This is a genomic window from Bradyrhizobium sp. USDA 4474, from assembly GCF_054057515.1.
On record NZ_JBSRZJ010000002.1, the window covers coordinates 4,991,846 to 5,107,188 of the forward strand.

93 protein-coding genes, 8 pseudogenes and 1 riboswitch (2 of these 102 running past the window's edge) are annotated in these 115,343 nt (G+C 58.5%); of the genes and pseudogenes, 70 read left to right on the forward strand and 31 right to left on the reverse strand.

What is annotated here, in order from left to right:
* A protein-coding gene (locus ACVW16_RS25190) for a GFA family protein (RefSeq protein WP_456701729.1) crosses the window boundary here: on the forward strand, nt 1-946 show its 3' portion. Its footprint begins 278 nt before the window's first position; only the last 946 of its 1,224 coding nucleotides appear in the window; its start codon lies beyond the left edge, outside the window; it ends in the stop codon at nt 944-946.
* Entirely contained in the window at nt 931-1,608 is a 678-nt protein-coding gene (locus tag ACVW16_RS25195; protein WP_456701730.1) for a 2OG-Fe(II) oxygenase, read from the forward strand. The genes ACVW16_RS25190 and ACVW16_RS25195 overlap by 16 nt, the downstream gene beginning before the upstream one ends.
* A gap of 286 nt (nt 1,609-1,894) precedes the next feature.
* On the opposite strand, the gene ACVW16_RS25200 is transcribed toward ACVW16_RS25195, so the two are convergent.
* The 3 genes from ACVW16_RS25200 to trpD form a co-directional block, all read right to left on the reverse strand.
* Nucleotides 1,895-3,187 (reverse strand): preATP grasp domain-containing protein, encoded by a 1,293-nt coding sequence (locus ACVW16_RS25200; RefSeq protein ID WP_456701731.1) that lies wholly within the window; start codon nt 3,185-3,187, stop codon nt 1,895-1,897.
* Nucleotides 3,188-4,445: 1,258 nt separating this feature from the next.
* Nucleotides 4,446-4,631 (reverse strand): hypothetical protein, encoded by a 186-nt coding sequence (locus tag ACVW16_RS25205; RefSeq protein WP_456701732.1) that lies wholly within the window; start codon nt 4,629-4,631, stop codon nt 4,446-4,448.
* Nucleotides 4,632-4,888: 257 nt separating this feature from the next.
* Nucleotides 4,889-5,902: an anthranilate phosphoribosyltransferase gene (gene trpD / locus ACVW16_RS25210; RefSeq protein ID WP_456701733.1), complete on the reverse strand. Its 1,014-nt coding sequence runs from the start codon at nt 5,900-5,902 to the stop codon at nt 4,889-4,891.
* 1,586 nt (nt 5,903-7,488) lie between these two features.
* Here trpD and ACVW16_RS25215 point away from each other — a divergent pair.
* Entirely contained in the window at nt 7,489-7,719 is a 231-nt protein-coding gene (locus ACVW16_RS25215; RefSeq protein ID WP_456701734.1) for a hypothetical protein, read from the forward strand.
* Nucleotides 7,720-8,231: 512 nt separating this feature from the next.
* Here ACVW16_RS25215 and ACVW16_RS25220 read toward each other — a convergent pair.
* Nucleotides 8,232-8,459: a hypothetical protein gene (locus ACVW16_RS25220; protein ID WP_456701735.1), complete on the reverse strand. Its 228-nt coding sequence runs from the start codon at nt 8,457-8,459 to the stop codon at nt 8,232-8,234.
* Nucleotides 8,460-9,504: 1,045 nt separating this feature from the next.
* Between ACVW16_RS25220 and ACVW16_RS25225 the strand changes: the two genes are divergently transcribed.
* Nucleotides 9,505-9,912, forward strand: coding sequence for a DUF7694 domain-containing protein (locus ACVW16_RS25225; RefSeq protein ID WP_456701736.1), 408 nt, complete (start codon nt 9,505-9,507; stop codon nt 9,910-9,912).
* 720 nt (nt 9,913-10,632) lie between these two features.
* Nucleotides 10,633-11,322, forward strand: coding sequence for a YopT-type cysteine protease domain-containing protein (locus tag ACVW16_RS25230; protein ID WP_456705180.1), 690 nt, complete (start codon nt 10,633-10,635; stop codon nt 11,320-11,322).
* A 1,194-nt stretch (nt 11,323-12,516) separates the two neighbouring features.
* Here ACVW16_RS25230 and ACVW16_RS25235 read toward each other — a convergent pair.
* From ACVW16_RS25235 to ACVW16_RS25250, 4 genes are all read right to left on the reverse strand, one after another.
* On the reverse strand, nt 12,517-14,064 hold the full coding sequence (locus tag ACVW16_RS25235) for an acyl-CoA dehydrogenase family protein (RefSeq protein WP_456701737.1): 1,548 nt from the start codon (nt 14,062-14,064) through the stop codon (nt 12,517-12,519).
* A gap of 621 nt (nt 14,065-14,685) precedes the next feature.
* Complete coding sequence (gene groL, locus ACVW16_RS25240) at nt 14,686-16,326, reverse strand: chaperonin GroEL (RefSeq protein WP_456701738.1); 1,641 nt, start codon at nt 16,324-16,326, stop codon at nt 14,686-14,688.
* Between the two features lie 78 nt (nt 16,327-16,404).
* A complete protein-coding gene (locus tag ACVW16_RS25245; RefSeq protein ID WP_456701739.1) occupies nt 16,405-16,719 on the reverse strand; it encodes a co-chaperone GroES in 315 nt (104 codons plus the stop codon).
* A gap of 415 nt (nt 16,720-17,134) precedes the next feature.
* Complete coding sequence (locus ACVW16_RS25250; RefSeq protein WP_456701696.1) at nt 17,135-18,670, reverse strand: DDE-type integrase/transposase/recombinase; 1,536 nt, start codon at nt 18,668-18,670, stop codon at nt 17,135-17,137.
* Nucleotides 18,671-18,806: 136 nt separating this feature from the next.
* Between ACVW16_RS25250 and istA the strand changes: the two genes are divergently transcribed.
* Together istA and ACVW16_RS25260 are read left to right on the forward strand one after the other, a co-directional pair.
* Nucleotides 18,807-20,114, forward strand: a complete 1,308-nt coding sequence (istA, locus tag ACVW16_RS25255) for an IS21 family transposase (protein WP_456802442.1) — start codon at nt 18,807-18,809, stop codon at nt 20,112-20,114.
* A gap of 20 nt (nt 20,115-20,134) precedes the next feature.
* A pseudogene (locus ACVW16_RS25260) lies at nt 20,135-20,464 on the forward strand (ATP-binding protein); the annotation flags it as partial.
* Between the two features lie 34 nt (nt 20,465-20,498).
* Here the strand turns inward: ACVW16_RS25260 and ACVW16_RS25265 are convergent.
* Nucleotides 20,499-22,568 (reverse strand): recombinase family protein, encoded by a 2,070-nt coding sequence (locus ACVW16_RS25265; RefSeq protein ID WP_456701740.1) that lies wholly within the window; start codon nt 22,566-22,568, stop codon nt 20,499-20,501.
* Nucleotides 22,549-22,737 (reverse strand): hypothetical protein, encoded by a 189-nt coding sequence (locus tag ACVW16_RS25270; protein WP_271591124.1) that lies wholly within the window; start codon nt 22,735-22,737, stop codon nt 22,549-22,551. Before ACVW16_RS25270 ends, ACVW16_RS25265 begins: the two co-directional genes overlap by 20 nt.
* A gap of 306 nt (nt 22,738-23,043) precedes the next feature.
* Between ACVW16_RS25270 and ACVW16_RS25275 the strand changes: the two are divergent.
* A pseudogene (locus ACVW16_RS25275) lies at nt 23,044-23,562 on the forward strand (ATP-binding protein); the annotation flags it as partial.
* A 753-nt stretch (nt 23,563-24,315) separates the two neighbouring features.
* Nucleotides 24,316-24,963, forward strand: a complete 648-nt coding sequence (locus tag ACVW16_RS25280; protein WP_456705181.1) for an FkbM family methyltransferase — start codon at nt 24,316-24,318, stop codon at nt 24,961-24,963.
* A gap of 52 nt (nt 24,964-25,015) precedes the next feature.
* Here the strand turns inward: ACVW16_RS25280 and ACVW16_RS25285 are convergent, their stop codons facing one another.
* From ACVW16_RS25285 to ACVW16_RS25305, 5 genes are all read right to left on the reverse strand, one after another.
* Nucleotides 25,016-25,240: a hypothetical protein gene (locus tag ACVW16_RS25285; protein WP_456701741.1), complete on the reverse strand. Its 225-nt coding sequence runs from the start codon at nt 25,238-25,240 to the stop codon at nt 25,016-25,018.
* 19 nt (nt 25,241-25,259) lie between these two features.
* Nucleotides 25,260-26,009: a hypothetical protein gene (locus ACVW16_RS25290; RefSeq protein WP_456701742.1), complete on the reverse strand. Its 750-nt coding sequence runs from the start codon at nt 26,007-26,009 to the stop codon at nt 25,260-25,262.
* A gap of 1,525 nt (nt 26,010-27,534) precedes the next feature.
* Complete coding sequence (locus ACVW16_RS25295; RefSeq protein ID WP_456701743.1) at nt 27,535-28,278, reverse strand: carbonic anhydrase; 744 nt, start codon at nt 28,276-28,278, stop codon at nt 27,535-27,537.
* An 8-nt stretch (nt 28,279-28,286) separates the two neighbouring features.
* Entirely contained in the window at nt 28,287-29,039 is a 753-nt protein-coding gene (locus ACVW16_RS25300) for a thermonuclease family protein (protein WP_456701744.1), read from the reverse strand.
* A gap of 1,603 nt (nt 29,040-30,642) precedes the next feature.
* The gene (locus tag ACVW16_RS25305; RefSeq protein ID WP_456701745.1) at nt 30,643-30,897 is read right to left on the reverse strand and encodes a hypothetical protein; all 255 of its coding nucleotides are present in this window, start codon (nt 30,895-30,897) and stop codon (nt 30,643-30,645) included.
* A gap of 615 nt (nt 30,898-31,512) precedes the next feature.
* Nucleotides 31,513-31,714, forward strand: a riboswitch (cobalamin riboswitch).
* A 99-nt stretch (nt 31,715-31,813) separates the two neighbouring features.
* Between ACVW16_RS25305 and metE the strand changes: the two genes are divergently transcribed.
* Nucleotides 31,814-34,159 (forward strand): 5-methyltetrahydropteroyltriglutamate--homocysteine S-methyltransferase, encoded by a 2,346-nt coding sequence (gene metE / locus ACVW16_RS25310; RefSeq protein ID WP_456701746.1) that lies wholly within the window; start codon nt 31,814-31,816, stop codon nt 34,157-34,159.
* A gap of 1,221 nt (nt 34,160-35,380) precedes the next feature.
* Here the strand turns inward: metE and ACVW16_RS25315 are convergent.
* Entirely contained in the window at nt 35,381-35,578 is a 198-nt protein-coding gene (locus ACVW16_RS25315) for a hypothetical protein (RefSeq protein WP_456701747.1), read from the reverse strand.
* Nucleotides 35,579-36,200: 622 nt separating this feature from the next.
* On the opposite strand from ACVW16_RS25315, the gene ACVW16_RS25320 reads away from it, so the two are divergent.
* Nucleotides 36,201-36,575, forward strand: coding sequence for a hypothetical protein (locus tag ACVW16_RS25320; RefSeq protein ID WP_456701748.1), 375 nt, complete (start codon nt 36,201-36,203; stop codon nt 36,573-36,575).
* A gap of 364 nt (nt 36,576-36,939) precedes the next feature.
* Nucleotides 36,940-37,125, forward strand: a complete 186-nt coding sequence (locus ACVW16_RS25325; protein ID WP_456701749.1) for a hypothetical protein — start codon at nt 36,940-36,942, stop codon at nt 37,123-37,125.
* On the opposite strand, the gene ACVW16_RS25330 is transcribed toward ACVW16_RS25325, so the two are convergent.
* Nucleotides 37,116-37,268: a hypothetical protein gene (locus ACVW16_RS25330; protein WP_456701750.1), complete on the reverse strand. Its 153-nt coding sequence runs from the start codon at nt 37,266-37,268 to the stop codon at nt 37,116-37,118. The genes ACVW16_RS25325 and ACVW16_RS25330 overlap by 10 nt on opposite strands.
* Before the next feature lie 884 nt (nt 37,269-38,152).
* Between ACVW16_RS25330 and ACVW16_RS25335 the strand changes: the two genes are divergently transcribed.
* The 9 genes and pseudogenes from ACVW16_RS25335 to ACVW16_RS25375 all read left to right on the forward strand — a co-directional run bounded on the left by ACVW16_RS25335 (nt 38,153) and on the right by ACVW16_RS25375 (nt 50,586).
* Nucleotides 38,153-38,857 carry a sulfotransferase family protein gene (locus ACVW16_RS25335; RefSeq protein WP_456701751.1) on the forward strand — a complete coding sequence of 235 codons (705 nt, stop codon included), beginning with the start codon at nt 38,153-38,155 and terminating at the stop codon, nt 38,855-38,857.
* Between the two features lie 71 nt (nt 38,858-38,928).
* Nucleotides 38,929-39,222 carry a hypothetical protein gene (locus ACVW16_RS25340; protein WP_456701752.1) on the forward strand — a complete coding sequence of 98 codons (294 nt, stop codon included), beginning with the start codon at nt 38,929-38,931 and terminating at the stop codon, nt 39,220-39,222.
* A 1,576-nt stretch (nt 39,223-40,798) separates the two neighbouring features.
* Nucleotides 40,799-43,321 (forward strand): 2-aminoethylphosphonate--pyruvate transaminase, encoded by a 2,523-nt coding sequence (locus ACVW16_RS25345; protein WP_456701753.1) that lies wholly within the window; start codon nt 40,799-40,801, stop codon nt 43,319-43,321.
* A 32-nt stretch (nt 43,322-43,353) separates the two neighbouring features.
* Nucleotides 43,354-44,415, forward strand: a pseudogene (rtxC, locus tag ACVW16_RS25350) (dhydrorhizobitoxine desaturase).
* Nucleotides 44,412-45,230 carry a gamma-glutamyl-gamma-aminobutyrate hydrolase family protein gene (locus ACVW16_RS25355; protein WP_456701755.1) on the forward strand — a complete coding sequence of 273 codons (819 nt, stop codon included), beginning with the start codon at nt 44,412-44,414 and terminating at the stop codon, nt 45,228-45,230. The pseudogene rtxC and the gene ACVW16_RS25355 overlap by 4 nt, the downstream one beginning before the upstream one ends.
* Nucleotides 45,231-45,368: 138 nt before the next feature.
* Nucleotides 45,369-46,238: an EamA family transporter gene (locus ACVW16_RS25360; protein WP_456701756.1), complete on the forward strand. Its 870-nt coding sequence runs from the start codon at nt 45,369-45,371 to the stop codon at nt 46,236-46,238.
* Entirely contained in the window at nt 46,235-47,521 is a 1,287-nt protein-coding gene (locus tag ACVW16_RS25365) for an ATP-grasp domain-containing protein (RefSeq protein WP_456701757.1), read from the forward strand. Before ACVW16_RS25360 ends, ACVW16_RS25365 begins: the two co-directional genes overlap by 4 nt.
* Nucleotides 47,521-48,858: a glutamine synthetase family protein gene (locus tag ACVW16_RS25370; protein ID WP_456737643.1), complete on the forward strand. Its 1,338-nt coding sequence runs from the start codon at nt 47,521-47,523 to the stop codon at nt 48,856-48,858. Before ACVW16_RS25365 ends, ACVW16_RS25370 begins: the two co-directional genes overlap by 1 nt.
* Before the next feature lie 1,104 nt (nt 48,859-49,962).
* Nucleotides 49,963-50,586, forward strand: a complete 624-nt coding sequence (locus ACVW16_RS25375; RefSeq protein WP_456701759.1) for a hypothetical protein — start codon at nt 49,963-49,965, stop codon at nt 50,584-50,586.
* 94 nt (nt 50,587-50,680) lie between these two features.
* Here the strand turns inward: ACVW16_RS25375 and ACVW16_RS25380 are convergent.
* From ACVW16_RS25380 to ACVW16_RS25395, 4 genes and pseudogenes are all read right to left on the reverse strand, one after another.
* Nucleotides 50,681-51,276 (reverse strand): annotated as a pseudogene (locus tag ACVW16_RS25380) (anthranilate synthase component II).
* Nucleotides 51,273-52,678: pseudogene (gene pabB / locus ACVW16_RS25385) on the reverse strand (aminodeoxychorismate synthase component I). Before pabB ends, ACVW16_RS25380 begins: the two co-directional pseudogenes overlap by 4 nt.
* A 137-nt stretch (nt 52,679-52,815) precedes the next feature.
* Nucleotides 52,816-53,133: a Dabb family protein gene (locus tag ACVW16_RS25390; protein ID WP_456701760.1), complete on the reverse strand. Its 318-nt coding sequence runs from the start codon at nt 53,131-53,133 to the stop codon at nt 52,816-52,818.
* Nucleotides 53,134-53,267: 134 nt separating this feature from the next.
* Nucleotides 53,268-53,903, reverse strand: a complete 636-nt coding sequence (locus ACVW16_RS25395; RefSeq protein ID WP_456701761.1) for a GntR family transcriptional regulator — start codon at nt 53,901-53,903, stop codon at nt 53,268-53,270.
* 112 nt (nt 53,904-54,015) lie between these two features.
* Between ACVW16_RS25395 and bioB the strand changes: the two genes are divergently transcribed.
* The 5 genes and pseudogenes from bioB to ACVW16_RS25420 all read left to right on the forward strand — a co-directional run bounded on the left by bioB (nt 54,016) and on the right by ACVW16_RS25420 (nt 58,535).
* The gene (gene bioB / locus ACVW16_RS25400) at nt 54,016-55,071 is read left to right on the forward strand and encodes a biotin synthase BioB (protein WP_456701762.1); all 1,056 of its coding nucleotides are present in this window, start codon (nt 54,016-54,018) and stop codon (nt 55,069-55,071) included.
* Nucleotides 55,062-55,415: an aspartate 1-decarboxylase gene (gene panD, locus ACVW16_RS25405; RefSeq protein ID WP_456763525.1), complete on the forward strand. Its 354-nt coding sequence runs from the start codon at nt 55,062-55,064 to the stop codon at nt 55,413-55,415. Before bioB ends, panD begins: the two co-directional genes overlap by 10 nt.
* A gap of 70 nt (nt 55,416-55,485) precedes the next feature.
* A pseudogene (locus tag ACVW16_RS25410) lies at nt 55,486-56,638 on the forward strand (8-amino-7-oxononanoate synthase).
* Complete coding sequence (gene bioD, locus ACVW16_RS25415; protein ID WP_456701765.1) at nt 56,638-57,273, forward strand: dethiobiotin synthase; 636 nt, start codon at nt 56,638-56,640, stop codon at nt 57,271-57,273. Before ACVW16_RS25410 ends, bioD begins: the two are co-directional and overlap by 1 nt.
* Nucleotides 57,270-58,535, forward strand: a complete 1,266-nt coding sequence (locus ACVW16_RS25420) for an adenosylmethionine--8-amino-7-oxononanoate transaminase (RefSeq protein ID WP_456701766.1) — start codon at nt 57,270-57,272, stop codon at nt 58,533-58,535. Before bioD ends, ACVW16_RS25420 begins: the two co-directional genes overlap by 4 nt.
* A 986-nt stretch (nt 58,536-59,521) precedes the next feature.
* Here ACVW16_RS25420 and ACVW16_RS25425 read toward each other — a convergent pair.
* A pseudogene (locus tag ACVW16_RS25425) lies at nt 59,522-59,884 on the reverse strand (transposase); the annotation flags it as partial.
* Between the two features lie 804 nt (nt 59,885-60,688).
* Here ACVW16_RS25425 and ACVW16_RS25430 point away from each other — a divergent pair.
* Together ACVW16_RS25430 and ACVW16_RS25435 are read left to right on the forward strand one after the other, a co-directional pair.
* Nucleotides 60,689-60,889: a hypothetical protein gene (locus ACVW16_RS25430; RefSeq protein WP_456701767.1), complete on the forward strand. Its 201-nt coding sequence runs from the start codon at nt 60,689-60,691 to the stop codon at nt 60,887-60,889.
* A gap of 195 nt (nt 60,890-61,084) precedes the next feature.
* Entirely contained in the window at nt 61,085-61,390 is a 306-nt protein-coding gene (locus ACVW16_RS25435; RefSeq protein WP_456701768.1) for a hypothetical protein, read from the forward strand.
* Between the two features lie 359 nt (nt 61,391-61,749).
* Here ACVW16_RS25435 and ACVW16_RS25440 read toward each other — a convergent pair whose 3' ends face one another.
* Nucleotides 61,750-61,953: a hypothetical protein gene (locus ACVW16_RS25440; RefSeq protein ID WP_456701769.1), complete on the reverse strand. Its 204-nt coding sequence runs from the start codon at nt 61,951-61,953 to the stop codon at nt 61,750-61,752.
* Nucleotides 61,954-64,066: 2,113 nt separating this feature from the next.
* Here ACVW16_RS25440 and hisN point away from each other — a divergent pair.
* On the forward strand, nt 64,067-64,855 hold the full coding sequence (hisN, locus tag ACVW16_RS25445; protein ID WP_456701770.1) for a histidinol-phosphatase: 789 nt from the start codon (nt 64,067-64,069) through the stop codon (nt 64,853-64,855).
* Between the two features lie 170 nt (nt 64,856-65,025).
* Here hisN and ACVW16_RS25450 read toward each other — a convergent pair whose 3' ends face one another.
* The gene (locus tag ACVW16_RS25450; RefSeq protein ID WP_456701771.1) at nt 65,026-65,691 is read right to left on the reverse strand and encodes an RraA family protein; all 666 of its coding nucleotides are present in this window, start codon (nt 65,689-65,691) and stop codon (nt 65,026-65,028) included.
* 21 nt (nt 65,692-65,712) lie between these two features.
* On the reverse strand, nt 65,713-66,921 hold the full coding sequence (locus tag ACVW16_RS25455; RefSeq protein WP_456701772.1) for an aspartate transaminase: 1,209 nt from the start codon (nt 66,919-66,921) through the stop codon (nt 65,713-65,715).
* Between the two features lie 141 nt (nt 66,922-67,062).
* On the opposite strand from ACVW16_RS25455, the gene nac reads away from it, so the two are divergent.
* The 12 genes from nac (at nt 67,063) to ACVW16_RS25515 (ending at nt 76,749) form a co-directional block, all read left to right on the forward strand.
* A complete protein-coding gene (nac, locus tag ACVW16_RS25460; protein WP_456701773.1) occupies nt 67,063-68,001 on the forward strand; it encodes a nitrogen assimilation transcriptional regulator NAC in 939 nt (312 codons plus the stop codon).
* A 115-nt stretch (nt 68,002-68,116) separates the two neighbouring features.
* Entirely contained in the window at nt 68,117-68,557 is a 441-nt protein-coding gene (locus ACVW16_RS25465; protein ID WP_456701774.1) for an acetyl-CoA carboxylase biotin carboxyl carrier protein, read from the forward strand.
* Between the two features lie 4 nt (nt 68,558-68,561).
* Nucleotides 68,562-69,914 (forward strand): acetyl-CoA carboxylase biotin carboxylase subunit, encoded by a 1,353-nt coding sequence (gene accC / locus ACVW16_RS25470; RefSeq protein WP_456701775.1) that lies wholly within the window; start codon nt 68,562-68,564, stop codon nt 69,912-69,914.
* Entirely contained in the window at nt 69,911-70,570 is a 660-nt protein-coding gene (pxpB, locus tag ACVW16_RS25475; protein WP_456701776.1) for a 5-oxoprolinase subunit PxpB, read from the forward strand. Before accC ends, pxpB begins: the two co-directional genes overlap by 4 nt.
* A complete protein-coding gene (locus ACVW16_RS25480) occupies nt 70,567-71,553 on the forward strand; it encodes a 5-oxoprolinase subunit C family protein (protein WP_456701777.1) in 987 nt (328 codons plus the stop codon). Before pxpB ends, ACVW16_RS25480 begins: the two co-directional genes overlap by 4 nt.
* On the forward strand, nt 71,550-71,969 hold the full coding sequence (locus ACVW16_RS25485; protein ID WP_456701778.1) for a hypothetical protein: 420 nt from the start codon (nt 71,550-71,552) through the stop codon (nt 71,967-71,969). Before ACVW16_RS25480 ends, ACVW16_RS25485 begins: the two co-directional genes overlap by 4 nt.
* On the forward strand, nt 71,966-72,754 hold the full coding sequence (locus ACVW16_RS25490; RefSeq protein WP_456701779.1) for a LamB/YcsF family protein: 789 nt from the start codon (nt 71,966-71,968) through the stop codon (nt 72,752-72,754). Before ACVW16_RS25485 ends, ACVW16_RS25490 begins: the two co-directional genes overlap by 4 nt.
* 89 nt (nt 72,755-72,843) lie before the next feature.
* The gene (locus ACVW16_RS25495; protein WP_456701780.1) at nt 72,844-73,611 is read left to right on the forward strand and encodes an SDR family oxidoreductase; all 768 of its coding nucleotides are present in this window, start codon (nt 72,844-72,846) and stop codon (nt 73,609-73,611) included.
* 14 nt (nt 73,612-73,625) lie between these two features.
* Nucleotides 73,626-74,327, forward strand: a complete 702-nt coding sequence (locus ACVW16_RS25500) for an amino acid ABC transporter permease (protein ID WP_456701781.1) — start codon at nt 73,626-73,628, stop codon at nt 74,325-74,327.
* Nucleotides 74,328-74,329: 2 nt separating this feature from the next.
* Nucleotides 74,330-75,088, forward strand: a complete 759-nt coding sequence (locus tag ACVW16_RS25505; protein ID WP_456701782.1) for an amino acid ABC transporter permease — start codon at nt 74,330-74,332, stop codon at nt 75,086-75,088.
* Complete coding sequence (locus ACVW16_RS25510) at nt 75,085-75,861, forward strand: amino acid ABC transporter ATP-binding protein (protein ID WP_456701783.1); 777 nt, start codon at nt 75,085-75,087, stop codon at nt 75,859-75,861. The genes ACVW16_RS25505 and ACVW16_RS25510 overlap by 4 nt, the downstream gene beginning before the upstream one ends.
* Nucleotides 75,862-75,903: 42 nt before the next feature.
* Nucleotides 75,904-76,749 (forward strand): ABC transporter substrate-binding protein, encoded by an 846-nt coding sequence (locus ACVW16_RS25515; RefSeq protein ID WP_456701784.1) that lies wholly within the window; start codon nt 75,904-75,906, stop codon nt 76,747-76,749.
* A gap of 145 nt (nt 76,750-76,894) precedes the next feature.
* Here ACVW16_RS25515 and ACVW16_RS25520 read toward each other — a convergent pair whose 3' ends face one another.
* Nucleotides 76,895-78,535, reverse strand: a complete 1,641-nt coding sequence (locus tag ACVW16_RS25520) for a tannase/feruloyl esterase family alpha/beta hydrolase (RefSeq protein WP_456701785.1) — start codon at nt 78,533-78,535, stop codon at nt 76,895-76,897.
* Nucleotides 78,536-79,111: 576 nt separating this feature from the next.
* Between ACVW16_RS25520 and ACVW16_RS25525 the strand changes: the two genes are divergently transcribed.
* Genes ACVW16_RS25525 through ACVW16_RS25555 form a run of 7 tightly spaced genes read left to right on the forward strand, consistent with a single transcriptional unit; the run spans nt 79,112 to nt 86,711 of the window.
* A complete protein-coding gene (locus ACVW16_RS25525) occupies nt 79,112-79,885 on the forward strand; it encodes an enoyl-CoA hydratase-related protein (protein ID WP_456701786.1) in 774 nt (257 codons plus the stop codon).
* A 29-nt stretch (nt 79,886-79,914) separates the two neighbouring features.
* Nucleotides 79,915-80,784: an FAD binding domain-containing protein gene (locus tag ACVW16_RS25530; RefSeq protein ID WP_456701787.1), complete on the forward strand. Its 870-nt coding sequence runs from the start codon at nt 79,915-79,917 to the stop codon at nt 80,782-80,784.
* Nucleotides 80,781-81,260 carry a (2Fe-2S)-binding protein gene (locus tag ACVW16_RS25535; protein WP_456701788.1) on the forward strand — a complete coding sequence of 160 codons (480 nt, stop codon included), beginning with the start codon at nt 80,781-80,783 and terminating at the stop codon, nt 81,258-81,260. Before ACVW16_RS25530 ends, ACVW16_RS25535 begins: the two co-directional genes overlap by 4 nt.
* Nucleotides 81,257-82,018 (forward strand): N-acyl homoserine lactonase family protein, encoded by a 762-nt coding sequence (locus ACVW16_RS25540; protein WP_456701789.1) that lies wholly within the window; start codon nt 81,257-81,259, stop codon nt 82,016-82,018. The genes ACVW16_RS25535 and ACVW16_RS25540 overlap by 4 nt, the downstream gene beginning before the upstream one ends.
* Entirely contained in the window at nt 82,011-84,407 is a 2,397-nt protein-coding gene (locus ACVW16_RS25545) for a xanthine dehydrogenase family protein molybdopterin-binding subunit (RefSeq protein WP_456701790.1), read from the forward strand. Before ACVW16_RS25540 ends, ACVW16_RS25545 begins: the two co-directional genes overlap by 8 nt.
* A complete protein-coding gene (locus ACVW16_RS25550; RefSeq protein WP_456701791.1) occupies nt 84,404-85,153 on the forward strand; it encodes an SDR family NAD(P)-dependent oxidoreductase in 750 nt (249 codons plus the stop codon). Before ACVW16_RS25545 ends, ACVW16_RS25550 begins: the two co-directional genes overlap by 4 nt.
* A 13-nt stretch (nt 85,154-85,166) precedes the next feature.
* Entirely contained in the window at nt 85,167-86,711 is a 1,545-nt protein-coding gene (locus tag ACVW16_RS25555) for a class I adenylate-forming enzyme family protein (RefSeq protein ID WP_456701792.1), read from the forward strand.
* A gap of 13 nt (nt 86,712-86,724) precedes the next feature.
* Here ACVW16_RS25555 and ACVW16_RS25560 read toward each other — a convergent pair whose 3' ends face one another.
* Nucleotides 86,725-87,759, reverse strand: coding sequence for a winged helix-turn-helix transcriptional regulator (locus tag ACVW16_RS25560; protein WP_456701793.1), 1,035 nt, complete (start codon nt 87,757-87,759; stop codon nt 86,725-86,727).
* Between the two features lie 173 nt (nt 87,760-87,932).
* Here ACVW16_RS25560 and ACVW16_RS25565 point away from each other — a divergent pair, with 173 nt between their 5' ends.
* The 3 genes from ACVW16_RS25565 to ACVW16_RS25575 all read left to right on the forward strand — a co-directional run bounded on the left by ACVW16_RS25565 (nt 87,933) and on the right by ACVW16_RS25575 (nt 91,280).
* Entirely contained in the window at nt 87,933-89,156 is a 1,224-nt protein-coding gene (locus ACVW16_RS25565; protein ID WP_456701794.1) for an ABC transporter substrate-binding protein, read from the forward strand.
* 61 nt (nt 89,157-89,217) lie between these two features.
* Complete coding sequence (locus ACVW16_RS25570) at nt 89,218-90,771, forward strand: 4-hydroxyphenylacetate 3-hydroxylase family protein (RefSeq protein WP_456701795.1); 1,554 nt, start codon at nt 89,218-89,220, stop codon at nt 90,769-90,771.
* Nucleotides 90,772-90,812: 41 nt separating this feature from the next.
* Entirely contained in the window at nt 90,813-91,280 is a 468-nt protein-coding gene (locus ACVW16_RS25575) for an SRPBCC family protein (protein WP_456701796.1), read from the forward strand.
* A 112-nt stretch (nt 91,281-91,392) separates the two neighbouring features.
* Here ACVW16_RS25575 and ACVW16_RS25580 read toward each other — a convergent pair whose 3' ends face one another.
* The 3 genes from ACVW16_RS25580 to ACVW16_RS25590 form a co-directional block, all read right to left on the reverse strand.
* Entirely contained in the window at nt 91,393-92,115 is a 723-nt protein-coding gene (locus tag ACVW16_RS25580) for an LrgB family protein (RefSeq protein WP_456701797.1), read from the reverse strand.
* Nucleotides 92,112-92,498, reverse strand: coding sequence for a CidA/LrgA family protein (locus tag ACVW16_RS25585; protein WP_456701798.1), 387 nt, complete (start codon nt 92,496-92,498; stop codon nt 92,112-92,114). The genes ACVW16_RS25580 and ACVW16_RS25585 overlap by 4 nt, the downstream gene beginning before the upstream one ends.
* A 148-nt stretch (nt 92,499-92,646) precedes the next feature.
* A complete protein-coding gene (locus ACVW16_RS25590; protein WP_456701799.1) occupies nt 92,647-93,357 on the reverse strand; it encodes a FadR/GntR family transcriptional regulator in 711 nt (236 codons plus the stop codon).
* A 184-nt stretch (nt 93,358-93,541) separates the two neighbouring features.
* Here ACVW16_RS25590 and ACVW16_RS25595 point away from each other — a divergent pair, with 184 nt between their 5' ends.
* The 8 genes from ACVW16_RS25595 (at nt 93,542) to ACVW16_RS25630 (ending at nt 101,745) form a co-directional block, all read left to right on the forward strand.
* Nucleotides 93,542-95,083, forward strand: coding sequence for a sugar ABC transporter ATP-binding protein (locus tag ACVW16_RS25595; RefSeq protein WP_456701800.1), 1,542 nt, complete (start codon nt 93,542-93,544; stop codon nt 95,081-95,083).
* A 55-nt stretch (nt 95,084-95,138) separates the two neighbouring features.
* Complete coding sequence (locus tag ACVW16_RS25600; protein WP_456701801.1) at nt 95,139-96,122, forward strand: ABC transporter permease; 984 nt, start codon at nt 95,139-95,141, stop codon at nt 96,120-96,122.
* A gap of 90 nt (nt 96,123-96,212) precedes the next feature.
* Nucleotides 96,213-97,199, forward strand: a complete 987-nt coding sequence (locus ACVW16_RS25605) for a substrate-binding domain-containing protein (protein WP_456701802.1) — start codon at nt 96,213-96,215, stop codon at nt 97,197-97,199.
* 64 nt (nt 97,200-97,263) lie between these two features.
* Nucleotides 97,264-98,328, forward strand: coding sequence for an aldo/keto reductase (locus ACVW16_RS25610; protein WP_456701803.1), 1,065 nt, complete (start codon nt 97,264-97,266; stop codon nt 98,326-98,328).
* A gap of 29 nt (nt 98,329-98,357) precedes the next feature.
* Nucleotides 98,358-99,404: an aldo/keto reductase gene (locus ACVW16_RS25615; protein ID WP_456701804.1), complete on the forward strand. Its 1,047-nt coding sequence runs from the start codon at nt 98,358-98,360 to the stop codon at nt 99,402-99,404.
* Nucleotides 99,401-99,880, forward strand: a complete 480-nt coding sequence (locus ACVW16_RS25620) for a hypothetical protein (RefSeq protein WP_456701805.1) — start codon at nt 99,401-99,403, stop codon at nt 99,878-99,880. Before ACVW16_RS25615 ends, ACVW16_RS25620 begins: the two co-directional genes overlap by 4 nt.
* Nucleotides 99,877-100,725 (forward strand): N-acyl homoserine lactonase family protein, encoded by an 849-nt coding sequence (locus ACVW16_RS25625; RefSeq protein WP_456701806.1) that lies wholly within the window; start codon nt 99,877-99,879, stop codon nt 100,723-100,725. Before ACVW16_RS25620 ends, ACVW16_RS25625 begins: the two co-directional genes overlap by 4 nt.
* Nucleotides 100,726-100,764: 39 nt before the next feature.
* Entirely contained in the window at nt 100,765-101,745 is a 981-nt protein-coding gene (locus ACVW16_RS25630) for an aldo/keto reductase (RefSeq protein ID WP_456701807.1), read from the forward strand.
* Nucleotides 101,746-101,925: 180 nt separating this feature from the next.
* Here the strand turns inward: ACVW16_RS25630 and ACVW16_RS25635 are convergent, their stop codons facing one another.
* Nucleotides 101,926-102,879, reverse strand: a complete 954-nt coding sequence (locus ACVW16_RS25635) for a 3-keto-5-aminohexanoate cleavage protein (RefSeq protein WP_456701808.1) — start codon at nt 102,877-102,879, stop codon at nt 101,926-101,928.
* Nucleotides 102,880-102,995: 116 nt separating this feature from the next.
* On the opposite strand from ACVW16_RS25635, the gene ACVW16_RS25640 reads away from it, so the two are divergent.
* The 11 genes and pseudogenes from ACVW16_RS25640 to ACVW16_RS25690 all read left to right on the forward strand — a co-directional run.
* Nucleotides 102,996-103,904, forward strand: a complete 909-nt coding sequence (locus ACVW16_RS25640) for a LysR substrate-binding domain-containing protein (RefSeq protein ID WP_456701809.1) — start codon at nt 102,996-102,998, stop codon at nt 103,902-103,904.
* Between the two features lie 187 nt (nt 103,905-104,091).
* Complete coding sequence (locus ACVW16_RS25645) at nt 104,092-105,369, forward strand: ribulose-bisphosphate carboxylase large subunit family protein (RefSeq protein ID WP_456701810.1); 1,278 nt, start codon at nt 104,092-104,094, stop codon at nt 105,367-105,369.
* The gene (locus tag ACVW16_RS25650) at nt 105,366-106,751 is read left to right on the forward strand and encodes a four-carbon acid sugar kinase family protein (protein WP_456701811.1); all 1,386 of its coding nucleotides are present in this window, start codon (nt 105,366-105,368) and stop codon (nt 106,749-106,751) included. The genes ACVW16_RS25645 and ACVW16_RS25650 overlap by 4 nt, the downstream gene beginning before the upstream one ends.
* An 82-nt stretch (nt 106,752-106,833) precedes the next feature.
* Entirely contained in the window at nt 106,834-108,714 is a 1,881-nt protein-coding gene (locus ACVW16_RS25655; RefSeq protein ID WP_456701812.1) for a TRAP transporter large permease, read from the forward strand.
* Nucleotides 108,715-108,773: 59 nt separating this feature from the next.
* Nucleotides 108,774-109,800: pseudogene (locus tag ACVW16_RS25660) on the forward strand (TRAP transporter substrate-binding protein).
* 27 nt (nt 109,801-109,827) lie between these two features.
* Nucleotides 109,828-110,613 carry an SDR family NAD(P)-dependent oxidoreductase gene (locus ACVW16_RS25665; protein WP_456701814.1) on the forward strand — a complete coding sequence of 262 codons (786 nt, stop codon included), beginning with the start codon at nt 109,828-109,830 and terminating at the stop codon, nt 110,611-110,613.
* 59 nt (nt 110,614-110,672) lie between these two features.
* Nucleotides 110,673-112,088, forward strand: a complete 1,416-nt coding sequence (pyk, locus tag ACVW16_RS25670) for a pyruvate kinase (RefSeq protein WP_456701815.1) — start codon at nt 110,673-110,675, stop codon at nt 112,086-112,088.
* Nucleotides 112,089-112,192: 104 nt separating this feature from the next.
* A complete protein-coding gene (gene otnC / locus ACVW16_RS25675) occupies nt 112,193-112,849 on the forward strand; it encodes a 3-oxo-tetronate 4-phosphate decarboxylase (protein WP_456701816.1) in 657 nt (218 codons plus the stop codon).
* Between the two features lie 121 nt (nt 112,850-112,970).
* Nucleotides 112,971-113,474, forward strand: coding sequence for a hypothetical protein (locus ACVW16_RS25680; protein ID WP_456701817.1), 504 nt, complete (start codon nt 112,971-112,973; stop codon nt 113,472-113,474).
* A 333-nt stretch (nt 113,475-113,807) separates the two neighbouring features.
* Nucleotides 113,808-114,935, forward strand: coding sequence for a substrate-binding domain-containing protein (locus ACVW16_RS25685; RefSeq protein ID WP_456701818.1), 1,128 nt, complete (start codon nt 113,808-113,810; stop codon nt 114,933-114,935).
* A 47-nt stretch (nt 114,936-114,982) separates the two neighbouring features.
* Nucleotides 114,983-115,343, forward strand: partial view of a sugar ABC transporter ATP-binding protein gene (locus ACVW16_RS25690; protein ID WP_456701819.1) — the start only. The gene runs 1,220 nt beyond the window's last position; the window shows 361 of its 1,581 coding nt (coding positions 1-361); it begins with the start codon at nt 114,983-114,985; the stop codon falls past the right edge of the window.

Here is a 115,343-nt window from a genome sequence, read left to right on the forward strand (position 1 = left end):
CTGTTGGGACGAGACCGGCGGCCATGGAAGAATTCTTCAGGGCGGTAAATCAGCGCTACCAGATATTCTGCTGACCGAAAAGTTTCACTCCAACCTATTGAGAAAGGATGCCTCGCAGCTACTCGGCAGAGCAATAGTGCCAAACTACAGTTTCAGGACGAGAAAGTACTTGCATTCTCTCTATGACGGATTGTCCTCGAACGACCCCCTGGTTCGTTGCGCCTACATGGTCGCTTTTGAACTGCATGCTGCGGACATGATCCAGTCGCTATGGACCAGTCTCGTCAGTACCTTTAGAGCGCGGCCGGACGATCTTCAGTATTTTAGCGACCATGTCGGCGGAGAAGATCCCGCTGAGAAGTACCATGGAGAAATGACAGGCCGGCTGATTGCCGAACTCGTGCAGCCTAACCGGAGCGATCGCTTTCTGAATGAATTCGATCAAGCCTATCGGCTCAGCGTCCGGTGGTGCTGCGATCTTCTGGGGATTGTCACACGCACGGGAGATGATCACTTTGAAATCTTGCATCATGGCAGCTGCCATTGCGGCTCTGTCAAGTTTCACGTGAGTGCGCCGCGCGAGCTCTCGGCAGTTCGATGCAATTGCTCAATTTGTCAGATGTCTGGATTTGTCCACTTGCTCGTAACTGGCGACAAGCTCCACATCGAGTGTGGTGAGGAATGCCTCACTATGTATCAGTTCAACAAGAACATCGCCCGCCACACGTTTTGCCGAGTTTGTGGCGTAAAGCCGTTCTATAGGCCTAGATCGAACCCATCCGGGTTCAGCATAAACATCCGATGTTTGGATAGAAAGACGATCGAGCACATCAGAATAACTGAGTTCGACGGCGAGCGTTGGGAGCAAGCATTCACGTCGGTGCACCTGGAGCCCCAATCATGCGTCGAAGACCAAAGGAGTGAGCTTGAATGGCACGCGCGATGACCGATAAATCCCGTCTGCTTTCAGAAGAAGCACTGACAAAGTACCGCATAGAGCTGTTGGTAAAAGGAACGGTCGTAATCGCCCCGCAGATATTGTTTACTCAGGAGGACTTGATCAAGATCGATCAGCTTCAGGCTGAGATTCCGGAAGAGGAAGTGCGGGAGGGAGATGCGGGCGACTTGCACAGCGTCTTTGTCAAGCGCGTTCGGGTAGACCCGCCCGGCCACACGCCGACAAACGTGAGTGGTACAGCTTCAACCCAGATCATGGAGCTACTTGAAAGTAAAGACCGCAGCTTCGCGCTAAGAAAGATCTTCGGAGCATCCTCAGATTACGTGGTTCGCCGATGCCAAATGCATCGCCTGCCGCCGGGTTCATTCGTCGGCGTCCATTTGGATGCGGCGAGTGACCCGGATTTCGAGTACGCGGTGATTGTGCAGTTAGCGAGAGACTTCGACGGCGGTGAATTTGTAGTATATCCAACGGGCTACGAGCAGCACGTATTCCGCCCTCCATTTGGTGCCGTGCTTGTCACAACATGTAGGGTCCGGCACGAGGTAAAGCCGGTCTCAGGCGGGGAACGCAGATCCCTCGTGTACTTCTGTTCAAAACGCGCTGGCGCGAACCGCCGGATCATCGAAAGGTCCACCGCGCGCGTATGAAGTGGCGCGCCAGATATGTTCCTCTGAGAGGGTGGCGAGCGAGCTCTCAGGGGAATTGAAAGATTGCATCTTGTGGTCAGACAGGTCGCCGTAAAGTCTGAGAGACCTCTGGTCGGACGGCGTGGCTGGCAGCGATCTGTAAAAGGACCACCACGCATCATTGGAGCAAGCGCGAGCTCTGCGATCGTGGCGATCTTTTTCGCTGTGCGAAACCAGGGGAGACGTGGGCCTGCGGGAGAACTACCCGGCAGCCAGGCGAAAAATTGAGCGGGTCTCGACGTGAGTTTTATGACCCCAATAGTCGGTGCTGCTGATCGTGCGCGGCCGGCCTGTCAGGTGCAATCACGACGCACTCCACGGTGCCAGCCTCTTCGTCGGCGGCAAGCGGGATCACGCCCTCCTTACGTGTGCGGTCGAATAGAATTCCATCTTTGATAAAACGAGCATGCGCCGCTTGGAAGGACGGTGATCGCACATTTCTTACGGACAAGATAACGTTGCGATGGGAATAGTCGAAGCCTAGTAGTCGGATGGCTATGTTGTGTAACACCGAGCCGCCACCCCAGCGGCCATTCGCTTCATTGAACAGCAACCGGCCATCTTTTGCAAAAATCGCGTCAATGTTGATCAATCCACGATATCCCAGGTCTCTCGCCAGTGCCACAAATCGGTAAGCATGCGCTTGGGCGGTCAACCATTGCTTGTTCTCCAAGTCACTTGGCAGCTCAAGCCCTGTCCAAATCAGAGCTCTCTCGGAGCGATCTGTGCTTTTACGCAGACGAATGTTTCCACTGTTAACAAAGACGATTGATGCATCATCCTGGATTGCATACTCGAGATAGAATAAAGAGCGAGCTAGGTGGTACGATTCCACGACCAGCGTCTTACACGATTCTGTCGTCATCTCGGACCAAAGTGCCTTGGGATCAAAAGATCGCCACGAAATCCACCGGGTATCTCTGGCTCCAGGTAAGGGATCGCTCTTATTGCTGGTCAAGATAACGTTTCCTACTCCACCAGCACCATTATCCAACTTTACGATGACCCTGCCGGTCTCGGATCTTAGGGAGGTGACCGCGTTTGACAGTCCGTTTGGGTCTGTGGCGACTGATCCGTGAGGAAGCGGAAGTGCGACGCTTGTTGCCAATTGACGGAAGTGGCTCTTGCGATTCAACAGATCAGGCCCGCGCTGCAAAGCGAAGTCGTCGCCGGTATTCGGTATGCCTAACCTGGCCGCGAGGCGCGCGACACCTTCGGTAAAGTAGCAGGGAGATAGTCGCCAGCCGGATTGCTGACAAACATGTCTTTTAATCTGCTCGACAACAGCCCTAGACAGCAATGTACAATCATCGAGGATGGTCGGTTGGCGGCTCTCACGTATAACCAGGCGAAGACTCGATGCATCGAAATCAAGCGTCGCTCCGATGAAGGATAGTAGATTTGCCGGGATCTCTACCGGTGAGACTATCAAGTCGCCCTCCTGAGCAAACCACGCTGAACGGTACGCCGAATTGGCCGCCAACGAGAGTTGGGCTTCTGTTAGATGGCCGCCCGACATCTGAGGCGTACCGGCATTCATAATTAGGATCCTCGGCATTCGCGACCTCCGGGCATCTGGACGTGATCAGGATGGGATCGTCATGGCAGTCACCATCAACTGGCCGTGCTGTTGTGAGGCGCTGAGATCAAGGAGCCCCCGCTGTCGCGCTGTCGCCCTAATGGAACGGGAGAGAACGGTGGGTCTGCGATCTGCCGATTGTGTGGCCTGGCAGCTCGCTTCATCAAAAGCGCTGGCCATTGCCTGGCGCGGTGTTCGGAATCCGTCGTGTGAAATGCTACCCCTTTGGCAGAACCTGTTCTCGATGGATGTGATGGGGTGCGAACGGCGGATATTGAAAGAGGGGAAGTTGCCGAGCGATCGCCCACTTCGCTCTACTCGGCGGCGGCCTTGTGCATCTGTCGGTAGTGATAGGCGCACCACGATGAGTTTGTCTTGCCACTCTTTGATGCACGGGCTCCCCACACATATATGGCCACTCCCACATCTCCATCTCTGAAGCCGATGATGCAGCGGCACCGACCTTCCATATGATCAATTAACAGAACCTTCTTGAGGCCGTCCGGGTCTTTCAACTTGTCGTCCCAGCATGCCAGGTAATGTCTTCTGATGCCGCGGGTCAGGCAGGGGCACGCGCGCGGGGCAACCCCGAAGGCTTGTGCCCCATCTGCCGGGCGTTGCGACCGAAGTGGCTCGCCACGTCCGGCATGCGGGCCTAGCGACGCAATCGGAACTCGTTGTCTAGCTCTCCCGACCGCTGGTCCATTGTGGCTGAGGAGCAAGACCGGCGATCGGTCCGCGGATCTAACCAGCTGAGGCATTCGAAGTCGTTCACACCCCAGATTAGGTGCCACCCTCAAAAGCCTACGAGCTAACGTTGCGTCAGATTCAAGCCCGTTTTTTGTCAACCTGTGAGAACGGGGGAGCTCATGCTGGCACCCAAGAGTGCTGCCAGGAGGTCTCGCATGTCGCAAGTATTCAGCGCTGCCTTGAGGAAGTGCTGCCCCGCTATTCAGTCTTGGCAGCACCCCGGCGAATGCGCCGGTGGCGTGACCAACTTACATGGGGCGCTGATTTCTAGCAGAATGAAGAGTTGCTCAGGGGGCGTATGCGGGACTGCCAACGCTCGGTCTGAGGACAAGCGGCGCGAAACGATCGTCGCAGGCGGCACCGCTGAACGAAGGAGCAGCTCGTCGAGACGGCAAATGTTTCTGCGGTGTGCGTAAAGCGCGACGCAGCGTGCCAGAGTTTCTCTGCGTGTATAGAAGGCATCACGGATCTAATCGGCTCTCAGGAAGACACGCCGTTTTGCTTCCAGAAGATGCTCATCCAGCGTCTCGTGCAGCGTACGCCGCAGCTCCGGCGCGATCGAACTGTCTGTGTCGATCAATTGCCGAAACTTTCGAATGATGTGTTCTATCGTTGCAATAGTTCCGAGTGCTTCCATCCTCTGCCAGGGCATCATCAATTGATCTCCTTTGGCGCGTCGCGCGCTTCGTCGCGGGACCTAACCTCGGCAACTGGGGCTCCAACAGCCTCCAGCTCGACCAAGACTTGGCTATCGGGCCGCGCCCCTCGGTGGGAATTGTTTTGACCATTACTTGCCACGACGATGGTCCCTCGAAGTACGGCACAAGGGCCACTCATTCGCCGGCTGCACTATCCCTTGCGTGTCTAAGCGGCACTGTTGGCCACAACGATGCAGCATCACCAGCTCGGTTGTCAGGCGTTTGAAACCGCGATCAAGCGATTGAGACGAGCGGCTGCAGCGCCGCGATCAAGCGATTCTTGTCCAAGCGCCACGCCCTCCCGCAGGCTCGAGGCTCGCCCGGCCACCACCAGTGCCGCCGCCGCGTTCAAAAGTGCAGCATCACGAAAACGACCAGGCATGCCATTAAGCACGTTTTGTAACCCAACGGCGTAAGCCTCGACATCGCGGCTCTCCAGCGCATCGGCGCGGTAGCGGGGGAGCCCGGCGTCTTCGGGCGTCACGTCGAACGTGCGGACCGTACCCGCCTCAAGCGCCGCAACAAAGCTTGTGCTGGTAAGGGATATTTCATCGAGCCCATCCGAGCCGTGTACAACCCACACCGAATCGGCACCAAGGTTCTTCAGGACGTACGCCAAAGGCTGCACCCATTCCGGAGTGAATAGTCCAAGGACCTGCCGCTTGACCCCGGCCGGGTTGGACAGGGCCTCGATCAGATTGAACATCGTGTGGGTTCCAAGAACGCCGCGGATCTGGCTGACGCGCTGCATCGCCGGATACTCGGCTGACGCAAACATAAAGCCGATGTCGGCTTCGCGCACACAACGTGCAATTGCGTCGGGCCCGAGGTCGACCTTTACGCCGAGGCGTGCCAACAGGTCGGCGGTGCCTGATCGCAACGATGCCGTGCGGCTGACATTCTTCGCAACGGGAACGCCGAGGCCGGCGATGATAAAGGAAGCGCACGTCGATACATTGAGCGAACACTTAGCGGTATCGCTCGTGCCACCGATATCGACAGCGTCGCACCGGGTTTCCACCTTGGGCATCAGATTTCGCATTGCGGATGCGGCGCCGGTGACTTCTTCGACCGTCTCGCCGCGGACCCTCATCCCAACTAACAAGCCACCGATTTGGGAGGGAGTTGCGTCACCCGACATCATGCTGTCGAACGCTGAGGTAGCCTCCTCACGCGTCAGGGTAGCGCCGGTGACGACTTTGGCGATGATTGACTTGAGCGGTTCCATCGAACTTTATACGTTCCTTTGTCCAATCTAGGCCCGACCGCCAGCCAAGCGTCTCTGCAAGCGGAGTGCCTTGATGCAGCCGGCGGTCTGTCCGCACTCGCTTTGCCACACTGGTCCTCGAGACGGCCGTCGGATGAACGTGGGCATAGGTGGCGACGCTACAACCTGACGCTACGTGAGGGTCAAGTTCTCTCCCGATGGTGCGTCCATAGGATATCGTGGCGGATCAGAGCACTGCCGCTATGTGTTGCCAGAACAATAGCGTTTGTCTCCGCCCGCTTGCCCGAGACGTTCGATCCGCATCACAAGGCGTCTGGCTTTCGGGGGCGCCGTGGCGGCACCGCTGAGTGGCTTTTGGCGCACTATTCCCGATGCTGAGTAGATTTTGAGGCCGAGGTCAGTTGCTCTGCGAAATCGAGTGACCAACTGTAATCAACCTACGCCGTGCGGCCTTGCCGGAGCGCTAGACGCATGCCTTTGCCGGTGCTGCACGAAGGATTAATTGCGCGCGAAGTGGGACGACCTTTAAGCGCGATTCGAAGGGATCTGCATTTTTCACTTCGATCCGCTCCTTTTCTCGCCGCCATCTCGCCTGGAGATTTCGTAGCGGCAAAAGGGTGTCTTGCTTCGATCTCAGGCAGGCGGTGATAGCGGTGCGATTTGGTATGAGACTACTACAAAGGCGGAGCACGTCCTCCATGCAAGCGTCTTTCTCCTCTGAGGTCGGCGGCCGATCATCCGCGTTGACCGGGGCGAGCATTGCAGCTGTCATTGCAATGCCAACAGCGATGGCGCGGTAGCAGAGGCGGAGGCGCGAAGCCAAGTAAGTTCGTCGTATCTGAATCATGACGTCCCTTCGGGTAAGTTGATCTTCTTCTTGTTCTTGGTGGGTGCCATCACCCGCAAACCGGGAAGGCGGATCTGCTTAGCTAGGTGGTGTCGGTAAGCCTCGACGCTCTAGCATTGCCGTTCTCACTGCATGGAGCTTGGCTGCTGACCGGTCCGGGAGGCGACACCTTCCGACAGAGGCCAAGGAAAGACGGGAAGGACCAGGCGGGTCCCGATGGAACGGGTGATGATTTGAAGCTGCTGGGGGTTGGGCGGGCGGTGCATCCGACGGCGTTAGCAAGACGCATCGCTTGGGTCTGCCTGACATGATCTGAGATACTATGGCGTAGTCTAGTCGCCAGTCCCATAGGTACCGATACGTGCGATCCGGTCCAAAAGTGACTGGAGCAGCAACGGCCTTGGGTAACCTTCGTAGGATGAGGTTGCGCTCTCTAATAAGTGGTCCCAGGCGAGGGTAGGTAATTGAGACGTTCGCTCTCCTGCCATGTCAGCTGTCTTCCGATTGTTAGAGGTGATCCCCACCTGTCCAGGACCGTACAATCTAACGCCACGTTCGATTCAAGTCTCTCTGCGTCGCTGGTTTGAAGCTCTCTGCGCCTGTGCACGATAGGTTTCGTCTGCGATACGCACTCGGCGGCATCTGATTAATAGTTGTGGACTAGCACTGGCTGCTTCGGTAGCCAGACACACGAGCGTCGCCGCTACGTGATGATACGGAGCCTCGGTGTCGCAATTCTTTGATCTACGAATTGCATGCTCTCGGCATGAATCCTAAAAGTAAGCACCAGCCAGGTCATTGGCGAAGCCGCGCGGAAGCAACGCGAAAGAAAGCGGCAGCCCTCGCCGACGGAAAGGCCAAGGACCGGCTGCTGAAGATTGCCTTGGAATACGACAAGTTGGCGCGCCGGGCACAGGTGTGGCAGACGCGCAAGAATGAGGACGATACGCGGCCTGAGCAAGAGCTGTAGAGCGTTGCTACGATCAGAAGGCCCCATCCTGCTGGCGTATCCCGACGCTACCGCTGGGCACATATCGCTCAGCAAGCAAGTCAATACACCTGCACGAGGCGTTCTGGGATGAGCGCGGTGGCCTGATCGTCGCATGCCACACGCTCGTGAGAGCAAGCCAGCCGCCTGCCCAATTCCTGTTTCAGGTCACCTTCGTTCGTCTGGTTACCGAAGCGATCTTCACAAAAAAAGACTACTGAGAATTAATTCTCTCGTCGCATCAGACGAATTGTCCAGAACGCCACCTCTGGGCGACGGTGACCTTCTATCTACTAGGTTTGGCATTTCGTCGCAGCTGGAACGAGGTCTCTGTGTCGCCGATTTGAGGCATCTGGGTTGTCGACATCTCGTTTGCGGCCGCTGGAGCAGCGCAGTCACTATCAAGGCGCAGCGCGGAGTGCGCGGCCGGCGTCAGCTTGCGGCCCTAGCAAGGAGTGGTGCTTGTAGCCGCTCGCTGCTATGGCCGGATTGTCTCAGAAGAAGGCGACGATGACCCAGTAGATACCCGCCCAGAGCAGCGCATTTATGAGCAACGCGGCCAAAAGCCCCCAGTTCCAGCTCTTTCCCACTTGCCGGGAGCGACGATCGGCGCCCAAATGCGTGATCGTTGGGAGTTTTGTTGAGCGCCAATGTGGCATGTCATCTCGCTGACCGCTGTCTAAACCGTAGATGCCAAGCTTTGCATGCCTCCTGTCATCCATAGGTTTGCAGTCCTCTTTCATAGGGAAGTATCAGAAATAATGTTCGTTGCGCGGGGGCATTTGGCCGATCGATTGCCCGTACATCGTCGGTACAAGTCGCGTCTGTGAGCACAGCAAGTGACATGCCACGAGCCAGAACTGTCGTCAGCGCTTTTGATGAGGTGGGTTTGGTCACGCGGACCGCTGTGCGATGTCGGACACGCGACACTCCTGTCGGGGACAACACCCGCATTAGCAGCAAATAGTGAGCGCTTCGCGAGCGACATACCGTGGACAACTCGCTAGGAGCTGCATCTTGTCCTGTAAAATCCGTTGATATCCAGTTGCGAACGACGAGATCGACTAAACATTGTTCCTGACGGCTAGCTTACGACGGAGATAGCAGCCGAACGCTGGTTCGGAGAATAGAGATGCGGACGTCTGCGGTTGTCCGCGAGGCGATTTGGCCGCGATAAGGCTGAATCATTTTCACATAAATGGCGCATTGGGACTGTTCAGCCTTGGCGAGGACGTCGCGGAGGATCAAGTACCTTCTCGAGAAGCAGCAATGTTGCGCCGAGCGATCTGCAGCCACTACTGGTGTTGCGAGCATCGTGCGATCTAGATGTCGCAGGCCACAGTAGGGCATGCCATGATGAAGGCTAATTCACTGAAGACGAGGTTAGGCCAAGAGTCGCTGATTTCGTGTGGGCAAGCGGGGCACTGGGTGAACAGTCAACGATTCAATGCTCGCATCGGATGGGCCAATCGCGGATTACATAGGAGCGCGAAATGCAATCGGCCGTTCGACTCGCCGAACGCGCAGATCGCGGGGCGCCCGTCCGCAGGCAACCAGTGGGGACGAGGGCGTCGGTTCGAGCATTAGAGGATTAGTAGGAGGAGAAGGAGTGATGATAGACATCTACGGCTTCTGGGGCTGGTACCCTATACAGTGGTTTTGGAACGTTGGACCGACAATCGAGCAGCTTGACATATTGCGAGACAACGTCATCTACGTTGACTTCAGAGCTATTCGAAAGGCAAAGGAGCAGGCGTGCGAGCCCAGATGATAGACAAGCTGGAGGCGGGCCGCGTGAGACACGGCCCCTTAGCTACTGCTCCAGGATCAGGCCCTGGCGGTCTTTTCTTCGTGCAGGGGCCTTGCGGGTGTGAACTCAAGATCAGTGCATTTGTCCGTCCCGGCTGGGAACATGTCGCAGTTTCAACCCCGCGGCGTTGTCCGAACTGGGACGAGATGTGCTTTGTCAAAGACCTGTTTTGGCATGAAGAAGAGTGCGTTATGCAACTGCATCCTCCACATTCGCAGTATGTGAATAACAGCCGATATTGCCTTCACTTGTGGAGACCCACCTATAGAGACATTCCGATGCCGTCTCCGAGCTATGTAGGCGTCGTTGGGCTAAGTCCTGGGGACGCGGCAGCGTTATTCGCGCGGATGAGCGCGACAGCGTGATGGGAGCGCAAGGTGAGACCGGGGTGGTGCGGAAGCACCGATTTGGTGCCCATGAGTAAGCCGGACATCCGGGTTATATGTCTGTACCGATCGCCTTGTGCAGTGAGCACGGGGCTGTGGCCGCAGAATTAACTTCTACGGTGCAGGAGCAGCTAACAACAAGTTCCGACAGAATGACTGCCGTTGCGCAGACGGTGATGAACTTGGCCAACAGCAACGCCCACGCTTAGTCGGGCCGACCGGCGCGCAACTGGCCGATCCTACGGCAAGAGTGTGGCCGCGCCGCAACGCGGCAGTGGTGAGATCGCGAATTGATAGGCGTCATTGGCGAAGGCCGCTGCCCAGGAAGTGCGCCCGCATTCCACAACTAGGGGTGTCGTAGCTGTGAAAGGTTGTTAACTCGTCGGCCGCAAGCCTGCGGCTGCATCCGAGCTCATGTCGGAGGTGTTGAATCACGGACTCGCTGTTGGAGAGGCCAGCTTCTCCGGTGGTCAGCTCGCCGTCAGCTTGCAGCAATATCATTTGTACGTGGGCTGCAAGCAGCGCGCGTTCTCTCTGAGAAGCAGGCGAACCGGCATGTACAATCGGGTTAGTGGCCAATATACGCAGCTCAATCAAGCTGAGGAACCGAGTAGGTCCGCCAACGGTAGTGAATTCACGCAAACGCTCACCGATTTGGCTCGTCAGGAGAGTCTGTCATCTGGGGAATTGTCTGACCGAATGGGACTCTGCTGCAGCAAGCCGCATAGCTTGGATGCAATCACTGAGAGTCCAGGCACTTCGCCCCGTAGCCTATCCTCTCTGTCCTCCCGATCCGATTCATCCCCTGCAACGGGCTCTGTCCGTCCTCTGTTCGAATACAGGACTGCTGAATTGCCCGGGGCCAATGTCAGCGGAATCTGCGTTGGATTGGCAGCGGAGTGGCTCCTCAATCTCCCAAGCAGTCCCTCATCCCGCATGAGGGCTCTGCGTCCGGGTGCTGAAAATCATCGCTCAGCGGCGATGCGGCAGCAGCGGTATGAAGAGCTAAAGACACTTGTGCGAAGGGAGAATGCTGAAGGGTCAAATGACTTCCGGGCGAAGAGTTCAATGTTGCGGGAAGCAGGTCTAGAACCCTCCACCGCAGAGACGCGATATAGGTTTGGTACATCCTCGCAGATTGCCCCGATCGTCGACGAGCTCGCCCACGAAGCGTCAGTCTACTTCGTGACCTTACGTTTCGCCGCAGGTGGCGGACACACAATTGCAACCTCGACGTCCAATGGAACGACGACGCTCTTTGATCCTAACTATGGGGAATTTACTATTCGGTCAGAGCAGATGCGCGCGCTCTTCAAAAGCCTGGCCGATCGTTACAGCAGCTTGAACGGACATGATATATCCACCGTGGTAACACAGAGAATAACGTGAGCGGGCGCAGGTTGCAACGGAGCTTGCAGGATACCGCGCGCGGAGCCTAGTCGGTCAATGCGAGACACACCGCCTACTAGGTGCACTCGTCACTATTTTTGGGATGCTCGGTCGTGCTCTCGACTGAAGCTCTCAAGTAGGGCGAAGGACGACGAATGTTCAGCGATATAGGTTGGACGATCATTCAGGTTTGCGAGCCCGACATCTTACGTCAAAAAGCCTGGATGGCATGCGCTTGCACTCAGGAAGGACATTTCTGGCAGGATTACCGATACCCTGCGCTCAATCGCGCTACAGCATACGGTCAGCGACTAGGCATCCACGGTGGCGCAGAAGCTGCAGTTCGTGCGATTTGGAGTCATTGTCGGCCGTTGCTATGCTGATTTCCCAACCAAATAGCTGCTGCTTATGGCGTTGGCATGCCGTCGAACAAAAATCAATCCTCGATCGCTGCGTGCTTCGCAGTAGTCCGCGCCGTGCCCTCGTTGCCGCTCTTGATGTCGCCCTCGGTGAACAGGTCATCCGCGGGCTGGCCTGTGACAATCATGTGCGTTCCAAACTGCTCAATTGAGGTGGCGCGGAGCTGGACGACAAAGTCGTTTTAGAAGTTAAACGCCGAAGAATGCGACGAGATCTGCTGAGTTAAGGAGCCGGAATTCTCTTCGCGCGATCGAGCGTAAGCGGGTTATTAAGCTGATCCGGAAGACCGTCGCCCACCAGGGTGGATTTGGTCCTGGTCTAACGCTGGAAGCAGCGCGGGCGGACTCGACGATGGTCGGGCTGGATGGATTAGACGCTGTCTCTGCCACGCCCGCACTACTGGTGAAGTTAGCAGAAACGTGACTCGGCGCTGAAATCCCCACGCATACTCGGGGCTAGCGCTGTCCCTACCACGCGCCGCTAACTTCAACATTGATTTACACCGACAAGCTTTCGAAAAGCTGACGAACTGACGCAGTGCATTAAGCCAGAGCGGCTTGTGGAGGTCCGTGCCCACCTGTCTTGAAAGCAGACATGGCCTAACGTACGACTGTTGTTTCCTTTGAGAGCTTCTGGCCACGTATATGCCACGTGACAGCGAGAAGGGGCAGCAGGATGCAAATATACCCAGCCCGTCGATGATGCGAGCGCGCGGTCAAGTGTCGCCTTGCGGGGGGACCACCACACGAAAGGACGTCCGACACGCGCTAGTCGTCAGACATACTGCACCAACTTGAGGTAATCGTCTGTGAGTACGGGAGAGCGAATAGAGCAAGCCGCTTCGTCAAGAAAAGCAGCTAGTCTCCGATTGGCCCGACTGCAGGCTTCGACAGTTTGTCGTGCCGGCGCGCGAGTGCGGAGAGATGCTAGTTCAGAACCGACCATGTCGGATGCAGCCGCGGCACAATCTGAGGCTGAGAAGCAGCCAGCGGACATGACGGCTTTTGCCAGTCCCAATGTGGTGAGCCAACCTGCATAAATCAGGACGGCACCGTCAGTCTCATTGAGGCCAGAGAGCTCGTCGATCGCAGCAGCATGGATCGATGCCGCCCCAACCGACCGAAACAGGTCCGCTATTTCGTGGCGCGTGGCCTTGGAGAGGAGGCAGCGGCCGAGATGTGATAGGAGCGCCTCAGTCGGGCCTTCGAAGATGCGGAGGATGCGAGCGTCCCGGTAGATTTTAGCCAAAGGCGTTCCCTCATCATAACCGCGGCCGCCCAGCAGTTGAACGCATTGATCGGCGACAAGGCCGCACCACTCTGAGGCCAAAACCTTCGTTGCCGACGCAAGGTGGACGTTCGGCGCGCCGTGCAGTGAAAGAAGCTGGCAGGATGCTGCCAGCATCGCCTTCACCACTTCCCGCCGCAGCACCATCTGTCCAAATAGCTGCTCGATGTAACTGTTCTCGATCATGCGCACTTTACCAAGCCGGCGATGGGTTGCATAAGAGGCCGCAATCTGGATGGCACGCTCTAGGGCCCCAAGACCCATAGCAGCTACACCGATACGGCCGCGGTTCATACTCGATGTCGCCGCTCCCCAGCCGTCTTGATCGCCGGAAAGCACGTAGGAGCGCGGCAATTCAACATCCTGGAACTCCAGTGTATTCTGAATGATGCCACGTAGACCGAGGGTTCTATGCTCGTGGGTCACCTTGAGGCCTGGAGCCTGCCTGTCAACGAGTACAGCAACCAACCGACCTCTGGCATCGTTCTGTCCTGACGCGCGCGCAAAGCAAACGATCCAGCGAGCCCAATCAGCGAGGCCGATCCAGATTTTGCGGCCAGAGATACGAACTGTATCGTCCTGGACGAAAGCCGAAGCCTTTATATGTCTCGGGGCAGACCCAGCTCCAGGTTCCGTCAAAGCGAAAGCGCAGAGATCGCCGCGTGTTGCTCCCCGAATGATAGCGCCTCGTTCGGGGATGTGCGGGGCCGCTTCGATGCAAGGCAAGGCTAGAAAATTATGGATAACGAGGGTCGATGCAGCGGAGACATCGAACGATGCCGTGACGGAGATGAGATCGATGGCCTCGTGCAAGGGGAGAGCTAATCCACCCAGCTCTCTTGGTGCGGTGAGCCCGAACAGTCCATGCCTTGCCAAAATGCTGTGTAGGGTCGGAGGGAATGCTCGGCGGTCATCCGCGTCTGCGAAATTCAACTGACTGAGGTCAGCAGCCAAACTGGAGTATAGTGCGGTTGCACGACTCTCAGCTGAGCGTTCCTGCTTCGCCTCGAATTGAGCGTAAACTTGGTTGTACATGGGCATAAAGCCACGATGATCCCAATCATGTTTCGTGCCAATTCATCCCAGCGGCTAGCTCCGCTACACATTGGTATAGTGTGGATGCAAGCAAGTATAGGCTTGTTGGCCGAGGCCACAATTCCTGACTGCCGTCGTAGCCGGCGAGCTCCTATGCGGAGTACCATGCCGTTCCCATCATCACATGGAAACCCAAGAAATTGAATGCGAAGCAAGCAGCACGAACTTTAGTGGGCGTTTAAGTCTAAGCGCGTCGTGACCCGACCTTCGCAGCAGGGAAGCTGAGGGGGAGCCGGTCCGAGATGACTACATGAATAGCGTCAATCATCACTCCTCCGGGATACTTTGGTGACTATGAGAACGAGCATTGTCAGGGTTCAGACAACCGCGTTGGCCACAAGATTTAGGTGCGAAACGTCACGACGGAATTTTATCGCTTTCGGCTACGTGACACGGAAAAGGTTGGTAGGTCGGTCGAAAGCTGACGGCCGAGCCTGGTCCTGCCGCCGAGCACTTGGAAAAACCGATGGGCAGCGGATGACAAGGGCCTAAGGATAATCCATGCAAAAACCCTGGCATTTGCCAGGGTTTCGCGAGTCATGGAGAAATTGAGAACCTGGATCAAAAATCCATGCCGCCCATACCGGGGCCAGCAGGAATTGCTGGACCAGGCGTAGCCCTCTTCGGCAACTCGGCAACCATCGCTTCCGTCGTGATCAGCAGCCCCGCCACGGAGGAGGCGTTCTGAACTGCGATGCGCACGACCTTGGCGGGGTCAATGATACCTTTGGAGAGGAGATTGCTGTACTCTCCTGTCTGTGCATCGAAGCCGAAGGAGTACTGCTCATTATCGAGCACCTTGCCGACCACGATCGATCCGTCTTCGCCGGCATTAATTGCGATCTGGCGTGCCGGCCAGGACAGTGCTTTGCGTACGATCTCAACGCCGGTCTTCTGGTCGTCGTTCTGGGTTTGCAGGCCCTTCAGCTGCTCGGAGGCACGGAGCAGGGCGACGCCGCCGCCGGGGACGATACCTTCCTCGACAGCCGCGCGGGTCGCATGCATCGCGTCATCAACGCGATCCTTGCGCTCCTTCACCTCGACCTCGCTCGCACCGCCGACGCGGATCACCGCGACGCCGCCAGCGAGCTTGGCGAGACGCTCCTGGAGCTTCTCACGGTCGTAGTCCGAGGTGGTTTCCTCGATCTGCGCCTTGATCTGGGCCACGCGCGCCTCGATGTCGGCCTTCTTGCCGGCGCCGTTGACGATCGTGGTGTTCTCCTTGTCGATCATCACCTTCTTGGCGCGACCGAGCATGTTGAGCGTGACGTTCTCGAGCTTGATGCCGAGATCTTCCGAGATCGCCTGGCCGCCGGTCAGGATCGCGATGTCCTGCAGCATGGCCTTGCGGCGATCGCCGAAGCCCGGAGCCTTGACGGCCGCGACCTTGAGGCCGCCGCGCAGGCGGTTCACGACCAGGGTCGCGAGCGCCTCGCCTTCGACGTCCTCGGCGACGATGACCAGCGGCTTGCCGGTCTGCACCACGGCCTCGAGCAGCGGCAGCAGCTCGTTGAGCGAGGAGAGCTTCTTCTCGTTGATGAGGATGTAGGCGTCGTCCATCTCAACGCGCATCTTGTCGGCGTTGGTGACGAAGTAGGGCGAGATGTAGCCGCGGTCGAACTGCATGCCCTCGACGACGTCGAGCTCGGTCTCGAGCGACTTGGCTTCCTCGACAGTGATGACACCCTCGTTGCCCACCTTCTTCACGGCGTCGGCGAGAAACTTGCCGATCTCGACATCACCATTGGCAGAAATCGTTCCGACCTGGGCGATCTCGTCGTTCGAGGTCACGTTCTTGGAGTTCTTCTGGAGGTCCGCCACCACAGCCTCGACCGCGAGATCGATACCACGCTTGAGGTCCATCGGGTTCATGCCGGCGGCAACCGACTTGGCGCCTTCACGCACGATTGCGGCGGCAAGGACGGTCGCGGTAGTGGTGCCGTCGCCGGCAGCATCCGCAGCTTTCGAAGCGACTTCGCGCACCATCTGCGCGCCCATGTTCTCGAACTTGTCCTCGAGTTCGATGTCTTTTGCAACCGCAACGCCGTCCTTGGTAATACGCGGCGCGCCGAACGACTTGTCGAGTACGACATTGCGCCCCTTTGGACCAAGTGTGACCTGCACGGCATTGGCGAGAATGTCGACGCCGCGCAGCATACGATCTCGCGCATCTACTCCGAACTTGATTTCTTTCGCTGTCATAGAGAATTCCCTCGATTCCAATTGGTTCAGCGCCCCCAGGGGCCTCCTCAGAAGGAGGTGAGCTGCGCAAGTCCAGAATTAGGCGGCCTTCTGCTTGGAGAACACTTCGGTGAGGACGCCCATCACGTCGCTCTCCTTCATGATCAGTAGATCCTGGCCGTCGATCTTGACTTCAGTGCCTGCCCATTTGCCAAACAGCACCCGGTCACCGACTTCGATATCGATCGGAATTAGCTTGCCGCTCTCATCTCGGCCGCCTGGGCCAACTGCAATAACTTTGCCTTGCGACGGCTTTTCTTTGGCTGTGTCCGGAATGATGATACCGCCAGCGGTTTTCTCATCGGCGTCGATGCGTTTAAGCACGACGCGATCGTGAAGTGGTCGAAAATTCATTGAAGTCTCCTGAACGTTTGAACAAGTTGAAGTTGGACACAATGTGACCAGCCTCACTACAGCAAGAGTCGGACCATAATCAGTGTGGCGATCTAGCCTTCCAATTCTGCTGGATCACTGCGGGGCTGCGGGTGACTTTGTCGAGAAGCAAACGCGCTGACCGGCACAGTCCGCTCGGCCGTTGCGAAAGTGACATCGCGCTTCTTCCAAAATCCGTATTCTGGCCCGGCCTGTCGCGCGCCATGGAAAACTGCCCCCTCATATTGCCTCAGATGACAATGTTACCGAAGCGCACCCTGGTGTTTTTCTGGATCGGCTGCCGCGAGTCGGAGCAAGCTGCTCGCGAAGCGCGCCCTACAGAGCGCCGTAGCGAGCGAGCGGCTTGCGGTGCTTCGGCGAAAGAACCTGTCAGGATTTAAATACTAAGGCACGAAGCTTGGCCCGATAGTGTGATCTCTGTGCTGCTGATGAGCTGTCGAGCGGCCTTTGATCGCCAATTCTTGACCAATCGCTGCACCGTGCGCCGCTGATGGCCGCTGAACCGACCGGGCGCATGCGCTTCCAGCCGGGAGAGAAGATCGACCGCGGACAAGTGCGGAGCCGCGGCGAGCCATTCCTCGATGATGGGAATGTAGGGGTCGAGCATCGATGGCCGACGTGGCACAGGCTTGCGCCGCACATAGCGACGACGATGAATGCCCCGCTGCTCACCCTGTTTCCAACCGTCGCCGAGCTCTCGGGCAAAGGCCGCTAAGTCGCTATGCCCCTGCGCGACAGTCATCGCTGGCTTTCCAGCCCGTTGATCGACGCGCTTACCCAGCTCATTCTGAGCGTCCCGCATTTGTGCCAGCAATGCCACCGGATCAAGCGTCCGGTAAATCTCCCGCAGCCGACCTTTGAATGCCTCATTGAGCCTCGGGTGGACCAATGCTCTTTCGTACGGCGTAGCGGGAGGAAGATAGCGCTTGATCATCTTGGCACCTTCGCGGTGCTTCTCCTTCAGCTTAAACGAGGGCTGGAAGAAATTGATGTGCAGCCGTGCCGCAGCAAACAGGCGAGCTAATGAGCGAGCGGCATCAATGCCTTCAAACCGCCCGTAGCCCACCAGGCGGCGAACGATAGCTCCGTTCTTTTGTTCAACGAATGCCTGATCGTTCTTCTTGTAGGCCCTGGAACGAGTGACTTCGACATCGTGAGAACGGCACCACGACACGACCGTGTCGTTCATGAAGGCGCTGTCGTTATCAAAATCTAGCCCCCGAATGGGCCAGGGAAATAGGTTCTGCGCCCGCTCGAGAGCTTCGATCACAAGAGCTGCTTCACGCACGACGAGCGGAAAGCATTCGGTCCACCCCGTTGCGATATCCACCATTGTTAGCGTCTGAATGAACGCGCCAGATACGGACATGCCGCCGTGCGCAACCAGATCCGCTTCGCAGTACCCCGGCGGAGGTGATCCCCAGTCATTGAATGTACGCACCGGGACTTGCCGCCGTACGGCACTAGAAAAGCCCGCCCGCCGTCGGCGCCCTCCGGCTGCTGCGATCTTTACGTCGCTCAGCAGGCGATCGATCGTCGCCGCGCTCACCTTCAAAACCTTCGACCTCTCATCGGCAGAAAGCTTCAATCTGCCGTGCCGTTCAAGTGCCGGAAGCAAAAACGGGATCATCGCGACGAGCCGCTTACTGCAGAGCCGGTCAGAGGCGTCCCAGAGCACAATCAGTGCAACGCGAATGGAAGCTCCGTAACTGCGGCCCCGTCGCCGCGGCACGGCCGATCCCGATGCCCCGTCCACCGACAGTGCTCGGATCGCGTGCTTACGATGCCATCCCGTAAGGGCACACAGCTCGTCCAGGATCCGTGCCTTCTCGAGCCGTCCGCTCGCCCGATAACGCTCCACCAGCGCTGATGTGATCTCGCGCTTTGCGCGCATGCTGATCTTCCCTGCCATACCCGCCACCGAACTGATTCGGCAGCTCCGCCCCAGACACGACAGGAAAGTTGTCCGGTAACATTTTTAGTGAGGCAATGCGCCCCTCGGCGTCATGAGGAATTGCCCCCTCCTTGGATAGCCGAGGAGAGAGTGAATGAAAGAGGAACGAATCGCGGAAAGCTCGTCGTGGATTGATCCACGGGGGCAGGTGATGAAGACGCCGAATGACGTGGCGGAGATGTTGCGCCTGAGGGCGTGCGGGTGGGGTCTGAAGCGGATTGCGCGGCAGCTGGGCTGCAGTCATCACACGGTGAAGGACTACGTGGCGGCGGGCGGGGTGAAGCCGTTCAAGTCGCCTGAGCGGCCGAAGCGTCTCGACGGCCTTGAGGGTTGGCTGCGCGAGAGGCTCATTCGGCATCGCGGCAATGCCGACGTGGTGCGCCAGGACTTGTTGGCCGAGCAAGGCGTGGCAGTCAGCCGGCGGACGCTGCAACGCGCCGTGCAGCCCTATCGTCAGGCGCTGAAGGCGGAGGCGTTGGCGACGACGCGGTTCGAGACGCCGCCAGGCCGGCAGCTGCAGATCGACTTCGGCGAGCGTCTGGTCGAGATCGGAGGGGCGAGAGTCAAGGCATTCGTGTTCGTGGCAACGCTTGGGCATTCGCGGCGGCTGCATGTGCGTGCGTTCCGGGCCGAGAGGCAAGAGCATTGGTTCGCCGGGCTCGAGAGCACATTCACGACCTTCAGCGGTGTGCCGGAGGAAGTGCTGATGGATAATCCCCGGGCGCTTGTCGTGCGCCACGACGCCGTGAGCCGGTCGGTCCAATTTAACGACAAGCTCATCGCGTTCGCGAAGCATTGGGGCTTCCGTCCTCGCGCCTGCGCGCCGTATCGGGCGCGGACGAAGGGCAAGACGGAGAATGGCGTCGGTTACGTGAAGAAGAACGCGATCGCGGGGCATTCCTTCGCGAGCTGGGAGGCATTCGAGGCGCATCTGGCCGGATGGGAGCGTGAGGTGGCGAACGTGCGTATCCACGGCACGACCGGGGAGGCGCCGATTGCTCGCTTTGCGCGTGACGAGGCACATCGGTTGAAGCCGCTTAGCGGGCAACCGTCGTTCGGATCGTTGCGTGAACTGACCCGCGTCGTCGGGCACGATTGCGCCGTCGAGATCGACACGAACAGCTACTCAGTGCCGTGGCGCCTGATTGGCGAGCCCGTGGCGGTAACGATCGCGGCCGGGGAAGTGCGGATCCGCCATGGATTGCACCAAGTTGCGATCCACAAGCAATCGGATGGACGCCGGCTGCGGATCATCGACACCGCTCATCTCGATGGTGTTGCTGGTCGCAATGGCGCGGTCCGCCGGGCTGAGATCGCGGCGGCGGTGCTGGCGCCGTCCTCACCCCCCTCGTTGTTGCGCCCTCTTGCCGAATACGAAGCCGTGGTCGGAGGAAGCTTCTGATGGCACGGGCAAAGAAGATAATGGAAGCAACGGCCGATCCGCTCGATGCCATGCTGGCGCGACTGCAGCTCTCCGGTATCCGCGATCAGCTCGACACCCTGCTCGACGAGGCGGCGCGCGCGAACCTGTCGGCGCGTGAGACGCTGATCCTGCTGTGCGAGCGCGAGATCGCACGCAAGGACCATCGCCGCATAGAGATGGCGCTGAAGCTCGCACACTTCCCGGCGGTGAAGGAGCTTGCTGGCTTCGACTTCGAGGCGCAGCCATCAATCGATCCAAAGCAGATCCGTGATCTTGCCGCATCACGTTGGATAGCCAACGGAGAAAACGTGCTGCTGCTCGGGCCGCCCGAGTCCGATTCATACTGCCCACCTCGCTATGCCATTATAGTTCAAGCTCTCTTTGGCGGAGATCGCCAGACGACGGGCGCCGGAAGCGCCGCGCCTGCGCGGCGTTCCTGACCTCGGGGTGCTCCAGATCAGGCGCCTTGATCACCCAGGGTGCGCCCTTGCACAGCTGGTGCGCGGGCAAGCTTCGCTCCGCGATCAGGCGGCGAACCGTCGATGGGCTGACCTTCAACGCAGCGGCGGCTTCGTCCAGAGTGATTTCTCCTCTCTCCATGCGTTCGCCTTCCCGGTAGGGTGCAATAGCTTGCTGGTTGCGCAAGTGACGAACGCGGGCGCGGGTCCAGCTGTTACCGTGCCCCGTCGACTTGCCCGCTCGGTTGAGGACCGCCGCGATCGTGCCGTCGGGCATCTGGCGTGCCAGAACACGCACGAGATCAATGACATCTGCGGATGTGCTCCAGCGGTGTTGGCCCGTGCGGTTCTTTCTGGTCTCTAGCGCTGTGTGATCGCCGCCCTGCCAGTGGATCACAAGCTCAATTGCCGCATCGCCGACGCGTACAACGATTTCGTGGATTAAGGTTCGGATGATCCGCTTGCGCGTGGCAGGCGTCGCCCCAGGACTGTTCCAGGCCCGCTCCAAATCGGAGCCAAGCGCAAGCAACCGGTCGCGATCCGCCTCGCTCAGAGGACTCTCCGGCTTGGCCAACAGTGCACCGCGCTCTTCCTCGAGCGCGCGGACGGCCAGCAGGCGTTCATTCCAACGTCGCTCCAGCTCGCCGGCGACCAGGCGATTGTCGGGATCGACAGCCTCATATCGCCGACGAGCCCGAGTGGCCTCATAGCGCGCTTGCTCAAGAGAAAGTTCAAGTTGATGCAGCTTCTCGGCGTGCTCCCGGCCGCGGTCCTCCATGGCAGACAACGCAGCCTGGACTCCGAGCGGTTGCAGGCGCGCGATGACTTCGACGCTGATTGCGGCATCCACACGCAGGTCGCCGAATGAGATGCATGGCTCTCCGCCATGATTGATCTGGCTACCGCGGCAATGATAGCGCCCGACGTTACTGTGCGTGCCGCTGTAGGCAACGTGAAGTTTACGACCGCAGTGACCGCAACGAAGGAGCCCTGCAAGAAGGGCCTCACCGCAGCGGACCGAGCCACGACTCATGAAGCTCTTCCCATTGGCGTTATCGGTGATCAAGCGCTGATTCCTCTCGAACTCCGCCCATGTAATGTAGCCCTCATGGTGGTCCTTGATCAAAACCTCCCAGTTGCTGCGCTCCCGGCGGAAACCCCGCACGATTCTCTTGCGGCCGGCCTCGATCGTCACCCGACTGCCAGAACGCCCGAAGGTGTAGGCGCCAGCATAGATCGGATTGGTAAGGATGTGGCGGATCGTGTTGTAGACGGGTAACTTCCACTCGACGTGACGTCCCTCGGGGCCACTGCTGACTGCAGGCAAGGCGATTCGCTCTTGCCGTAACCATAGGTGAACCTGGCGCAGCGTCTGCATCTCGGCGAACTTGGCGAACACGAGTGCGAGCGCCTCCTGAATGCGTCGATCAGGATCCTTCTCGATCTGATCGTGGGAGACTTTGATATAGCCGATGGCAACGTTGAGGAAGAGCTCACCCCTGCGCGCCTTTTGCTTCAAGGCCTCAAGCGAGCGCTGCCGAAAGATCGACAGCTCCATCTCGCTCATTGTGCCCTTCATGCCGAGCAGAAGGCGATCATTGGGATGGCGCGGATCGTAGACGCCATCCTCATCGACGATCAGCGTTCCAACGAGCCCGCAGAACTCCAGGAGCGTATGCCAATCCCTGCCGTTGCGGGCCAGCCGAGAGGCCTCAATCGAGACCACAGCGCCAACTCGCCCTTCGCAAATCGCAGCGAGCAGCTTCTCGAACCCAGGACGCGCGGTGCCGCTACCAGAGCGACCGAGATCATCATCGATCACGATCACCTCGCTCCAGCCCAGCTGGCGCGCACGGTCGGCCAAGCCGTACTGGCGGCGCTGGCTCTCTTTGTTGTTGATAACCTGGTCGGCCGTCGACTGACGAATGTAGATGACGGCCTGGCGAGCAAGGTGCTCAGGCGTGATCTTGCTCACCGCTGTCCTCCCCGCTCACGTTGCATGTCTCGGCCGCGCTGTCGGTGAACGCTTCGGCCAGAAGCTCCTTTAAGAGCTCCAGCATCTGCTGGTGGGCTTCGATCGGAATGCTGCTGTATGTTGGAGGGCTCTCGAAAAGATCCCCCTGACGACGTGATGCGTCCGCCATGTCCGCCTCCTCGCGAATGGGATGATTCCCTGGAAGAGGAGGCTAAGACCGCATCGACGAGAACGCGCACCTCCAGCAGACGATCCACCGGAAGCCGCGGATCAGCTATCAGTCGGAAGGAAGCGGCGGCGGGAGCCGCCATCCATGCCGGCAGAAGCGTTAACGTGGCATCAGGCTGTCTGATAACAAGATGCGTCTCATCGCCAAGCCGCTTGCAGGCGACAACAACGACTGACGCTCCGCATCGCGGATGAAACGGGTAGAGGATCTCAATCTCGGATCCTAGACACCCGGCATTATGACGCTGGTTCGCCAGGCGTAGGTAAGACGCACTTGTCGATCGCGCTCGGGCGAGAGGCGATCCTGGCCGGATACACGGTGCAGTTCACCACGGCGACGACGCTGGTCGCTGGCCTTGCCAAGGCGCACGGCGAGCGACGCCTGGACGAGAAACTTCTCGCGCTGTCGAAGCCAAAGCTGCTCATCGTCGACGAACTCGGCTACTTGCCTCTTGAACCTGACGCGGCCCATCTGTTCTTCCAACTGGTCAGCCGGCGATACGAAACTGGCGCGATGCTGATCACGTCGAACCGCAGCGTTGCCGAATGGGGTACGGTGTTCGCCGATCCCGTGGTCGCCACCGCGATCCTTGACCGGCTCCTGCATCACAGCCACGTGCTGACGATCCGCGGCGACAGCTACCGACTTCGCGCCAAGCGCAAAAGCGGCCTCATCAAGACGCCGACCGCCGGTGACGGCCCTCCGGTCGGCTCCGCCTCCCTCCGGCCCGTCACCGGCGGAAACAACCTTCAACCGAGATCATAATCCGATGGTGGGGGCAGTTCTTCGTGACGCAAAGGGGGCAGTTCCGGAAGGCGTTTGACACGGCCACTTCAACATTCCCCGGACGCGCATTGACCGATCAAAACGCCGCGGGTTTCGATGCCCGTTTCAGGGGTGAACTCGGCTATCTGGCGACCCCATTTAGCCGCGGTGGCCCCGCGAAGCCTGCGGTACAGAAGCCTTATCAAAGAGGGGGCTCGCCGAATCTGCGCGGTTCATCGATTGCGAAATAAGCATGTAACGATCTCGAACAATAGGACGCGAGTTCCTGTAGAGAGTGGCTGGCTGATGAGCACGTTGCAATCAACTAAGTGCGTGTGGCGATGTAGCCGTGTCGCGAGCCTGTTCAGTTGATTCCTGCGCATTCGTGATCGACCGCTCGTGAGGAAACTTGTAGGATCGCTTGCGTACCGCAACGCGTGCCTCGGTTTTAACAGGGTGCGTTCCTGGCAAATCAGTGCGAGCAAAGGCCGCCGGACAATTGCAAAAAGCTAAGGCGACGATATGCCCCGCTGGGCCGCGTTTTACGGGATGGCTTCGAGAGCGGCTTCGCTAGGCGCACGATATGCTTCCGATATGATGTCGATGGCACGCAAACAGCTGCCGTGCAGCAGGGAGATCGGCGGACATATGAAGCTTATACCTTGATATACGTTGTGCAGCGGCTTTTGGCGTGTGATGGCAAGCTTCAAAGTCGAACTTCGCCTGATCTCCGCGCACCATGGAAAAGCAGCTGTGTCGTCCGTAGAAGTACATCAGCACATCGTCTCCCTTCTGGAAAAGCCGAATCCCATCATTCTGGATATCGGCTGCAACGATGGGACTGACACGCAAAAGTTTCTCGAGTTGTGTCCGCAACCCGAGCTCTACTGCTTTGAGCCGGATCCCCGAGCGATCGCTCGCTTCAAGACGAAGCTGGGATCCTCCCTTGGTAGGGTGAAGCTGTTTGAAATAGCGATTAGTGATCGAAACGGGACAATCGACTTCCACCCAAGCAATGCCGATGGGGATGCGAGGGATTGGGACCTATCCGGCTCAATACGCCGTCCAAAGAACCATCTTACTGAGTATGAATGGGTGCGCTTTGATCATCCTGTATCGGTTGAAACGCGTCGGCTGGATGACTGGTGCAGCGAAGCAAAGCTGGACGAAGTTGACTTCATCTGGATGGACGTTCAAGGAGCCGAGGCCGACGTTATCGCAGGCGGCATGCGGACCTTGAGCAAGACGCGCTTCATTTACACCGAATATAGTGACCGCGAGCTCTACGAAGGGCAGTTGACCCTGCAAGCCATTCTCAACTTGTTGCCATCATTTGAAGTGGCGGCTCACTACCCTCGCGCTGTGGAAGGTGATGTACTGCTCAAGAATGTGCGTGCGTAGCAGCTGCTCAGATCTGCTCTCGTGTTGTGTGGCTTGCCTTACGTGACGCGCTTCATGGGTAGCCCGGTTGTATTTCACTTCCGAGCAGGGCGCGGCCAGCGCTCTGGAGCGTTCCTTCATTCAACGCTGCGTGCTGGGCAACGACGAAGCTGTCGCACATGGCGCGCGCGAGAGTTCCTGCGGTATAGAGCGCCTCAGTTCCAGCAAGACCGCTTGCAAGCCTGCAGACCTCAGCCCCCTGCCGCGCAGCGTTCGTCGCGGCGAGCCGCATTAGCATTGTGGCGCCCAGAGTTACCTCACCCGTAAGCGCTTGCTTCCACAGCTCCTCCGTGGCCTTGTAAAAAAAACGAACGAGCGGAGCGTAGCATCGCTTCGGCTTTGGCGATTTCAAGCTGGACGTAGCCACGCTCAGCCATCACGGGCGCTCCAGTGATCGAGACGCGGCTTCCTGCCATGGTGGTCACCTCGTCCAAGGCAGAGCGCGCAATGCCGATTCCCACAATCGCGTGCGCCTGGGCAGCGAAAGCCACAGAGGGATAGCGATAAATCGGGCCATCAAGTGTCGGTGGACCGCCGCGGATCAACGTCCATTCCTCTGGCACTATGACATTGCTGACAACAATGTCGTGGCTTCCCGTGCCTTGCAACCCGATGACATCCCAATTGGGCCGGATTGTTACCTTCTCGGCCGGCATCACGGCTACGCGCGGGAGGTCACCAGTCGGATCGTCATCTACAGTGATACCAAGTCCTATCAGATCCGCTCCCGGCGAGCCGCTCGCGAATGGCCACACGCCGTTCACGACAAATCCACCGGTGCATCGCTTGGCTTGCTGGAGCGGGAAAAGCGCACCCGCCAATGCGACGTCGGGTCCATTGGCGTACACATTTCGAAGCGTGTCGTCCGGAAGAGCAGCGAGGTAGCGAGCTCCATCCCCAAAGCTGGCGACCCAGCCCGCAGATCCGTCGACTTCGGAGATCCGCTCGATCAGGCGGCTAAAGTCCGCGGGCGTCCGCTCCTCGCCGCCGAAACGCTTGGCGACCATGGCCCGGTAGACGCCGATACGTCTGAAGCCGTCGATGCTCTCTTTTGGAATATCTTCTGAGCGCGGCCAAACTCGTTGCGACGCTCACGGATCTCAACGAGTAGGGAGGACAGATCAGCCCAGGTCGAAGCGGTGGCATGGGTTTCGGCAGGCATCGTTTCTGTTGGAGCGTTCATAAATTGTCCTCCGTGTCTTGAGCGGATCACCATTGCGCGTTACTCATGTGGCTTGTGCGTGTGGCGAGGCCAGGTGGATGATAGCGGCTACACGGTAATCCGAAGCTGTCGCAGTTGATCTGGAATGCAGGGGATTGCACCCGGTGGCTTCCCAACCTAAGGGACCGGGGAGTTTCACAAGGATGTAGCTGTTGCAGCTGGCCTTGACGCTGGGTTGCCGAGCAATCGATAAGCGGCGGTGACAAGAGCCGTCCTTGCCGTCCTGGGGCCTGCGCCATTCAATGGGGGCATGCGGTGTCATGTCTGCTCCAATGGACGCGTCGTCACATTCGGGACATGCCGAGCCGTACCAGGTGCGGAACTTCTGATTTGCGTTCGGGACGGCGTCCGAGCCTACGGCTTCTTTTCCATTTTCCCACCAATCGACGTGCCATTAAGCATGTCTGCCGCCCTCGTCTTAGTCATGCGAGATCACTGCGCCGTGCCGGCGCAATGCGCGTGGTTCGTGTTTGCTTTCAGACGAAAATGTCATTCAGTCAACAATCCGCAAGAAAAGACGACCTTGGCGGATCTCGACCGCTGACCGGCTGGATTCAACGTTCATGATAAACGCGAAGGCGTGCTCCGATCTCCCGGCGCTACCGACAGCCTCATTTGCTTTCGAGCAACTGCCAGTAAGTGAGGTAGAGGCGGACCTTCGCACGGCAGGTGTTAAACAAGTGTACGAGGGCAGCCTCGGTAGTTCGAGCTGGCTCCAAAACTGCCCGCCCATGCGAGCGAAGACGAAGCGCTTCGAACAGGTTTAGGCTGTTGGAGGTCCGCTTCGCCTTTCTGCGTTCTATGGTAGCTAAATTTATGACTTGCGTGGCCCATTGCGGCCTGTCGCTGCCTGATGCTGAGCATCCGTGGCTACTACCTCAAACGAGCAGTCATGCTGCTCGCTGTAGGCGGTCTTCAGTCCCTGATTGAGCCTGTTGATAAAGTATGTGAGCCGCTGACCCAATAGAGACGTTTGTGCGGCAAGTCGCAATAGAAATCGTGTCGGCTCGGAAGTCCAGAGCTCGCGACTGCTCCGAAGCTTATCGCTTTCAATCGGGCAACCAAGAGTAATGCTGCCGCGCGCGCTATGTGCGTGTGTTGATGCTGGCCACCCGCTGCCGACATGAGTACGTACAACGGGAGGATAGCTAAGAGGCCACGCATACCGCGGGGCTTTTCCGAGGCGATGACAATTGTGAATTGGACAGCATCCGACGCATTTGTTCAAGACAATGGACCATCAAACAGCGCCTTCCCGAAATGCAAAACCGGACTGCGGATGATTTGCCGCGGGTGTGAAGATGCTAGCCCTAGCTCACAATATCCACTTTTCCGGTTTCGAACCGATAGAGGCCCCCCACGACCTTCAGCCGGTTCTGCTCGACCGCATCGTTCAGAATCGGGCCCGTCGCTCTGAGTTTGTTGACGTTGTCGATCACATTCTGTCCAATTGCTTTGGCGAATATGTCGCCGTCTTGCTCTAGAGATGCCTTGACTGAAGGAGCAAGTGCTTTGACCAGGGATGAGATGTGCCCCGGCGGCGGCCTATTCTGATGCAGCGACTTGATTGTCGCGTCTATCGCACCGCAATGATCGTGGCCAAGTACGAGAATCAGTGGCGTGTTGAGCACTGAGACCGCATATTCCATACTGGCGATCGTATCATCGTTAGCGAAGTTGCCGGCAACGCGGCAGACAAACAGATCACCAAGTCCGCTGTCGAAGACAAGTTCGGGCGGGACGCGGGAGTCGGCGCAGGTTAGAACCGCCGCATAGGGATTTTGGCCTTCGACCAAGACCGGGCGCTCGCGCCTGAAATCATCGGCTCGTGGTTCGCCCTGCACATACCGATCGTTTCCCTTCAGCAGCCGCTGCAGAGCAGCATCCGGCGCGAGCACGTTGTCTGGCTTTGGCTGTCCCCTTGCGTCCTCCACATCGACAATGTTGCTGCCGAGTCCGAGAAATACTGTCGAAACACCGAACAACAACAGCGCCCGGCGCGAACGCGCGAACTTGGTTAGGGAGTCCATGTTTAGAGAATGGTCTTCGTGCATGTGTCGCCTCATCGCGCGGCCTTATGCCAGCCGGTGGCTCGGGCTTCCGCTTCGCTACAGAGCCAGCGTTCGCCTCGCTTGTTCGTCATGTCGATTTGTTCATATCCAGGTTGCAGCGGCATGAGATAAATGCGCTCGCCGCTGCGATGGGTTCCCTTTATCAGGCACTCGGGGGACGGCGGTTCAGACAGCAGGATGGATCCTAGCAAAAGTTCCTGAGCGTCTACCGGAACCGAGTTTCCACCCACGATAATTGTGGCCCTGTTGCGGTTACGCCAGTCCCAGGGCGCGATGAACGCCCCGGACCAGAGCCCTGCATAATTTGTGCTCGCCACCAACTCATAGATCACGTAGCTATGTTGAGCTGCACCAGCCGATAGCGCCCAGCCTGAGCGCACCATCCAAGCATTCACATCCTCGCCTTCGATCAAGCAATTGCCTAGGGCGCGCCGTTGCTCATCAAGTCGTTGAGTCTGACAATCCCACGTTCGCCCATTCGCGTGCTTGATAAGCTCGTCGCGAGCGGCTACGCCACAGGCCCACTTTCGGCCTCGGGCGTCGAGGCAAATCTGATCGGTCTCAGGAGCTTCGATTCCAGACAGCCGAATGGTGGTTTGCTCGATCTCAATCGTGTTCCCGTCGAGGATGCGCGGAACACCGCTGAGCGTCGCCGCGCACACCGGAGATGTAATGAGTGCGAGTAATGCGAACATTGTTCCGCGGCGCATCATCCCGACAATATCCTTTCGCTCCTGATCCATGCTCACTGCCGATAGATTAGGCTGTTTGATCGCGTTATATCCGGCGTTCCGCCACAAGCGGTAGAAGTGTGCTCTATGACAGCTTGTCGTGAGTTCGAACCTACGACCTGACGCCACGTAAGGATCAAGTGATTTCATCCGCTGCGCGCGCAGCGAATACGAGCATCGACGTCTTCCTCACTGAAAGCGTACGATACTTCTCGACTTGAGCTGGAGATCCTCGCCTCTAAGCGGCGAACTCGCGATGTTGAACAATCCCGAGCCTCGGAATGCTGCGCTTAGTCTTGCAAATGGTGAGCGAGTCTGGACCTCCGGCGCCAGCGGTTGGGTACGGAGGAGCAGCAACGTCGCTATCGTTGATGACGAAGTCATCAGAAAACAGTACGTGGACGACGGTTTCGACGAGGGCTCGGGGATGAGCCGTCGCAGGCCACGGCTAACAGGGCCGACCCCGGGTGACGTTCTCCCAGGTATCGTCTCAGCCACCGCTGAGTGTCGCTCCACCTCGCTGTGCGGACGCTACTGCGTGGGCACTCAATTGGCGATGCGCGGAGTACGCCGGACCGGCCTTGGACGGAAGCTTATCCACCGGCGCACGCATTGAAAAATGCATGACAGCTGGTTCGCCGGGAAGCAGGCATCTCGCAAACTACGACGGGCCCTCGCGCTCTGCGCCTGTCAGAAAGATCGCGAAATCATGCTGCCCAAAGTACGACGAGCCGAAAGCTCCGGGAGAGGCGACTGAGCTGTCGCAGTTGCAGGGCGCGGGACCGTTCAATGAGGGGCTCGCCTACTCTTCCTCTTTCTCTTCCTCTGGTTCGGTGCGCTGAAACCAGGACCCAGGAGGGAATTTCGCGATATGCTTGGCAAAGCTGGACTGTGGCTCCCCAATCTTTTACTTCGCTCTTCTCGAAAGTGATGACCCCGTTGTGTGTAAAATAACGTGGTCCTTGGATATTACAGTTTACTAATAGGAGAACGCGCCACAGATCACCTTTCTGGGTCGGCTTGTGATTGGGCTTCGGTAAGTAATCTACCACAGCTTCAACGATAGTGCATCGGCCTTTCCGAAGAACATCGCCGAGCCGACCTTGGGGGGTAGTCACAAAATTGAAGTTCGACAGATCGTGTAGAAAGCGAAGGTTTGCGTTCCTTTCGCCATCTGCGACTTCACTGGCGATCAACGAGAGTGCGAGCGCGTGCCAGCCTAATTCCATCGGCTGCGCGTAGGTTGACGCAAGTTCAATTGTACCATCGAGCCCGACTTTCCAGGTGATAACGTAGTGTTCGTCCGATTTGTTGTGTTGGTGCCTGGTCCACGAAACGAAAACAAAGTCGTCTCCGCCAAGTTCAGCGACGCCCCACATTTGGGGGACGAACTGTGCCACCTTCGAGACATTGGAGATGATTTGTTCTACCGTTTCACCATCTTGCGCCCGCCAAGCCGACTTGAATCTCTCGATAAGGGGGCTGTCGACCGACCGGATACGGCTGCTCGTGGCGGCCGGCCAGGCGAGGCAGATTAGAGATGCACCTAGCCACAGATATAGCAGGGGTCTTGCAAACAGTCTCTTCATAACCTCGGCGTCTCCCATCCAGAGACTTAGGCAGCAGGTGACTTGAACTTGCTCTGAGCGAGAGGCAAGAAGTTAGCGACGACGCGATAAGGCTGTTCGACGCCGTTGCCTATGTCACGCGGCGCTAACTTCCCTGTCAGCGACAGCATTCCAATTGGCTGAGCTGGCATGCCCAGCAGCAGCAGTCTGGGCATGCCGACGGATTGCATTCTTCGTGCCAGGCAATGGGCGAAAATACGCATCGATTTTGTGTGTTCTTGTCGCCTTTCCGACGTGCGCATGTTTCGATGCTTCCATTCGGCGCATCGGCCGCAGCTTGGACCCCCTTGTCCCGCAGTAGAAGAAGCGAGCGCCTCGGATGGAAATCTGATCCCGGCTTGGAGTGCCGCTGCCACCATTGAACGGTGTGCTTCACGATCGCCTTCTTCGTTGACCTACATGCCGGCCAGCGACACGAAGCCGAGTTAGCCGCCGACGTTGAAGTCTGGCTGGCAGGCGATCAATCGGCGCGCCGCGTGTGGTGCCCGAGTGCGCCGAAAAAACCTCCGCTATCGATGCGGATCCTTTAGCAAAGAAGCCGCTGCCCGGTGCAGCTGCTGGGCGAACGCTGAAACGAAGCCGCGTCGAACGCTGCATCTGCTCGAAATGGCGGTAGTCCTCGCCGCGAACGCTGCCTTTGTCCCTGCCATCGCCATAGCGTGCAGAGGCATCCCATGGCAGCTACCGATGCTCACTCGAGACTTTCTGACACGCGATCTCTGACCAGCCAATGTTTCCGGGTGGCGGTTAATCGTTGAGACGCACAGTCATTCGCCGGTCAACGGTCATTCGCTTACCAGATGTCGCAGACTAGCTTGGTACACAATCTGAGAGGTTGACGGGAAAGGTCTCCTACCGATAATCCAGGTCGTCGAGGTTCTCCGGGGCGTGTTCGATCCGGAGCTAAGAGGGAAGCCGGTGCAATGCCGGCGCTGCCCCCGCAACTGTGAGCGGCGAGCCACTGTCCAACGATGTCACTGAAGCCTCCACGGCTTCGGGAAGGCCGGACAGCAGCGACGACCTGCAAGCCAGGAGACCTGCCCCGGCAAAATATTGGTCCACGGGCGGGGTGTCTCGGTGGTGCGCCAAGCAGCTGTCGCATGCGCGACTTCGACTGCCTGCGTCCGCCATGGCCTTGTCCCCAACAGGGGTTAAGCTATGTCTCTTCTCTCTCTTCCCGTTGCTACGCTCGGAACGCCACGCATCGGTCCACGCCGTGAACTGAAATTCGCTCTCGAAAGGTATTGGGCCGGTAGGATAAGCGAACAGCAGTTGCAAGAGGACGCATCCGGCCTGCGCGCAGCGAACTGGGCTCGTCAGAGCTCTATCGGCGTCACTATCATTCCGTCGAATGACTTCTCGCTGTATGATCAAGTGCTCGATACAAGTGTCATGGTTGGCGCGATCCCGGAGATCTACGATTCGAAGGGAGAATCCGTTTCCCTTGCGACGTACTTCGCCATGGCCCGCGGATCGCAATGCGACGACCTCGACCCGAGTGTCGGTCACGGCCTACGAGGATCTGGCGCGCCAGCGCAGGAGATGACCAAGTGGTTCGACACCAATTACCACTACATGGTTCCAGAGTTTCACAAGGGACAGGCGTTCAGGCTGTGCTCTCGCAAACCCATTGAAGAATATGAGGAAGCAAAGGGTCTGGGCTTTCAAACCCGCCCCGTTCTTATCGGACCGGTCACATTCCTAAAGCTCGGCAAGAGTGCCGATAACTCGTTCCAGCCCCTCTCCCTGTTGGATGATCTGATTCCGGTCTATATCGAGGTTCTTCATGAATTGGCCAAACGAGGGGCAAGATGGGTTCAGTTTGACGAGCCCAGCCTGGTCCTTGATCTGGACGAGGCGGCGCGAAAATCCTTGCTACATGCCTATAACCGGTTGGCAAAGGAGGGACCGGCTATCAAAATCTTGGTTGCCAGCTATTTCGGCGCACTAGGCGACAATCTGGATACTGCCTTGAGCCTGCCAGTGTCCGGCCTGCACGTCGATCTGGTTCGATCGCCGGAGTTATTGGAGCAGATCATTGCTGACGGGCGAGCTGATCTCGTCTTGTCGCTCGGTGTCATCGACGGCAGGAATGTATGGAGGTCGAACTTGTCGTCGCTACGCCAGAGGCTAGAGCCCGCGATCGCGAAGCTCGGTAAACACCGTGTACAGCTAGCTCCATCCTGCTCGTTGCTTCACGTACCAGTCGATGCTGAACTAGAGACCGGGCTCACTTCCGACGTCAAGAGCTGGCTCGCCTTCTCGGTTCAGAAGATGCGTGAGCTTGCGATCCTGGCGCGGGCACTCGCTGGCGACCGGAATGTCGGGCAAGCTCTTGCCGAGTCGGAATGCGCTGTGACTGCCCGCCGGAGTTCGCCGAAGATCCATGATGCGAATGTTGCTGCCCGGATGAGGGCGATCGACCAGAAGATGCGCCGGCGAACGAGCCCATTTGCCCGTCGTTCCGAGATTCAAAGGGTGCGCTTCGGACTACCAGCGTTCCCTACGACGACGATCGGATCATTTCCACAGACGGCTGAGGTCCGAGGTGCTCGTGCGGCGCATGCGAAAGGCACGATGAGCGACGAACAATATGACAGGTTTCTTAAGGAGGAGATAGCCCGCGCTGTACGTTGGCAGGAAGACATTGGGCTTGATGTCCTTGTGCACGGCGAATTTGAGCGCAATGACATGGTGCAGTACTTTAGCGAAAAACTCGCAGGCTTCGCATCGACCAGCAATGGATGGGTGCAGTCCTATGGCTCGCGCTGCGTTCGTCCCCCGATCCTGTTTGGCGATGTAGTGCGGCCGAAGCCGATCACCGTAGAATGGTGGCGCTACGCGCAGTCACTAACGAGCAAGCCAATGAAGGCGATGTTGACCGGACCGGTGACAATCCTGAATTGGTCGTTTGTTCGCGATGATCTTCCTAGAAGTGAGGTCTGCCGTCAGCTTGGGCTCGCAATCCGAGACGAAGTCCGCGATCTCGAGGATGCCGGTGCAGCCATGATCCAGATCGACGAACCCGCACTCCGCGAAGGATTGCCATTGCGCCGATCGGAGTGGAACGAATATCTCGATTGGACGGGAGATTGTTTCCGCATCTGCTCGTCCGGCGTTAGCGATCAAACGCAAATCCATACACATATGTGCTACTCGGAGTTTAACGACATCATCGGCGCAATCGCCGCAATGGATGCGGATGTAATATCGATTGAGACGTCGCGCTCTAAAATGGAGCTACTGAACGTATTCACAGAGTACAGGTATCCAAATCAAATTGGACCGGGTGTGTACGACATCCACTCTCCACGCGTTCCCGGGACGAGCGAAATGAAGGAACTGATGGTGTTGGCTCAGGCGCGTTTGCAGAAATCGCAGCTCTGGGTCAATCCGGACTGCGGCCTAAAAACGCGCAAATGGGAGCAAGTGCGGCCCGCGTTGGTCAACATGGTCGCTGCCGCCCGCGAGCTGCGCGCTGCATCCGATCCGCAAAACCATTGATCCCGAGCTTAGTCTGTTGTCGACGAGGTTAATTCGCTAGTGGTGATTTGCGTGCTCCACAATGTCGAACCAAAGTACCCGGCCCTTGATGGGCCGGGGATGGAGCGGCGTCCGATGAGACGGTGACGCGTCGCGCTACTTTGTCGCGGTCCGAGGGAGAATCGCCTACGGTTCGAATCAAGAGTCCGGACAGGCAGTTCTTTCTCAAGCGCACGCCGATGCTTGCGGAGATGGAAGCTGCTATCCAAGCCAGATGCGCCAATGTGCGCGTAGACAGATTCACGCTCGATAGGGCCGAAGACGGTACGCGGTCTCGATGGCGCCGGCCGCGACATAAGGCTATCGGCCGTGCCGCCGGCTGGATCAGGTCACAACCTCCGCCGTTGGCATTTGTCGCTTTCCGCAAAGCTAGACCGGCGGCCGGTATTTCCAGCAATCCCACCGGCGGCGGTGCTATGGTCCAACATGCTGTCATGTCACATCCTTTGTTGGTGAGAGACTTTCTTGCCTGCGCGTCACCATCGTTGGCTTGTCGGTGACGTCAAACGCGCCCTCGCGAGCGCGGCAGATCGCTCAGCGAGAGGGGGAAAGACGTCGGAGCCAGTGGACACCATTACGACTCGCATAGTCGCGCTCGGACACGTCATCGGGCTGATTCGCAGGTCAATGATGTAGAGGTCATCGCAAGCGGCGCAGCTTATCATGTTCAGGTAATTTTGGTGCGGCTCTGGTGCGCTTGGCAGCTGTCTTAACAACCGCTCACTGCTGTCGGACGGAAAAGCATAACGGCAAACCAAGTATTTCGGACAGCCATGCGGCGGTTACGGGGGAGCAACTTCTAGCGGAAGTCAGCTGCTGCCGCAGCATTGATAGGGGTCAAAAGCAATTGCGCTTCCGAGAATAGCGGAGCTCGACGGGCCGCTACGAGCCGGACACGCCCGGGCGAGACATTTCTCGGTCAAAGCCCCGTTTTTGCATGAGGAGCCTACGAGGCCCCGGTCACCGGCCTAAAGTAGCGGGCGATATGACAGGTTCGACAGGGGCGATCGCGCTTCCTCGAGGCAACAGGACCCTCAGCCGCGCGGTCTGTTCCTGAGGGAGCGGGACAAACCCATTTAGAAGCTGATTGAGGCAGATCAAAAACTCTCGCCCGAAGTGGGAGTAATGGTCGGGCGAAACCACATCAAGACAAGACCATGCCTTCATTTACCGTTCGGTTTATCAAGACATGTTTGTGACGATACCGGCGGCGGACATCGTGCGCGCCAGGCAGCGTTCCAGGTCGATGCGGCCTCCCTGGGTGCTGCCGCTCAGCAGGCGGAGATCGATTTCTGCAAGCAAAAGAGTGTCCGTGATTGGACAATCTTCGCTGATGTGCTCGTGCTTCGAGCACCACTTGCATGAGGTTAATCCGTTCACGTGGTCCTTTCGAGCTGAAGCCTCAGCTCTCCTGAACCCTGAGGCAACGGCCGCGTAGCCGAGGCGATCTTCACGTGCGTCAGAACGATTGCTGGAGTATCATTTGGCCGTCCAGCGACTTTAGAGAAGACTGTTGCTTCGATGTCACCAAATGAATGCATGACCGATCTACGCTCGCGTCAAAAGAGGGACGATATGTTCGATATATATCTGAATCGAAGACATCTCTTGGTCGTCCCGAAAGGCTTTGCGATCCCCGCGGGATTGGGCTTGAATTGGAAGCGAAGGAAGCGGGCGGTTCGTTCCGTGAGCGACGTCATTCGACATGATGTGCAACAGCGAGGCTACCACCGACGTCGCTTGATCCCAAATCGGGGGAAGGCGGTAGTTGAGACCGTGACACAGTCTTAGGCGGCACAGCCATGCTGCATCATTCTTCGGAACACTCTGGGGAGGGCGTCGCAGATGCCGCCCAAAGCGTTGGTTTTCGCACCCGAAGCGAAGTGGTTATCGTGCATTAAGGGCTTGAGGAGGACGGCTTCTTTTGAAAAGCTGCGCACGGCTGAAGAGCTTACCTCAAGATCATTGATATGGAGAGTTTATTTGCCTCGATGGCGAGCGCGTGAGTTTTCAGCTGTCCATTCTGAAAATACTTGCCGGTCAGCCACACGGTCGGGCGAGCATCGAAGTCGTTAAGCAGCATTTGGCTATCTATTATAGCAGCGGCCCGGAGTGGCCGGCTCGGATGAAGCGCATCGCAAGCCGCGCACCCCAACTCGATATTTTCGGCCAGAGCTTGATCGAGCGAGACGCAGGATGCTGGATCATCAGCGAGCAGGGAAGGAAATATCTCGAGACACTCGAGCAGTTAGATCGGACTGTCATGCAAGCTGAGGTGGAGCGGGAGAACGTGCAAGTGTCGACAGCTGAGCAGCCGCCACCTTTGACTTTGCAGCTAGGAATGAACGTAGGCAGGAAGCGCCCCGCAAGCGATTGAGCGTACGCAAGCCCCCAAAGCAATCATCGCCGGACGTTGGAACACAGCGACGTTCCGCTCGCTGTCCGAACGTCCCTGGTTGGAGCTGTTCAGCTTGATAGCTATTTTGGCTCATTATCCGGAACATGTCCTTCTACATGCGTAGATTCGAACGGTAAGAAGTTCATTGCGAGGCATTCAAAGAACGAATCCCTCTGCGCCGCGGCTGTACGAAATTTACAGTTCCAGAGCTTCATTAGATCCAGACGTTTCGCCTCGCGAGAGTCATATCGAATCTATATGTGGGCGGGACTGCCTATAACGTTGCCCTTTTTTTTATGGAAAACCGTGTTACAAGCCACCCCTCTTAAAAGGAGCATATATCGTGAAAAAAGCAACCAAGAAACGCGTTAAGCGACGCGAGTGGACGAGGGCAGATATCAGAGAGCTCAAAGTCCATTCAAAGGCCAGAACCCCGGTAATCAAAATAGCAAAGATGACCAAACGGAGCGTCGGTGCGCTCCGCCAGAAAGCGCTAAACCTCGGAATTGGGCTCGGACATCAGCGATAGTGTTGGATGCTGCCGGCAATGGCGCGGTAGGGCGGCTTGCAGGCCGCCCTCAGCGCCACAGAAATTTTGCGACGACTAGCTTCACCCATCCGCGCCGCGAGATTTTTTAATCGCGGTTCAATGTCGCGGTCGGGCTCACGCATCCTCTCGCCGTTGATTGTCTAAGATGGTCTCAACGGTTACGGCTATTGCGATCCTTATTGGCAGTGAAGAAATTGTCTTGGTCACAGCCCTGCGAAGGATTATGAATGCCCGAGCAATCTCGCCTCCTTCGGCAGGGGTTGGCGCTAGGCGCATGTCTCGGATAATCTAGTTGGATTTTGGATCAGGTCCGTTATTCCAACCCTTCTTCGCGTTGGTCAATTAACGAGCGACGTTGCACGATCCGCTAACCCAAAATGCACCGTACGGTTTGGGGAGTGGACTTGTGTAAGACAAACTGTCCGGTGCTATAATCCAGAGTGTTGAACGGCTAACGACGGGCTGACAGGAAAGTTGCGTCGGGATTGCTTCCCCGTTGAGAAGATTGCTCGGTCTTACCTTGTGATGTGTACGATATGAACTGCGCCTTTGCTACACTCTTCTCATATCCGTTCGGGTGTGCGTAGCATCAGCGAGAGAGATGCCGCATGTACCTTTCAAGGCCCCAGCATGCTGCTTTTGATGATAGCAAAAGCCCTATGTGTCGCGGGCGGTCTTCGGCAAAACTTCCGTATAGTGTCTTCCAACCTTTCCATAAGCGCGATCAATGTTCGTGCAATTGAGTGGTCGCTTGATTTCGTGTAGCTCCCGAGCAATTCGCAAAGCAATGGTAGTAAGCTCTTCCGCAGTCTGGCCCAATTAATCGAGCGGCGCCTAAGGCAGAGGATATGAATGGTTGTCGGTTTCAGAGTTTATACGGAAGAGCTGCTCTCAAGTGTTCTTGTGGCTGGCTTTGTTGTGCCCAATCGAGCTAACGCCGGCGGCGGGCTCTCTTCAAGCACGAATGTCTGAACCATGAGCGGACGTCTTTGGCCGTTCGTCTGCGGTGTGTTTTCTCCTCGGTCTTCCGCGATCCGGGACCACACTCCTTGGGCATTTACTCCAGCATCATCCAGACATTTTAGCTCCCCCTGAGCCCTGGTTGATGCTGGCGCTTGAAGCGTTTGGCGGGGTGGTTTCTTCCCATCCGGCGGGGGGCGCACTGATTGAGGCCGCGTCCTCTCAATTCTTGGGGCGGATCAATCGCACAGCGGCCAGCCGCGCTTTTGCCGATGCAGCATACGATCAGTATCTCGCAGAAGCAGGCAAGCGGGTCATCTTAGACAAGACACCACGATATTGGACGGCGCTTGATTTTCTCGATTCAGTCTACCCAGAAGCGCCACATATCCTCCTGATGCGCAATCCCTTTGCAATCGCTGCTTCCTTGAAATCTACGTGGGGCATCCCGCTCCGGGCAGAAAGCTCAGGTAGTGTCAGCGTCTCCAGTACCGTCGATCTCATGCTCCGTATGCCCGACGGGATCATATCCTCGCTTGCCGATTTAGTTCTGGACCTTCCTAGGTTAGCTGCGCACCGCACTCGCCCGCAAACACACTTGGTGCAATACGAAATGCTTGTGGCGCATCCTGAGAAGGAAATTCGGCGGCTGCTGGCGGCGCTCGAGTGTGATCCAGCGGCTTTCACATCGGCGGACAGGAAAAAGCAGATTATCTCCGAACCAGCAGCTTTGGAGACCGAAAAATACTAGAGCGAACGACCATCGACCAAGGTTCTGTTGAGGCGTGGCGATCTCAACTGAGCGTCGAAGAGATGCAAACAGTGACCAATCTCGTCGGCGCCGAGCTTCTTTTAGAACTCGGATATGAGGAGGAACTGCGACACGCCCGGAAAGCCGGAGTTATGGACACCGGAGAGGAGGTAACCGAACTCTATCGTCGGATATTTCGGACGTGGTGGCGTTTCCGAACTACAAAGAGGGGAGCGTTATCGGCCTCGTCTCACGCTGAAGCACCAGTCCACGTCGCCTCGAATGTCTCGGACAATCGCGACGCGGCTATCCAAATGTTGCGGGACGAAGTCGCGCGACTGGAGCAGATCCTCAATATCGCCTAATGTAGTTCGAGTGCTTGCAATCAAACAAGCTCATTAATTTGACCAATGTCGTTGGCCGCACGATCTGAGCACCCATGACGGATCACGGGGAGCGCGGCGGAATTCGATATGCTTGCCACGTCTTCAAGTCTTCTCATGAATAGATGCTAGTGGGTCGCACAAAGGGGATGCCGGCTGTGCGTAATAGTTATCGCGTTTTTCCTTGAAATAGATGCCCTTTTGCTTAAGCGACCGCTACTGCCGCCGATGTTGCCAATTTAAGGAGCGTGACCTCCATGGAGATCTTGATCCCACGTTCGTCAACGCGCCAGTGAAGGTCGCACTAGTGAATTCGCTGACCTGATCCATGTTGAGGATCTTCGGAGTGCCATACTTCGCCGCCGCCTCCAGAGCCGCCACGTCAAGACCGCACGGCTCTCAATCGATCATGTCACAAAGGTAAAGCAGCGCGGCCGATGGGAATACGTTATGTGCGCCGACCATAGTTGGTTCGGCTGGTCGATCATCATGTTGCACAAGAAATAGGGAAGATCTTGCCCGGCGTTGGCCTCGTCTTGTTCCGCCTTGCTCTCCGGGGCGATGCCCATCCTCCTCCGCATCAACCGGTGCGCGCGCGTGCAATTGACCTAACGTTCCTCAACTATCAGCATCACGATCACCGCCCTAGACCAGGAACGACCGGGGCGAGAACAGCTCTTCGAGACGCCGCATCGGCCAAGGTCGGCGTTATCGACCGGACGGGAGAGCCGAGCGCGCGATCCCAAGCAACATGCATTGCCGGCGGATTGACAGCGCCATCAATGGAAGCTTGTACGATCGAGCAGGTGCTTCAGAGGCGACAACGCCAGCACAGCGGCTCGGAAGTGAGGTTCACAGGACACACGCCTCACGCTAGGTGCTTGCGTCGGTGATGGTACTCGCTACTCACCTAGGAAGCCGCGCTTTGTGCCAGCCGAAAACACAGCGAGCTTGACGCAGCATGGATCGACTGATGAGACGTTACGCGCCGTAAAGCGGAGTAGAGCGCCGAGAGGTGCTGCCAAGGCGGTTCTTTTGCGAAAGCAATATCTCTGTTTCAGGCTCTCCGGCAGTTCAGTGCAGAAGGTACAGCAGTCAACGCGGAAGCAAGACAGGCGATACTGGATTGCTGGAGGTTTTTTACTGCCAGGGGGAGTCGTGAGGGCCGAACTCTCAAAATTTCTAGCTCGCTGCGAACCTCCGCTCGCCTCTGCGTAGGACGGGAGTGCAGTCAGAAAAAAATGCGCGAGAAGATCGTTGGAGAGGGTTGAAACGCCCCTAACGTCAAGTTGTACGATCTAAAAATGACAATGACCGCCAGCAGTGTCCGAAATCCTCAAACAGCGACAGAGCCCCGTTGCATCAAGACTCGAGCCATCAGAAATCTGAATGGGTTCGACGAAAGCTTTGTGAAGGATCGCTTTGCATCTGGGATGAAAAATTGGCTTGTCATCTTGCCGGCGGCTGAAGTCGACGGCAAGTGTTGCGTCGATCTATGGCGCTTCATTCGAGCTGTTTACCGAGGAATGCGGCGTGCCACAGAGAGGCCTCTGGTGGGATGGGCGTACTCCAAATCCAACGAAGAACACAACTTGAGGAGAACGGTTTGACAAGACAGCGCTCTTTGCTGACGCCTGGTCCATTGTCGTTATCGCTGGCGGTGAGGAGCCAGATGCAGCTTGACCTCGCATCCCGCGATGACGAGTTCAAGGAGGTGACCGCCAGCATGAGGCGGCTGATGCTCAGCCTATTGCGAAGTGCTGAGGATTATTCGGTAGTGCCTATTCAGGGAGGCGGCTCCTTTGCAATGGAGGCGGCTCTCTCTTCATTCGTGTCCCGTGTCCATAAGCCGCTTGTTTGCATAAACGGAATCTATGGCGAGCGCATTTTGCAAATTTTGCGGCTGTGGGGCGTCGAAGCGCTGAAGCTCGTCAAGCGAGCGACGGACCCTTTGGACCCTCGAGAAATCGGTGAGTATCTAACCAAGCATCCTGACGTTACGCACCTATGTTTCGTCCATTGCGAGACAACGACCGGCATCGTCAATCCCTTGCAAGAGTTAGTGGAGGAGGCAAAGCGACGTGGCGTAAAGACGATCATCGATGCGATGAGTTCTTTTGGCGCCCTCAACATCGACCTGAGCAATCGAGGACCCGACGTATTGGTCACATCGAGCAACAAGTGCATAGAAGGCCCGCCGGGGGTGGCGTTTGTCGTCACCTCGCGCCAACTGCTGGAGAATGCGGTTCAAGAACAGAGGTCGTTTGTGCTCGATGTGAGAGATCAGTGGCTCTCGCTCGAGCGCACCGGTGAGTGGCGGTCGACCCCTCCTACCCACATCGTTCAGGCCACTGCAATGGCCTTGAAGATTTTGCACGAGGAGGGCACCGATGCGAGGCGCCTTAGGTATGAAAAGGTTAGAGACGATATTGTCAAAGAACTCGAAGGCGTTGCGTCTCCGCTGCTGTCTCCGGACTTGCAGTCGCCGGTCTGCGTTGCTTTCAGTGCGCCGCCCGGAATTGTCGACCAGGCAAGCTTCGATGGACTTTATCGCCACCTGGCGGCCCACAATCTCTACGTCTACTCGAAGCTGCATCTTGCGACACGCAGCTTTCGCGTCGGTTGCATCGGGGAGATCCAACCCAGCTGGATTGAGCAGTTGGGGTGCGCTTTTCGTACCTATTTTCGGTCCGGTCAGGCCCGGTCAGAAAGGCCAGTGCCGGGGCAAGTAGCAGGGGCTCGTGTAAAGGTACCCGCTCGAGCGGCTGGAGACCGGCAGCCGTGTCTTCCTGCCGAGACTGCCGTTCTTCATGCGGGCTATCGACGCGACCCCGTGACGAAAGCTGTCGCAGTGCCGATTTACCAGAATACAGCTTATGAGCTCGATGGCGATTTAAGCCACATCGCCGACGTCTATAACGTCAAGGCCGATGGATTCACTTATACGAGGATCATCAATCCGACGACCCGCGCGCTGGAGAAGCGCTATGCCGCTGTCGACATGGGAAGGGACTCGCTCGCCGTTGCGTCAGGGCAAGCGGCGACGTTCCTTGCCATCGTGAACCTCTCAAGTGGCGAAGTGGGCGACAATATCGTCGCGTCACCGTACCTATACGGCAATACGTGGAATCTGCTCCATAACACACTAAAGCGGCTCGGAATTAGCGTCAGGACGGCAGATCCTCGGAGGCCCGAGACGTTCGAGCGCGCGATTGATGACCGCACAATATGCCTATTTGGAGAGGTGATTTCGAATCCCTGTCTGATTCCGCTCCCGGTCAAGCAGTTGGCGGAGATCGGCCGAAGGTACGGAGTGCCACTGGTCGTTGACAACACGACCACACCTCTGGCCTGCCGGCCCGCAGATCTCGGCGCGGCTATTACGACGTATTCCGCGACGAAATATATATCGGGCCATGGCACGACGCTTGGCGGGCTGATCGTTGATAACGGTGGGTTCAGCTACCGGGGAGCGTCCCGCTTTCCATTGTTTAACCGTCCCGACGAAGCGCACGGGGGAATTGTCTGGCATAACGCTGTGCGAGATGTCGGCGATCTCGGAAAGAGTGAATTCCTCCTCAAGGCTCGCATGACCTGGCTGCGCGATACCGGCGCGGCCATCGCCCCGTTTGCGAGTTTTCAGCTCATCCAAGGACTTGAGACGTTGCCTCTTCGCATGAAGCAGCACTGCGCGAATGCCAGCATCGTCGCCGGTGCTCTCAAGCAGCACCCTAAAGTGCGTCGCGTCTACTACCCGGGGCTCTTTGAAGGCGCCGATCGGGAAATCGTCGAGCAGACACTCAACACCGCATACGGATACGGTGCGATGGTCATGTTCGAAGTTGAGGATGAACAGGCTGGGCGCAAGTTCATCCAGAACGTTGAATTGATGTATCACGTTTCGAACGTGGGAGACGCCCGTACACTCGTAACCCATCCTGTCTCTACGACTCACACCACTGTCCCCCGAGAAAAGCGCGAAGCAGCCGGCATATTTGGCGGATCTATCCGACTTTGTGTCGGCATCGAAGATGTTAACGACATCCTGCGCGATCTGGACAAGGCGCTTTCCGCAATCTGACAACCTGCAAGGCGATCAGAAAAGAGGTTCTCATGAATCAGGCAGACGCTTGGAAACTGAGGTCATCACGGTTTGAAGCCGTTCAATTCAGTCGTGAGGTCAATAAGCAGCTCTCGGAGCTAAGACCCGACAATATCACGGGAGCGGCGTACATCGCGAAAGATTATGCTGTCATCGCAGCGTGCACGCTCGCGACCGTCTCCGTCTCGTGGTGGCTGTACCCGCTGGCCGTTCTTCTGATCGGCGCCTATCAGCGCGGTTTGACCACCATTGCGCACGATGCAGCTCACCGCACGCTCGCGAAGAGAACACCACTTGGAATTATATGCTCGGCATTCTGTTCGCCTCCTATCCCTTGTTCCAGCGCCACTGGGCCTATCGGATCTCGCATGTCTACCTGCATCATCCGTATCTCGGCGATCCCGACAAGGACCCTGATCTGAAGTTCTTCCTGGCCAGCGGCGTTTATGACGTGCAGCCTCCGGAGCGATACGCGTTCAACATCATCTGGAAGCCGATCTTTGGCGGCGCGACATTGGCCTATCTGAAGTACCTTTGGACCAATCGTTTTTCTATCGAAGATGCCGGGGATCAGAGCCGGACAGCCATACTTGTCGACAGGTATTGCTTCTATCTCTTCTGGATCAGCATCCTCGTCGGCTCATATCTGCTTGGGCTACTCCATGTCGTCGTTTTGTTCTGGATTGTGCCCTATCTCACCACATTTCAGGTCCTCGGCTGGTTCATCGAACTCGCAGAGCACTCACCGATGTGCGAAACTGAGACGCAGAACGTCTATCTCACCAAGAAACCGGAAAGGGAGCTTTCTCGAGCGAGCCATCCTCGGGCAGAATCTGGATGAGTACCACCTGGAGCACCACCTTTCACCGGGTATCCCGTTTTGGCTCTTGCGCAAAGCGCAGAAAATCCGGATGCAGGATCCGAACTACGCGAAGGTCGCTGCGACTTGGGGCGGACTCTTTGTCAAGGGACCTCAAGGTCAACCTAGCGTCATAGCTCAGTTGAAAGAGCGGAATAGACGGTTGTATGAGCAGTCTATTGCCGGCGTTCGCACGGGAGGTCAGCTCGCGTGAGGTTGCAGCAGTCCGAGCGCGCCCGAGCCGTTGTCGCCGTCACATCGAACCGTCTTCTGGTCGAGGATGTGCATCGCGACTGGTTACGTCGCAAGTACGTGCATGCACTCCATCGTCATGCGGGAGTTGCTTGCATCATACTGCCGACCCTCGATCCGGAGGATGCTAGCGAGGAGGTCGCCATGGCCATCATGGGTCGGGTCGACGGCCTGGTGTTGACGGGTGATGAATCAAACATCGACCCGGCCGTCCTTACAGCGCCTGCGTCATTTACAGATGCTGATCGGCAGGACGTCGAGCCTGGAGTCCTGGACCGTCCACGGGATCGGCTTTCTGCCTTGAGCATAAAGAGTGCCATCGCGTTCGGAATGCCGATTCTGGGTATCTGCCGTGGGCTTCAGGAACTCAACGTCTATTTTGGCGGCACGCTCCGCCCATCGCTCGCAGTTTGGAGGCCAGAAAGCGGCGCTATGCACGCCGAGAAGCCAGATCGTCCCAGAGACCGCCAGTACGATGCCGCGCATAGCGTCAGCATATCGTCGGATGGCGTACTCTTTCCTGTCGCGCGGACAATGGAGGCGCAGGTCAACTCGCTGCACAATCAGGGCATCGAGGCGCTTGCCCCAGCGCTGAGGCGGGAGGCGTGGTCGCCTGACGGTCTCGTCGAAGCAGCTTCGGTGATTGGCGCTCCGACGCTGCAGATCGGTGTTCAATGGCACCCAGAATGGCACGTCTCGACCGACCTCCTTAGCAAGCAATTGTTCAAAGCATTTGGGGAGGCGTGTGTTGGGTACTGCAGGAGTAAGAAGGGCTAGAGGCAGAGCGCGATAATGCAAATGAACCGTGGCCCCAGTGAGCCGAAAAGCCAGTCATCGAGAACCGGCCGCGTCTCACGCCACAGGCTCCAAAATGGTGAACGCTCGACGAGCGGCTTCGCGTTAGGAGTGCTCTTTGTGGCCCTTTATGTCGTTCTGAGCGCGGCAGGCGAGGTTTATGCTGCATCCTATTTTCAGCAAGGAGATGCGTTTGTTGCGCTCCTGCTGTCATTCGCGGTGGTTTGTCTGACGTTCAACTTCTTGGCCCGCCACGAGGGAGGCGAAGCAAGAGTAGGAAGTCGATCGGTTTTAGCCTTCATCGTACTCAATGTCGTGACAGCAATCAGTTGGGTGGGCCTATTCATCGGATTGAAATACGTCGAGCCTGCGATCGTTGTTTCGTTCATGGTCGCGCTGGGACCGGCCGCAACAATCTGGCTAAACGCAGTGATCAGGCGCCGGGGTTCTCCTCCAGCATCCGAGATAGTCGTCAGTGCTGCGATCGCAGCGATCGGAAGTTACATGATTTGGATCTCAGCCAGCGGCAACGCGGGTGTGGAGTGGGGAGCTCGCTCATCCTTTGGCATTGTCTTGGCCATCGTGGCCGGCCTATCGATCGCCATCACAAATATACTCGTGAAATTACTGTTCGACCGGGGTTTTTCGGGCCGACAAGTGCTGGCTCATCGGTTCTATGGAACGATTCTCTTGCTGCTGGGACTGGTGGACCATTCATCCGTCGGACCCGAAATTGCACAGCATTGGTTGGCGATTGCTACAATTGGCCTGTCGACGATCGTCTTACCTTTGCTCTTGATCCAGCAGGGCATCCGCCGGGTAGAGCCCTTCACGGTCAACATGGTCCTGTCAACGGCCCCCGTCATCACCTTCCTGTTCCAGTACTTCGATGCTCGCATCGTGCCCTCATCACATACGTTCGTTGGTAACGTCCTCATAACGGCTATCGCTGTCACCAACATCTACTTGCAATATAGGAGATCCGTATGAAAGAACGGAAATGCGTCGTCGTGGACGCATACTCTACCGGCCGATACTTACCGGAAGAATTCAAACGATATGGCATCGGAACATTGCATGCGATGTCGGCGGCCCGGATTCCACCCATATTTGAATCGCACTTCGATGCGAATCTATACGAAGAAGTCGTTCGCCCCAGCGAGCGCATGGGGTTTGACGACATCGTTGAATATCATCTTCAGGCTCTCCATGGTCGGGAATTAGAGTTCGTTATCGCGGGCTGCGAGACCGGGGTTGAACTGGCCGATTCTTTGTCGGAACGGCTTGGATTGCCTTCCAATGGCACCGCACTATCGGCTGCTAGGCGCGACAAAGCGCGATTGTCCTGCGCGTTGACCTATGCTGGTGTGCGATCGATCAGACAAGTTGTCTCCGACAATGCGGCAGAGATCGCAAGCTGGAAGCTAGAAGCGAAGTTCGATGAGATCGTGATCAAGCCCCTGAACAGTACGGGCACGGAGGACGTGTTCTTCTGCTCGACGGATGCTGATATTCAGCGGGCGCTAAGCACAATCATCGGGAAGACAAATCGTGTCGGCGCTTTTAATCATTTTGCCCTCGCGCAAGAAAAAATAAATGGACAGCAATATACCGTAAACGCCATCTCGATTGGCGGTGAAGCCTTCGTTACGGAGGCCTGGACGTATGACACTGTGCCTATCGAGGGAGCGTCGTCGGTTTGCTCACTGGAGAGATTGTTGGAGGGCGGCGAACCAATCGTTCATGAGTTGGCCGAGTACCTGGAGCGTGCGTTGCAGGCGCTTCAAATTGTCGAAGGGCCGGCTCACGCCGAGATCATTGTCGATCATCGAGGGCCGGTTCTGGTGGACTTCGGGGCGAGACTTCAAGGGACTATGTCGGCAAAGGCGCGAACGATGGCGCTGGGGCATAACCATATGACGCTAACGGCCTGGCGCTACGCAGATCCTAAGGGCTTTCGTGAGTACATGAGGCTACGGGGGCCCTACAAGCGGAAGTCGCATGCGCTATGCGTCTCGCTGATCTCGGACAGGAGCGGTGTCGTTACAGGTCATCCGGGCCTCGAAATGATACGCAAGCTCCCGAGCTACGCGGATGCCATTGCATTCGTTCCGATTGGTGGGCAGCTAGTTCCAACCACTGACTTGGCTTCGACGCCGGGCATCGTTTATCTGGTGAATAGCGAATTGATTCAGCTTGAGGATGACTATCGAAAGTTACGAGCAATGCGGATGGATCAGGTATTCGACTTAGTGATGCAGGATCGCGACTAATGCCGACTGATGCCAGGTTGACTAGAGCGAATCCAGCCCGCGCGGCGATGGTCGGCGTGAGCGACTTCGATGGCGTTCTGCGAGGCAAACACCTCTTAGGTGAAGATTTCAAGGGTGGAGATAAAGTTATCAAGTTCTCTGAAGCGGTGCTGGCGTGGGATTGTGAAGACCGGCTCATTCCGGCTAGTTTCACGCAGAATCCGCTATCAGCGTTCGGAGATGCTGACCTGCGTATTCTGTCAGGCACCGGCCGTTCGGTGTCTCATCTCAGCGATCAATATCTCTACCTCGCGGAATTCACGGGCGCGCATGAGAACATCTGCCCGCGCGGAGTTCTGCGTAGGGTCCTGCGCAGGGCTTCTGACCACGGATACGACTGCACTGTCGGGTTCGAGTTTGAGTTTATGCTGTTTAAGGAGAACGCAGACACGATTGAAGAAAAGCCCTTCGGGGAGTGGGCGCCTTTAACGCGCGGCCCGTTCGGCTACTCGATTGCGCGATCTGTCGCGCACCATGAGCTGTTCGATGAGATCTTAGCGCTTTGTGAAAAAGCTAGAATACCTCTCAGCGGACTACACTTTGAGACGGGACCTGGCGTGGTTGAAGCGTCAATTCGTCATTGTGATGCGCTGGAAGCTGCCGATCGGGCAACCATATTCAAGTCGATGATAAAAGGCTGGGCGCAAACCCGAGGGATGATGGCTACATTCATGGCCAAGGTTTCCGAGCAATGGCCCGGCCAGTCCGGCCATATTCACATCTCCATGTCCTCGGATGGCCGAAATGCGTTTTATGACAGTGATGCGTCCGGTAACGTCTCGAAGCTGATGAAGAAATTCATCGCCGGACAACTAGACTACATGAATGAGTTCTGCGTGCTCGCGGCGCCAAACTTCAATAGCTACAAAAGATTGGTTCCTGGCTGCTGGGCGCCAATCTATCCAAGCTGGGGAGTTGACAACCGCTCCTGCGCGGTTCGCTCCATTCCCGGAGAGCCATCAGCCCATCGGCTGGAGTATAGGCTGCCTGGCGCAGACATGAACCCATATCTCGCGCTCGCGGCTGCGATTGGTTCCGGCATATTGGGCGTCGAGACAGGATCGTCACTGCCGGCTTCGATCGTCGGTGAAGCAGGCGTGGAGATGTGCCTTCCGTGCGCGAGACTGCCTCAAAGCCTATCAGAGGCAACTGATCGCTTTGCCCAATCTGCAGCGGCCAGTGATGTGTTCGGAGAAAGGTTTGTTGAAATGTTTTCTTGCTCGCGCCGTTGGGAGTGGGAGGTCGTGCAACATCGGGTCACCGACTTTGAACGTCGGAGATACTTCGAGATCATTTAGCTTGAGCCCTTCGGCGGAAGGTGCATTGCCTACCAAGGCGGCGGCGCAGATCGTGGGCATGAGCGGTGTCACTAATTGCGTCCCGATATTGATAAAGCGCGTCAAGTCATTCGGAGCAAGATGCTTGCGTTACGGCACATTGACGGGAGGCATGGGCGCCCTCTGACGTGGGTCGAAGCCATTCTGGTGCTGGCTGCGTGCGGTCAAGATGATCGTAAACGCCACGAGGAGAATCAGAAGACTGCGCATGCATTATTACTCAAGTTAATCTATCGCAATTATGAAGCGGCTCACATCTGGTGCCTTGGAGAAGGGGAGGCCTTTCGCATCCCATGGATCCCAGCGTATTCGCAGCCAAAAGCTAATAACCGACTGTTCTTGCCGGAGGTTGGCTATCGGGGCGATCATTCCGCCTAAAAAATGCGTTTTTGCAAGGAGGCCGCAGGAATGGTGCAGCGAATTCGAGTAGTAATTTAGGGGGACTTTAACACCGCAAGACAGCCCGCGCTGCTGCCTCCGCGAGCTGTGGAGGACGGTTGATGCGTAATCATGACATTATGTCCGGTAGCCTGTTGGCGCTCACCGCCGCTGGCGTTGCGCTGCTTTGCTCCAGCCTGCTCGCACTTGCTTTCATTTAGATCCCGCGCTCGACAGTCGACGCGCTGGGATTTCTGCGAGGCCTCTCGCAAAGGCGGTGCGCAGCCGGACAGGACGCTGCTATGGCTGTAATGGAGGCCCGGCGATCGACATGATCTGCTCAGGTTTCCATAGGGATCCACGTCTTCGAATCGTTCCGTTACGCATGTTGTGCTCGTGTTTCTGAACGGCCGACCTGATCTCCGGGCCGACGCTCGCCAGGCGTACCGTCTTTATTGGCCATTCGCCGAACGGCCTAAGACAGATGGTCGAGCCGATACGACGAGCAGTGATGTCTATCGTTTGGGCAGACGTCGAACATGTGTGCCCTTCTGAAATCTTGGGTATGCCAACATGGCATGATCAGCCAGCGAAAAGACGCGTGCGGTTTGATTCGCCTCTGGTTCCGCGTGCCCGGGATCGTCGAAAGTAGCTCGCAAAGCAAAAACTCCGATGCGGGAGACAACATTGCTGAGAACGTTGCGGCGGCTGTTACGGCGCGCGGCAGCTCTTGACCATCGTCTTTTGTCGCGGCAACGAGAACCACCAAAGCATATCGAAATGAACAGAGCGGGTAAGGCTGTGACGGATCAATCCCAAGCATCGGAGTTGCCACCGGTCTTGCAGAGACCATCGAAAGGCTTTCGTTGGAGTTTTGCTCTTGTAGCCGTCTTGCTCGTTTTTGGCGCAGGAGGAGCCTACTATTGGACTGATATCGAGACGTTTGCCGAGGCGCCACCGGCGCACGGAATCGTGGCTCCCACTCGCGACTTGTCACCTGAGGATAAGGACGTCCTTTTAGGGATCCAATCGGGGCAGCAGAAGACAGCCGATGAAATTGTCGAGCTCAATCGCAACCTCGATGCTCAGCAAGCCGAGCTAAAGCGGATCTCGGGCCAGATCGAAGCCCTGACCCAAAGAATCCACGAGCTGCAGAAGCCGGCGCCTGTCGTTTCACCTGCTCCTGCTGCTTCTCCGCCGCCCGTGCGCACCACATCCAAGCCGGCCAAGAGAGACGTCCGGCCATCAAAACCGCAAGGTGCAGTCTCTGTCGGAGGCGCGCCGCTGACCGCGGAGCCGAGCACGGAATAGCGCTGATTACCACAAAATGCCTGTCGTATAACGCTGGCCTTCCAACCCCGTCGGAAAGTAACGGTCCACCATCTTGATCGGTAGGCCGAGCCTTTCATTGCTTGGCCTGCTTTCGGAAGTTCTCTGTGAGTCGCAAGAAGTCCATAAGCAGGACGTGGCCCTGTGGGGTAAGGATCGACTCGGGATGGAACTGGACGCCATAGGTGGGATGATAACCGTGCGTGAGGGCCATGATCTCGCCTTCCTCCGAACGCGCGGTCACTATGAGGTTCTGCGCACGTGATTGATCAAACTCGACGACAAGAGAATGGTAGCGACCGACTTCAAGCGGGGTTGGCAGCCCCCTGAATAACCCTCGGCCGTCATGCGCGACGTATGAGCGCCGACCGTGCATGGGCCGATGCGCTCGCGCCACCCGTCCTCCAAAAACGCTCGCAATACACTGATGTCCAAGGCAAACGCCCAGAATTGGTACGCGTCCAGAAAGCTCCCGGACCACTGCTGTGATATTCCCGCCTCGGTTGGGGTGCAGGGGCCGGGCAATATGACCACCGCGCGCGGATCGAGACGAACGAGCTCGCTGATGCTGATAGCGTCGTTTCGGATCACTTCCGTTGCTTCACTGAGCTTGTGGAAATAGCGGGCAATGTTGAAGACGAAGGAGTCGTAACTATCGATGATGGCAATCAAAATCCACCAGATGGTTGAAAATGAAATGCATCAAAGATTCGCTCTGCTTTAGCGAGCGTTTCCTCGTATTCGGCCTGGGGCTCCGACATGGCCGTTATACCGCCGCCCGCATGAAACACAGCCAGGTCGCCGTCGATCGTGACAGTGCGGATCGCAACACTTGTGTCCATGTGCCCGTTGAAGCCGATGAAGCCGATTGCCCCGCAATAGACCTCTCGCGCTATGCGCTCGATTTCTGTAATAATTTCCATCGACCGTAGCTTTGGCGCTCCTGTAATGGACCCGCCGGGAAAGCAAGCCCGGAGCAGGCTAACGGCGTCTTCCTCTCCGGCAAGTTCCCCCGTAACGATCGACACGAGGTGGTGCACCGAGGCATAAGACTCGAGATTGCACAGAGCCGGAACCTGTACCGAATGCGCAGTGCAAACGCGCGACAGATCGTTTCGCAAAAGATCGACAATCATCGTGTTCTCGGCGCGATCCTTCTCGGAAGCGAGGAGAACAGACGCACGGCGGTGGTCTTCCTTCGAATCCGGCGAACGCGCGATCGTGCCCTTGATGGGGCGTGTCTCGACTTGTCGCCCGTCAAGTTTCAGGAATCGTTCCGGCGAACTTGATGCGATGGTCAGCTTTCCCCATCGTAGCAGGGCGGCAAACGGCGCCGGATTCAATACTCGTAGTTGGCAATAGAAGGCGAGCGGATCAAATGGGGTCGACAACCGGGTGCCGAAACCCTGCGCAATATTCGTCTGGAACACGTCACCCGCCAACAAGTCAATCAGGCGTTGTACCGCCGCAATGTAGCCCTCGCGGCTGAAGTTCGAGCGCCACGCGCCCGCTCTCATAGGACTACCATTCTGAGGCGGCTTTCGACCGGCAAGCAGTGCTGCAAACTCGTTGGCTCGACGACGCGCTCGTTCGCTCCGTCCCGCGCGATTTTGCTCCGGCTATCCGGTCGAGACGATCCAACATTTATTAGCCCGGTGGTCGAAGCTGATGACAAGGTCATAGAAATGCAGGATGGATTGGGCAAGCCCAGACCGGCAATTGTCGGCGCAGACAATCGCTCCAATGTCCTGTTCATGTCGTAGGCAAGGTAGCCTGCCGCTCCTCCCTGGAAGGGCGGGAGTTCGGGACGATGCTCTTGCGGGTACTTCGCGAGTAGAACGCGAAGGACCTTCCATGGATCGGCCTTAAGAGATAGTCCGTTCCAACTGGCTTGGCCGTTTGCGACGGTGTAGGTGCTGAACGGATCGCACCTTAGATATGAGTAGCGCCCGAGCAGCTCGCGCCTTGCTGCGCTATCGAGAAACGTGAGTTGCGATCGATGCCCGAGACGTCGCATCGCTGTGACGGGTTCAATCCACTGCAACTCGCGAACGTACATCGGGTTGTCGGTCACCGGTGGCTGACGTCGTGAAAGTGCCGTTCCCTCGGTTGGCCGACCCGATGAGAATGAGGCTTCTCTGCTATGGGCCGAAACTTGAGGTCCACTACCAGGCTAACCTGACAGTGTTTTTTGCTGCGACAGCACCTGGATCATCCTGCCGTGGAGGTGGAAGGGGCATCTGTCGATACATCATAGTCGGCCGCGAACCGCAGCTCGCGGAGCGGTCGGACCCGTTTAATCGACTGTTGGTAGAGGTCGTGCGCTTTGTACGCCGCGAGCTCCATTTCGCTGTCGAACTCACCATAAACCACGATGTCGATATCGTTGCCGACCTGATCGGTCTTGCGGTTGCGGGCAACCTCAAGCCGGCGCGCATGGGGTATCGTGGTGAGAAGCGAAAGACCTTCGATGATCTGGTCGATGCGCGCCTCTTCCTTGGCGCTGAAGAAGACGATGTGGCGAATCATGGCCATCCCTGGAGATGTCGCTAGCTGGACCATAACTATATGGGAATAGAGGCCGTTGCAATGAGGCTAGTCAGTTGCCACATCATCGTCGCTTGCGATCGTCGGCGATCCGTAATGAAATTTGCCAGTGTTGCTCAGGACGCCGGAAGGGCAAGGCGCTCAATGGTTTGAATGTGCCGCGTGAGCAGGTTACAGGCTTGATCTAAGTTGCGCGTTCGCAAGGCTTGCAGGATCAGGCGGTGATCTTGATTGGAGCGCGGTCGCCAGCCCACTGATCGCGCCATCGCGAACACCAATCTCGAATTGGCAAGCTGCAGTCCATCGAGGCTCGCGAGCAGACGCGGCATTCCGCACGGCGCGACCAAGGCTTGGTGAAAGGCGCGGTTGGCCATCTCAAACTCCTCGACCGTCTTTGCATTATCTCCTTCGGTCAGGGCGAGCTCGATCTGAGTCAAATGACCTGTTGTGAGCCTTGGCCCCGAATGGCGCAAAGCCACCACCTCAAGCGCAGCTCGCATTTCGGCGATCTCTTTCACTGAACGGGTATCGAGCGGAGCGACCCGAACACCGCGACGTGGCACAGCGACAACAAGATGTTGTGCCTGCAGCTGCCGAAAGGCTTCGCGCACGGGGACGTGGCTCGAATTGAATTCTCGTGCAACGTGATCCTGGCGAAGTGGCGTCCCTGGCTCTAAGGCGCCGCTGATAATGCGCTCAGCGATTGAATCCGCGATGCGCGCGACTGTCGTCATGTTGTCAGCAGTGATCATAGATTATCTACCGCAATAACCGATGCATTTGCGAGGCAGCTCGATTAGCATCTCTTCGAGAGCAATGACTATAGATAATTGACGCGATTATCTACAATTGAGCAGGATGGTTATGGATGATGCCGCGGAACTCCAGCGCAAAGAAACAGGCATCGATGCGCAGGTTCGTTGTCATTGGAGAGTCGAAGAGACCAAGGCGCTCTACGACCTCCCTTTTGCCGACCTGATGCTTCAGGCGCAGTGCGCCCATCGCAAGAATTTTGATCCAAATCACGTTGAAACTGCGAGCCTGCTCAGCATCAAGACCGGCGGCTGTCCGGAGGACTGCGGCTACTGCTCGCAAAGCGCGCATTACGAGACCGGCCTGAAAGCCACTCGTCTAATGCGTTGCGCGGATGTGGTTGCGACCGCGCAGTGCGCGAAGGATGCAGGCGCCACGCGCTTCTGCATGGCGGCGGCCTGGCGCACGCCAAAAGATAGCGATGTTGATTCCGTCTGCGACATGGTCAAGGCGGTCAAGGAACTAGGCATGGAAACGTGCGTCACGCTCGGCATGCTGACGCCGAAGCAGGCCGCACGTCTCGCGGAGGCCGGCCTTGACTTCTACAATCACAACGTCGACACATCGCCCGAGTTCTACAGCAAGATAATTACCACCCGTAGCCTGCAGGACCGCATCGATACGCTAGCGCGGGTGCGCGATGCCGGCATCAAGATCTGCTCCGGCGGGATTATCGGCATGGGCGAGCGCGTGGAGGACCGCCTAGGTATGCTTGTGCTGTTGGCCAATCTTCCAAACCATCCCGAAAGCGTGCCAATCAACCTGTGGAGCAGGATCGAGGGCGTGCCGGTGGAAGACACCGCGGAGCCTCCCGATCCGATAGCGTTGGTTCGGCTGGTGGCGACCGCGCGGATCATGATGCCGAGGAGTGTGGTTCGCTTATCCGCTGGGCGGCAATATATGACCGATGAATTGCAGGCGCTTTGCTTCTTGGCCGGCGCAAATTCGATCTTCATCGGCGACGTCCTCTTGACCACCAATAATCCGAAAGTTGATCGCGACGCGGATCTGCTGGGTCGGCTCGGCATCACGTCCGGGCTCGCTCGACGGACGCAGTGCGCGCAGTCTGTTGCTCCTATATCCAGCCTAGGTGAGAAATGCAGATAACTTTGATGAAGGGAAAAATCCATCGCGCATCAGTCACCGAAGCTGATCTGCACTATGAAGGCTCGATCTCGATAGATCGTTCGCTGCTGGAGGCTGCCGGAATGGTGATCAATGAGCGCGTCGAAATCTATAATGTTGAAACAGGAGCGCGCTTTGCCACCTACGTGATTGAGGCGCCGCCGAGGTCCGGCACGATAAGCCTGAACGGTGCGGCCGCCCGACTGGCGATGCCTGGAGACAAGATCATTATCGTTGCATATGCCTCATTCGATGAGGCCGAAGCAAAGATATTTATGCCACGCATTGTGCGTGTGGATCAAGACAATCGCATCCTGCCAAGTTGAACCTAACGGCCCCTTCCTTCCTTCTTCCAAAGCATCTTTTGCTTGCTTGAGCGTTCCTCGGGAATGATGAATGCGGTCCATCCAAACAGCTAGACTTAGTCCGTATGTCGCAGCGTTGAATGTCTTGAACGAAGATAAACGGCTGCGATGCCTCAAGCCGCGCGTAGGGATCGATTTCGCATCGAACGACTATCTGGCGCTTGGTAGTGCCCTCGCGCATCAAAAACGCGATGGTCGCCGCGCTCGAGGCAGGAACTCCGGTTGGAGCCGGCGGGTCGCGGCTTCTGCGAGGCAATTGCGAGGAGCACGAACAACTCGAAACCGAAGCGGCTCAGTTCTTTGGCGCGGAGGCAGCGCTTTTCTTTGGAGGCGGCTACATCGCAAATTTTGCCCTCCTAACAACCTTGCCGCAACACGGTGATCTGCTCGTTCTCGATTCGCTCGTGCACGCCAGTATTCACGAAGGGGCGCGAGCCGGCCGAGCAGAGTACCGAATTCACGCGCACAATGACCCCCAGTCAGCCGAAGATGCAATTCGCGACTGGCGAAACAAAGGTGGAGCGGGCCGGGTCTGGATTGTAGCCGAAAGTCTCTACAGTATGGATGGCGACTTCGCTCCACTTGAGGAGCTGGTTGCAATCGCTGATCGCCAAGACGCATTTCTGATCGTGGATGAGGCTCATGCCACAGGCGCTTACGGGCATGAGGGACGAGGGCTCACGGCCCCTTATGACGGGCGCGAAAATCTCATCGTCGTTCACACCTGCGGCAAAGCGCTCGGTGCGGCGGGTGCACTTGTTACAGCCCCCCGCATCTTGCGCGATTTCATGGTTAACCGCTGCCGTCCGTTTATTTTTGCCACCGCGCCATCACCATTGATCGCCGTTGCCGTTCGAGAGGCACTGCGCATCCTGCAGAAAGAGCCGGAGAGGCAGCAAAGGCTGGCCAAACTCGTTGCGTTCGCGCATCGGCGCATCACCTCTCTCGGTTTGCGTACACCATCGACCTCTCAGATCGTGCCGTACATCGTAGGTAACAATGATCATGCCATGCGACTTGCCTCCGCTCTCCAGGAGCGCGGCTTCGATATCCGCGCAATTCGGCCGCCAACCGTTCCTGCGGGCACCGCCCGCTTGCGAATTGCGTTGACGCTCAATGTTGGGGAGGCGGACGTGCGCGCAATGCTCGATGCGCTGGTTGATGTGACGAGGGGCTCGGTTTGATGAATAAGCGGATCGTCGTGACTGGTACGGACACCGGCGTCGGCAAAACGGTGTTTTCCGCAGGGCTCGCCGGCCTTCTAGGCGCGAATTACTGGAAGCCAGTCCAGGCTGGGCTCGAACAAGAGACCGACTCCGAGTGCGTCCGCCGCCTCGGTGGCCTCTCGTCCGATCGGATTGTCCCGGAGCTCTACCGACTTCGGACGCCTGCGTCGCCGCATTACTCCGCGGAGATCGACGGCATTCGCATAGATACAGAGAGGCTTCGACTGCCTGACAGCGGCGAGCGGCGACTTGTGATCGAAGGCGCCGGCGGGCTCATGGTACCGCTGACAGCTCGCACCCTTTACATCGACATCTTCGAGCGCTGGCAGCTTCCTGTCGTGATTTGCTCAGGGACGGGACTGGGCACGATCAATCACTCGCTGCTCTCCATAGAGGCTCTGCGTAAGCGTCAGATTCGAATCCTTGGAATTGCCTTTATCGGCGAGAGAAACGCCGAAACTGAAAGTGCGATTTGCGAGATCGGGAGGGTACGTTGGTTGGGACGGCTCCCGTGGCTTGCTCCCCTCACGGACGATAGGCTGCAGGCTGCTTTCAAACACTCTTTCGTTGGCAGTGATTTCGTGAACCTATGAAAATGGCCAAGAGGTCGCCGATCTGGCACCCTTTCACGCAGCATGCTCTACAGTGCGACATGACGAAGGTGCTGCGGGGAGAGGGGGCTTATCTCTATACTGAAGATGGTCGACGCCTTATCGATGCAATCTCCTCCTGGTGGGTCGTGACTCACGGCCATTGCCATCCATGCATTGTGAACGCGATCCGAGAGCAGGCAGACAAGCTCAACCAGGTCATCTTCGCCGGATACACTCACGAACCGGCTGAGCAACTTGCGACAGAACTATTGAAGGTCACCTCCCCGGCGCTCGAGCATGTGTTCTTCTCCGATAGCGGGTCGACCAGCGTCGAGGTCGCACTGAAAATGGCGCTCGGCTACTGGCGCAATACCGGAAAAGAGCGAACCCGAATTGTGGTGATGCAGCACTCGTACCATGGCGACACGATCGGTGCGATGTCAGTAGGTAGCCGAGGCGTGTTCAACGCGGCCTACGGCCCGCTGATGTTCGAGGTGACCTCGATTCCATTTCCGACAAGAGATCTTGAGCAAACAACGCTCGATGCGCTTGAAGCCGCTTGTCTAAACGAACATCCCGCAGCCTTCATCGTGGAGCCGCTGATATTGGGCGCAGGCGGAATGCTGATGTATTCTCCCTCGGTGCTAAGAGAAATGAAGCGGATCTGCGAAGGCTTGGACGTCCTGTTCATTGCGGACGAGGTCATGACCGGCTGGGGCCGGACGGGTACATTGTTTGCGTGTGAGCAGGCCGATGTCACGCCCGATATTGCCTGCTATTCGAAGGGCCTCACGGGCGGGGCGCTCCCGCTCGCCGTCACACTCTGTCGTGCCGATATTTTCGATGCGCATTATTCGCAAGACCGCACGCGTACGTTTTTTCATTCGAGCTCATATACCGCCAATCCAGTGGCCTGTGCCGCCGCCAAGGCTAATCTGGATCTATGGCGGGATCAGGAATATCGCTTGCGGCTAGCATCCCTGGCCAAGATGCAAGAACAGGCACTCGCGCCATTCCGCACCGATTCACGATTCGAAAACGTCCGACGCACAGGAACAGTGACAGCGCTAGAACTCAACACGAGCGATGCCGGCTATCTGGCGGACATCGGTCCGAGACTTCTGGCGTTCTTCCAAGCGCGGAATCTGCTGTTACGCCCACTCGGTAACACGATCTACGTGATGCCGCCTTACTGCGTTACGGCGGCCGACCTCGATGAAATCTATGCTGCCATTCGTGACGCTGCTGACTTGCTGATGTGAGATGCATCTGACCGTGCAATCGTCTGCTGTGACAGCTGCAAGGCGAAAGTGTCCGTATTGCTTCCGTTTGAGTGTCCCACGAGGGTGCACGCACACAAGGTCGCAGGCTCGTGCTCTTTAAGCGGTCCTGATCCGAGCGCCGCAGCAATCCTGCGGGCTGACCGATGAAGGCGCAGCAATTGGTCGAAATGTCGAGCGAATTGCGCTAAGCACGATTAGAGAAATCCATTATCTTGAGCGAATTCTTGGCGAGGCTTTCTGCGGAAAGTACTGCTTCGCGAGGCAATCGCACTTCAGTCACTTGATGGCTGCAAGAACCGGGTGGACAGCCCGCCGGGCGAGCGGACCTTTGCTCCGCGCGGTGCTGTGGTCAGGGGGCTGTGGGGTTTCCCAACTAAATGTCTCACAGGAGATGAGAATGCACATTAGCTTGCGTAATTCTCTCTATCACTCAGCCACATGTTGCGCGATCTGCGGCGGAAAGTTTGGGCTGATCCGCCATTACTGCTGGCGAACGGCCCTTTGCTCCAAGAAATGCGTCAACCGCTTCAAGGCGCGACGGGAGGCCGATCAGAAATGGCTTCGATGGCGGCGAGCGGCTTAGGAATGGACTGAGTTACGGCCCTGGTCAGAGAATTCGAATGGCCGTCTAGAGCGGGTGGAGGTCAAGTGACAGAAACATCGGCAAAAATCATCGACTTCAGGACCTACAGAGCCAACAGGCTGGCCCGATCCAAGCGGCTTCGCGACGACATCTATTCGACCGCGATTCTTGCAGCGCTTGCAGCGGCCTGTCACCTTTGGACATTCCTGGCCTGCCATCCCGTCGCTTTGCTCGGTGCGCCGGCGCCAAAGCAGGAGCCTCACGAGTTCCCCTAAGGGCCAGGCGCGGAGATAGTCCTGAAGACGAAGTTTTTCGCTGCGTGTAGCTCCAACGAGGCCCGGTCGAGCCCCCGTTTCACGGGGGTATCCTCCGGTGCCTGCGGTCGCGACAGCAAGGTCGTTTTTTTTACGCGTGCAAGATCAAGAGCCTCCTTGAGGATCTCAATCTCCATGGTCTTGCGGCCCAGCAAGCGTTCGAGGTCTCGAACCCGTTCCTCCGGCCGCCGGACCTCGGACGCGGCGACCACATTCTCGTCGGCCGGCACCGCTTCCTCGCCCCCTTCACTCATCAGCCGTCTCCATCGGAAGACCAGGCTCGGGGAGAGCCCATGGCGAGCAGCAACATAGCTGATCGACATGCCCGGTTGCAGCGTCTCGTTGACGAGCAAGAGCTTCTGCCCCGTCGTAAATCGCCGCCGCCGGGCAACGCCGGTGATGACTTCCATCGTCGAAAACGTGTCAGACATAGGCGTATGCCTCTAGGACTAGGCCTAGCTCCTCCGGCTAACGCCGGTGTCCGGTCGAAAAGGGGGGCAGTTCACTTCGGCGGCTCGCTCAGATACTCAGGCACATTCCGACTGCTTTGCGCGCTTGTTACGACGTGGCGTAAAACAATTTCAGAAAGTCGTACGACCGGCTGTCTGAGACGCGCAATCTCTTGCTTGCAGCACTCCAGCTCTTGCTGTTCGTCTGTCATCACAGACGTTGTGCGACGACGGCTACTGCCGAGATGATTCATGTAACTCCCGTTCCGTTTCAAAAAATCGTGATACGAGCCGGTCACTTTCTTTGTCTGAGCTCGTGGCCTCGGCGTCGGATCGCAGCAGTTTCAGCAGCAGGCCGCGGCGACCTGGTTTGCTAGCTCACTCGCTGCAGAGGGCTCGCGCCCATCTCGCAGGTTTTGGCGACGCCAGCCCGCTCACAACTCATGCTCAGTTCCAGAATGGCCGACGATCCAACGATCGCGGAGATAACCTGGCCACTAAATATGCCGCGCTCCGGCTGAATGTGATTACTGGGCGCGGAGACTGTAACAAAATGGCAATATCGATTAATGCAATGCGCCGTGCTGTCGCGCTCAAATCCTGCACTACGGCAGCGCCTCTGATGAATTTTCACGCGACGTTCGCGTATCCGCGCAGGGTGCTTCTGCTACACCAGCTTAAATGTCCAAAACCCAAAGTCGCAGCGAGGTCATCGATCTGATGTACTTGAGTTGTGGTCCAACAAATGCCCATTATCTTCCTTGATGGGGTGAGGGAGATCTCCCAATGCTGGACGGTGCCACGACCGCGCTTCTGCGCACGATCCTGGATGAGGTTTGCGAGAGCATTTCACCGCATGACGTTGGCGTCCGCGTCTACGTCGCCTCCAAAATCCTGGAGGCCGCCACCAGAGGTGAGACGCGCCCCGATCTGCTTAAACAGATTGGTCAGGAAGCTCTTTCCAAAGCACCAACGATGTGGCGATAGATCTAGTACATGGCTTGTTATTGAGGTGAATTTCAAGGGCTCAGTGGTGAAGATCCTGGCCTGTTATCCAGGTTCGCGCTTCGCGGCGTCCCCTGCGGCATAGCGATCCGGCCAGCTCGCAGAGGTGTATCGTCCTCGCAGATCGATAGCGATTGCACGTCACCCAAATGCGGCGTTATCCGATGGAGCATTGTCATGGCGTATCTTTTTGCGCGCAGCGGACGCGAAAAGCTCCGCGCATCGAAGTTCATTGTGCGTTTCGTTGGCGACATTCACCAGCGCGGGGCGGTGGTCGGTATGCCGATTGAGAAGCGGTACGCGGTGTTCGTCGACTGCGCGTCAAATGGGACGCTTGCGCGATGTCGGCCGTCCAAGTGTCGTATCAATGCGCTGAGGTTCTTGGTGGCACCCCATCGCACGCGCAGGCTCGCCCGATCACACAATGTCCGGCATCTCGATGCTCTGCTCAAAATGACACGTTTTTGTCCTGCGGAGCGGTGACAAGCTTTGTCGATTCGGCCTCTTCAATGGTTAGATTACTCCCAAGCTGGTCACAATCAGCGCTGGTCTCTTACGATCTCGATCATAAACCACCCGACCGTTCCCGCCCTTCCGAACGAAGAATCTGTTTTACGTGGAAGCGCCGTCAGCCAATATCTTGTCCCCCCAGCTGAGAGCGGCCGATCACTGAAACAAGAGAGTAGCTCGCACAAAAGGCTGCGCATCTAGGCCTTGGCCACGCCTTGCGCTGCGATGCCAATCACGTGTCGCGCCAATAAGCTTCGTCCAAAAAAGCGGCCGAACTCAATGTTCGGCGCCGGAACGCCGTCCACTCACGCGAGCCGGTGCGTCGTTCCCGTTTACTCCCGTGCGAGCGCCGCAAGTGCCCTTTCGATGACTGCGATTTCTTGAGTGACCTGAGCGATCGCTTGCTTCGGATCAGTGCCGGTAACGCAGGTCAACTGCTGCAGCAGCTTCCGCCGATGCGCTAGAAGGCTCTCCAGCGCGCTACGGTTGTTTAGTTTCATATAACCGTCGACAATCAATTCGATCGAAAGAGACATCGAAACTCTCAAACAAAGCTATTCTCAACGAGAGCGTATAGCACTGGCAAATGATGTTCAGTTCTTTCAGAGAGAGTACTGAGGGGCGAGCTTGTTAGCAACAAGCGGTCGGCGAGGGGAAGGGTGATCGCGCATTCCCCCCGCATTACCAGCGTTCGGCTCTGTTTGAGGAATTAGTCGGGCAGAAAGACAGCGTATAGCGAGCCAAAAACGCTGCGGATCGTCGCGATGGATTTGCCGGGCTAGCGGAAGGAGGATATTACGAACTGGCATTGTCCTTATCCGCCGCCTAGCGAAGGGCTTCCGAGATGCGATGACAGGCGGCGCGTTGATCGACGACAGAGCAGACCGCGCTCCGGTCTCTTTCGGTCGAGGCCTTTCCGCTCGCGTTTAGACTTCTGAAGTGGACGGTCGAGTCGGAGGCGCGAACGACGCGTGCATTCGGGACCACGCGATTTCTCGTCGGCGGCCTCATCATGACGTCGCGACGCGGCAAACAATCGACGACATCCAGCCCGCTGTTGCCTAGCCCCGAGGACTTGATTCGGCTCGGGTATCAGGTGCTAAAGCTGTATCGGCATTTACCGATAGCGGATTAAATAGCCGCACTGTTCGACCGGTTCTAGCTCGCGGACCTGTTGGTATTCGGCCGTTATCTCGGCAGTTTGTTAGCTTGGCTACACGCCCAGCATCGTTCTCGCGAGCTAACCAGCTGAGACAGTCACAACTTTATCTTTCATCGGTCTTCGACCGCGGCATAAGATTTGCTCTACTTGCGGAGCCGCTGCGGAACCCTGTCCGCCGCGAGAGGCGCAGCAAGGAAGGAAGCGAGTTGCCAAATCTACGACTGGAGAAAGTGTATATCGCCGGCAATATCCCCAGCAGCATTCTCAAAGGTAAGAGGCGGCACCAGGCGAAGGTGGGACATCGAGTAGGCGCGCGCCGACCGGGCTTGGCTGCGAGATACCCTCGCGTCGATATTTGCACTTGTCGCCGTTGGGCAAATGGCAGGCCTCTTGCGTGTCGCCGATCCCGTAGAGCTACTTCGGAGGTTCTCCGCGGCCGACGTCCGGTTCGGGCGCGGGTTGGCGAGGTCGAACACGGCGAAGGCTGAAATCAGGCTGATCCCTGGAGGACGATGCTCGCGTCTAGTCAACAGAGCTTGTGTGCGGGACTTTACAAGAACGGGCATGAAGCCTGCCAAGACGTTTTTCGTCGCGACCAATTTCGCTCGAGCGTGACAGACTTTCGGTCGCTCAATGTAAGCGCGTCTTTATGTCCCATACCAAATTTGGTAGGCGGGCGTTTAGCTCCACGTTGCGTAACCGTCGTTTCCACGGCAAAGCTTGATATTCAAAGCAGCGGCAATTTTGTTTCTGCAGAATCATCAGTCCCCAAAGCCCCTCCGCCGCAGCTTACCGCGATGCTGCAACTAGCAGTTCGACATCGGCACAAAGCCGGTACAGCAATTAACGTCCAAGGCTGAGATCGTCAAAGCGAGTCGAATGACAAAGTTGCCATTGTGTTGACGGTCAGCCCTTCACCCTTGAACCCGCAGTAACTGACGTGTCCTGATGGCGGAACTTCGCGACGATTGGTGAAGACGGCGCCGCGCCCGAGTTGCCGAATTCGAGAAATCTATTGCCGCCGTCAGCTTTTCGTCAGGGGACCGGGCTAGTCAGGCGCTGCCCGAAAGTTCCCTGGGCAGCCCCACGAAGCTCCTTCACCGGGTCATGCGCGACCAGGTGGAAAGGCAACGTCGTAGCGTTTGGTGAATATCGTGCCTCGCGCGCTATACTTCATCGGCAGCGTCGGGCGCGAAGGGCGATACCGGGCGAGATGCCGGAAGGACAATACAACGTCGAGGATGGATACGTACTTCTTAACAAGTTCAAAGATAGTGGCGTTGTGAATCAGGTCGCCTTTGATAACGACGATGATCGCCCCCCTGTCGCGAAACGATACTTGAAAGACGCAGGACGTTTGCAGGATCCTGGAGCCGCCTTAGCGGATTGCTTGAGCCGATATTGGCCGTCACAAATCTGGCATCTGAAAACACAAGCGGGCGCGCTCTACCATCCGCGATACCCCCGCTGTTCCTGAAGGAGTTGTAATGGCCCACTATGCCGTCACGGCAGACGATGCCGATGTATATCTGTCATTTGCCGCCGAGCTCGCGGACTCAGTCAGGCCCATCGTGCTGTCCTATTTTCGCACGTCGCTGGACGTCCTCGCCAAGTCCGATGCTAGCCCGGTGACGATCGCCGATCGAGCCGTCGAGTTGCGTCTCAGGGAAAGGATCGAGGCGCGCTTTCCGGAGCATGGCATCATCGGCGAAGAGATCGGAGCCAAGCCCGGCGTCGCATTCACCTGGATCGTCGACCCGATCGACGGCACCAAGAGCTTTATCAGCGGCTTTCCCTTGTTCGGGACGCTGATCGCGTTGAGTTATCAGCAGCAGCCGTTCTGCGGCGTGATCGACATCCCCTTTACCGGCGAGCGGTGGATGGCGAAGCCCGGCGTGGCGCGGTTTGGCGATGGATTGGTTCGGACCAGCGCATGCGAGCGCGTCGCCGACGCGAGCTTCTACACCACATCGCCTGACATGTTCCGCAAAGACGAGATGGAGGCATTCGAGCGGCTGTCGCGAGTTGCGCGGATGCGCCGGTTCGGCGGTGATTGCTACATCTATGGCCTGCTTGCGTCGGGACACTGCGATATCGTTCTCGAAACGGGGCTTCAGCCATATGACTACATGGCGCTGGTTCCCATCGTGCAGGGCGCCGGCGGCTGCATCACCGATTGGGAGGGATGCCCGCTGTCGATTCACTCGGAAGGGCGCATCTTGGCAACCGCAACGCCGCGGCTTCATTCCGAAGCGCTCGCCTTGATCCAGAGATAACTACCGATCATGCCTCCTACAGGACGCATCGGAGGGACGGTCGTTCGCCCTTGCTGACCTTAGGGATCTGATGGCCAAGGCGACGCCCGAGAGGACGGGCGATCAGCCCGTCGGCATCGCCGCTGACGGCCCGGGAACTGGGACTTGCGGCCTGCAACAGCTTGTAGCGCTTAGTTCGCGCAACGCGCCTCAAGCGCATCGACGAAGGCGCGATCCCAGCGACCCTCGCGGATCGCATCGATGGTGCCTTGCTCTTTGCGCTCCTGCGCCAATGCTTTCTCAATGACCGTTACGGCCAGAGCCGGCGGAAATGCCAGCAGGCCGTCTTGGTCGCCGACGATGATGTCACCCGCGTTCACTGGCATGCCGCCGACGGTGATCGGAACGTTGATCGCTCCCGGACCGTCCTTGTAGGGACCACGATGGGTCACGCCGCGCGCGTACACGGGAAAAGTGCGTGCACGGATTTCCGTAACATCGCGAATGGCGCCGTCGAGCACCATGCCGGCAAGCCCGAGTGAGGCTGCGGCGAGCGTCATGATGCCGCCGACCAGTGCGTTGGAGATGTCGCCGCCGGCGTCAACAACCATCACGTCGCCGGGACGGCAGAAGTCGTAGGCACGAAGGATGGCGAGGTTGTCGCCGCCGCGCGTCTTCACCGTCACCGTGGTGCCCACCATCGGCGCCGGCGAGTGATAGGGGACTAGGCCGGTGCTGCCGCAGTTGCGGTGCAGCTGATCGCTGAGCAGGGCGACCGCGATGGTCCGCAGTTTTGCGATCACCGCGGGATCGGCTTGCGGGGCCGAGGGATTTTTTTCGATGCCGGTGTTTGACATGAGGTGCTTTCGATCGGGATGCTAGCGGAGTTCGGAGACAGCGTGAGCGATGCGGTTGATGCCATCGTCGAGCACATCGAGCGACGCGGCGATCGAGATGCGGAAGTACGGCGATAAGCCATAGGCGCTACCTTGGACCACGGCGACGCCAACGCTTTCGAGCAGGTACATCGCGACGTCGCCGTCGGTTTCGAGGTGCGCACCGGCCGGAGTTTTTCGACCGATCAACCCTGCGCAATTGATGTAGAGATAGAACGCGCCGTCGGGCGGCAGGCAGCTCAAGCCCTCGATCTGGTTGATCCGCGTCAGCATGCGATCGCGGCGGGTACGGTAGATCGCGACGCTTTCGGTGACGAAGCCCTGATCGCCGTTGAGCGCTTCGACCGCGGCAGCCTGACTGACCGAGCAGGCGTTGCCCGCGGCCTGGGACAGTAGCGTGTTCAGCGCACCGATCAGATCGGGGGGGCCGGCAATCCAGCCGATCCGCCAGCCGGTCATCGCGTAGGTCTTCGACACGCCATTGACCGCAAGCACGCGGTCTGCGAGTTCGGAAGCAGCGTTCAGCAGGTGCGGCGTTGTGCGGCCATCGAAGCGGATGTGCTCGTAGATGTCGTCCGTCATGACCAGCACATGAGGATGCCGTACGAGAATATCGGCCAGCTTGCGATATTCCGCCGCCGAGTAGCTTGCGCCCGTCGGATTCGACGGCGAGTTGATGATCAGCCATCGCGTCTTGTTCGTGATGGCAGCCTCGAGTTGCTCCGGCGAGATCTTGAAGCCTTGGCTTTCCGGGCAGGCGACAATCTTCGGAACGCCCTCGCAGGCGATCACCATGTCGGGGTAGGAGACCCAGTAGGGAGCCGGGATGATCACCTCGTCGCCGGCCTCGATCGTCGCCTCCAGCGCGCTATAGATGCCGCTCTTGCAACCGTTGGTGACAATGATGTCGGAAGGTGCGTAGACGAGGTTGTTCTCGCGCTTCAGTTTGGCTGCAATCGCCTCGCGCAGATCGACGGACCCTGGCAACATCGTATAGCGGGTGGCGCCCTTGTCCATCGCCTTTGAGGCCGCGGTGCGAATGTTCGCAGGCGTATCGAAGTCCGGCTCGCCGACGACAAGGCTGACGATGTTCCGGCCCTCTCGCTTCAGCGCCGTTGCCCGATCGGCTGCCGCCGAGCTGGGCGAGGGCTTGATGCGCCTGACCCGTGCGGAAATACGAGGATGGTTCATAGTGATTGACCCTGGCTAAGCGAGGTGCGACGCTAGAGATTGAGCCCGGCCCTGGCCAACACGAGTTCAATCTGGCCTGATAGGCATATCTTATGGATGCTCTGCTCGGGTCTGGAGCAGACGGCAGTCTGAGGAGAGGACGTGAATCTCAGGCGACTGCAGTACTTCGTGAAGATCGTCGACGTCGGCAGCCTGACGCAAGCGGCCGATGTGCTGCATGTGGCGCAGCCAGCGCTCAGTCAGCAGCTCGCGACCCTCGAAGGCGAGGTGCGTCAGCAGCTTCTCGTGCGCACCAAGAGCGGCGTAGTGCCGACCGAGGCCGGAAAAGTGCTGTATCGCCACGCCCAGCTCATCCTGCGGCAATGCGACCAGGCGCGTGCCGACATGAACGCGGCCGCAAAGAATATCTCCGGCGCCGTTGCGGTGGGACTCGCGCCAGGGACTGCCGCGGCAGGACTGGCTCTGCCGCTGCTGCGCACCGTGCGGGCGCGGCACCCCGGTATTTTGCTCTATTTGAACGAGACCTACGGCACCACGCTTTCCGAGCTCGTGATGAATGGCCGCATGGACCTGGCGGTTCTCTACGGCGGCAAGACCGCCGTCCACGGCCTCTCATTCCAGCCACTGCTGCGGGAGCCGCTTTACCTTGTCGGCCGCGGCAGCATGGTGGCGCCACCGGCCGAGGTGCCGCTCGCGATGATCGTTGACACCGAGCTCTACCTCGCGCGTCCCTATAATGTCGTCCGCAAGATGGTGAATGACGCTTTCGCGGCCATCGGCAAGGTGCCGAAGGTCATCGCGGAAATCGAATCCGCCAGCACGCTGACGGCCGTGATCTCCGATGGCCTTGGTGCCACCATCCTGCCCGAATCGATGGCGCGGCAGGTCGCGTCCTCCTGCGATGCCTGGCAATCCTGCATCATCGAACCCGTGATCGAGGCGCCGCTGGCGCTGTGCCAGTCCGATCATTTGCCGCTCTCCGAACCGGCACAGGCGATCAAGGAAATCCTGCTGGAGCTTGTGGCCGGCTTGCCGGGCAATCTGATTGCGCATGATGAGCGGTCTCAGAAGGCGTCATAGCGGTCCCTTATAGGGGCAAAGCCAATCCGTCTTGGTCGGCAGGAATCGATGGCGCTAGCGTCCATCCAGGCGCGACGGCCGCGCCAGGCCACGATCCCCGAACTGGCGGCGCTGCATGGACCTGAACCGTCTAAAGACTCTGATCGATGCGATGGCTGCGTCTGATCTGAACGAGATGGAGTTCAGCGAAGACGGCTGGTCGCTCAGGCTGGTTCGTCGGGCGCAGCCGGACGATATGGCTCGGGTACCGGTCAAGGCCGCCCGATCCACGCGAGCCAGACAGTTGCCAACTCGCGCCGAACCCGAAGCGGCGCCGAACAGAGAAGCGAAGATCGCAGCGCCCTTGTTCGGCATTGTGCATCTGCAACCGGCGCCGGATGCATCCGTCTTCGTTTCGGTCGGTCAGACCGTGACGGCTGGAACCCCACTCTGTGTCATCGAGGCAATGAAGATGTTCCACGAAGTTCGCGCCGAACGGGATGGCACGGTGTCGGCGATTTTGGTTGTCTCCGGTCAGGAAGTCGAGGCCGGCCAAGAACTGATAAGGTTCGCGTGAGCCCATGTTTGGATCGGTTCTCATAGCCAACCGGGGAGAGATTGCCCTACGTATCCAGCGGACCTGCCGGCGTCTCGGATTGCGAACGATCGTGGTCCATTCCGAGACCGATCGAGGGGCGCCGTATGTGTGTCAGGCTGACCTTGCTCTGTGCATCGGACCCGCCGCGGCGGCGCAGAGCTACTTGAACCAGAAAGCGATTCTGTTTGCGGCCGAGGTCAGCGGAGCCGAGGCGATCCACCCGGGCTACGGATTTTTGTCTGAGAATGCCGGCTTTGCCGAGCAAGTCGAGGCCGCGGGCCTGACATTCATCGGTCCGACCGCCGCGAGCATGCGCGTTATGGGTGACAAGATCGCGGCCAAGCGCGCCATGAGAGCGGCGGGCGTTCCGTGCGTCCTCGGTCCCGATGCGGCCCTGACTGACGATCTTGATGTCGTGCGCGCGGTCGCAGGCGAGATCGGCTATCCCGTGATCCTGAAAGCCGCCGGGGGCGGGGGCGGTCGCGGCATGCGGATAGTCGAGAGCGAAAGTGGCTTGCGCGACGCGCTGCTCCTGACACGGGAAGAAGCGCGGCGGGCGTTTGGCAACAGCGCAATCTATGTCGAGAAATTCTTAGGGCATCCGCGCCACGTCGAAATCCAGGTGATCGCCGATACACACGGTAACGCGGTCTGGCTTGGTAGCCGCGATTGCTCACTCCAACGCCGTCATCAGAAGGTGATCGAGGAGGCGCCAGCCCCGCAGATCGAAGATGGGCTGGTCCGCGAAATCGGCGAGCGCTGCGCGGAGGCTTGTCGGCAAATCGGCTATCGCGGCGTCGGCACTTTCGAATTCCTGGTCGAAGATAATTCGTTCTACTTCATCGAGATGAATACGCGCCTCCAGGTCGAACATCCCGTCACCGAGATGACCACCGGGATCGATCTCGTCGAGGCTCAGATCCGCGTGGCGCAGGGTGAAAGGCTGCCGTTCAGGCAGGGCGATATCGCCTGTCGCGGTCATGCCTTCGAGTGCCGCATCAATGCCGAAGACCCGGACAGTTTTGTGCCGTCACCCGGTGTGATTGATACCTGGCAGATGCCGGGCGGACCTGGCGTGCGCATCGACAGTCACGCGAGTGCCGGTTACCGCGTCTCGCCATATTACGACTCGCTGCTCGGCAAGCTTATCGTCCATGGCACGACACGCGATGAGGCGTTGGCCCGTTTGCGGGTGGCGCTCGACGAGGCGCGGATCGAGGGGATTGCAACAAACCTGCCGCTGCACCGGCGCCTTGTCGCCGATCCCGATTTTATCCGCGGTGGCGTCAGTATCCACCATCTCGAGACGAAACTTCGGTTGAGTAGGCAGCCATGACGACGGACCGGCCTCGCACAAGCCTGCTCGGGACGACGGCGCTGCTGTTCGAGGCGCCCGGCGAGACCACGCTCGAAACGCAGCGGCTGATTTGGGCCTTAGCACACGAGGCAGCCGGATTTCCCGGTGTGCGCGAGGCTGTGCCAGGCATGAACAACCTCATGCTGGCCTTTGTCGAGCCACCGCGACGACCGGAAGAGATCGAGCAAGGGCTCGTCGAACTCTGGGACGTCATCGAGCCGCTTCCGATTGCCGGGCGTTGCATCGATCTGCCCGTCACCTATGGCGGAGAAGCCGGGCCGCATATGGCCGATGTCATCGAGCACACCGGCATGAGCATCGATGAGATCGTCGAACGCCACAGTGCGCCTACCTACACCGTATTCGCGCTCGGAAGTCACCCCGGCTATTGCTATCTCGGCGGCATGGATGGGCGCATCGCGACGCCGCGCCGCAAGGTGCCGGTGCTCAGGATTCCGGGAGGAGCCGTGTCGATAGGCGGTAGCCAGACCGGCGTGTCTGCCTCGGACGGACCGAGCGGGTGGAATACGATCGGCAGCACGCAGGTCCCATTCTTCGATGTCGATCGTAGCCCGCCCGCGCTGCTTCAGCCAGGCGACAGCATCCGCTTCAGGGTTGTCAGGGTGCTGCGATGATCAAAATCTTGTCAGCAGGCGCGCTTGCGACGGTCCAGGATCTCGGTCGTACCGGTGGGCTAAATCTCGGCGTCGGGATATCGGGCGCCATGGACGCGCTCGCCCTTGTCGGAGGCAATATCCTGCTGCGCAACGAGGAGAACGCCGCAGCCATCGAGATTCCGGTTCTTCCCTTCAAGGTTCGCTTTGAGCGCTCAACCGTTTTTGCCGTCACCGGCGCCGACTGTGCGGCGAGGATTGGTGAGACGCCGGTATTGCCGTGGTGGGCGCATCGCGCCGAAGCGGGGCAGGTGCTATCGCTGTCGCTTCCCAAGCAGACCACATGGCGCGCGAGCCGCGCCTATCTGTGCGTCGCCGATGGTATTGACGTGCCGGCTGTGCTCGGCTCACGCAGCACGCAGTTGAGAGGCTCATTTGGTGGCCACGAGGGGCGGCCGCTCCGCGATGGCGACAAACTGCCGACCGGACATTCGAGCGGCCGAGCCGTTCCCGGCTTCGGTCTGGTCCCGCCCGGGCTGGCGCTCCCGCTCGAGACCGACGGCGTGCCCGCCGTTCGCGTGCTGCCGGCCGCCGAATACGACTGCTTCACGAAGTCATCGCACGGTGCGTTATGGTCGACCGCCTGGAAGATCACCCCGCAGAGCGACCGCTATGGCTACAGGCTTGCCGGCCCTGAGCTCATCCCACTGCGTCCGCTGGAATTGCGCTCACATGGCATCGTGCCCGGCGTCATTCAGGTGCCTCATGGCGGCCAGCCCATCATCCAGATGCGCGATGCACAGCCCTCCGGCGGCTATCCCAAAATCGGCACGGTGATCGAGGCAGACCTCTGGCGCCTCGGCCAGGCCCCGATCGGGAGCAGCGTCCGCTTCATCCGCTGTAGCTGGGATGAAGCGCTGAGCGCCTCGGCGGAAGTCCGCCGCTGGCTTGCCAACGCCCGTCGTCTCGTCGAGCTTAATTGCGGCGAAGGACGTGGCCGGTGAGCAATCCTCTCGATCACGTCGATCAGTTGAGTGTCTGGCTCCAGGACGCCGACCTCGCGCTGCTCGAGCTGCGCGGTCCGAGCGCCTCGTTGCGCCTGGTCAACGACGGCGCAGTGGTGCGTGTCGTTGAAGGTGAGGCGACCTCGCCCGTCGACGCACCGTCAATGACCCTCCGCGCGCCGTCGCCGGGAATTTTTTTCGATCGGCATCCGCTTCACGAGCGTGCAATCGCCTTGGCCGACCCCAATGTCAGGGCTGGCGAGCCTCTCGGCTTCCTGCAAATCGGTCCTTTGCTTCTAGCCGTGGCTGCCCCGCTGTCGGGAATGGTGACCGATGTGCTGATCGCCCACGGCACCGTCGTCGGCTACGGCGAGCCGCTGTTCCTACTACGTCCGATTGGAGGTGAGACAGCATGAAGATCGATCTCAATGCCGATATGGGCGAAGGTTTTGGTCCGTGGTCCATGGGCAATGACGAGGCGCTGCTCGACCTCGTATCTTCGGCCAACGTCGCGTGCGGTTTTCATGCGGGTGATCCCCTGATCATGCAGCGCACGGCGGAGCGCGCCAGGGCGTGCGGCGTCGATCTTGGGGCTCACGTCGGGTTTCCCGACCGTCAGGGATTTGGCCGACGCGTGATGCAGATCGACCCCACCGAGCTCGCCGCCATGGTCACTTACCAGCTCGGCGCACTCGATGGCATCGCGCGGGCCGTCGGGCATCGCGTCACGCATATGAGCTTTCACGGCGCGCTGGGCAACATTGCAGCGGCCGACGCCGAACTTGCCCTGCCATTGGTTCGCGCGGTCGCCGCATTCGATCCCGATCTCCTGATCGTCTCCTCGAGCAGCCGCGCCATCGAGGGTGCGGCGGCGCAGTGCGGTATCAGGGTCGCCACGACCTTCCTGGCTGACCGGGCCTACGACGACCATGGCTTGCTGGTTTCCAGGGCAAAGCCCGGCGCCGTCATTCATGACGCCGGGGTGGTCGCCGAGCGGGTCAAGCGTCTGCTGCGTGACGGCGTTGTTATTGCCGCCAGCGGAAAAGCGCTAGCCATGCCGGTCAAATCAATCCTGTTGCACGGGGATACCCACGGCGCCGTCGAGCTGGCCCGAGGGATTCGGGCCTCGATCGAGGCTGCCGGCGGCGAGATCGTGCCGGTTTCCCGGCTTGTGGCGGACTCCGGCGGACCGGGTAGGTGATCATAAGGGGACCTTATCTCGCCACATTTAATCCCTCTTGGCAGGAAAGTTGCGCGATCGTTTAACGTGTTGGAAAGGTGAGGACCCCCATGCCATTCTCCGATTACAGGACCGCTCTCGTAACCGGTGCCTCGTCTGGCATCGGCTTGGCTGTGGTCGAGCGCCTGGCGCGCGAGGGCCTGAAGGTTCATGCGCTCGCACGGTCCGCGGGTGCGCTAAGAGCTTTGGCCGCTCGCACCGGCTGCATCTCCCATGCGATCGACGTTAGAGATATTGCGGCTGTCACCATGCTTGCTCAGCGTATTGAGGTCGACGTGCTCGTCAACTGCGCGGGGGTTGACCGGCCGAAGAAGTTTCTGCAGTCCGATCCGGACGACATTGATCTTCTGGTCGACGTCAACCTGCGTGCGATCCTGCATCTCTGCCGTCTTCTCGTGCCGGGCATGGCCCAGCGCGATCGCGGTCATGTGGTGAACATCACGTCGATTGCCGGCGCTTACAACTTTGCGGGCAATTCGAGCTATCACGCGACCAAGGCGGCCGTCAGCATGCTGACCAGTCAGCTCAGGGTCGATTGCTTCGGCAAGCGCGTGCGCGTCACCGAGATCTGCCCCGGCAGGGTGGCAACCGATATCTTCGCCCATGTCCACGGCGACAGCGCCGAAACGCGCGCGAACTTCATCGAAGGCTTTGAACTGCCCGAGGCAAAGGACATTGCCGATGCAATCGCGTTTGCGATTGCGGCTCCGGTCGCGGTGAATGTCGGCTACATCGAGATCACACCGACCTTGCAAGTGCCGGGTGGCTTGTCGACCACGCGCCCCGAGGGTTTTCCAAAACCCATTCTGCCGACCTAGAGGAGGGGCGCGCGATGAAGGGTTTCGACCTCATGGCCGTCCTGCTCAATCCGGAGTTCAGCCGGATGCTGGTCCATGGGGTGAAGATGACCTTCATCGTCTTCATCGGCTCGTGGCTTCTGGCGATGAGTCTTGGAATGATCCTGCTTGCGATCCGAATGCTGCCGGGCCGGATCGCCAGCGGTTTTGTCGCGATCTACGTCTCCTACCATCGCAATGTGCCGACCTTGGTGCAGCTCATGCTCTGGTATTTCGGCATTTCGAGCTTGCTGCCGGACTCGGTCCAAATGTGGCTCGGCGATCACAACGGCGAAGCGTTGTTCGCCATCATTGCCTTGGGGTTGTGCCAGGCGGCGTATTTCAGCGAGGATCAGCGCTCTGGTCTACGCGCTGTGCCGAGGGGGCAGTGGGAAGCGGCGCGTGCGCTGGGGCATAGCTACGTCGGAGCGATGGCCTACATCCTGCTGCCGCAGGCCGTTCGCAACGCGATGCCGGCGCTGGTGAGCCATACCGTCTCCTTGTTCAAGAACTCCAGCCTTGCGATGGCGATCGGCGTCGCCGAGCTGACCCACGCCGTCAAAGAGGTCGAGAACCAAAGCTTTCGTCCGTTCGAGACCTACCTGATTGCCACGATCGTCTATCTCGTCTGCTCGTTGCTGCTGATGTGGCTTGGTCACCATCTGGAGCAACGCAGCCGCATGGCCGGAGTGATGTGATCATGTCGCTGCTCCCGAGCATGATCGACCTTGTCAGGGACAACTGGCTGTTGCTGCTCGTCGGCCAGTATCCGAACGGCCCGCTTGGGGGTATCGCGGCCACCCTCATTCTCTCCGTCCTCGGCATTGCCTTGGCCTTTCCGCTGAGCGTTGTGATGGCGCTGGCCAGCCTATCGCCGTGGCGGGCGCTGCGCTGGCCGGTCATGGGCTTGGTCTACATGACCCGCGGCGTGCCACTGCTTCTGATCATTTTGTGGGTCTATTTCGTGCTGCCGCTGATGATCGGCCATAGCGTGCCGGCGTACGCGACCATGCTGGTCACGCTGGTCGGCTATGAAGCCGCATTCCTGAGCGAGATCGTGCGAGCCGGAATTCAGGCATTGCCAACAGGCCAGATGGACGCCGCCCGCGCGCTCGGGCACAGCCGTCTCGGGGCGATGCGCTACGTGATTCTGCCGCAGGCGCTGTTCAACATGATCCCGAGCATTCTCAGCCAGTTCGTCTCCACCATCAAGGAAACGACGCTCGGCTACATCATCAACGTCCCCGAGCTCACCTTCGCGGCCGGCCAGATCAACAACCGGCTACTGACCAAGCCGTTCGAAGTCTATTTCCTCCTTGCCATCAGCTACTTCATCGTGTGCTGGACCTTGACGCAGGCCATCAGCATGGTCGAGCGGCGGATAACCGCGCGCCGGACCGCAGGCCCGGTTGCCGTGTCTGCACTGCCTGCCTTACCCGCAAGCGCATCAGGGACATGACCATGTCGCATGAACCTCCATCCCGGGATGCCGATCCGATGATCAAATTCGTCGCCGTGCACAAATTTTTTGGGGCACTCGCCGCGCTGACCGACGTTAACGCCGAGGTGAAGAAGGGCGAGGTGGTGGTGGTCTGTGGGCCGTCCGGCTCGGGGAAATCGACGCTCATCCGCACCGTCAACAGGCTCGAGGAAATTCAGTCGGGCTCGGTGCTGTTCGAGGGCAAGGACGTTCACGGCAAGTTGGGTGGCACGGCGCTGAATCACTTGCGGAGCCGGATCGGATTCGTTTTCCAGAGCTTCAATTTGTTTCCACATTTGAGTGCGCTCGACAACGTCATGCTTTCGCCGATCAAGGTGAACGGCGTCAAGCGCAGCGAGGCGCGCGAAACGGCACTTCGCCTGCTGGATCGCGTCGGACTCGCGACCAAAGCCCAGAACTATCCGGGCCAGCTCTCCGGCGGACAGCAGCAGCGCGTCGCGATCGCGCGTGCGCTCGCCATGGAGCCGCCGGCGATGCTGTTCGACGAACCGACCAGCGCGCTCGATCCGGAGATGGTGGGCGAGGTGCTTTCCGTCATGCGCGGGCTTGCACGCGACGGAATGACCATGATGTGCGTGACCCACGAGATGAACTTCGCGCGCGATGTCGCCGATCGCGTCTGGTTCATGGACGCCGGAAGGGTGCTCGAGACGGGAGCTCCGGTCGACTTCTTCCGCTCACCGCGACATCCCCGTGCGCAGCGTTTTCTGTCGGACCTGCACACAAGGTGAGCGCGCTGACTTGATGTGACCAATCTGGAGGAGTGAACACAAATGTCTTTCAAGAATCGTTCGATCGGCTTGGTGGCCGCGATCGTAGGCCTTGCTGGGATCGCGTCAACGGCCTGCGCTGACCAGCTCTCGGACATCATCCAGCGCAAGGAGCTGCGCTGCGGAACCTTCGCGGACGTTCCGCCATTTGCGGCGCCGGATGCCAAGACACGTGAGATGGTGGGCTTTGACGTCGACCTCTGCAAGGTGATCGCCCAACACTGGGGCGTTGTCGCCAAGGTCACGCCGCTCTCGGTCGAGGCACGCGTGCCAGAGGTCAAGCTCGGTCATGTCGACATCACGGTGGCGAACCTCGCCTACACGCTGGGCCGCGCCGAGCAGATCCAGTTTTCCGATCCCTATTACATCGCCAAGGAAATGCTGGCAGTGAAGGCGGGCGACCCCGGGACCGCCAAAGCCGACTTCAAGGGCAAGCGCCTGGCATCGACCAAAGGATCGACGTCGGAACTCGCGATCAAGATGAACGAATCCGACCCGCTGACTTTCGTCGATACCGGTTCGGCCTTCATGGCGGTTCAACAGAACAAGGCAGTCGGAATGGTGGCGAATACCATGACCATTACCAAGCTCGTCAGCCAGTCCAAGGAGGCGGGGCAGCCGCTGAAGATGATCGAGGAGCCCATGGTGCTTCAGCCGATCGGCATCGGCATGAAGAAGGACGAGCCGGCACTGCTCGCGAAGGTCAACGAGACCCTGCTCGAGATGGACAAGGCTGGGGAGATCAACCAGATCTGGGACAAGTGGCTCGGTCCGAGCACCGAATTCAAGATGACACGTACCGACAAGGTCGCGCCACTGAGCCAGCTGAAGTTCACGCCGCTCCCATGAGCGGGGAAGCGAAGTTCGTGGCTAGCTTCCCCGCGGCATCGCCGTCTTCTTGGCCGTGCCGATCATGACTTGCGTGTTCGCTGGTAGCGTTCTGGAAGGAATTGCATGCCTTGGGGAGGCATCTCTCGCATCCCCATACCGCTCGTCATGGACCATTTCTGCAGTCGTAGCTCCGTGCCAAGTACCTATCACCTCCAATATAATGCGGGTAGTTGGGATAGCGGCACATCGGACGGGACGCCTTCAGAGCAAAGGGCGGCGTGGCTTCCTTCACCGTCTGGATCAACGCGTCGGCCGGCGCGATGCCGTCGCTGGCCCAGTGGTCGAGCGGGTCGAGCAAGTCGACCATGGTCGGAATCGCGATGCCGTCCGGCACGGTTGCGCCGTTGCCGGTGTGGGTGGAGCCAGGCGAAAGATAAAGACGCGCCGAGCCATCTACTGTGGCCTGACCCAGTTTGGCCACGACCGACTGGAAATAGTTGATACCAGCGAGTGGGCTCTGCGCAAGGTCGGCCAGGTTCTCTCGCATGATCAGCTTGCCGCCATGGGCGAAGAACGCCGACAGATCGGGATTGGTGGAATCGAGCAACTTCGAGAGCTCCTCGACGCGGGCGTGGAGATTTTCCGGACGATAGCTCCGCACATCGAACTTGTCGTCACGTGCGATCATGAAGCGCACGGCATTCACGCCGTAGATCCAATGTTGCGAAGCCGTAGCCACATCTACTGGGTCGGTTGGCGGGGCCGTGCCGACAACCCAGCGTGCCATGGTGGATCGGTCGGGGTCGGGTGTCGTCTCGTTACCATAGAGCCATTGCGGATAGTCGGCGATGCCATTCGCCATCGCGAACGGGAAGGGATGCGGCGCATGAACCGCCTGGATGGAGGCGATCTGCGGATCCGACAGGCAGTTGTCGCCCGTATCTGTTCCACCAGGGCAGCGCAATGCGGCGAGGTTCACTTTGGGCTGGCAGGCGAATGTATTGCTGACGATACCATCGCGCAGGCCGTCAAGCTCGTCGCAAGCTTCCATCACGAACTTCGCCAGCATCTCCGTCTTTGCTGGATTGAGCCAGCCGCCGTCGAAGTGCGGCAGCACGTTCGGGATGTAGGACTGGAAGAGCATAGACAACTGCACTACCGGAACGACGCTGACGACGCCGTCATAATCGACCGGAAAGCGCTGAGCCATGGTGAGCCCTTCGCGGCCGCCTTCGGAGCCGCCGAAATAGTAGATCCTCGCCGGCCGCCTACGATAGAGCAGTTCGCTCAAAACTACGGCGACGTCGCGCACCTTTTTGTAGGATGCATAAGCATAGTTGGTCAGCATTTCGTCGTTGAGACCGAACTTGCCGATGGAGTCGCGCGGGAAGCTCGCGGCCTGGTGACCGGAATCGGTGCCGAGCGTGGCATAACCACGCACGATCGGCAGCACCTCGTCAGGCGCAGCATCGCGGAGGGGCGCAAGACCCGTGATCAGTGTGCCATTGTAGCCGCCACCCCCATATTGCAACAGCTTGCCGTTCCAGGCGACCGGCAAATTGAGCTCAAAGTTGATCAGCTGCGCCGACGGATCAACCGGGGAGATGCTGCCCAGTACCTTGCAGAAGTCGGGCGTCGCGGGCGTCTTAGCCTGCGCTGCAGCGCGGACGAAGCTTGCAGAAGCGACGACGGTGTTCCCGCTGGGAAGCCCGATCAACGTGGCTGGAATAGTCCTATCGGCCAGTCCCATGCAGGCGCGCTGAAATGCCTCGTCGGCGACTGAGGGGCCGCCGGTCAGCAGCACAACGAGCGCGCCAAGCGCGAGACTGTAAGCAGCGGCCGATCGGTGCCGCCTTGCGCGAGCAGGGCGGCCGTTCTTTCTGCCTATCACCATTCACTTCCTCGTTGTGGTTCTAGCGCGGAGCCCGATGCACGCGTTACTTCTCCCGCTAACCTGCCAACGTGTCAAATGTCTGAGATAGGCTTAGATAGCAGATCTCTTCGGTACGCTTCAGATGACCACCGTAATCTCCGGCATAGTCTCTCCGTCGCGAAGTCATGGGCCCCGCAGTCACCGCGTGTCTGCCAACCCTCGGCAATGTCCTTTACTAAATCCCTTCTTGTCGCGAGACGTCGGTTTTTGGGGATGGTGGGAAGTTAAACGCCGGATAGGGATGTCCGACCGCCTGCGTCGGAACCCCCCCCTCGCTGGCTGCAAGCTCCGCGATCCAAACTGTGACATCAACACGAGATTTTAAAACGCGGAGTGAGGGCTTAGCCAGGGCTTGACTCGCCGGAGAAAATTAGTCTAGTTATGCAAGTAACGGGTGAGCCCGACCTTCGTCGGTTGCCCAAGCCCGTCTCAGCCCAGAGAGGCAACGTGGAGGAAATTCGTATCGAGAGGCGGGACGGCGTTGCGCACGTGGTTCTAAACCGCCCAGCGATAAGGAACGCGGTCACGCTTGATATGTGGCGACAGCTCGCTGACATTTTCTCGGGCTACACCAGCGACCGGAATGTTCGCGGGGTCATTCTGAGTGGGGCGGGCAAGGACTTTTCCGTTGGCGCCGACATCTCCGAATTCGATCGCATCCGAGAAGACCGTCATCAGGCTGTGGCGTACGAAGTCGCAGTCGATGCCTGCTCGGGGGCAATTGCTGCGCTGGGAAAACCCGTCGTCGCGGCGATCGCCGGTTACTGCCTCGGGGGCGGCTGCCATCTCGCGCTCGCCTGCGATTTCCGATTCGCCAGCCGCACCGCAACAATCGGGATCCCGTCAGCCAAGCTTTCTATTGTCTACGGGGTGAACAGCGTTCAGCGGCTCCTGGCACTCACGGGGCTGTCGAATGCAAAGCGGATCCTTTATTCAGCCGACCGCTTCGGAGCAGAAGATGCCCTCCGACTAGGCTTGATCGACGAGCTTCACGAAGACGCCGTCGCAGCTGCAGAGGAGTTCCTGCGGCGCCTGTCCGTCAACGCGCCACTCTCGATCTCCGGTGCCAAGTTCATGTTGAACGGTCTTTCGATGGGTAACGGCGCGCTGGATCTCGCGGCGGCACAGCGGCTCGTCGACGAAGCGTCTGACAGTAGGGACTTCAAGGAGGGCCGCGACGCCTTCGTGCAGAAGAGACCACCACGCTTTCGCGGAAATTAATTCGGGATGGGGAAGGTTGGAGAAGGCCCATGAAGCCTGCCAAGTTTGACTATGTCTCGCCATCAACGGTCGAGGCCGCGATCGAAGCGCTTGTCGCCTCGAACGGAGAAGGGAAACTGCTGGCCGGCGGTCAGAGCCTTCTGCCACTCTTAAACTTCCGGATGGCGCGACCTTCGGTTCTGATCGATCTTAACCGCATCGGCGGGCTTTCCTACATTGAGCATCGGGAGGGGCGGATTGCGGTCGGGTCGCTAACGCGACATCGTGACCTGGAGCACTCGCCACTCATCGCTGCGAAGCTTCCGGTCATGTCGGCGGCGATGCGGCACGTGGCTCATCTGGCCATACGCAATCGGGGTACGATCGGCGGCAGCTTGTCCCATGCGGATCCTGCCGCCGAACTGCCGATGCTAGCAGTATTCTATGATGCAATGATATCCATTCGAGGACCGAATGGGCTTCGGAAGGTCGCTGCGGAGCAGTTCTTTGTCGATGCTCTGACGAATTGCCTGCAGCCGGACGAAATCGTCACCGAAGTCGATTTTCCAGTTCTTGATCAGGACGGGTGGGCATTCGAAGAAGTCGCCCGCCGCTTCGGCGATTTCGCGCTGGCTAGCATCGCTCTATCAGTCCGCCGCGCGGGTACCAGGCTTGAGGATGCGCGCGTCGCTGTGATGGGCGTGGCCGACACTCCGCTGCGCTTGAAGGCAGCCGAGCGGGAGCTCGTTGCATTGCCGCTCGACGACCAGGCTCCGGAACTCTTTTCCGACATCGTCGCGTCGAAGATTTCGCCAAACGACGATCTTCATGCATCGGGGGAGTACCGCGTCCATCTCCTAAAAGAGCTGTCCAGGCGCGCATTGCGCAAAGCACTCCGACAAAAGGAGAAAGCAGCATGACGGAGATCTCGGTCAGAGTGAACGGAGAGTGTTACAACGTCGCGGACGTTGAACCGCGCATGTTGTTGTCCGACTTTTTGCGCGATCGGCTGGGCCTCACCGGTACGCATGTCGGCTGTGAGCACGGTGTCTGCGGCGCCTGCACCATTCTCGTGAATGGCGATAGCGCGCGCTCCTGCCTTATGCTGGCAGTCCAGACGGATGGCGCCGAAATTGTAACCATCGAAGGACTTGGCTCGCCCGACGAGCTCAACGTCTTGCAAGCGCAGTTCCGTGAGCATCACGGACTCCAGTGCGGCTATTGCACGCCGGGCATGCTGATGACCGGCGAGGACATGCTTCGAAAGTATCCGCTGGCGACGGATGAGGACATCAGAGAGGGCCTTTCCGGCAATCTCTGCCGCTGCACAGGCTACCAGAATATCGTGACTGCGATCCGCAGTGCCGCCGCGATGCGCGCGGAGAAAAAATCATGAAGTTGAACTTTCTCACCGCCGGACACCTCCGGATGAAGAAGAGCATCTACGTGGCCGGCGCAGATCGCAACGAGACGATCGACCTTCCGGTCAGCTGTGCGCTTATCCGGCATAAGCAGGGTAGCCTTCTGTTCGACACCGGATGCCATCCGGCCGTAGTCGATGATGCTGAGGGACGGTGGGGACCGCTCGCGAAAGTCATGAGGCCGATGATGCGAGCGGAGGAGACACTCCTGGCGAGCCTGGCTTGCACGGGCCTCGGGCCTGATGACATCGACATCGTGGTCAATTCGCACTTTCACCCGGATCATTGCGGCTGCAATCAGTTCTTCCGAAAAGCGACGATTTTCGCTCACGCCAAGGAGATCGAGGCAGCGAAGGCACCTGGCGCCGATAGTGCGGGATACCTCAAAGCCGACTGGGATTACGGACACCCCATCGAGCCTGTGAACGGCGAGAAAGATCTGTTCGGTGATTCCAGCGTGGTGTTGGTTCCTCTTCCAGGCCACACCCCTGGCACTATGGGCGCACTGGTCAGCATGGACCGGGACGGCGAGTTCCTGCTTGCGTCCGATGCTGTCAGCCTACGCCAGAACCTCGATGCGGACGCAGCCCCTCGTAACACTTGGAACGTCGAGCAGCAGATGAAGACGTTCGCGGAGGTTCGCAGAATCGAGACGTCCGGCGCTACCGTGATCTGCGGACACGACTACGCGCAATGGCAAGGCTTGCGCAAAGGTGGTGAGGGCTATGAATAGAGATCACCGCGCCAACGCTTCCGACGTGCTGCGCCCCAAGAACGTCGGCGCACCGATCAGGCGTACCGAGGATCCCCGCTTGCTGGCGGGCAACGGTGAATACACCGCAGATCGCAGGCCGGATCGGCCGTTACATATCGCCTTCCTGCGCAGCGCACAGGCGCATGCCAGAATTGTGCGCGTCGGCATCGCCGCCGCTCTGAAGGCGCCTGGTGTCATCACGGTGCTGACCGCGGAGGAAATTTCCGGCGACTTCAAACCGGTCGTCCCGTTCTCTCGGACGCCGAACTACTACGCAACTCCGATTCTACCGCTTGCCTCGGGAAAAGTCCGCTATGTCGGAGAGGCGGTCGCTGCCGTCGTCGCGACCTCACGCTACCTGGCCGAGGACGCGGTCGAATTGATCGAGGTCGACTACGAACCGCTGACCCCGCTCGCGCGCGCAGAGGTGGCGGTCGCCGAGGGGGCGGCTCTGCTGCATGAGGAGGCTGGGACGAATGTCCTGATTGCTCGAGAGTTCAAGAAGGGGGATGTTGCGGCCGACCTGGCAGCTGCTGCCGTGAGGGTAGGTGGGCGCTTCGAAATGACCCGCAAGGCGGCGCTCGCGATGGAGCCGCGGAGCTATTCTGCGGAGTACGACAAGCGAAGAGACGCGCTCACGCTCTACACGTCATCGAACATTCCGGGAATTGTACGTGATGCCATTTCGGGGTCGCTGTCACTTCCAGGCCATCGCTTGAGGGTGGTCGCCCCCGACGTCGGTGGTAGCTTCGGTTCGAAGGGATCCCTTTATCCAGAAGAACTCTTGATGTGCATCGCCGCGCGCAAGCTGCGCCGGTCGATTAAATGGACGGCAGACCGGCTTGAGGACGTCAGCAGTAGCAGCCAGGCCTTTGCAGAGATCGTCGATGCCGAGATGGGCTTCGACGCTAACGGTCTGGCCATCGCGCTGAAAGCAGACGTGATCGGCGACGTGGGCGCCTTCTCGATCTATCCATGGACCTGCGGCCTGGAGCCGGTGCAGGTCGTCAGCTTTCTGCCCGGGCCCTACAAGATACGATCCTACCGCGGCGCGGTTCGCGGCGTCGCAACGTGCAAGCCCCCGACCGGTCCCTACCGGGGCGTTGGTCGGCCCGTTTCGACCTTTGTCTGCGAGCGCTTGATGGACATGGGCGCCAAGGCGCTCGGGATTGATCCGCTTGAGATCAGGCGCCGCAACCTGGTACGGAGTGAGGAATTTCCATACCGCATCGCGTCCGGCATCATTTGGGACAAGACCGGCTTCATCGAGTGCTTGGAAGCCGCCGCTGAGGCAGCGGGTTACGATCAGCTGCGAAAGCAGCAGTCGGAGGCCCGCAAACGCGGGCGACTTTTCGGCATCGGCATCGCTTCCTATGCAGAACTGACGGGGATCGGCTCTCGCATTGCGGTGGCGCCTGGTATGCCGATCAATACGGGCTCCGAAACCGCAAAGATTACAATCGATTCGACTGGAGGCATCACCGCAGCGTTCGGGGTCGCCTCCCACGGCCAAGGGCTCGAGACAACTCTGGCGCAGATCGTCGCCGACGACCTCGGTGCTCGTTTCGAAGACATTCGTGTCATTCAGGGTGATACCGACGAGGTCCCGATGTCGACGGGGACCTACGCAAGCCGTAGCGCTGTGCTCGGCGGTGGTGCCGCGAAGCACGCTTCTGAGATCCTTAAGGGAAAGGTCAAGCGAGTTGCATCGCATCTTCTGGAGACCAGCGCCGACGACCTGGAGATTTCCGAAGGCAAGGTGACCGTGCTCGGGACCGATCGCGCGGTGTCTTTCAAGCAGATCGCAAAGGCCGTCTATTCCGATATGAAGACCTTGCCGGTCGAGGCACGGGAGGAACTGACGGCGAGCTACACCTATGACCCAGTCAACGGCACAACCGCAGCAGCAACTCACATAGCTGCCGTCGAAATCGATCCGGCGACGTGCTTTGTGAAGATACACAAGTTTGTTGTCGCCGAAGATTGCGGCCAGATCATCAATCCGATGATTGTCGATGGTCAGGTTCACGGCGGCGTAGCACAAGGGATCGGCGCGGCGCTGTTCGAAGAGCTGATCTACGATGACGATGGTCAATTGCTCACCGCAAGCCTCGTCGATTACGTGATTCCGTCCGCGCCGGAAGTGCCGACCATGGATGTCGTCCACGTCCAAAGCGAGTCTGCAGTGTCCGGCGGATTCCGCGGCATGGGCGAAGGCGGAACAATCGGCGCGCCGGCGGCGATCGCTAACGCCATAGCCGATGCGCTATCGCCGCTCGATATCGACATCTCGATTCTTCCGATGACGCCGGAACGCATCTTCAGGCTTATTCAGGACGCCAAGCTCACAGCAAAGGGAAAACCATGACCGACCTAAAGGGACGTATAGCGCTTGTAACGGGAGGTGGCCGCGACGTCGGCGCCGCAATCTGCAGGATGCTGGCTGACGGTGGCGCATCGGTCGCCGTGAATTACCACAGCTCGCAAGCTGACGCAGAAGCTGTCGTTACCGAGATCAAAAATGCAGGCGGAAAAGCGAAAGCCTATCAAGCCGACATAGCCAATGCGAACGTCGTGAAGAAGATGGTCGATGACGTCAAGAGTGACTTCGGCGGCCTCGACATTCTCGTCAACAACGCTGGACTGGTGTTCCGAAAGAAGTTCAATGAGAGCACGCCGGAGGATTGGAAGAAGCAGATTGACACCTGCCTTTACGGCGCATTGAACTGCTCGCATAGTGCCGGACCACTGCTTGAGGCGTCAGGCTGCGGGCGCATCATATCGATCATGGGCGACTCATCGCGGGTCGGCGAATCGGGCCTCGCGCTTGGCGCGGCCGCGCGTGCCGGCACCATCGCGCTCATGAAATCGCTCGCTCGTGAATGGGGCCGTTCTGGAGTTACCGCGAACTCGATCTCGCTAGGCCTGATCGAGACCGCACACGACAAGGTCTGGGTGGAAGCCAATCGCGACAAGCTCGTCAAAGCTTACGCCATTCGCCGTCTGGGCCTGCCTTCGGACGTGGCCCCACTGGTCAGTTTGCTCGCGTCCGACGCCGGCGCCTGGATCACCGGCCAGGTGATCAGCGTGAACGGCGGATATTCGATGGTCTAAAAGGGGGACGGCGATGCTGCAAGTTGATCTGATCGCGCCGATCGCGACGCTCCTCAATCGTCACGCAAAGAGCCGACCGGAGCAGGTGGCATATTGGGATTCGACGCGGTCCATCACTTACGAGCAGCTCGCCGACCGCACAGCCTCCATCGCGGCGGGTCTGACAAGAGCCGGCTTGAAGGAAGGCGACAGGCTGGCGATCTACTTGCCGAATGGAGTGGACTGGATCGAAGCCTGCTTCGCCGCCTTGCGCGCCGGCGCAGTCGTGGTGCCGATCAGCTTTGAGGCAGCTGAGGGCGAGGTCAGCTATCGCCTGACCGATGCCGATTGCGGTGTTATCGTCACGACGGGGTCGCGCAAGCATCTGCTGGATAAGGTCTTTAGGGACGCGAGTATCTCACCGACCGTGATCTTCGCTCAGAACGATGCCGACAGCGCCGGAGTATCGATGGCGAACCTCGCCAAGGACCAAGGTGCGGCGTCGCTGGATCCGGCTGACATCGATCGGTGCTCGTTCATCATCTACACGTCGGGCACCACGGGGCGGGCCAAGGGTGTTCTGCTGTCGATCCGTGGCATGCTTTGGGTCTCAGCAGCTTGCTGGGGGCCGATTGCGGAATTGACAAGCGACGACGTGATCCTATCGCCTCTGCCGCTCTTCCATTCCTACGGTCTCAATCTCTCGGTTCTCGGCGTTCTCGCGCTTGGCGCCAGTGAGCACATCATGGAGCGCTTCTCCCCACAGCAGGCGCTCGAGCTGCTAGGGACTGGCAAATATTCGATCATGCCGGGCGTGCCGACGATGTTCCACTACCTTTTGCTCCGCGCGCAGGAAGCCGGCATCGAGCGGCTCGGATCCGTGCGTCTGTGCATCTCGGCGGGAGCGATCATGCTTGCGACCCTGAACAAAGCCTTCGAGAAACGGTTCAAGACGCGGCTCCTCGACGGATACGGCATCACCGAGACATCCACGATGGTGACAATGAATTGGCTGCACGGCGGCAGACCGATGGGATCCTGCGGCCTTCCCGTGCCTGGCCTCGCGGTCCGCATCGTGGATCCTTCCTCGCTGGAGGACGTTCCGATCGGGGAGGAAGGCGAACTCATCGTCCGCGGACCGAACCTCATGCTGGGCTATCACAACAAGCCGACGGAAACCGCATCGGCGCTGCGCAAGGGTTGGTACCATACGGGCGACCTCGCAAAATCGGACCCTTCGGGCTATCTGACGATCACCGGCCGGATCAAGGAGCTGATCATCCGTGGCGGCCAGAACATCGCGCCGGCGGAGATCGAGGAAGTGGTGGTGAAACACCCCCAGGTCAGGGATTGCGCAGTCGTCGGAATGCGGCACGCGACCCTTGGCGAGGTACCGTGCCTCTTCGTGGTCGCCAATGACGAGGCTCTCGACGTGCCCGCGCTGCTGGAGCATTGCAGGGCCCATCTCTCGTCATACAAGATCCCGGAATCCACGCATCTCGTTGGAGAAATTCCGCGCACCGGGTCCGGCAAAATCATGCGTTTCAAGCTCGTCGAGGCTTTGAGCAAGCAGGCTTGAGCGGCTTGAGCCTTCAGTCGACGGAGCGTGGACCCAGCGCGCCATAGGATTTCGGGTCGTAGGCAAGGCGATATCGCATGTCGGCAGCTACGATGGGAGTCTTGCATCGGTCGCAGTTGACGACAGGATCAAAGTCGTGACCGCACTTGATGTGCGTGAGGACAAGAGGCGGCTTTCCTTTCGACAGCCATCGATCCCCCCATCGCAGCATGGCGATGAACGGACCGTAAAGCTCCAGACCCATCTCGGTCAGGAGGTATTCATAGCGGTCGGGAGAGCTCTGATACTGCCGGCGCCGGAGCACTCCGTTGGCAACTAAGCGATTCAACCGATCGGTCAGGATATTGGGGGCGATTGCGAGCTCATTGAGGATCTTATCGTAACGGCGATTACCGAAGAATCCTTCGCGGACAACCATGAAACTCCATTTGTCGCCAATTATTTCGAGCGCGCGGGATACCGAGCTCGGACGGCCGAGCACGAAGCGGCTTCCCTCAGAGGGGCGCCGTGTGTTGCGGCCAGGCTTGGCCGGACAACGCCCGGCACCAGGCCCATCGCGATATTTGACTTCTCGAGCTGGCACCTTTTCCCCGCAATGGGAGCACGTGACGACCGGGTGACTCTCGCAGCCGCAGGTCGCATGGACAAGCGTCAGCGGCGGCGGCTTACCCTTGGATAGCCAGCGATCACCGAACTGCATGAGCGCAATAAAGCTCGGATAAAGGTCGAAGCCCATTTTCGTCAGCCTGTACTCCTTCCTCTGTGAAGAGCCGGGCGCAACCTGACGGAAGATCGCGAGCTGCGTCAGTTTTCTGAGCCGATCTGTCAGCGTCGCGCGAGGAATGCCGAGCGCCGATCGAAAGGCTTCAAACGTCTGTGTTCCGAAAAATGCCTCGCGAATGATCAGGAAAGCCCAGGCGTCGGAGACAATGTCCAACGTACGGGCGACAGAGCAGTTGCGCTCGGTTCGGCCGGCTGCGGTGCGGGGCGAGGCCGCTGTCGCCTTCGATTTGGTCGCGGTTCTTTGGATTTTGGCGGCAACAGGCATCCGGATCGGTCCGTTCAAACAGCTGCCACGGCCGGACAGCCCTGAAAAGTCGCGCAGCTGTAGCACACCGGCGCGATTGACTCGTCGAAAAGTTCAGTCTAGTTATGCATGTAACATTAGTCTAGTTATGATAGTAATTAGGGAATGGAAAGATAACCCTGGGGAGGAACGTCATGAAGCGGAGCGTGGAAATTGGCCTGATTGCAACGGCGGCAATCCTGACGATGAGCGTCAGCGCCAATGCTCAGACAGGGGCTGTCTCGGACGACGTGGTGAAGATCGGTGTTCTAACCGACATGTCGGGGCAGTTCTCGCACGAGTCTGGTGAAGGCGCGGTGACTGCGATCAAGATGGCGGTCGAAGACTTCGGTGGCAAGGTGCTGGGGAAGCCGATCGAGGTCATCGTCGCGGATCATCAGAACAAGCCTGACACGGCCTCCGCATTGGCGCGCAAATGGTTCGATGTCGAGAAGGTTGACATGATCGGCAACCTCATCAATTCCTCGATCGCACTTACTGTTTCCGGGCTTGCGAAGGACAAGAACCGGATCGCCATTATCAATGGCTCCGGATCGTCCCGTCTGACGGGGGATGCATGTACGCCGAACAGCATCCACTACTCCTATGACACCTATGCGCTCGCCCGCGGGACCGGAACTGCGCTAGCTAAAGAAGGCAAGAAGTCCTGGTACTTCCTGACCGCGGACTATGCCTTCGGCCACGCTTTGGAAGCCGACACCTCAGCCGTAGTGAAGGCGATGGGTGGTGAAGTCCTGGGATCGACCCGATACCCGCCCGAATCCTTCGATCAGTCCTCGTTCCTGCTCCAGGCGCAGGCGTCGAAAGCCCAGGTCGTCGCGTTGGCAGGCTCCGGCAACGTTCTAGTCAATTCGATCAAGTCTGCGCAGGAATTTGGGATTCAACAGCAGCAAACGTTGGCTGGCCTGCTCGTCTGGGAAACCGACATCAAGGCCCTCGGCCTTTCCGTCGCGAAAGGGCTGGTATTGACGAATGCTTTCTACTGGGATCGTGACGACGAGACCCCCGCGTGGTCGAAACGGTTCTTCGATAGGATGAAGGTGATGCCGCACATGGGCGATGCTGGCGACTATTCGTCCACCATGCACTATCTGCGTGCAGTCGAAGCGGCGGGCACCGACGAAGCGCAGGCGGTCATGAAAAAGATGCGCGAGATGCCCATCAATGATTTCTTTGCCAAAAACGGGCGCATCCGAGAGGACGGCCGCATGGTGCACGATATGTACGTATACGAGGTCAAGAAGCCGTCGGAATCGAAGGGAGCCTGGGATTTCTACAAGCTTCGCGAAGTGATCCCGGGCGATCAGGCGTTCCGTCCGCTCAAGGACAGCACCTGCCCGTTGGTACGGAAAGGTTGACACGTAGAGCCGGGGCTCGGGTCCGCAATCCGACCGGTCCAGCATTTAAGGAGCCATTTCGATGGATCAGAAAGTTGTCGCAGCGACCTCGGCTGGAATGCCCAATCGGATTCGTACCGGGGCTGAATACATCGAGAGCCTCCGCGGACGCAGATTGGCCGTCTACTTAATGGGCGAGCTGGTCGACGAGCCTGTCGACCATCCTGTGATTCGACCTTCCATCAATGCGGTCGCAAGAACCTATGACCTCGCGAACGAGGATCCTGCCCTCGCGTCGGCAATCTCGCCGTTCACCGGCAGCGACGTAAATCGGTTTCTCCATATTTCGCAAAGCCCAGCCGATCTTGTGATGCAGAACAAGATGCAGCGTCGTCTGGGTCAACTAACAGGAACGTGCTTCCAGCGTTGCGTGGGTATGGATGCACTCAACTCGCTGCACTCTGTGACCTACGATGTGGATGCCAAACACGGCACACCATATCATGCACGTTTCACGCAGTTCCTCGCACGTATGCAGGCGCTGAACCTCGTCATCGGCGGAGCGATGACCGATGTCAAGGGAGATCGTGGCCAGTCCCCCTCTCAGCAGGCGGATCCTGATCTGTTCCTGCACGTGGTCCGTCGCACGCCTGAGGGCGTTTACGTCCGAGGAGCGAAGGCGCACCAAACAGGGTGCTTAAACTCGCATTGGTTGATCGTAATGCCGACCATGAGACTAGAGGCGGCAGACAAGGACTATGCGATTGTCGGCGCCATTCCGGTCGATGCTGCGGGTGTTACCTACGTTTACGGCCGGCAGTCTTGTGATACGCGAAGCAGCGAAAGCGGAGACATCGACGCCGGCAACGCGCAATTTGCAGGTCAAGAAGCGATGATCATCTTCGAGGATGTCTTCATTTCAAACCAACACGTTTTCCTCGACGGTGAGTTCGAATTTGCGTCGACGCTGGTTGAGAGATTCACCTGCTACCACCGCCGCAGCTACGTCTGCAAAACGGGCGTGGGCGACGTCCTGATCGGAGCCGCGGCGACAATCGCTGACTACAACGGGGTCGAACGCGCCTCGCATATCCGGGATAAACTCGTCGAGATGACCCACCTCAACGAGACGATCTACGGGGCAGGCATCGCGGCGAGCCATCAAGGAACCGCGATGAAGTCCGGTGCCTACTTGCCGGACGAAATGCTGGCAAATGTCTGCAAGCATCACGTCACGCGGCTACCCTACGAAATTGGCCGGCTGGCGCAGGATCTCGCCGGCGGCCTAATGGTGACGCTGCCGTCCGAGCGCGAACTCAGGCATGAGAAGATCGGTCCGATGATCGAGAAGTACCTGAAGGGACGGCCCGAGATCGCAACGGAGGACCGAATTCGCATCCTTCGCCTCGTGGAGAACATGACTCTCGGCAGGAACGCGGTGGGCTATCTGACGGAGTCCATGCATGGCGCCGGCTCGCCGCAGGCCCAGCGTATCCAGATCGCGCGATCCATGCAGATCGAATTTAAGAAGGATTTGGCCAAAGCGCTTGCAGGCATTTCGTCTGCATTGCGCGCGGAGATCGAGACCGATCTATCGACTTACATGGCCCGGGTCTTTGCGCCTGTTCCCAACTGATCCGCAGATGATGACATACCTCGTCCATTTTGGAGACGCCAATGGCAATGACAATGAGCGGAGAGATCCAGCTCGCCGCCTCCCGCGAAGTCGTTTGGACCAAATTGAACGACCCCGCCGTCTTGAAGATTTGTATTCCCGGATGCGAGGAGTTGGAGAGTATCGACGGTGAGGGATTTCGTGCGGTCGCAAAGATGAAGGTGGGACCCGTTTCCGCGCGATTCAGAGGTAGGGTCACTCTGACCGACCTCGATCCACCAAAAAGTTACAATATCGTTGGAGAGGGGGAGGGCGGCGTCGCAGGCTTTGCGAAAGGTGGCGCAAAGGTCAATCTGATCGAACTGGATAATGGCACGCTCCTGACCTATCAGGTCGACGCGCAAATCGGCGGGAAGCTCGCACAGCTCGGGCAGCGGCTCATCAACGGCACGGCAAAGAAGCTCGCGGACGAGTTTTTCGCCAATTTTGCGCGAGCACTTGAGCCGAATAACCACAGCCCATGCAGCTAATCCCTGCGCTCGGCGCGGTTTTTCCCGCTTTGATCAAGCCGCGACATTCGTTGGTCACCGCCTTATCCGGCTCGAATCTAGGACCGAAGGCCACCGAAGGTGGCTGACGCGATCAGCGCAGAAGGAAGGTCACTGCGATGGGAACCAGAAGCGACGTGACAAGCGCGTTCAGCCCCATGGCAATCCCGGAGAAAACGCCAGCCAGCTCGTCGACTTGAAACGCTCGTGCTGTGCCGATGCCATGTGCGGCGATGCCGACTGCGAACCCGCGTGCGCGAAAATCGGTAATTGCGGCCCGATTCATGAGCGGCGTGACGATGATCGCACCCAAGATTCCAGTGAGAACAACCGAGATAGCGGTGAGAGACGGGTCAGCGTGTAGGGATTCACTGATACCCATCGCCACGCCGGCTGTAACTGATTTCGGCGAAAGAGATAGGATGATCGCTCGAGGTAGACCAAAGGCCTCGGCGAACAATACGACAGTAACGATCGCTGTGACTGATCCAACGACAAGCGAAATCACCATTGGCAGGAGCGCGGCGGCGACGCGTGCGCGGTTATCGTAGAGGGGAATCGCAAGCGCTACCGTCGCTGGCCCAAGAAGAAAGTGCACGAACTGGGCGCCGGCGAAGTATGTGGTGTACGGAGTGTCCGTAATGATCAAGACTGCTCCGATGATCCAGATCGAGTGCAAAACAGGATTTGCCAGCGGGTGCCGGTTTGTCGCAAGCGAGAAAGCATCTGCGATCCCATAGACCGAGAGCGTCCCAGTGAGCCAAACCAAAGGTGACTGCGACAGATAAACCCACAGCGAGAATGAGTTTTCACTCATGGCTCTGTCTGGCTTTTCGAGAGAAGACGGCTGACCGCCAGAAAGGTGGCGACCGTCGCGAGCAGAGTGATCACCACTGATGCCGACAACGTCACTAAAATTGCGGCGCCGTGCTCGACAATCAAGTCAAGCTTCTTCACGATGCCTACGCCCGCAGGAATGAACATGAGAGATAGATGGGCGAGCAGGCCGCGCCCGGTTCTCTCAACTGCCTCGTTTCGCAATGGGCCACGGTTGAGGGCGGTGAAATGATCGCGAGCCAAGAGAAGCAAGAGCAGGATTGCCATGCCGAGCACCGGTCCGGGCATCGGCAGTCCAAGGCTGCGCACGAGTACTTCGCCTGCCAACTGGCAAAGTAGAATCAGGCTCAGACCTGCGATCATGTCAGGCGTCCACCGCAGGACGAATTAGCCTCAAAAAGGCTCGCATGAGCGCTTTGCCAGCAACGCGAATCGGAGGCCGGTGTGCGGCGAAGCCGTCTCCTAGAGATATTGGGCCGGAACTTTGCCTGAATCGACCTTGTCACAAGCGCTACGCCGCGGGAATCTTTAGGGAAGACATGAAGTGCTCCATGTTCGCCTCCACGCTTTCCCGACTAAGCATGCCGGTCTTCTGATCGCGGATCATTGCATACATCTTTTCATGTAGGCCCACCGCGCGGTAGCGTCCGCTGACCTCCAGCGATTTGCGGATCCAGGGCGCCACCATGTTCAAAACGAAATCGGCGATCACAACGATGAGTTTATTGCCCGCTGCCGTATAGACTGCGCGGTGGAAATCGAGATCGGCTTCCAGCAATTTGTCAATCGGCGAATTTGGATCGTCTGACAGAGCCTTCAATCTATCGATGCTTTCTCGCATGACGGCGAGATCGCGTTCGGTGCGTCTTATCGAAGCCAGCTCTGCGCAATTGCGGTCGAAAATGTACCGGAGCTCCATCAGCATTTCGGGGGTCGAATCCTGAAGATAGAGCTGAAACATCATCAACGGCATCACAGCGGTGCCTTCATCCTTACGGATGTAGTTGCCATGCCCATGCCGGGTCTCAATGAGTCCTGAGACTGCAAGCGTCTTCATCGCCTCGCGAATGGGGGTACGGCTGATGCCAAGCTTCTCTGCCAGTTCCTTTTCATTGGGCAACTTGTCCCCGGGACTTAGGTTACCGTTGGCGATCTCACCCGTGATGTAGTTCAACGCGACTTCGACACGCGTGGGTAGTTTTTTGGTTTCCATCCGCTCCATCGGTCGCTCGCACTCTATTTTTTCGCCGTCGCCGCGGGGAAAGCCAACACATAAGCCGCCCCGCGACCAGGCGAAACAAACGAACATCCACAAGGTAGGAGGTATGATCTCTGTTGACAACAGGTATAAGGTATGACCTCATATCTCTACGCAGGCGCGATGAAGACGCCGCGGGAGGAAACCGATGCTTTTGTCGACCGGGTCAAAACCGGAAGGCCGTGAAAGGGACGTCGTCCTTGGGCCGCTAGACGAGCCGCTGTTGGTGGCGGAGGGAATCGCGAAGTCTTTCAATGGTGTTCCTGCCCTTCGCGATGGGCGGCTCGTCGTCAAGCGCGGAACCGTTCACGCGCTCTGCGGCGGTAACGGCGCCGGCAAGTCCACTTTCCTGAACATCGTAATGGGTTTGCTGCACCGCGACGAAGGCAGCATCCGTATTGACGGGGTGGCCGTCGATTTCAGGAGTGCCGCGGATGCTTTGCGACATGGCGTGACCATCATCACCCAGGAATTGTCTCCGGTTCCCGAGATGACGGTGGCCGAGAACATCTACTTGGGGAGAGAGCCGAAGATCGGGGGTCTTGTGGTGGACTTCCCGAAGATGAGGCAGGCCGCCAAGAGGCTTCTGGATGACCTCGAGTTCGATGTGCCGGTTGGCGCGCGCATGCGAGACTTGAGCTTGGCACAGATCCAGCTCGTCGAGATTGCGAAGGCCCTTAGCCACCGCGCGGACATCGTCATTATGGACGAGCCGACCTCGGCCATCGGCGAGCACGAGGTACACATCCTCTTCAATGCTCTGAAACGGATAAAAGCGCGTGGATCCGCGATCATCTACGTCTCGCACAAGCTGACCGAGATTTTCGAGATCGCCGACGAATACACGGTTTTCCGCGATGGACGATTCATCGAGAGCGGGGCAATTTCCGCGATCGATCGCAATCACCTCGTGACTCAGATCGTCGGCCACGAGATCAAGACGGTCGAAAAGGGCAAGCCCAACGAAGGCGCGCCAATCCTGCTCGAGGTGCGCTCCTTGTCGCGCGGACCTCACTTCAAGAACATCTCTGTGACCGTCGCTGCAGGAGAAGTCCTGGGCATCTACGGCTTGCTTGGCTCAGGTCGGACTGAATTCTTGGAGACGATCTTTGGCATCTACGCGCCGACCGCCGGCGACGTCTTCCTTGATGGGAGAAGGGTCGATCCGGGTAATCCGAAGAAGTGCATCCAACAAGGCATGGCTATGATTCCCGAGGATCGGAAGGATACCGGCCTCGTTCTTTGCGCGTCCATCGCACACAATATTGCCTTGTCATCGCTAACACTCCGTGCCGTCGCCGGATTTGTCCGCCGCAAGGCGGAGGCAGTCGCAACTGATCGGATGATGCGGCTACATCGGATCAAGGCGGCATCTCCAAATGTCGCTGTCGAGACGCTTAGCGGCGGAAACCAGCAGAAAGTGGTTTTCGCACGCTGTCTGCTAACCAATCCGCGCCTTTTGATATGCGACGAGCCAACACGTGGAATCGACGAGGGCTCAAAGCAGGAGATCTATGCCTTTCTCCGCGCGTTCGCGGCCAAGGGAAACGGTGTGCTCGTCGTGTCATCTGAGGCACCGGAGATTCTCCAAGTCAGCGATCGAATTGCCGTGTTTCGGCAAGGACGACTTGATCACGTTGTCGACGGGCATGCGACGACACAACAAATGCTGACAGATCTCGCCAGTTAGACGGATCGGCTGTTCAAGAATTGGCGTGCGCATGCGATCCAAGCAAGGAGTGGATATGGTGGCCAACGTAGTAAGCAACGCCGCGACGGGTCCCCGATCCAAAAGCATCGCTGCAATAGGACCGTACCTGAAATCGTTCAGTATCGTCATTGTGTTCCTGGTCATTTCGGCGTTCTTCGCGGTGGCCAACGAGTACTTCATGACATGGTTGAATTGGGTAAACCTGCTGCGGCAATCATCGATCAACGGCATATTGGCGATCGGAGTGACCTTCGTCATCCTCACAAAGGGCATTGATCTTTCCGTCGGCTCAGTGATGGCCCTCGCCGGCATGATTGCTGCCAGCCTTGTGACCTCGACCAACCAGCACTTCGTTCTCTGGGCGATTATAGCCGGCTTGGGAACGGGAGCGGCGTTGGGTCTCCTGAACGGCGTCATTGTAACGGCCTTCAATGTCCCGCCTTTCGTTGCCACCCTCGGAATGCTGAGCATGGCGCGCGGCCTGACACTGATCTTCTCCGAGGGGCGTCCTATCCCCAACCTCTCCGAGTCGTATCGCTGGATCGGCGGCGGCAGCGTTGCTGGCGTTCCTGTGCCGGTCTTGATTCTGTTTCTTGTGTTCGCCATCGGATGGATCGTTCTCTCATACACGACGTTCGGGCGCTACGTGTACGCCGTGGGAGGAAACGACAAAGCCGCTAGGACGAGCGGCATCTCCACGCGCGGCGTCATTGCCTCCACCTACGTTATCTCGGGACTTCTCGCTGGACTCGCTGGTCTCGTGCTTACTTCCCGTACGACTGCCGCACTTCCACAGGCGGGCATCGGTTACGAACTCGATGCGATTGCGGCCGTGGTGATCGGCGGGACTAGCCTTGCAGGAGGACGCGGCTCGCTAGTCGGGACGTTGTTCGGCGCACTCATCATCGGGACGATCAACAACGGCATGGATCTGATGGGCGTGTCTTCCTACTACCAGCAGCTTCTCAAGGGCGCGATCATTGTCGTCGCCGTGATGCTTGACCAATTTCGCAAGTGACACCTGCGAAGACCATTACAGACGAAGACAACGGCTGTAACGCCCCGCATGGGCGGACTAGGTGACTGACCACATCAATCGGAGGAGACGATGAAGGTTACGCGTAGATCAACGATGGCGAGTTTCGCCGCCGCTGCAATCATCCTATCGACCGGGACGGCCTTTGCTCAAAGCAAGACACGGATTGCCGCCTTATCGTTCGGAGAATCCGGCGAGTACATGAAGGCCTGGTCCAGCGAAATTCAGAGCCACCCGGCAGTCAAGGACGGTTCTGTCGCAGTCACGATCTTTGACGGCAAGTACGATCCTCTTGTCCAAGCGAACCAGATCGATACGGCCATTACTCAAAAGTTCGATGCAATCATCATGTCGCCGTTCGATCTCCAGGCCTCCGCGCCCGCAATCGATAAGGCCGTCGCTGCCGGCATTCCGGTGATCGTATCGGCCCTGAAAACCGCATCAAAGAACTACACCGCATCGATCATCGTCAACGACACGGAAGGAGGGCGTATCATCGGGGACCAGTTGGGCAAGCTACTCCCGAATGGTGGAAACGTGGTGCTGATGGAAGGCCCCATTGGTCAATCGGCGCAGATCGAGCGCAAGGCTGGCATCGATGCCGGTTTGGCTAAGTTCCCGAAGCTTAAGTTGATTGCCAGCAAGTCGGGCAACTGGAGCCGCGCCGAGGGGCAGTCGCTCATGGAGAATTGGTTGCTCGCCCATCCTGGCCAGATCAATGCCGTACTCGCCGAAAATGACGAGATGGCACTGGGCGCGATCGAGGCGATGAAGAGTGCAAAAGTCGACTTCAAGTCCGTTCCGGTGCTTGCAATCGATGGCATCCCGGACGGAAAGCGCGCAGTCCAGAAAGGCGAAATGACAGTGACGCTCTACAAGTACGCCCGTGCTGAGGGTCAGGGCGCCGTCGATCTCGCCCTGCATGCCGTCAAGGGGGACAGCTACAAGCCCCGCTCCGAGGTCTGGGATTCCTTGATGGAGTGGAAAGGCGGCACTCAGAAGGACTACGTCGTTCCCTGGCTGATCTTGGATTCCTCGAACGTCGCAAAATACATGTGATGCACATCGTGCGCACGCGGTGAACGACCGCGTGCGCACTGATCTTTAGGCGGGATAGTTGAATATGACGACTCTGCAAAAGAGAGCGCTTCCAAACGGACGCGTGAATTTGACTTCGCTTGGGCTCGGCACATCGCCATTGGGCGGGTGTGGTGTTCCAGTAAGCTTCGAGACTTTTGAGGCTGTCATCCTTAAGGCTTACGAGCAGGGCGTACGTTATTTCGATGTTGCGCCGCTCTATGGTCTCGGGAAATCGGAGCATTTCCTCGGCCACGTCCTTCGTGTTCACGGTCTTCGCCCGGAGGTCATGGTAAGCACCAAGGCGGGTCGGCTGTTGAAGCCGGCAAGCCGTTCAAAGCGAGCGGAAAGTCTCTACGGGATCAATTGGGTGGATCCGCTGCCCTTCGTCGACGAATACGACTACACTTACGACGGCATCATGCGGTCGTTCGAGGATAGTCAGCAGCGCCTCGGTCTCGACCACATCGACATTCTTTTCCTGCACGACGTCAGCGGAGTCTGGCACCAGGAGAAGTATCCCCTTTATCTGCGACAACTGCGCGAGAGCGGGTACCGCGCCTGCGACGAACTCCGTCGCTCGGGAGCGGTCAAGGCGATCGGCCTCGGTGTAAACGAGACGGCTTCGGTGCTCGAAGTAGCCGCCGAATTCAATCTCGACTGTTCGCTCGTCGCTGGACGTTACACGCTTCTCAATCATGCGCCACTGACTGACTTCTTTCCCGAGGCCCAACGTCGCTGCATAGGTATTATCGCAGGCGGTGTCTACAATTCGGGGATCCTCGCGGAGGGCAGTCGGGGTAACGCGTTAACGCGGACCTATGACTATCAGACGGCTCCCGAATCCATCGTACAGCGCGTGACGGCGCTGGAAGCTGTTTGTGAACGTCATAACGTCGCGCTCGCCAATGCGGCTTCCCAGTTCGTCTATGCGCATCCGGCCGTGACATCGGTGGTTCAGGGCGCGCTCACGCCAGCACATGTGGAGCAAAACGTCGCCTCTATAGCGGCGCCAATTCCTCAGGCCTTCTGGATGGAGCTCAGGAGCGAAGGTCTGATCCCCAAAGAAGCCCCGCTGCCGGATCAGGGCTCCGTGGCTCTGTCCAGCTAAATTATCCAAGACAAGCAAGGAGAAGAGCGATGCTTCCGCTCAATAAGCGAACTCTCGGCCGCACCAAAGTATCCGTCACATCCGCAGGGCTCGGGACGGTGCCTCTTTCGGGATTCAATGTCGGAGTGCCCTATTCCGAATTCGAAGCCGTTGTTAGGGCAGCCTTCGATCTCGGGGTTCGCTATTTCGATTGCGCGCCGATGTACGGTCTCGGAAAGGCCGAGCATTTCCTTGGCCGTGCTCTCCGCGATCTGCGCATTCGCGATCAGGTTGTCGTGAGCACCAAGTGCGGCCGCGTGCTCAAGCCCGCAAGCCGAACACCGAAACTCGACACGGTGTACGGCATCGAATGGGTTGATCCATACCCGTTTCGCGATACCTATGACTACACATATGACGGTGTGATGCGCTCGTTCGAGGACAGTCAGCAGCGTTTGGGTCTTGATTATATCGATGTGCTTCTGGTCCATGACGTCGGGCGCGCATGGCATGGCGATCAAGCAGAATTTTACTGGAACCAACTCCGCGAGAGCGGATACCGTGCTCTCGATGAGCTGAAGAGTTCGGGGGCTATCGGTGCGGTGGGGTTGGGGGTCAATGAGACCGACTCGGTCATCGAAGTCGCCCGCGAATTCCCAATTGACTGCGCGTTGATCGCCGGTCGATATACGCTTCTCAACCATGCGCCACTCGATGGGCACTTCGAGGAACTGCGAACTCGCAATGTCTCGGTGATCGCAGGCGGCATCTACAATTCGGGCATCCTGGCCGCTGGCTCGAAGGCGCCCTCGACTTATGACTATCAGAAGGTCCCGAGCGCTATACTGGAGCGCGTCCGGTCAATCGAGAAAGTTTGCGAACGACACAATGTTGATTTGCCGACCGTTGCGACGCAGTTCGTGCAAGCGCATCCGGCCGTGGCCACCGTTGTTCAGGGCGCGAAGTCGATAGGCGAGATCACCCAGAACGTCGACGCTGTGTCGGCGCGGATACCGGCTGCTCTCTGGCAGGACTTGAGGAATTTCAGCCTGATCCCATCAAATGCTCCGGTTCCCGAAGACGGGCATTCCTCGTGAGCGGGTTTGTGGGCGTACAGTTCCGTGCCGACGATCCCTTCGAAGGCATTGCGCCTGGTTCAGCGGTCGCTGAATACGATACCGTCATCGGGCCTGTCATTCGCTATCTGCGCGATATCGTGGCTGACCGCTCTGTTCGTCTTCTCGCAAACTTTATCGGGATGTCGCATCTGGAGGACGTAAACAGGCCAGACGCCGGCGATTCGGATCATGTGCACGATGTTCTTGCGGCGGTTCGGGTACCGCTGCAGCGGCGGCACGAGCATCATCATGTCAAGCAGGCGGCGCATCTGTTGCTGCCGCGGGCGGCCCCCTTGGCTCCGCATCGACGCACGAGCGAAACGCGTTTGCTGTCAAAGGCCTGGGGCCATCTGCGTCGGGCGAGCCCGATGGTGAGCAGCGGCTTGATCGACCTGCGGCAGTGCTGTGGCCAACTCAAGCTTGGTGCTGACCTTCTGATTGGAGCCTCCGAATGACGCGATATGCGATCACTGTGCTCGAATACGCCGCAAGCCCCAAACATCCGATAAGTGGAGTCATATACGGCCGGCACAACAGCGGAAGCATGAATCTGCCGTTTGCCTATGTGCTGCTGCGCAGCAGCGACACGGTCGCGTTGGTTGACACTGGTTACGATCAGTCGGATCTCGGAGGCGAGATCGCCAATTCGATCGGCGTCACCGGCTGGACCCCCCCTTCTGAGGTCCTGGGGGCCGTTGGCCTTCGTCCCGAGGATGTGCAGCACGTGTTCCTTACACACGCTCATTTCGACCACATGGGCGGATTGGATTACTTCCCGAACGCCAAGTTCTACATCCAGAAGCGTGAGATCGAGAGCTGGGTCTGGGCCATGTCCAAGGGACGTCGTTTTCGATCCCTACTCGGCGGCATCAATCCAGCCGATATCTTGAAACTCGTGGATCTCGGACTGAAGAACCGGCTGGTCGTGCTGGACGGTGCGTCGCACGACGTCCTGCCAAATATCGATCTTCTTCCCGCCTTCGACACGCACACGGCTGGTTCGCAATACGTTGTGGTCCGCAACGGCGGAAGCGTCGAGGACCGATGGATCCTGACCGGAGACGTTGTCTACACGTACGAAAACCTGCACGGAGGCAACCAGGATGATCCATGCTTCGTGCCGCCGGGACTTGCGACGGGAAGTCAGACCAATCTAATTCTCACGGCGGAAGAAATGCTCGCCAGCGTCGGCGGCGACATGCTGAGGCTCGTACCCGTCCACGAGGAAAAGCTCAAAGACCACTTCCCGTCCCGGGTGAGCGATCGCGGACTTCGAATTACCGATATCGCGACACTTTGAAACGGCTCAGGGACTAACAAGCCAGCAAGGGTATCGCTCATGGATTACATGCGTTTGGGCCGCTCGGGCCTCAAAATTTCGCGGATCGTACTAGGTTGTATGAGTTACGGAGTAGGAGATCGAGGGAACCATCCCTGGACACTCGGTGAGAGCGAAAGTCGGCCGTTCATACAGAAGGCTCTCGACTGCGGCATCAATTGCTTCGATACAGCTAACGTATACTCAGACGGTACGAGCGAGGAGATCGTCGGCAAAATTCTAACGGAAATGGTGCCGCGAGACGAGATTGTGATCGCTACGAAGGTCTACGGTCGTATGCGGCCAGGGCCAAATGGGGTGGGTCTTTCGCGAAAGGCAATTCTAGCCGAAGCGGAGGCCAGTCTCCGCAGGCTCGGCACCGACTATATCGATCTCTACCAGATCCATTTTTGGGACAACGACACGCCAATCGATGAAACGCTCGAAGCGTTGAACGATCTCGTGCGCGGCGGTAAGGTCCGGTACATCGGCGCCAGCAACGCCTATGCTTGGCAATTTGCCAAAGCTCTCTATCGGGCCGACGCCAACTCTTGGGCACGCTTCGTGTCGATGCAATGTCACCTGAATCTCCTCTATCGAGAGGAGGAACGAGAGATGCTGCCGCTTTGTCGCGACGAAGGCATCGGTGTGATCGCTTTTAGTCCGCTGGCTCGCGGACGCCTTACCCGCCCCTGGACTGAGAAAAGTGCCCGTTCCGAGACGGACAACATAACGTCCCAGTTCTATGGACACGCCGAAGCGGCCGACCGGAGTATCGTCGACGTGCTGTCCGACATCGCAACGGAGCGTCGGGTAGCACCAGCGCATGTAGCTCTCGCCTGGGTGGCGGGAAAACATGGCGTAACGGCGCCGATCATCGGCGCAACGAAGCCTCAGCACTTGGACGATGCAGTTGCGGCCTTAGGTCTGAAGCTGACGTCCGAGGAAATTGCGCGGCTCGAAGAGCGCTATGTGCCTCACAAAGTTGTCGGCTTGAAGTGAGATAAAACCGAATCCAACGTCGAGGGAAGCGATCGGCAGATCAGAAGCAAAGCGATAAAAAAGTGCCGGGATCGACGAGATCCCGGCACAGTCAGGGAGAGCCCTCGGAACAGCGGAGCGAGGCTGGTCGTTCGCTTTAAGTCAGTGGTCTGCGGCTGAAGACGAGCAACAGGAGCGGCTTCAAGAGATCTCAAGCATCTCCCGGACGTCGTCAGGAGACGCAATCTCGCGACCGCAACCCGTTGCGATGACGCATGTCCGACGGACGAGCTCCTCGTTAGTCGGACAGCCATATTCGATATAGGGATAGTCGCCGATGCCCGGAGCGATGTTGCCGCCGCGCCTGGCCACTCCTTCGCACATAGCCAACAAGTTTCCGCCAACGATGTTGGCAGTCCAACTGTGGCGAGCATGCTTCGGTAAAAACGGCAAGAATGCATCCAGCCCTTCGATCGTGCCGGGATGGCCTGTAAGATAGGGGCCGTCGGTCATGTTGAGCAGGAAATAACCCGGTTCTGCTACAAGTCCCATTTCCATAAATGCGATCGCACGACGAACAAACCCGATCGACCAGCAGGTCATCTTTGGCTTTACGCCGGCGGACTTGAGAGAGCGAAAATAGTGCTCCACGGCGGAAGTGCGGTTTTCATAGATGCGATCGGAGTGTTCGAACATGAGATTGTTGCGATCGAACACGTCAAGATTGCTACTTCCGGTATCGATTGGGACAATATCGGGTTTGGTCTCCGGATCTTTGGCAAGCTCAAGAATGCAATTAATGCGCGCGTTCGGGTCAGTGTCGTTGGCAAAAAAGCCAAGCGTCGGCAGTATCAGTATGTCGCATTTCTTCCTGACTTTGCGAATGATCTCGGCGTTCTTCTCAGCCGTGTGAAGGGGCGCACCATCATCAGCTCGGGCGTGAAAATGCAGGATCGACGCGCCGGCCTCGCGACAGCGGGCCGCCGTTTCGGCTATTTCATCCGCCGTCCATGGCACGTGTGGGTTTCCATCCCGCATCGCGTATTCGTTCACGCGAGCTTCGACGATCATCTTTCTCAGCATTTGTTCTCTCGCGAGGTGCCGGCGGTGCTCGAGATCTCGTTCACGGCTGCCTTCCTCGGATGGATCAGCCATGGACGAGTTTCCGCAAGCAAGACTATGGCTCCGACGCAGAATGCCCAAACGACTTTTAGCAGCCCCCTTGTGACAAAAGCTCACAATGGCTAAACTTTGAGCTTTCGGGGTATCGGATGGTGCGTCCCAGGCCTTCGCTCAATGCGCTGCGTGCCTTCGAGGCAACGGCGAGATTGCGCAGCATGACTGCGGCGTCGCTCGAATTGTCTGTCACGCACGGGGCGATCAGCCGCCACATCCGATCGCTCGAGGAATTGCTTGGCGTACCGCTCCTGGTGCGAGGGTCGTCCTCCACAGATCCGACGCCGGAAGGGGTTCGCCTGGCGGAAGGACTGTCCGGCGCATTCAGCCTCATTGACGCTAGCGTAGAGCAGATCTTACCGGGACCACTGACGGTTTCATGTTCCGCCACCATCATGATGTATTGGCTGATTCCCCGCCTTGCGGCCTTTCACGAAGCTCATAGGGGCATCGATCTCCAGTTCAATCTGAACTACGATCAAGTGGATTTCATCCGTGACAAGGTCAGTATCGCCATCCGTTCCAGTACCATCGCGCCGCCGCGAGAGGTAGTTCTCAAGGAGCTTGCGCGAGAGTGGATTTCCCCGGTTTGCGCAGCTTCCTACGCAAAGGCCAACAACATCCAGGATCCGAACGATATCGCAGGTTGCCGTTTGTTGGGTACGCGGACGCGCCCCGAGGCGTGGGCAGATTGGCTCGATGAAATGCGGTTGAAGCAAGATATCCGCATTCAAGAGTCCTATGATCATTTCTATCTTCTCATCCAGGCAGCGCTATGCGGACTTGGGTTGGCGCTGGTCCCGACGATGTTCGTCCTTGAGGAGATCCACAGTGGACGACTGGTTGCCCCCTTCGGGAGCATCCCAGGTAAACGCACTTTGATGCTCTGGACGGCGCCGCATGTCGCAACTCGCCCCGAGAGCAGGGCGGTCTCCCAATGGCTTGCGCGCGAAATGTCGGCGACGGTGAAGAGCTGTGCAATGCTGGCTAGCGCTGGGGCCTAGAGAGGCGCGTCCGAAGCCTCCCAGAACTCGGCGCTCTGTGAGTTTTCCTCACAGGTCGCTTCACGAATATCGTTTGCCGTCAGGCCGTAGCCGGAGTGAAGATATCGTCATCCATCATCCGAAACGCTTCTTCAGTCGTACGGATGAATGAGACGAACTCCGGGAAGAAACGCAGCAGGGCGTCACAATGCGCAGCGACAATCCGCGATCCGAATTCACGGCGCGTTACCTGGTCGAGACTGGCGATAGTCTCGAGAGGGCGGCGGAAGTCATCGCGGGAGAGCAGTCGAGCGGGACATTTCTCTCCTTGCCCGGCGAAACGGACGAACTGAAGAAGAGGTCGCGCGCACGGGTGGTACGGGTAACCGAACTGCCATCCGTCGACACTCCGACCTTGCGTAGCGCCTTCGTCGAGCGGAGGCAGAAATCAAAGGCGTTTCGGCGCGGCGAGATCGAAATCGCGTTTCCGATCGATAACGTAGGCCGCAATATCCCGACGCTATTAGCGACAATTGCAGGCAATCTATTCGAGCTCGGCGAGACCACAGGGCTTCGGCTCCTCGATATAGGCCTGCCGGACGGCTACGCAGCCACTTTCCCCGGCCCGAAGTTCGGCGTTGATGGCACCCGGCGGCTGGCCGGCGTTTTTGGTCGGCCGCTCATCGGTACTATCTTGAAGCCAAGTATTGGCATGTCTCCGTCCGAGACTTCCTCGCTGGTCGACAAGATCTGCGAAGCCGACATCGATTTTCTCAAGGATGACGAGTTAATCGCAGACCCGCCTTACGCGCCGTTCGAAGAGCGTTTGAAGGCGGTTTTTCCTGTGATCGAAAGGCATGCCGACCGGTTGGGGCGTAAGCCAATGTACGCGATCAACATCAGTGGTTCGATCGACGACATGCGACGTCGCCATGATTTGGTGTTACAGGCCGGCGGAACGTGCGTGATGGTCAGCGTCAATTGGTGCGGCTTCTCCGCGATTGAACACCTGCGAACATATACTGATCTTCCAATTCATGGCCATCGCAATGGATGGGGTTTATTTACCCGCCATCCATGGCTGGGCTTCGATTTCCTGGCATTTCAAAAACTGTGGCGACTGACGGGCGTCGATCATCTGCACGTCAATGGCCTCAGGAGCAAATTCTGGGAGCCGGATGATTCTGTCATCCAGTCCGCAAGCTCATGTCTCGCCGCGTTTTCTGGTGTCAAACCGATGATGCCTGTCTTCTCTTCAGGGCAGTGGGCGGGGCAAGCCGGAGACACATTCGAGCGTCTTGGAAGTGTAGACCTCATGCATCTCGCCGGCGGTGGAATCATGGGGCATCCCGGCGGTATCGCTGACGGGGTTTTGAGCTTGCGCGAAGCCTGGGAAGCGGCGGCCCAGGGTATACCCGTGGCCGAATACGCAAAATCACATGCGGCGCTTCAACTCGCGCTGTCCAAGTTCGGGGGCGCATCGTGACGCAACCTCGCTATCGGTTGGCATTCTATGGCGACGACTTTACTGGATCGACGGATGCCCTTGAAGTCGTCGCATTTGCTGGGCTCCGCGCTGCTCTCTTTCTCCGGCCTCCAAGCCCTGACGTCTTGAAGCATTTCGGGGACATCGACGTGGTCGGCCTTGCCGGTGTGAGCCGCAGCATGTCCCCCCGGGAGATGAACGAGCATCTGGAAAAGGATCTACGCTACCTTGCATCTCTCCGTGCACCGATCGTGCACTACAAGGTATGCTCAACCTTTGACAGCTCGCCGGAGATTGGCAGCATCGGTCGGGTGATCGAAATCGCGAAGTCTATCTTCGGTGACCCAGTTCCGATCGTTGGTGGCACGCCATCGCTCCAAAGATATTGCATCTTTGGAAATCTGTTTGCCCGATCGGGAACCGATGGGAATGTCTATCGCATCGATAGGCATCCGGTCATGAGCGTTCACCCCGTGACGCCCATGAATGAAAGCGATCTGGCCCTTCACATTGCCCGGCAGGCAACTCTCAGAATCGAAAAGCTGACGTATCCCTTCTTAGACCAAGGTCATGACGCGGCCGCTCGGCAGTTCAATGATTTGACTGAGGGTGGGGCCGACGCCATCCTGCTGGACTCCGCGAATGCGTCCCAGCTTACGCAGGTCGGCCGACTTCTCACTGAATGGGCTGGGATTAGCGGAAGCGCATTTGTGATTGGACCGTCGGGTGTGGAGTATGCCCTGACGCAATGGTGGCAGGAGGCCGGTGAGATTCCTCCCGCCTCCAGCACCTACGGCAACCCGGCTTCGGTCGATCAGGTCCTGGCCGTGTCAGGTAGTGCCTCGCCCGTGACAGCGCTACAGATCAATGCCGCCGTGCGGGCTGGATTCGCAGAGGTACCACTCGACGCTGCTGCTCTACTCGATGATAGCCGACATGAGACAGCCGCGAGGCAAGTCGTCGAACGTACCGTCGCGCTGCTCAAGGAAGGCCGCAGCGTCATATTACACACCGCTCGTGGTCCCGATGATCCGCGCATCGCAAGGATGATCGATATGCTGGTTAGCGGCGGCATGTCACGAGAATTGGCCAAGCATGAAGGTGGCAGAGACCTTGGCCGGAAGATGGGGCAGCTCGTCAGTGACATCCTTGAGATGGTACCCTTAAACAGATTGCTGTTATCAGGAGGCGATACGTCGAGCCAGGTTGCACAGCTATTGGACATCGATGCTCTTGAAATTGATTCTCGCGTAAGCCCCGGCGTCCCACTCTGCCGAGCGAGATCAATCCGCGGACGTCTGGACGGGCTTCAGATTGCATTCAAAGGCGGCCAACTGGGCGACGAAGAGTTCTTCAAGCGCGGATGGCTGGGCCGGGTTTGATAAGAACGCAAAAGAGAAGATGCCGATGCGTGTCCGAACGATCGCTTCAGGCGGCGCAGCCGTGCAGGAGGGCCCGGGCGCCATGACCTCGCATACGCTCTTGCTAGAGGAGACGGAGAGCTCACGGCAAAACGTCCTGCATACAATCGCTGGCGGCGCCGACAAGCTGCTTGGCTACATTCTTGAGGCCTTTGTCACCATCCTGCTTACGGCCGAGATTCTGCTGCTGTTTGCAGGAGTTATGGCAAGGTACGTTTTCCTCAAGCCCATCATTTGGTCGGACGAGCTGGCTTCCATGCTGTTTCTCTGGCTCGTGATGCTAGGGTCCGCCATAGCGTTGCGACGCGGCGAGCACATGAGAATGACGGCGCTATTCGCGTACGTGTCTCCCAGAATGCGGGCTCACCTCGACGCAATCGCGCTGGCCGCATCGCTGTGCCTCGTCATCCTACTGTTCCCAGCCGCGCTCGAGTATGCACTCGAGGAAGCCATCGTTAGAACACCAGCGATGGATCTCTCCAACGCATGGCGAGCGTCCGCCGCTCCTGTCGGCTTCAGCTTGATGGGCATGTTCGCACTCCTTCGCCTCGTGCGGCTCGGTGATGCAAGACAGGTTGTCAGTGCGCTCGCCTTCGTTGCGCTTATCGTCGGGGTATTTTGGCTGCTTAAGCCTCTCTTTGCGCCTCTTGGCAACGCAAATCTCATAATCTTCTTTGTGGTAGTAGTGGCCTGCGCCGTCTTCGCGGGCGTACCGATCGCCTTTTCCTTTGGTCTGGCAACGTTCGGCTATCTCATGCTTACGACCAGAACCCCGCCGCTCATCATCGTCGGCCGCATTGACGAAGGTGTCAGCCATCTGATCCTACTTTCGGTCCCATTGTTCGTGTTTCTTGGTCAGCTCATCGAGATGACCGGCATGGCGCGAGCCATGGTTGCGTTCCTGGCCAGCCTATTGGGTCACGTGCGCGGGGGCTTGTTGTACGTGCTCGTTGGAGCGATGTACCTTGTCTCAGGCATTTCCGGATCGAAGGCCGCTGACATGGCCGCGGTGGCACCGGTCTTGTTCCCGGAAATGAAGCGTCGAGGCGCGAACGAAGGCGACCTCGTCGCGCTGCTGGCGGCGACAGGGGCTCAAACAGAGACGATTCCGCCCAGCATCGTTCTTATAACAATCGGCTCGGTCACCGGTGTCTCCATTGCGGCTCTGTTCACGGGCGGACTACTTCCGGGCATCATCCTGGCGATCACCCTCTGTTGCGTCATCGCATGGAGATACCGCAGCGAGGACCGCAGCCTCGTCCGCCGCGCCTCGGCAAAGGAAATCGGCAAGACATTCCTGCTTGCGGTGCCGGCAATTGTTCTGCCTTTCGTCATCAGATCCGCTGTCATTGAAGGTGTGGCGACGGCCACCGAAGTCTCAACCATTGGAATATTCTACTCGATCATCATTGGCGCTCTATTTTACAGGCAGTTCGACTGGCGGCGCATCAAGCCGATGCTCGTGGAAACGGCGAGCTTGTCCGGCGCGATCCTCTTCATCATCGGCACTGCGACGTCTATGGCTTGGAGCCTGACGCAATCGGGCTTCTCTCGCTCTCTCGCGGTTGCGATGAAACAGTTGCCGGGCGGGTCAATAAGTTTCATGGCAGTCTCGATCCTGGCCTTCGTCATACTTGGCAGTGTGCTCGAGGGTATTCCCGCCATCGTTCTTTTTGGTCCATTGCTTTTCCCAATCGCTCAGGCCGTCGGGATCAATCTAGTTCACTATTCGATGGTTGTCATATTGGCGATGGGTGTGGGTCTCTTCGCGCCACCGTTTGGCGTCGGCTACTACGCCGCGTGCGCAATTAGCCGGGTGAATCCTGATGCCGGGATGAGACCGATCCTTGGCTACATGTTGGCCTTATTGATTGGACTTGTGATCGTGGCGTCGATCCCCTGGATTTCAACGGGGTTCTTGTAAGCGCAGAGCGCGCGACGAGTGATCTCTAATCTAAGCAAGTAAACACATTGGAGGGAATGATGAAGAGTGTTGATCGCAGGACGTTATTGCAAGGAGCAGCGTCGGTAGCGTTGGCCGCGGGTGTCGGATTGCCCGTCAAGCCTGCGCGGGCTGCAGCGGAGTTTCGGCTCCGATGGGGGTTCGATCTCGCCGAATCGCACCCGATCACGGCGCGAGCTCGCGAAGCGGCCGATCGCGTGTTGTCTGAAACGAAGGGCCGGGTCGAAATCAATGTGTTTCCCAACAACCAACTCGGCGGCGACACGGACATGCTGTCGCAGCTGCGCGCTGGCGGGCTCGATCTGTTTCTCAATTCCGGGATAAACGTGCTCTCGACAATCGTTCCATCAGCGTCGATCTACGGATTGGGATTCATCTTTCCGGACTACGATGCTGTCTGGAAAGCGATGGACGGGGAGCTTGGCGATGCGTTGCGAACCAATATTAGCAAGGCAAACCTCGTGCCGATGACAAAGATGTGGGACAATGGTTTCCGCAACATCACGACCAGCACAAAGCAGATCAATACCCCGGCGGATCTGAAGGGCGTCAAGATCCGTGTCCCCGTCGGCGCACTGTGGACTTCTATGTTCCAGGCCTTCGGTGCCGCGCCGACAGCGATCAATTACAGCGAGCTTTACTCCGCGCTCCAGACAAAGATCGTCGACGGACAGGAAAATTCGCTGGCAAACATCTTTACTGCCAACCTGTTCGAAGTTCAGAAATATTGCGCTCTGACTGGCCACATGTGGGATGCGTTCTTCTGCGTGGCCAACAAGCGGAATTGGGAAGCCATCCCGCAGGATCTTCGTGACATCATCGCTACGGCCATCAACGATGCGGCCATGGCCGAGAGGAAGGATATGGCCGTGCTGGGCCACGTCCTTGCGCGGTGATCTGACAAAGAAAGGCCTAATCTTCAATGAGCCGGACGTCGGCGCTTTCCGCGATGCACTTCGCGCAGCAGGCTTTTACAAGGAATGGCGGACCAAGTACGGCGAGGAGCTGTGGACGACGCTTGAGCGCACGACCGGGAAACTAACGTGAAGACGAAGAATTAGGAGCTGGACTGATATGAGATTGAATAACAGGGTGGCGCTCGTCACCGGAGGGGCGCGGGGCATCGGCTTTGCGATCTCAAAGGCGTTGGCGCGCGAGGGAGCACGCATTGTAATCGCGGATCTCAACCTCAATGGCGCGAAGGCGGCGGCGAACTCTCTCGAACATGCCGACCGGGATCACTTGGGGCTACGAGTGGACGTGGCGGATCAGGGGTCGGTAAGCGAACTGATGGACGAAATGGTCCGCCGCTGCGGGGGAATTGATATCCTGATCAACAACGCTGGAATTGGTGGCAACACGCCATTCCTCGATATCAAGCTCGAGGATTGGCAGCGTATGATCTCGATCAATTTGACCGGCGCGTTCATCGTAGCGCAGTCGGTGTCGCGCCAGATGGTCAAGCAAGGCCGTGGTGGCAAGATCATAAATATCGCGTCGCTCTCGGGGCAGCGCGGTGGGAATGGACGGGGAGCGTATGGTGCAGCAAAAGCCGGTTTGGAGTTGCTGACAAAGGTCATGGCGGTCGAACTTGCTCAGTACCGCATCAACGTCAACAACATCGCTCCGGGAGCAATTGAAACCGAGATGGCCAAGACCGCGCACGATCCGGCCACGCGTCGGGCCTATGAATATCTCATTCCAATGAGCCGCTATGGAACTCCTGAAGAGATCGCCGACGCAGCAGTCTTTCTGTCGTCGGATGAGAGCAGATATGTCCACGGTCACACGTTGAATGTCGACGGCGGCTTCCGTGAAGCTGGCCTGATGTTCGGGCCGGACAAGACCCCTCCGCGGTAGTTAGTCCTTGCAGGGCTGCTTCGTCGGAGCGAGCCCGGTATCATTGGGAGGCTATTCACGTGCGCCGAAGCCGCCGAGCGAAAATCGTAGCAACCGTCGGGCCAGCGTCCTGCGAGCCTGAGATGCTTCGGACTTTGTTCGAGGCTGGCGTCGATACCTTTCGCCTCAATTTTAGTCACGGGGCAAAGGAGGATCACGCCAAGGTACACGCGGCGATACGCGCTCTCGAAATTGAAATGGGCCGGCCGATAGGCATCTTGCTGGACCTCCAGGGGCCGAAGATCCGGATCGGCACATTACGTGATAGGAGCTTGATGATAGCGGCCGGTGAGACCATTCGATTTGTCCAAAAAGGCGCACTTGGCGATCGGACTGCTATCCCGTTGCCGCATCCCGAAGTGTTTGCGGCGGCGGCACCTGGTCACGACCTGCTGATCGACGATGGTCGGCTGCGCGTTCGCGTCAAGTCGCTCTTCAGCGACAGTCTCGAAGCCGAGGTAATCGTTGGCGGGAAGCTTTCCGACCAGAAGGGCGTTAACCTGCCGGGCACAATCCTCGACGTGTCTCCACTCACCCCAAAAGACCGATCCGACCTCGACTTCGGTCTTCGGCTCGGCGTCGACTGGGTCGCGCTGTCGTTTGTGCAACGACCGGGAGATCTCCTCGAGGCGAGGGGGCTCATCGGAGATCGGGCAGGGCTCATTGCGAAAATCGAGAAGCCGGCTGCGCTCGATCGGATCGATGACATCATCGGCTTGTCCGACGCGGTCATGGTGGCGCGCGGTGATCTCGGCGTGGAAATTCCCCACGAAGACGTCCCCGGCCGGCAAAAGGAGCTGGTGCGAGCCTGTCGTTTGGCGGTTAAGCCTGTGATCGTAGCCACCCAAATGCTGGATTCTATGGTGTCCTCGCCGTCGCCGACGCGCGCAGAAGCGTCCGATGTCGCCACGGCCATTTACGATGGATCCGACGCCGTGATGTTGTCAGCGGAGTCAGCCGTCGGCCGATATCCACGCGAGGCGGTGGAGATGATGGATCGCATCATCTGCAGCACCGAACGTCACAAAATGTATCGTTCCATCGTCGATGCCTTGCGTCCCGACGAGGAGCAAACGCCGCCTCACGCCGTGGCCGCAGCTGCGGCCGGCTTGGCGTCGGCGATCCATGCGGCGGCCATCGTCGTGTACACGTCCGGAGGCACGACCGCAGCACGCATCGCCCGCCGCCGTCCAGATGTGCCTGTGCTTGCCGTTACGCCGAGCTCGCACACCGCTCGTCGTCTGTGTCTTCTCTGGGGGACGCACAGCGTGTTCTCATCCGACGTGAGCAACTATGAGGAGATGGTGTCGCGCGCTGTCTCTACCGCGGTCGGGGAGCGTTTCGCAGAAGCCCTGGACCACGTGGTGATCGTTGCGGGTATCCCGTTCGCGCAAGCTGGAACCACGAACAATATCCGCGTCATCGCAGTACCGTGAATCTTTGAAGGGGCCCGTCTTTGAAGGCGGGCTGCGACCGGCCAGATCGGATTCACTCGAATGTGTGACGTAGACGCCGTAAGTCGACGAATGGCGGACCGACAGTGAGCGATAGCAAGTTGCGAGATGAAATCTGCCGCTTCGGCCGCTCCCTGTTTGAGCGCGGTCTCACGCCGGGATCGTCCGGCAATATCAGCGTCGGGCTCAATGACGGCGGCTGGCTAGTGACGCCCACCAACGCATCGCTCGGATTCCTTGATCCCGATCGGATCACACGGCTAGACGCGCAGGGAAGGGTCCTATCGGGGGATACGCCGACGAAGGAAGTCCCGTTGCACGCCGCGCTGTACCAGACCCGAAGTGCGACCCGCGCCGTGGTACATCTTCATTCGGCTCATTCGGTCGCGGTCTCGATGTTGCCCGAGGTTGATCCGCGCGCCGTCCTCCCGCCGATGACCCCCTATTACCTCATGAGATGTGGTCGGACCGCTCTGGTGCCGTACTATCGGCCAGGCGATCCTGCCGTTGCGAACGCGATCAAGGGGCTTGGGGGGAAGTATTCCTCCGTCTTGCTCGCCAACCATGGCCCTGTGGTTGCGGGCGATACGTTAGAAGCTGCCGTCTTCGCAACCGAAGAATTGGAGGAGACCGCGAGGCTCTACTTGCTGTTACGTGGACTCAACCCCCGCTACCTATCGCCGGAGCAGGAACAGGATTTGGCGAAGACCTTCAAGCTCTCATTTCCGGATATTTCCCACTAGGGGGGGTCATCAAAAACTTACAAAGAACCGAAGGGAAGAAGTTGGCTGTTGCATCGACGTTGGAGTGGCCCCTCGGGCCGACAGCGCCGAATCGTTCTCACCCCCACTGAGGGAGCGCGCTATGTCCTGGAAGTCGAGTTGGTGCATCGTGGCCAACAAGGGCCGCACGGTTCAACCGGAGTTTCAACGTCTTGTCGTAAAAGGCATAGGCGCTTCTGCCTTCGCGGCCGACAGCGGCCGATTTCGCAAGCTGTGCCAGCCTGACCTCGTCCTCGATGTGATCCGGAAGGTTGCGAACGCTGTTCAGGGTTTAAGGCCGCGTTGGGTGCATCGCACCCGCGACGCCGAACCAGAAGGAAATCAGGGCGATGCGAAAAGCGGAGCGCAGTTGCAGACCACAGTGGATTCTTTGCGTACCCATACTGCCGCCATCAACGCGCTCACAGCGACGATCATTAATGCTCAGGCGGCCTTGAATTGGCTGAGCGCTCAACCGCCAGACCTGGAGGAAGTCCGGCGAGCGCTGGATGCCATCGCTAACGACGGTAAGCGAGCGGGCGAGCTCGTCCTTCAACTTCGTGCGCCCATGTATAGGACCCTGGTGGATGATGTTCTTGATCCTTGAGCTGATACCCCTGGAGTCGCCAAGCAACGTCGCCTTTTGATCCTGCTCAAGCCTCCGGCAATGTGCGCTTGGCCTCGCTGCTAAGCAGCAAGGCAGACAGCATCCGCGTCCTGTCTCGGTTTCGCGTACAAGCGCCCGGGCTTGTGCAGCTTCTCCGCGCGCGCGGCGCCGGCGGATGGAGGGCACTGCCGCGCGCACTCGATGCATCTTTCTTGGTTCGCCACGAATCGGAAACGCTTCACGACTTCTCGTTCGGGATTGACAGCAAGCCTACGCGTCCATTAATGTATGCATTAATAAGTACATCGACGATTGCGTGATGGGAGGGATCTGATGGTTAATCTGTTCTCGAAGAAGTACGTCGTTGCTGCCGTTGCTGTCGCACTTGCCGCGATCGTGGCGCCGCCGGCTCATTCGGCCGATATCGCGCCGGCGCTCAAGGAAATCGAAGAGCACCCTGCGCCAGGGCCGAACGGCGAGAAGCCGGTGCTCGCGAGTGACATCAAGCTGACCGCCGACGAGATCGCGAAAGTAAAGTCGATGAACGCGACTGCGGCTATCGTGATGCACTATACCGCGTCCGATTGGGCCAAGGCTCAGATGGCCGGTCAAAAGGCGGCTCTCGACGAACTGGGTATCAAGATCATCGCAGTGACCGACGCCGGCTACAAGGCCGAGCAGCAGGTTTCCGATATCGAGACGGTCATGGCGCGTAAGCCGAATGTGATGATCTCGGTACCGGCCGAGCAGAGCGCTACGTCAGCCGCCTACAAACGAGCTGCTGCTGCAGGCATCAAGATCGTCTTTCTCGATCAAACCGGAGCCGGCATGGTGCCCGGAAAGGAATACGTAAGCCTCGTCTCCTCCGACAACCGCGGTATGGGGAAGGCAGCAGCGCTGCTCATGGCCCAAGCGCTCAACGGCAAGGGGAATATCGGATTGATCCCGCACGCATCCGACCTGTTCGCCACAAAGGAGCGTGTGGTCGGGTTCAAGGAGGCGATCAAGGCCTATCCGGAGATCAAGGTAGCAGTGGAACAGGGAGTGGGTGGGCCCGACTTCGCCGGTGAATCCGAGCGGATCGCGTCCGGAATGCTCACCGCTCATCCCGAGTTGAACGGGATTTGGGCGGTTTGGGATGTGCCAACCGAGGGCGTGTTGGCCGCGGCGCGTGCGAGCGGACGCGCACCCAAAGATCTGGCAATCACGACTTGCGATCTCGGGGTCAATATCGCGATTGACATGGCCAAGAACGGCTTCGTTCGCGGCACCGGATCACAACGGCCCTACGGAGCGGGCTACGCCGAAGGTATGCTCGCCGGCTATGCATTGCTTGGCAAGGAGGCGCCGGCTTACGTGGTTCTTCCCGCGCTCGCGGTGTCAAAGGAGAATCTCGTCGCAGCCTGGCCCAAATCCAATGGCACCGAGCCGCCCAAGGTGGTCACGGACGCGATGAAGTAGCAGGGCACGAGACCCGCCTCGATTTCCTCGACGTGAGGATCAGCGTAATGACCAAAGATACCGCCGCGGTCGAGATGACTGGAATCAAGAAGGCCTTCGGCGGACTCAATGTCCTCCGGGGCGTAGACTTCTCCGTCGATCGCGGCACGGTTCATGCGCTGATGGGAGAAAACGGCGCTGGTAAGTCCACGCTGCTCAAAATTCTTCAAGGTGTACTTGCGCCGACCGACGGCTCCATCTGCGTTTTCGGTCGGCCAATGAGCACCCATAGTCCCGAGATGTCTCGATCTTTGGGAATCGGAATGATCTTTCAAGAGCTGAGCCTCATTCCTTCCCTCACCATAGCGCAGAACATCTTTCTCACGCGAGAACCGCGACGATTCGGCATCTTCGTGGACGACCGTGCCG

What these genes read in the sequence shown, in the direction of transcription:
- ACVW16_RS25450 (WP_456701771.1), bottom strand. Translation starts at nt 65,691, where the DNA reads ATGTCAAACACCGGCATCGAAAAAAATCCCTCGGCCCCGCAAGCCGAT.
- ACVW16_RS25245 (WP_456701739.1), bottom strand. Translation starts at nt 16,719, where the DNA reads ATGAATTTTCGACCACTTCACGATCGCGTCGTGCTTAAACGCATCGAC.
- ACVW16_RS25505 (WP_456701782.1), top strand. Translation starts at nt 74,330, where the DNA reads ATGTCGCTGCTCCCGAGCATGATCGACCTTGTCAGGGACAACTGGCTG.
- ACVW16_RS25305 (WP_456701745.1), bottom strand. Translation starts at nt 30,897, where the DNA reads ATGCGCACGTCGGAAAGGCGACAAGAACACACAAAATCGATGCGTATT.
- ACVW16_RS25270 (WP_271591124.1), bottom strand. Translation starts at nt 22,737, where the DNA reads ATGGCGGACGCATCACGTCGTCAGGGGGATCTTTTCGAGAGCCCTCCA.
- accC (WP_456701775.1), top strand. Translation starts at nt 68,562, where the DNA reads ATGTTTGGATCGGTTCTCATAGCCAACCGGGGAGAGATTGCCCTACGT.
- ACVW16_RS25680 (WP_456701817.1), top strand. Translation starts at nt 112,971, where the DNA reads ATGTCCTGGAAGTCGAGTTGGTGCATCGTGGCCAACAAGGGCCGCACG.
- ACVW16_RS25560 (WP_456701793.1), bottom strand. Translation starts at nt 87,759, where the DNA reads ATGCCTGTTGCCGCCAAAATCCAAAGAACCGCGACCAAATCGAAGGCG.
- ACVW16_RS25575 (WP_456701796.1), top strand. Translation starts at nt 90,813, where the DNA reads ATGGCAATGACAATGAGCGGAGAGATCCAGCTCGCCGCCTCCCGCGAA.
- ACVW16_RS25455 (WP_456701772.1), bottom strand. Translation starts at nt 66,921, where the DNA reads ATGAACCATCCTCGTATTTCCGCACGGGTCAGGCGCATCAAGCCCTCG.
- ACVW16_RS25220 (WP_456701735.1), bottom strand. Translation starts at nt 8,459, where the DNA reads ATGGATGACAGGAGGCATGCAAAGCTTGGCATCTACGGTTTAGACAGC.
- ACVW16_RS25535 (WP_456701788.1), top strand. Translation starts at nt 80,781, where the DNA reads ATGACGGAGATCTCGGTCAGAGTGAACGGAGAGTGTTACAACGTCGCG.
- ACVW16_RS25225 (WP_456701736.1), top strand. Translation starts at nt 9,505, where the DNA reads ATGATAGACAAGCTGGAGGCGGGCCGCGTGAGACACGGCCCCTTAGCT.
- panD (WP_456763525.1), top strand. Translation starts at nt 55,062, where the DNA reads ATGCAGATAACTTTGATGAAGGGAAAAATCCATCGCGCATCAGTCACC.
- ACVW16_RS25515 (WP_456701784.1), top strand. Translation starts at nt 75,904, where the DNA reads ATGTCTTTCAAGAATCGTTCGATCGGCTTGGTGGCCGCGATCGTAGGC.
- ACVW16_RS25510 (WP_456701783.1), top strand. Translation starts at nt 75,085, where the DNA reads ATGACCATGTCGCATGAACCTCCATCCCGGGATGCCGATCCGATGATC.
- pxpB (WP_456701776.1), top strand. Translation starts at nt 69,911, where the DNA reads ATGACGACGGACCGGCCTCGCACAAGCCTGCTCGGGACGACGGCGCTG.
- ACVW16_RS25390 (WP_456701760.1), bottom strand. Translation starts at nt 53,133, where the DNA reads ATGATTCGCCACATCGTCTTCTTCAGCGCCAAGGAAGAGGCGCGCATC.
- ACVW16_RS25590 (WP_456701799.1), bottom strand. Translation starts at nt 93,357, where the DNA reads ATGGAGCGGATGGAAACCAAAAAACTACCCACGCGTGTCGAAGTCGCG.
- ACVW16_RS25480 (WP_456701777.1), top strand. Translation starts at nt 70,567, where the DNA reads ATGATCAAAATCTTGTCAGCAGGCGCGCTTGCGACGGTCCAGGATCTC.
- ACVW16_RS25495 (WP_456701780.1), top strand. Translation starts at nt 72,844, where the DNA reads ATGCCATTCTCCGATTACAGGACCGCTCTCGTAACCGGTGCCTCGTCT.
- ACVW16_RS25585 (WP_456701798.1), bottom strand. Translation starts at nt 92,498, where the DNA reads ATGATCGCAGGTCTGAGCCTGATTCTACTTTGCCAGTTGGCAGGCGAA.
- ACVW16_RS25465 (WP_456701774.1), top strand. Translation starts at nt 68,117, where the DNA reads ATGGACCTGAACCGTCTAAAGACTCTGATCGATGCGATGGCTGCGTCT.
- ACVW16_RS25230 (WP_456705180.1), top strand. Translation starts at nt 10,633, where the DNA reads ATGGGACTCTGCTGCAGCAAGCCGCATAGCTTGGATGCAATCACTGAG.
- ACVW16_RS25420 (WP_456701766.1), top strand. Translation starts at nt 57,270, where the DNA reads ATGAAAATGGCCAAGAGGTCGCCGATCTGGCACCCTTTCACGCAGCAT.
- ACVW16_RS25685 (WP_456701818.1), top strand. Translation starts at nt 113,808, where the DNA reads ATGGTTAATCTGTTCTCGAAGAAGTACGTCGTTGCTGCCGTTGCTGTC.
- ACVW16_RS25595 (WP_456701800.1), top strand. Translation starts at nt 93,542, where the DNA reads ATGCTTTTGTCGACCGGGTCAAAACCGGAAGGCCGTGAAAGGGACGTC.
- ACVW16_RS25395 (WP_456701761.1), bottom strand. Translation starts at nt 53,903, where the DNA reads ATGATCACTGCTGACAACATGACGACAGTCGCGCGCATCGCGGATTCA.
- ACVW16_RS25645 (WP_456701810.1), top strand. Translation starts at nt 104,092, where the DNA reads ATGCGCAGCGACAATCCGCGATCCGAATTCACGGCGCGTTACCTGGTC.
- ACVW16_RS25640 (WP_456701809.1), top strand. Translation starts at nt 102,996, where the DNA reads ATGGTGCGTCCCAGGCCTTCGCTCAATGCGCTGCGTGCCTTCGAGGCA.
- ACVW16_RS25200 (WP_456701731.1), bottom strand. Translation starts at nt 3,187, where the DNA reads ATGAATGCCGGTACGCCTCAGATGTCGGGCGGCCATCTAACAGAAGCC.
- ACVW16_RS25605 (WP_456701802.1), top strand. Translation starts at nt 96,213, where the DNA reads ATGAAGGTTACGCGTAGATCAACGATGGCGAGTTTCGCCGCCGCTGCA.
- ACVW16_RS25295 (WP_456701743.1), bottom strand. Translation starts at nt 28,278, where the DNA reads ATGCACGAAGACCATTCTCTAAACATGGACTCCCTAACCAAGTTCGCG.
- ACVW16_RS25580 (WP_456701797.1), bottom strand. Translation starts at nt 92,115, where the DNA reads ATGAGTGAAAACTCATTCTCGCTGTGGGTTTATCTGTCGCAGTCACCT.
- ACVW16_RS25370 (WP_456737643.1), top strand. Translation starts at nt 47,521, where the DNA reads ATGCCGACTGATGCCAGGTTGACTAGAGCGAATCCAGCCCGCGCGGCG.
- ACVW16_RS25545 (WP_456701790.1), top strand. Translation starts at nt 82,011, where the DNA reads ATGAATAGAGATCACCGCGCCAACGCTTCCGACGTGCTGCGCCCCAAG.
- ACVW16_RS25555 (WP_456701792.1), top strand. Translation starts at nt 85,167, where the DNA reads ATGCTGCAAGTTGATCTGATCGCGCCGATCGCGACGCTCCTCAATCGT.
- metE (WP_456701746.1), top strand. Translation starts at nt 31,814, where the DNA reads ATGTCTCTTCTCTCTCTTCCCGTTGCTACGCTCGGAACGCCACGCATC.
- ACVW16_RS25615 (WP_456701804.1), top strand. Translation starts at nt 98,358, where the DNA reads ATGCTTCCGCTCAATAAGCGAACTCTCGGCCGCACCAAAGTATCCGTC.
- ACVW16_RS25440 (WP_456701769.1), bottom strand. Translation starts at nt 61,953, where the DNA reads ATGTCTCTTTCGATCGAATTGATTGTCGACGGTTATATGAAACTAAAC.
- ACVW16_RS25345 (WP_456701753.1), top strand. Translation starts at nt 40,799, where the DNA reads ATGGGCGTACTCCAAATCCAACGAAGAACACAACTTGAGGAGAACGGT.
- ACVW16_RS25330 (WP_456701750.1), bottom strand. Translation starts at nt 37,268, where the DNA reads ATGCGTGAGCCCGACCGCGACATTGAACCGCGATTAAAAAATCTCGCG.
- ACVW16_RS25565 (WP_456701794.1), top strand. Translation starts at nt 87,933, where the DNA reads ATGAAGCGGAGCGTGGAAATTGGCCTGATTGCAACGGCGGCAATCCTG.
- ACVW16_RS25630 (WP_456701807.1), top strand. Translation starts at nt 100,765, where the DNA reads ATGGATTACATGCGTTTGGGCCGCTCGGGCCTCAAAATTTCGCGGATC.
- bioB (WP_456701762.1), top strand. Translation starts at nt 54,016, where the DNA reads ATGGATGATGCCGCGGAACTCCAGCGCAAAGAAACAGGCATCGATGCG.
- ACVW16_RS25300 (WP_456701744.1), bottom strand. Translation starts at nt 29,039, where the DNA reads ATGGATCAGGAGCGAAAGGATATTGTCGGGATGATGCGCCGCGGAACA.
- groL (WP_456701738.1), bottom strand. Translation starts at nt 16,326, where the DNA reads ATGACAGCGAAAGAAATCAAGTTCGGAGTAGATGCGCGAGATCGTATG.
- ACVW16_RS25530 (WP_456701787.1), top strand. Translation starts at nt 79,915, where the DNA reads ATGAAGCCTGCCAAGTTTGACTATGTCTCGCCATCAACGGTCGAGGCC.
- ACVW16_RS25610 (WP_456701803.1), top strand. Translation starts at nt 97,264, where the DNA reads ATGACGACTCTGCAAAAGAGAGCGCTTCCAAACGGACGCGTGAATTTG.
- ACVW16_RS25430 (WP_456701767.1), top strand. Translation starts at nt 60,689, where the DNA reads ATGCTGGACGGTGCCACGACCGCGCTTCTGCGCACGATCCTGGATGAG.
- ACVW16_RS25250 (WP_456701696.1), bottom strand. Translation starts at nt 18,670, where the DNA reads ATGGCAGGGAAGATCAGCATGCGCGCAAAGCGCGAGATCACATCAGCG.
- ACVW16_RS25500 (WP_456701781.1), top strand. Translation starts at nt 73,626, where the DNA reads ATGAAGGGTTTCGACCTCATGGCCGTCCTGCTCAATCCGGAGTTCAGC.
- ACVW16_RS25195 (WP_456701730.1), top strand. Translation starts at nt 931, where the DNA reads ATGGCACGCGCGATGACCGATAAATCCCGTCTGCTTTCAGAAGAAGCA.
- hisN (WP_456701770.1), top strand. Translation starts at nt 64,067, where the DNA reads ATGGCCCACTATGCCGTCACGGCAGACGATGCCGATGTATATCTGTCA.
- ACVW16_RS25600 (WP_456701801.1), top strand. Translation starts at nt 95,139, where the DNA reads ATGGTGGCCAACGTAGTAAGCAACGCCGCGACGGGTCCCCGATCCAAA.
- ACVW16_RS25655 (WP_456701812.1), top strand. Translation starts at nt 106,834, where the DNA reads ATGACCTCGCATACGCTCTTGCTAGAGGAGACGGAGAGCTCACGGCAA.
- trpD (WP_456701733.1), bottom strand. Translation starts at nt 5,902, where the DNA reads ATGGAACCGCTCAAGTCAATCATCGCCAAAGTCGTCACCGGCGCTACC.
- ACVW16_RS25665 (WP_456701814.1), top strand. Translation starts at nt 109,828, where the DNA reads ATGAGATTGAATAACAGGGTGGCGCTCGTCACCGGAGGGGCGCGGGGC.
- bioD (WP_456701765.1), top strand. Translation starts at nt 56,638, where the DNA reads ATGAATAAGCGGATCGTCGTGACTGGTACGGACACCGGCGTCGGCAAA.
- ACVW16_RS25290 (WP_456701742.1), bottom strand. Translation starts at nt 26,009, where the DNA reads ATGGTCGCCAAGCGTTTCGGCGGCGAGGAGCGGACGCCCGCGGACTTT.
- ACVW16_RS25490 (WP_456701779.1), top strand. Translation starts at nt 71,966, where the DNA reads ATGAAGATCGATCTCAATGCCGATATGGGCGAAGGTTTTGGTCCGTGG.
- ACVW16_RS25540 (WP_456701789.1), top strand. Translation starts at nt 81,257, where the DNA reads ATGAAGTTGAACTTTCTCACCGCCGGACACCTCCGGATGAAGAAGAGC.
- ACVW16_RS25635 (WP_456701808.1), bottom strand. Translation starts at nt 102,879, where the DNA reads ATGGCTGATCCATCCGAGGAAGGCAGCCGTGAACGAGATCTCGAGCAC.
- ACVW16_RS25435 (WP_456701768.1), top strand. Translation starts at nt 61,085, where the DNA reads ATGGCGTATCTTTTTGCGCGCAGCGGACGCGAAAAGCTCCGCGCATCG.
- ACVW16_RS25235 (WP_456701737.1), bottom strand. Translation starts at nt 14,064, where the DNA reads ATGTACAACCAAGTTTACGCTCAATTCGAGGCGAAGCAGGAACGCTCA.
- ACVW16_RS25365 (WP_456701757.1), top strand. Translation starts at nt 46,235, where the DNA reads ATGAAAGAACGGAAATGCGTCGTCGTGGACGCATACTCTACCGGCCGA.
- ACVW16_RS25205 (WP_456701732.1), bottom strand. Translation starts at nt 4,631, where the DNA reads ATGATGCCCTGGCAGAGGATGGAAGCACTCGGAACTATTGCAACGATA.
- ACVW16_RS25285 (WP_456701741.1), bottom strand. Translation starts at nt 25,240, where the DNA reads ATGCTAATGCGGCTCGCCGCGACGAACGCTGCGCGGCAGGGGGCTGAG.
- ACVW16_RS25570 (WP_456701795.1), top strand. Translation starts at nt 89,218, where the DNA reads ATGGATCAGAAAGTTGTCGCAGCGACCTCGGCTGGAATGCCCAATCGG.
- ACVW16_RS25625 (WP_456701806.1), top strand. Translation starts at nt 99,877, where the DNA reads ATGACGCGATATGCGATCACTGTGCTCGAATACGCCGCAAGCCCCAAA.
- istA (WP_456802442.1), top strand. Translation starts at nt 18,807, where the DNA reads ATGAAAGAGGAACGAATCGCGGAAAGCTCGTCGTGGATTGATCCACGG.
- ACVW16_RS25550 (WP_456701791.1), top strand. Translation starts at nt 84,404, where the DNA reads ATGACCGACCTAAAGGGACGTATAGCGCTTGTAACGGGAGGTGGCCGC.